At 65.8% G+C, this 113531-nt stretch carries 106 protein-coding genes, 10 pseudogenes and 1 riboswitch (1 of these 117 only partly in view); of the genes and pseudogenes, 61 read left to right on the forward strand and 55 right to left on the reverse strand.

Annotated features, from left to right (window positions below):
• The 10 genes and pseudogenes from RHA1_RS34215 to RHA1_RS34270 form a co-directional block, all read left to right on the forward strand.
• On the forward strand, positions 1-134 hold the end of the coding sequence (locus RHA1_RS34215; RefSeq protein WP_237726987.1) for an Ig-like domain-containing protein. Its footprint begins 229 nt before the window's first position; the window shows 134 of its 363 coding nt (coding positions 230-363); the start codon falls outside the window, past its left edge; the stop codon is at positions 132-134.
• 682 nt (positions 135-816) lie between these two features.
• On the forward strand, positions 817-1467 hold the full coding sequence (locus RHA1_RS34225; RefSeq protein WP_037195660.1) for a TetR/AcrR family transcriptional regulator: 651 nt from the start codon (positions 817-819) through the stop codon (positions 1465-1467).
• Between the two features lie 202 nt (positions 1468-1669).
• A complete protein-coding gene (hadA, locus tag RHA1_RS34230; protein WP_050787542.1) occupies positions 1670-2176 on the forward strand; it encodes a (3R)-hydroxyacyl-ACP dehydratase subunit HadA in 507 nt (168 codons plus the stop codon).
• Positions 2177-3293: 1117 nt separating this feature from the next.
• Complete coding sequence (locus tag RHA1_RS34245) at positions 3294-3722, forward strand: hypothetical protein (RefSeq protein WP_011598737.1); 429 nt, start codon at positions 3294-3296, stop codon at positions 3720-3722.
• Positions 3723-3944: 222 nt separating this feature from the next.
• Positions 3945-4223, forward strand: coding sequence for an FAS1-like dehydratase domain-containing protein (locus RHA1_RS52210; RefSeq protein WP_011598738.1), 279 nt, complete (start codon positions 3945-3947; stop codon positions 4221-4223).
• The gene (locus RHA1_RS52975) at positions 4193-4375 is read left to right on the forward strand and encodes a hypothetical protein (RefSeq protein WP_272942768.1); all 183 of its coding nucleotides are present in this window, start codon (positions 4193-4195) and stop codon (positions 4373-4375) included. The genes RHA1_RS52210 and RHA1_RS52975 overlap by 31 nt, the downstream gene beginning before the upstream one ends.
• Positions 4376-4454: 79 nt before the next feature.
• Positions 4455-4922 carry a DUF4190 domain-containing protein gene (locus RHA1_RS34255; RefSeq protein WP_011598739.1) on the forward strand — a complete coding sequence of 156 codons (468 nt, stop codon included), beginning with the start codon at positions 4455-4457 and terminating at the stop codon, positions 4920-4922.
• Between the two features lie 552 nt (positions 4923-5474).
• Positions 5475-5774, forward strand: a complete 300-nt coding sequence (locus RHA1_RS34260; protein ID WP_011598741.1) for a hypothetical protein — start codon at positions 5475-5477, stop codon at positions 5772-5774.
• A 701-nt stretch (positions 5775-6475) separates the two neighbouring features.
• The gene (locus RHA1_RS34265; RefSeq protein WP_011598743.1) at positions 6476-6766 is read left to right on the forward strand and encodes a hypothetical protein; all 291 of its coding nucleotides are present in this window, start codon (positions 6476-6478) and stop codon (positions 6764-6766) included.
• Positions 6767-6805: 39 nt separating this feature from the next.
• A pseudogene (locus RHA1_RS34270) lies at positions 6806-7444 on the forward strand (TetR/AcrR family transcriptional regulator).
• 172 nt (positions 7445-7616) lie between these two features.
• Here RHA1_RS34270 and RHA1_RS50730 read toward each other — a convergent pair.
• On the reverse strand, positions 7617-7754 hold the full coding sequence (locus tag RHA1_RS50730) for a hypothetical protein (protein ID WP_157180055.1): 138 nt from the start codon (positions 7752-7754) through the stop codon (positions 7617-7619).
• A gap of 32 nt (positions 7755-7786) precedes the next feature.
• The gene (locus RHA1_RS34275; RefSeq protein WP_011598746.1) at positions 7787-8266 is read right to left on the reverse strand and encodes an SRPBCC family protein; all 480 of its coding nucleotides are present in this window, start codon (positions 8264-8266) and stop codon (positions 7787-7789) included.
• A 254-nt stretch (positions 8267-8520) separates the two neighbouring features.
• On the opposite strand from RHA1_RS34275, the gene RHA1_RS50735 reads away from it, so the two are divergent.
• Positions 8521-8679: a hypothetical protein gene (locus RHA1_RS50735; protein WP_157180056.1), complete on the forward strand. Its 159-nt coding sequence runs from the start codon at positions 8521-8523 to the stop codon at positions 8677-8679.
• Positions 8680-8690: 11 nt separating this feature from the next.
• On the opposite strand, the pseudogene RHA1_RS52215 reads toward RHA1_RS50735, so the two are convergent.
• Positions 8691-9082 (reverse strand): annotated as a pseudogene (locus tag RHA1_RS52215) (hypothetical protein).
• 484 nt (positions 9083-9566) lie between these two features.
• Between RHA1_RS52215 and RHA1_RS49635 the strand changes: the two are divergent.
• Both RHA1_RS49635 and RHA1_RS34290 read left to right on the forward strand, forming a co-directional pair.
• The gene (locus RHA1_RS49635) at positions 9567-9965 is read left to right on the forward strand and encodes a hypothetical protein (protein WP_148228426.1); all 399 of its coding nucleotides are present in this window, start codon (positions 9567-9569) and stop codon (positions 9963-9965) included.
• A gap of 436 nt (positions 9966-10401) precedes the next feature.
• Positions 10402-10615, forward strand: a riboswitch (cyclic di-AMP (ydaO/yuaA leader).
• Positions 10616-10623: 8 nt separating this feature from the next.
• A complete protein-coding gene (locus tag RHA1_RS34290; RefSeq protein WP_011598749.1) occupies positions 10624-11205 on the forward strand; it encodes a transglycosylase family protein in 582 nt (193 codons plus the stop codon).
• 112 nt (positions 11206-11317) lie between these two features.
• Here RHA1_RS34290 and RHA1_RS34295 read toward each other — a convergent pair.
• From RHA1_RS34295 to RHA1_RS34345, 12 genes and pseudogenes are all read right to left on the reverse strand, one after another.
• A pseudogene (locus RHA1_RS34295) lies at positions 11318-12399 on the reverse strand (IS630 family transposase).
• Positions 12400-12793: 394 nt separating this feature from the next.
• Positions 12794-13885, reverse strand: coding sequence for a lipase family protein (locus RHA1_RS34300; protein WP_148228427.1), 1092 nt, complete (start codon positions 13883-13885; stop codon positions 12794-12796).
• A 219-nt stretch (positions 13886-14104) separates the two neighbouring features.
• Positions 14105-15001 (reverse strand): CpsD/CapB family tyrosine-protein kinase, encoded by an 897-nt coding sequence (locus RHA1_RS34305; protein ID WP_011598754.1) that lies wholly within the window; start codon positions 14999-15001, stop codon positions 14105-14107.
• A 329-nt stretch (positions 15002-15330) separates the two neighbouring features.
• Positions 15331-15639 carry a hypothetical protein gene (locus RHA1_RS34310; RefSeq protein WP_011598755.1) on the reverse strand — a complete coding sequence of 103 codons (309 nt, stop codon included), beginning with the start codon at positions 15637-15639 and terminating at the stop codon, positions 15331-15333.
• 1020 nt (positions 15640-16659) lie between these two features.
• Entirely contained in the window at positions 16660-18081 is a 1422-nt protein-coding gene (locus RHA1_RS34315) for an Hsp70 family protein (protein ID WP_011598757.1), read from the reverse strand.
• A 14-nt stretch (positions 18082-18095) separates the two neighbouring features.
• Complete coding sequence (locus RHA1_RS34320) at positions 18096-19439, reverse strand: TIGR03118 family protein (protein ID WP_011598758.1); 1344 nt, start codon at positions 19437-19439, stop codon at positions 18096-18098.
• A 124-nt stretch (positions 19440-19563) separates the two neighbouring features.
• The gene (locus tag RHA1_RS52220; RefSeq protein ID WP_237723785.1) at positions 19564-20019 is read right to left on the reverse strand and encodes a hypothetical protein; all 456 of its coding nucleotides are present in this window, start codon (positions 20017-20019) and stop codon (positions 19564-19566) included.
• Between the two features lie 145 nt (positions 20020-20164).
• On the reverse strand, positions 20165-20440 hold the full coding sequence (locus tag RHA1_RS52225) for a hypothetical protein (RefSeq protein WP_237723788.1): 276 nt from the start codon (positions 20438-20440) through the stop codon (positions 20165-20167).
• 560 nt (positions 20441-21000) lie between these two features.
• Positions 21001-22041 (reverse strand): ABC transporter ATP-binding protein, encoded by a 1041-nt coding sequence (locus RHA1_RS34330; protein WP_011598761.1) that lies wholly within the window; start codon positions 22039-22041, stop codon positions 21001-21003.
• Positions 22038-23552 (reverse strand): ABC transporter permease, encoded by a 1515-nt coding sequence (locus RHA1_RS34335; RefSeq protein ID WP_237726988.1) that lies wholly within the window; start codon positions 23550-23552, stop codon positions 22038-22040. Before RHA1_RS34335 ends, RHA1_RS34330 begins: the two co-directional genes overlap by 4 nt.
• Positions 23553-23623: 71 nt before the next feature.
• Positions 23624-24664, reverse strand: a complete 1041-nt coding sequence (locus RHA1_RS34340) for an iron ABC transporter substrate-binding protein (RefSeq protein ID WP_011598763.1) — start codon at positions 24662-24664, stop codon at positions 23624-23626.
• 267 nt (positions 24665-24931) lie between these two features.
• Complete coding sequence (locus RHA1_RS34345; protein WP_011598764.1) at positions 24932-27553, reverse strand: AMP-binding protein; 2622 nt, start codon at positions 27551-27553, stop codon at positions 24932-24934.
• A 401-nt stretch (positions 27554-27954) separates the two neighbouring features.
• Here RHA1_RS34345 and RHA1_RS34350 point away from each other — a divergent pair, with 401 nt between their 5' ends.
• Positions 27955-28611, forward strand: a complete 657-nt coding sequence (locus RHA1_RS34350; protein WP_011598765.1) for a vitamin K epoxide reductase family protein — start codon at positions 27955-27957, stop codon at positions 28609-28611.
• A 27-nt stretch (positions 28612-28638) separates the two neighbouring features.
• Here RHA1_RS34350 and RHA1_RS44770 read toward each other — a convergent pair.
• From RHA1_RS44770 to RHA1_RS52230, 3 genes and pseudogenes are all read right to left on the reverse strand, one after another.
• Positions 28639-29864, reverse strand: a pseudogene (locus RHA1_RS44770) (L,D-transpeptidase).
• 170 nt (positions 29865-30034) lie between these two features.
• Positions 30035-30877 carry a class I SAM-dependent methyltransferase gene (locus RHA1_RS34365; protein ID WP_011598768.1) on the reverse strand — a complete coding sequence of 281 codons (843 nt, stop codon included), beginning with the start codon at positions 30875-30877 and terminating at the stop codon, positions 30035-30037.
• A gap of 217 nt (positions 30878-31094) precedes the next feature.
• Positions 31095-31214 (reverse strand): annotated as a pseudogene (locus tag RHA1_RS52230) (DinB family protein); the annotation flags it as partial.
• A gap of 462 nt (positions 31215-31676) precedes the next feature.
• Here RHA1_RS52230 and RHA1_RS34370 point away from each other — a divergent pair.
• The 3 genes from RHA1_RS34370 (at position 31677) to RHA1_RS34380 (ending at position 34524) form a co-directional block, all read left to right on the forward strand.
• Positions 31677-32603, forward strand: coding sequence for an ATP-binding cassette domain-containing protein (locus RHA1_RS34370; protein WP_011596360.1), 927 nt, complete (start codon positions 31677-31679; stop codon positions 32601-32603).
• Positions 32600-33406, forward strand: a complete 807-nt coding sequence (locus RHA1_RS34375; RefSeq protein WP_011598770.1) for an ABC transporter permease — start codon at positions 32600-32602, stop codon at positions 33404-33406. The genes RHA1_RS34370 and RHA1_RS34375 overlap by 4 nt, the downstream gene beginning before the upstream one ends.
• 488 nt (positions 33407-33894) lie before the next feature.
• Entirely contained in the window at positions 33895-34524 is a 630-nt protein-coding gene (locus RHA1_RS34380; protein ID WP_011598772.1) for a sigma-70 family RNA polymerase sigma factor, read from the forward strand.
• A gap of 114 nt (positions 34525-34638) precedes the next feature.
• On the opposite strand, the gene RHA1_RS52235 is transcribed toward RHA1_RS34380, so the two are convergent.
• Both RHA1_RS52235 and RHA1_RS53300 read right to left on the reverse strand, forming a co-directional pair.
• A complete protein-coding gene (locus tag RHA1_RS52235; RefSeq protein WP_237726989.1) occupies positions 34639-34818 on the reverse strand; it encodes a hypothetical protein in 180 nt (59 codons plus the stop codon).
• A gap of 451 nt (positions 34819-35269) precedes the next feature.
• Positions 35270-35496, reverse strand: a pseudogene (locus tag RHA1_RS53300) (ANTAR domain-containing protein); the annotation flags it as partial.
• A 676-nt stretch (positions 35497-36172) separates the two neighbouring features.
• Here RHA1_RS53300 and RHA1_RS52240 point away from each other — a divergent pair.
• Positions 36173-36301: pseudogene (locus tag RHA1_RS52240) on the forward strand (Lsr2 family DNA-binding protein); the annotation flags it as partial.
• A 26-nt stretch (positions 36302-36327) separates the two neighbouring features.
• Here RHA1_RS52240 and RHA1_RS52245 read toward each other — a convergent pair.
• Entirely contained in the window at positions 36328-36591 is a 264-nt protein-coding gene (locus RHA1_RS52245; protein WP_029537680.1) for a hypothetical protein, read from the reverse strand.
• Here RHA1_RS52245 and RHA1_RS53700 point away from each other — a divergent pair.
• Positions 36560-36634: pseudogene (locus tag RHA1_RS53700) on the forward strand (Lsr2 family DNA-binding protein); the annotation flags it as partial. The gene RHA1_RS52245 and the pseudogene RHA1_RS53700 sit on opposite strands and share 32 nt — an antisense overlap.
• Before the next feature lie 47 nt (positions 36635-36681).
• On the opposite strand, the gene RHA1_RS52250 reads toward RHA1_RS53700, so the two are convergent.
• Together RHA1_RS52250 and RHA1_RS52255 are read right to left on the reverse strand one after the other, a co-directional pair.
• The gene (locus tag RHA1_RS52250; RefSeq protein WP_037195674.1) at positions 36682-36969 is read right to left on the reverse strand and encodes a hypothetical protein; all 288 of its coding nucleotides are present in this window, start codon (positions 36967-36969) and stop codon (positions 36682-36684) included.
• A gap of 105 nt (positions 36970-37074) precedes the next feature.
• Positions 37075-37293 (reverse strand): hypothetical protein, encoded by a 219-nt coding sequence (locus RHA1_RS52255; protein ID WP_423816285.1) that lies wholly within the window; start codon positions 37291-37293, stop codon positions 37075-37077.
• Between RHA1_RS52255 and RHA1_RS52260 the strand changes: the two are divergent.
• Both RHA1_RS52260 and RHA1_RS34400 read left to right on the forward strand, forming a co-directional pair.
• A pseudogene (locus RHA1_RS52260) lies at positions 37235-37633 on the forward strand (Lsr2 family DNA-binding protein); the annotation flags it as partial. The gene RHA1_RS52255 and the pseudogene RHA1_RS52260 sit on opposite strands and share 59 nt — an antisense overlap.
• A 413-nt stretch (positions 37634-38046) precedes the next feature.
• Positions 38047-38394 carry a PDDEXK family nuclease gene (locus tag RHA1_RS34400; protein WP_016880252.1) on the forward strand — a complete coding sequence of 116 codons (348 nt, stop codon included), beginning with the start codon at positions 38047-38049 and terminating at the stop codon, positions 38392-38394.
• A 288-nt stretch (positions 38395-38682) separates the two neighbouring features.
• Here RHA1_RS34400 and RHA1_RS34405 read toward each other — a convergent pair whose 3' ends face one another.
• From RHA1_RS34405 to RHA1_RS34410, 3 genes are all read right to left on the reverse strand, one after another.
• Positions 38683-38973: a DUF4193 domain-containing protein gene (locus RHA1_RS34405; RefSeq protein ID WP_011598777.1), complete on the reverse strand. Its 291-nt coding sequence runs from the start codon at positions 38971-38973 to the stop codon at positions 38683-38685.
• Positions 38974-38986: 13 nt separating this feature from the next.
• The gene (locus RHA1_RS46665) at positions 38987-39316 is read right to left on the reverse strand and encodes a WhiB family transcriptional regulator (RefSeq protein WP_193384943.1); all 330 of its coding nucleotides are present in this window, start codon (positions 39314-39316) and stop codon (positions 38987-38989) included.
• A 97-nt stretch (positions 39317-39413) separates the two neighbouring features.
• Positions 39414-40163: an IclR family transcriptional regulator gene (locus tag RHA1_RS34410; protein ID WP_011598778.1), complete on the reverse strand. Its 750-nt coding sequence runs from the start codon at positions 40161-40163 to the stop codon at positions 39414-39416.
• A 260-nt stretch (positions 40164-40423) separates the two neighbouring features.
• On the opposite strand from RHA1_RS34410, the gene RHA1_RS34415 reads away from it, so the two are divergent.
• From RHA1_RS34415 to RHA1_RS52270, 10 genes are all read left to right on the forward strand, one after another.
• Entirely contained in the window at positions 40424-41458 is a 1035-nt protein-coding gene (locus RHA1_RS34415) for an NrtA/SsuA/CpmA family ABC transporter substrate-binding protein (RefSeq protein WP_011598779.1), read from the forward strand.
• Complete coding sequence (locus tag RHA1_RS34420) at positions 41455-42315, forward strand: ABC transporter permease (protein WP_011598780.1); 861 nt, start codon at positions 41455-41457, stop codon at positions 42313-42315. The genes RHA1_RS34415 and RHA1_RS34420 overlap by 4 nt, the downstream gene beginning before the upstream one ends.
• The gene (locus RHA1_RS34425) at positions 42312-43118 is read left to right on the forward strand and encodes an ABC transporter ATP-binding protein (RefSeq protein WP_011598781.1); all 807 of its coding nucleotides are present in this window, start codon (positions 42312-42314) and stop codon (positions 43116-43118) included. The genes RHA1_RS34420 and RHA1_RS34425 overlap by 4 nt, the downstream gene beginning before the upstream one ends.
• Entirely contained in the window at positions 43115-44158 is a 1044-nt protein-coding gene (locus RHA1_RS34430; RefSeq protein ID WP_011598782.1) for an ABC transporter substrate-binding protein, read from the forward strand. The genes RHA1_RS34425 and RHA1_RS34430 overlap by 4 nt, the downstream gene beginning before the upstream one ends.
• Positions 44155-45258: an LLM class flavin-dependent oxidoreductase gene (locus tag RHA1_RS34435; protein WP_011598783.1), complete on the forward strand. Its 1104-nt coding sequence runs from the start codon at positions 44155-44157 to the stop codon at positions 45256-45258. The genes RHA1_RS34430 and RHA1_RS34435 overlap by 4 nt, the downstream gene beginning before the upstream one ends.
• Positions 45258-46412: an LLM class flavin-dependent oxidoreductase gene (locus RHA1_RS34440; RefSeq protein ID WP_011598784.1), complete on the forward strand. Its 1155-nt coding sequence runs from the start codon at positions 45258-45260 to the stop codon at positions 46410-46412. Before RHA1_RS34435 ends, RHA1_RS34440 begins: the two co-directional genes overlap by 1 nt.
• Complete coding sequence (locus RHA1_RS34445; protein ID WP_011598785.1) at positions 46409-47116, forward strand: class II aldolase/adducin family protein; 708 nt, start codon at positions 46409-46411, stop codon at positions 47114-47116. The genes RHA1_RS34440 and RHA1_RS34445 overlap by 4 nt, the downstream gene beginning before the upstream one ends.
• A 52-nt stretch (positions 47117-47168) precedes the next feature.
• The gene (locus tag RHA1_RS34450) at positions 47169-48110 is read left to right on the forward strand and encodes an ABC transporter substrate-binding protein (RefSeq protein WP_011598786.1); all 942 of its coding nucleotides are present in this window, start codon (positions 47169-47171) and stop codon (positions 48108-48110) included.
• 529 nt (positions 48111-48639) lie between these two features.
• On the forward strand, positions 48640-49518 hold the full coding sequence (locus RHA1_RS52265; protein WP_237723792.1) for a CHASE3 domain-containing protein: 879 nt from the start codon (positions 48640-48642) through the stop codon (positions 49516-49518).
• Complete coding sequence (locus tag RHA1_RS52270; protein ID WP_237726990.1) at positions 49515-50120, forward strand: sensor histidine kinase; 606 nt, start codon at positions 49515-49517, stop codon at positions 50118-50120. Before RHA1_RS52265 ends, RHA1_RS52270 begins: the two co-directional genes overlap by 4 nt.
• Positions 50121-51063: 943 nt before the next feature.
• On the opposite strand, the gene RHA1_RS34470 is transcribed toward RHA1_RS52270, so the two are convergent.
• The gene (locus tag RHA1_RS34470) at positions 51064-51270 is read right to left on the reverse strand and encodes a zinc-ribbon domain-containing protein (RefSeq protein WP_016880256.1); all 207 of its coding nucleotides are present in this window, start codon (positions 51268-51270) and stop codon (positions 51064-51066) included.
• Positions 51271-51651: 381 nt separating this feature from the next.
• Between RHA1_RS34470 and RHA1_RS34475 the strand changes: the two genes are divergently transcribed.
• Positions 51652-52077 carry a hypothetical protein gene (locus RHA1_RS34475; protein WP_011598791.1) on the forward strand — a complete coding sequence of 142 codons (426 nt, stop codon included), beginning with the start codon at positions 51652-51654 and terminating at the stop codon, positions 52075-52077.
• Between the two features lie 753 nt (positions 52078-52830).
• The gene (locus RHA1_RS34480; RefSeq protein ID WP_016880257.1) at positions 52831-53943 is read left to right on the forward strand and encodes an Lsr2 family DNA-binding protein; all 1113 of its coding nucleotides are present in this window, start codon (positions 52831-52833) and stop codon (positions 53941-53943) included.
• 740 nt (positions 53944-54683) lie between these two features.
• On the opposite strand, the gene RHA1_RS50740 is transcribed toward RHA1_RS34480, so the two are convergent.
• From RHA1_RS50740 to RHA1_RS34515, 10 genes and pseudogenes are all read right to left on the reverse strand, one after another.
• Positions 54684-54854, reverse strand: coding sequence for a hypothetical protein (locus RHA1_RS50740; RefSeq protein WP_167540964.1), 171 nt, complete (start codon positions 54852-54854; stop codon positions 54684-54686).
• A gap of 80 nt (positions 54855-54934) precedes the next feature.
• Entirely contained in the window at positions 54935-55564 is a 630-nt protein-coding gene (locus RHA1_RS34485) for an antibiotic biosynthesis monooxygenase (protein WP_009480283.1), read from the reverse strand.
• 136 nt (positions 55565-55700) lie between these two features.
• Positions 55701-56150 carry a WS/DGAT domain-containing protein gene (locus RHA1_RS52275; RefSeq protein WP_029537690.1) on the reverse strand — a complete coding sequence of 150 codons (450 nt, stop codon included), beginning with the start codon at positions 56148-56150 and terminating at the stop codon, positions 55701-55703.
• Complete coding sequence (locus RHA1_RS52280; RefSeq protein WP_272942770.1) at positions 56096-56569, reverse strand: wax ester/triacylglycerol synthase domain-containing protein; 474 nt, start codon at positions 56567-56569, stop codon at positions 56096-56098. The genes RHA1_RS52275 and RHA1_RS52280 overlap by 55 nt, the downstream gene beginning before the upstream one ends.
• A 104-nt stretch (positions 56570-56673) precedes the next feature.
• Positions 56674-56820, reverse strand: a pseudogene (locus RHA1_RS52980) (wax ester/triacylglycerol synthase domain-containing protein); the annotation flags it as partial.
• A gap of 155 nt (positions 56821-56975) precedes the next feature.
• Entirely contained in the window at positions 56976-57284 is a 309-nt protein-coding gene (locus RHA1_RS34495) for a hypothetical protein (protein ID WP_011598794.1), read from the reverse strand.
• Between the two features lie 493 nt (positions 57285-57777).
• Positions 57778-58830, reverse strand: coding sequence for an acyl-CoA dehydrogenase family protein (locus tag RHA1_RS34500; RefSeq protein ID WP_011598795.1), 1053 nt, complete (start codon positions 58828-58830; stop codon positions 57778-57780).
• Between the two features lie 8 nt (positions 58831-58838).
• Positions 58839-60077: an acyl-CoA dehydrogenase family protein gene (locus tag RHA1_RS34505; protein WP_011598796.1), complete on the reverse strand. Its 1239-nt coding sequence runs from the start codon at positions 60075-60077 to the stop codon at positions 58839-58841.
• Positions 60074-60838, reverse strand: a complete 765-nt coding sequence (locus RHA1_RS34510; RefSeq protein WP_011598797.1) for an enoyl-CoA hydratase-related protein — start codon at positions 60836-60838, stop codon at positions 60074-60076. The genes RHA1_RS34505 and RHA1_RS34510 overlap by 4 nt, the downstream gene beginning before the upstream one ends.
• Before the next feature lie 7 nt (positions 60839-60845).
• Entirely contained in the window at positions 60846-62444 is a 1599-nt protein-coding gene (locus RHA1_RS34515) for an AMP-binding protein (protein ID WP_081437504.1), read from the reverse strand.
• Positions 62445-62664: 220 nt separating this feature from the next.
• Between RHA1_RS34515 and RHA1_RS34520 the strand changes: the two genes are divergently transcribed.
• Both RHA1_RS34520 and RHA1_RS34525 read left to right on the forward strand, forming a co-directional pair.
• Positions 62665-63456, forward strand: coding sequence for a FadR/GntR family transcriptional regulator (locus RHA1_RS34520; RefSeq protein ID WP_009480292.1), 792 nt, complete (start codon positions 62665-62667; stop codon positions 63454-63456).
• Between the two features lie 139 nt (positions 63457-63595).
• The gene (locus tag RHA1_RS34525) at positions 63596-64948 is read left to right on the forward strand and encodes an MFS transporter (protein WP_011598799.1); all 1353 of its coding nucleotides are present in this window, start codon (positions 63596-63598) and stop codon (positions 64946-64948) included.
• A gap of 372 nt (positions 64949-65320) precedes the next feature.
• Here RHA1_RS34525 and RHA1_RS34530 read toward each other — a convergent pair whose 3' ends face one another.
• The 3 genes from RHA1_RS34530 to RHA1_RS34540 are packed head-to-tail and all read right to left on the reverse strand — an operon-like array spanning position 65321 to position 68306.
• Positions 65321-66097, reverse strand: a complete 777-nt coding sequence (locus RHA1_RS34530) for an enoyl-CoA hydratase (protein ID WP_009480294.1) — start codon at positions 66095-66097, stop codon at positions 65321-65323.
• A complete protein-coding gene (locus tag RHA1_RS34535; RefSeq protein ID WP_011598800.1) occupies positions 66094-67161 on the reverse strand; it encodes an enoyl-CoA hydratase/isomerase family protein in 1068 nt (355 codons plus the stop codon). The genes RHA1_RS34530 and RHA1_RS34535 overlap by 4 nt, the downstream gene beginning before the upstream one ends.
• Positions 67161-68306, reverse strand: a complete 1146-nt coding sequence (locus tag RHA1_RS34540) for an isobutyryl-CoA dehydrogenase (protein ID WP_011598801.1) — start codon at positions 68304-68306, stop codon at positions 67161-67163. The genes RHA1_RS34535 and RHA1_RS34540 overlap by 1 nt, the downstream gene beginning before the upstream one ends.
• Positions 68307-68511: 205 nt before the next feature.
• Here RHA1_RS34540 and RHA1_RS34545 point away from each other — a divergent pair, with 205 nt between their 5' ends.
• Together RHA1_RS34545 and RHA1_RS34550 are read left to right on the forward strand one after the other, a co-directional pair.
• Positions 68512-69030 carry a MarR family winged helix-turn-helix transcriptional regulator gene (locus RHA1_RS34545; RefSeq protein ID WP_009480342.1) on the forward strand — a complete coding sequence of 173 codons (519 nt, stop codon included), beginning with the start codon at positions 68512-68514 and terminating at the stop codon, positions 69028-69030.
• Positions 69027-69938, forward strand: coding sequence for a LysR family transcriptional regulator (locus RHA1_RS34550; protein WP_009480343.1), 912 nt, complete (start codon positions 69027-69029; stop codon positions 69936-69938). Before RHA1_RS34545 ends, RHA1_RS34550 begins: the two co-directional genes overlap by 4 nt.
• Before the next feature lie 85 nt (positions 69939-70023).
• Here the strand turns inward: RHA1_RS34550 and RHA1_RS34555 are convergent, their stop codons facing one another.
• The 4 genes from RHA1_RS34555 to mmsB form a co-directional block, all read right to left on the reverse strand.
• Complete coding sequence (locus RHA1_RS34555) at positions 70024-71238, reverse strand: CaiB/BaiF CoA transferase family protein (RefSeq protein ID WP_011598802.1); 1215 nt, start codon at positions 71236-71238, stop codon at positions 70024-70026.
• Positions 71239-71252: 14 nt separating this feature from the next.
• Positions 71253-72755: an aldehyde dehydrogenase family protein gene (locus tag RHA1_RS34560; RefSeq protein ID WP_011598803.1), complete on the reverse strand. Its 1503-nt coding sequence runs from the start codon at positions 72753-72755 to the stop codon at positions 71253-71255.
• A gap of 53 nt (positions 72756-72808) precedes the next feature.
• On the reverse strand, positions 72809-73378 hold the full coding sequence (locus RHA1_RS34565) for an adenylate kinase (RefSeq protein WP_009480346.1): 570 nt from the start codon (positions 73376-73378) through the stop codon (positions 72809-72811).
• A 71-nt stretch (positions 73379-73449) separates the two neighbouring features.
• The gene (gene mmsB / locus RHA1_RS34570; protein ID WP_337464390.1) at positions 73450-74496 is read right to left on the reverse strand and encodes a 3-hydroxyisobutyrate dehydrogenase; all 1047 of its coding nucleotides are present in this window, start codon (positions 74494-74496) and stop codon (positions 73450-73452) included.
• Between the two features lie 735 nt (positions 74497-75231).
• On the opposite strand from mmsB, the gene RHA1_RS34575 reads away from it, so the two are divergent.
• A complete protein-coding gene (locus tag RHA1_RS34575) occupies positions 75232-76476 on the forward strand; it encodes an IS256 family transposase (RefSeq protein ID WP_011598806.1) in 1245 nt (414 codons plus the stop codon).
• Between the two features lie 247 nt (positions 76477-76723).
• On the opposite strand, the gene RHA1_RS34580 is transcribed toward RHA1_RS34575, so the two are convergent.
• Positions 76724-77896 (reverse strand): epoxide hydrolase family protein, encoded by a 1173-nt coding sequence (locus tag RHA1_RS34580; protein ID WP_011598807.1) that lies wholly within the window; start codon positions 77894-77896, stop codon positions 76724-76726.
• A gap of 103 nt (positions 77897-77999) precedes the next feature.
• Here RHA1_RS34580 and RHA1_RS34585 point away from each other — a divergent pair, with 103 nt between their 5' ends.
• On the forward strand, positions 78000-78575 hold the full coding sequence (locus RHA1_RS34585) for a CGNR zinc finger domain-containing protein (protein WP_011598808.1): 576 nt from the start codon (positions 78000-78002) through the stop codon (positions 78573-78575).
• 577 nt (positions 78576-79152) lie between these two features.
• On the forward strand, positions 79153-80382 hold the full coding sequence (locus RHA1_RS34590; protein WP_041812245.1) for an MFS transporter: 1230 nt from the start codon (positions 79153-79155) through the stop codon (positions 80380-80382).
• Here RHA1_RS34590 and RHA1_RS44795 read toward each other — a convergent pair.
• Together RHA1_RS44795 and RHA1_RS34600 are read right to left on the reverse strand one after the other, a co-directional pair.
• Complete coding sequence (locus RHA1_RS44795; RefSeq protein WP_009480352.1) at positions 80365-80874, reverse strand: helix-turn-helix transcriptional regulator; 510 nt, start codon at positions 80872-80874, stop codon at positions 80365-80367. The two genes, RHA1_RS34590 and RHA1_RS44795, sit on opposite strands and share 18 nt — an antisense overlap.
• An 822-nt stretch (positions 80875-81696) precedes the next feature.
• Positions 81697-82590: a dihydrodipicolinate synthase family protein gene (locus tag RHA1_RS34600; RefSeq protein WP_011598812.1), complete on the reverse strand. Its 894-nt coding sequence runs from the start codon at positions 82588-82590 to the stop codon at positions 81697-81699.
• Positions 82591-82880: 290 nt separating this feature from the next.
• On the opposite strand from RHA1_RS34600, the gene RHA1_RS34605 reads away from it, so the two are divergent.
• Both RHA1_RS34605 and RHA1_RS52285 read left to right on the forward strand, forming a co-directional pair.
• Positions 82881-84374, forward strand: coding sequence for an MDR family MFS transporter (locus RHA1_RS34605; protein ID WP_011598813.1), 1494 nt, complete (start codon positions 82881-82883; stop codon positions 84372-84374).
• Positions 84375-85354: 980 nt separating this feature from the next.
• On the forward strand, positions 85355-85930 hold the full coding sequence (locus RHA1_RS52285) for a GNAT family N-acetyltransferase (protein WP_011598815.1): 576 nt from the start codon (positions 85355-85357) through the stop codon (positions 85928-85930).
• 86 nt (positions 85931-86016) lie between these two features.
• Here RHA1_RS52285 and RHA1_RS34615 read toward each other — a convergent pair whose 3' ends face one another.
• From RHA1_RS34615 to RHA1_RS34625, 3 genes are all read right to left on the reverse strand, one after another.
• Entirely contained in the window at positions 86017-87420 is a 1404-nt protein-coding gene (locus RHA1_RS34615; RefSeq protein ID WP_011598816.1) for a 4Fe-4S binding protein, read from the reverse strand.
• Between the two features lie 16 nt (positions 87421-87436).
• The gene (locus tag RHA1_RS34620) at positions 87437-88324 is read right to left on the reverse strand and encodes an AurF N-oxygenase family protein (protein ID WP_011598817.1); all 888 of its coding nucleotides are present in this window, start codon (positions 88322-88324) and stop codon (positions 87437-87439) included.
• A 1118-nt stretch (positions 88325-89442) separates the two neighbouring features.
• Positions 89443-90081 carry a TetR/AcrR family transcriptional regulator gene (locus RHA1_RS34625; RefSeq protein ID WP_011598820.1) on the reverse strand — a complete coding sequence of 213 codons (639 nt, stop codon included), beginning with the start codon at positions 90079-90081 and terminating at the stop codon, positions 89443-89445.
• Between the two features lie 239 nt (positions 90082-90320).
• Between RHA1_RS34625 and RHA1_RS34630 the strand changes: the two genes are divergently transcribed.
• The 6 genes from RHA1_RS34630 to RHA1_RS53715 all read left to right on the forward strand — a co-directional run bounded on the left by RHA1_RS34630 (position 90321) and on the right by RHA1_RS53715 (position 94868).
• Complete coding sequence (locus RHA1_RS34630) at positions 90321-90920, forward strand: hemerythrin domain-containing protein (RefSeq protein WP_041812529.1); 600 nt, start codon at positions 90321-90323, stop codon at positions 90918-90920.
• 811 nt (positions 90921-91731) lie between these two features.
• Positions 91732-91803: a hypothetical protein gene (locus RHA1_RS53710; protein WP_378589100.1), complete on the forward strand. Its 72-nt coding sequence runs from the start codon at positions 91732-91734 to the stop codon at positions 91801-91803.
• Positions 91804-92141: 338 nt separating this feature from the next.
• Complete coding sequence (locus RHA1_RS34635; RefSeq protein ID WP_011598824.1) at positions 92142-92471, forward strand: VOC family protein; 330 nt, start codon at positions 92142-92144, stop codon at positions 92469-92471.
• A gap of 112 nt (positions 92472-92583) precedes the next feature.
• A complete protein-coding gene (locus RHA1_RS34640) occupies positions 92584-92763 on the forward strand; it encodes a hypothetical protein (RefSeq protein WP_011598825.1) in 180 nt (59 codons plus the stop codon).
• 372 nt (positions 92764-93135) lie between these two features.
• Entirely contained in the window at positions 93136-94506 is a 1371-nt protein-coding gene (locus tag RHA1_RS34645) for an MFS transporter (protein ID WP_011598826.1), read from the forward strand.
• Between the two features lie 236 nt (positions 94507-94742).
• Positions 94743-94868 (forward strand): dioxygenase, encoded by a 126-nt coding sequence (locus tag RHA1_RS53715; RefSeq protein WP_009480373.1) that lies wholly within the window; start codon positions 94743-94745, stop codon positions 94866-94868.
• 227 nt (positions 94869-95095) lie between these two features.
• On the opposite strand, the gene RHA1_RS46695 is transcribed toward RHA1_RS53715, so the two are convergent.
• From RHA1_RS46695 to RHA1_RS34665, 3 genes are all read right to left on the reverse strand, one after another.
• Positions 95096-95857, reverse strand: coding sequence for an alpha/beta hydrolase (locus tag RHA1_RS46695; RefSeq protein WP_237726991.1), 762 nt, complete (start codon positions 95855-95857; stop codon positions 95096-95098).
• Positions 95858-96213: 356 nt separating this feature from the next.
• A complete protein-coding gene (locus RHA1_RS34660; RefSeq protein ID WP_011598828.1) occupies positions 96214-97437 on the reverse strand; it encodes an NAD(P)/FAD-dependent oxidoreductase in 1224 nt (407 codons plus the stop codon).
• Positions 97438-97517: 80 nt separating this feature from the next.
• Entirely contained in the window at positions 97518-97778 is a 261-nt protein-coding gene (locus RHA1_RS34665; RefSeq protein ID WP_011598829.1) for an acyl-CoA-binding protein, read from the reverse strand.
• Positions 97779-98023: 245 nt separating this feature from the next.
• On the opposite strand from RHA1_RS34665, the gene RHA1_RS34670 reads away from it, so the two are divergent.
• Entirely contained in the window at positions 98024-99346 is a 1323-nt protein-coding gene (locus RHA1_RS34670) for a class I SAM-dependent methyltransferase (protein WP_011598830.1), read from the forward strand.
• Between the two features lie 94 nt (positions 99347-99440).
• Complete coding sequence (locus RHA1_RS34675) at positions 99441-100358, forward strand: alpha/beta hydrolase (protein ID WP_011598831.1); 918 nt, start codon at positions 99441-99443, stop codon at positions 100356-100358.
• Between the two features lie 2 nt (positions 100359-100360).
• On the opposite strand, the gene RHA1_RS34680 is transcribed toward RHA1_RS34675, so the two are convergent.
• The gene (locus RHA1_RS34680) at positions 100361-100885 is read right to left on the reverse strand and encodes an SRPBCC family protein (protein ID WP_011598832.1); all 525 of its coding nucleotides are present in this window, start codon (positions 100883-100885) and stop codon (positions 100361-100363) included.
• 97 nt (positions 100886-100982) lie between these two features.
• Entirely contained in the window at positions 100983-102035 is a 1053-nt protein-coding gene (locus tag RHA1_RS34685; RefSeq protein WP_011598833.1) for a GlxA family transcriptional regulator, read from the reverse strand.
• 58 nt (positions 102036-102093) lie between these two features.
• On the opposite strand from RHA1_RS34685, the gene RHA1_RS34690 reads away from it, so the two are divergent.
• From RHA1_RS34690 to RHA1_RS34745, 11 genes are all read left to right on the forward strand, one after another.
• On the forward strand, positions 102094-102732 hold the full coding sequence (locus RHA1_RS34690) for an HD domain-containing protein (RefSeq protein WP_011598834.1): 639 nt from the start codon (positions 102094-102096) through the stop codon (positions 102730-102732).
• Positions 102733-102789: 57 nt separating this feature from the next.
• On the forward strand, positions 102790-103227 hold the full coding sequence (locus RHA1_RS34695; RefSeq protein WP_011598835.1) for a carboxymuconolactone decarboxylase family protein: 438 nt from the start codon (positions 102790-102792) through the stop codon (positions 103225-103227).
• Positions 103228-103772: 545 nt separating this feature from the next.
• Positions 103773-105317: a flavin-containing monooxygenase gene (locus RHA1_RS34705; RefSeq protein ID WP_011598837.1), complete on the forward strand. Its 1545-nt coding sequence runs from the start codon at positions 103773-103775 to the stop codon at positions 105315-105317.
• Positions 105314-106246 (forward strand): metal-dependent hydrolase, encoded by a 933-nt coding sequence (locus RHA1_RS34710; protein WP_011598838.1) that lies wholly within the window; start codon positions 105314-105316, stop codon positions 106244-106246. Before RHA1_RS34705 ends, RHA1_RS34710 begins: the two co-directional genes overlap by 4 nt.
• Positions 106243-107346, forward strand: a complete 1104-nt coding sequence (locus tag RHA1_RS34715) for a PDR/VanB family oxidoreductase (RefSeq protein WP_009480387.1) — start codon at positions 106243-106245, stop codon at positions 107344-107346. The genes RHA1_RS34710 and RHA1_RS34715 overlap by 4 nt, the downstream gene beginning before the upstream one ends.
• Positions 107343-107855, forward strand: coding sequence for an SRPBCC family protein (locus RHA1_RS34720; RefSeq protein WP_009480388.1), 513 nt, complete (start codon positions 107343-107345; stop codon positions 107853-107855). The genes RHA1_RS34715 and RHA1_RS34720 overlap by 4 nt, the downstream gene beginning before the upstream one ends.
• Positions 107856-108029: 174 nt before the next feature.
• Positions 108030-108305: an aldehyde dehydrogenase family protein gene (locus tag RHA1_RS52290; RefSeq protein ID WP_016880306.1), complete on the forward strand. Its 276-nt coding sequence runs from the start codon at positions 108030-108032 to the stop codon at positions 108303-108305.
• A 106-nt stretch (positions 108306-108411) separates the two neighbouring features.
• Positions 108412-109383 (forward strand): SDR family oxidoreductase, encoded by a 972-nt coding sequence (locus RHA1_RS34730; protein ID WP_011598840.1) that lies wholly within the window; start codon positions 108412-108414, stop codon positions 109381-109383.
• A complete protein-coding gene (fadD11, locus tag RHA1_RS34735) occupies positions 109380-111221 on the forward strand; it encodes a fatty acid--CoA ligase FadD11 (RefSeq protein WP_011598841.1) in 1842 nt (613 codons plus the stop codon). The genes RHA1_RS34730 and fadD11 overlap by 4 nt, the downstream gene beginning before the upstream one ends.
• A gap of 50 nt (positions 111222-111271) precedes the next feature.
• A complete protein-coding gene (locus tag RHA1_RS34740) occupies positions 111272-112441 on the forward strand; it encodes an acyl-CoA dehydrogenase family protein (protein ID WP_011598842.1) in 1170 nt (389 codons plus the stop codon).
• Positions 112442-112767: 326 nt separating this feature from the next.
• The gene (locus tag RHA1_RS34745; RefSeq protein WP_041812249.1) at positions 112768-113397 is read left to right on the forward strand and encodes an aminoglycoside phosphotransferase family protein; all 630 of its coding nucleotides are present in this window, start codon (positions 112768-112770) and stop codon (positions 113395-113397) included.
• Positions 113398-113531 lie beyond the last annotated feature (134 nt).

The raw sequence follows: 113531 nt of genomic DNA on the forward strand, positions 1-113531 counted from the left end.
CGCATGTGGTGGTGGCAACTTTTAGCGGAGCAAGGGTTGGTGCGGACGATTTCAGAGCCTCCACGTCCGGAGCGCTGACCGTCACCGTCGCGACGGGACTGAATCTGGGCTCGATTTGCCTTCCCATCGGATGAATCCGGGGTCGTCTGGGTCACCGCAGGTCAGTGGTGGTACGGCGAGGTAGGCGTGGCCTCGGAAACGCTGGACGCTTCCTGGCCAGAGGTGGGGGCGTCTCGCCCTTTTTGCTGAGAGGTCGGAAACCCGCTCTGCCATTGACGAGGGAGTATTGGGCAGTGGCAACCCGATCGGTGTCGCGGAGGGGTTCTCCTTCCCCGATTCCCGAACCGGGGACCCCAATTTCGGAACCGCGAGATCGTGCCTGCGCAATCGCCGTCGCCGAGACCGCTCGCGTTCTCGGCGTCGCACTGCAGATCGAGGTCTCCCGGGGGCGGATCGAAACTGCCAGCCCGGTGTGCGCAGGAAGACCCCAAACCGCGTCGGGTGCGTGACCCGATGCCGTCGCGATTTCGATCACGTCCCTTCACATTGCTCGCATAGTCAACGGTGACGGGAAACCGGGACGCCAGCCGATCCACCAGGCTGTGCCCCTGGTACGAGCTATGTGCGCGGTGTCTGTGCGGCGGCCCGCATCCTTCGCCCTCACCACGATCGACGGGTCCGCGGCCCGTGCCCGTGTCTCGGCAGTGTGGGGTGCGGTCGCTCAGGAAGTCGATCTCGGCGAGCCGCAGCGCGACACCGGGGACGCACGATGCTCAGTTCGTCTCCTCGTAGGGCGCGAGCGCATACGATCCGTGGATGCCGAGGCTTCCCGCTGATGTGCGCCGTGGACAGCTCATCGACGCGGCGCGGGAGATCACCGCGCAACACGGTGTCGCCGCACTGACCATCCGCGGGGTGGCCGAAGCGGCCGGGGTCTCGCTCGGGGTGGTGCACTACCACTTCGAGGACAAGGAAGAGTTGCTCACCGAGATGGGGCAGAGTCTGATCCTCGAGGTCAGTGAGGCGATGCGGATGGCGTTCAGCCAACTCGTCGGACCCCTGAAAAAGCGCGGTGTCCCGGGACTGCGGGAACTCCTGTGCGCCGGAATCCGCGGCCTGTGGCCGATCATCGAGGCCACCCCCGATCAACAGTTGCTGACCTACGAGATCACCGCGCAGGCCCTGCGGCAACGCGGCGCCGGCAACGACTCGGCGGGGTTGGTCGCGGCCCGCCAGTACCGCACCATGGACACCGAGGCGGTCGCGTTCCTGAATCTGTGTGCACACCGGGCCGGTGTCACCTGGGGCACCCCGGTCGATCAGGTGGCGCGTTTCGCGCTGGCGGTGCTCGACGGGGCGGTGCTGCGCTGGCTCGTCGACCGGGACAGCGACGCCGCCCGCACCGCATTCGACGACCTGGTCCAGATCATCGCCGCGAAGGCACTCGAAGGGGAGGGCTCATGGTAGCCCCGAGCCGGGGGACGCGCCGAAGTCCCTGTTACGGCGACCGGGTGGGGGGTTGCGGGCGGAGTCCCCTCTCGGCGACACGCCCAGGTTGTATTGCGCGACGCAACACGAGGCAGAACTTTTCGGTGTCGCTGCGGAAGTCCGGGGAGCGCGACCCGAGGTGCGAGAGACCGTGACGGGGGGAACCGAGGTCGCGGCGGTGATGGCGGGGCTGATCGGCCGCCATCACCGGGTCACCGGCTACGAGGCCGGGCGGGAGAAGATCCGCGAATATGCCCGGGCCGTGCAGGATTCGCATCCCGCCCACTTCCGCGAAGACGCCGCCCACGAGTTGGGATACGACGGGCTGATCGCACCGGTCACGTTCGTGAGCATCCTCGGATCGCTTGCGATCGAGGAGCTGTTCGTGCGGGTGCTGGTCGGCTACGACCTGCGCCAGATGGTGCACACCGATCAGCAGCTGGTTCTGCATCGGCCGGTGCGGGTCGGGGACCGGCTGGACTGCGATATCTGTCTGGAGTCGTTCCGGCAGATGGGCGGCACCGATATCATTGCGACCAAAAACCTGATCACCGGCCAGCATCAGGATCCGGTGGCCACCACCCGCACCACACTCATCGCCCGCACCGGCGGGGTGGCCGATCCGGAACTGGCCCGGGCGGTGGCCGCGGTGATGATGCACAAGGCACCCGCACCCCCGGCGCAGTAGTGGCCACAGGAGCCGCTCACCTGCCGGGGGAGGCCACCAACCTGGTTCGGTGTCCGTCCCGCCGGTCACCCGGCGATGAAACGGCCGTGACCGGATTTCTCGCCCGCGACAGGGTCACTAGTCGGTGGCTCTGGTGTGCTGTTGGTGTCGCGCGCGGAAGAGAGCGCGGTGCCGCTCCAGGGCGGCAGCGTCCGTGTCGCGGAGGCTTCGCCGTTGCCGGCGGGCGAGGCAGTATCGCACGGCGGCACTGCGCTGCCGCAACAGTGTGCATGGGATGGCGCGGAATCGTCGTCGAACAGAACCGCGGCGGCGTTGTCGCACTCGATCAGCACCCAGTTCTACGCCAGCCGGGCCGGTGCCCTGTTGTCGAAAAGCACCGGCATCACGGTGTCGTCGAACAGGTCGAAGGGGATACGCGCGAGTCGACACTGGAGGCGACCGAGTGCTTGTGTCGCGGTGACGACTCCGATGACATGCGATGGTAAGCGGCGATTCGTGCGCACGGTGTCAATAAGTGTGCCTCACAACCGAACCGGGGCCGGTGTGAGCGGCTTTGCCGACATGCCCCCGAGAATCGGCACCCGAGCAGGGGGATGGTGGGTTGTCCAGTCCTCCGGCCGCGACAACCTGTTATCGGGGACAGCACGGGAAATCGGCACCCCACACCACCGAGAACAAAAACTGGTCGGGGCAGCGCGTCCGGGTTGGACCACGCGTGATCTGGGCATGCCTCGGTAGAGGCATCGAGCACCAAGAAAATAGCGCGATGCCTGCCCGAGCCAATTGCGACGACCGAGGACACGGAGGCAGCGATAAACAGAGACCACTGACCGGTGACGGACCCGAGGACGACCCGCGCCGGGTCGCCCCCGCCGTCGATGGCAGTCCCGTCGCTGTCGAGGAACGGGTGGTGACCGTCGATCGGATCGAGCAGAAAGTGGACAAGATGCGCGACAAACTCCCGACCACGCGGAGGTCCCGCAGCACTGACACCCAGACACGACTGGTGTTGCACCCCATTCCGTGCTGCCGCTAGCCGAATGATAGTGCACGGCCGACCAACTGCGGTGCAGATGAAAAGCCGGCACCCAGTGGGAAACGCGAAGGAGACACCCGAATGAACCACCGACTCCGCGCCGCCCGCGCGGCCGCGATCCTCGCGGTGGGAATCAGCGCCTCGGCCACGGCCGTCGCCGTACCGGCGGCGGCCGCCGTCACCGACACCCCCGGCGTCCCGCCGGCCCTGATGGATCAGTGCGGCACCGGGCCACTGGTCACCGAACCCAGCCGCATGATCTTGACCTGCGGGGACGCCAACAATCGGCTCACGGACATGTCCTGGGGACTCTGGAGCGCCGATCACGCCATCGGGATCGGTACCGAACACATCAACATGTGCGAACCGGACTGCGCCCGAGGAACGTTCAGATCGATTCCGGCGCTGGTCTACCTCGACCAACCGCGCCCGCTACCCAACGGGCAAGGTACCCGCTTCTCGCATGCCACCGTCGTGACGACCGATGGTGTTAATTCTTACCTACCCTGACAAGGCCGTCGGGTGTCCCATTCCGTCGGGTGTCCCATTCTTAATACTGTGGCGTTGTTGTGTTTCGCACCGCAACACTATTTCCAGACCTGGTCGGTACCCCCCACGGACCCGAAATCCAATCCCCTGCCGGGGTCGCGATCGGTCGTCCCGTGACGCATACGCCGGTAGAGTGCACCCGATTCCGTTGAACCCGATCTGCCCGGTCGTGTCTTCCCTCCTGTGGGTCCGTATCTCGTTGGCAGGGAAAAGGTCCGCGAGTTCGCGCAGTCGGTGTCCACGACCAATGCCATCCACATCGATGTCGATGCCGCCCGCGCCGCCGGCCACCCGGACGTGGTCGCCCCGCCGACGTTCGTCGCGGTGGTGGTCGAACCCGCGGTCGGCCAGCTGCTTGGCAGCCTGGACACCGGGCTGGATCCGGCCCGGTGGTCCACGGGTCGCAGAGCGCGCGGTATCACCGGCACATCGTGGCCGGCGTCGAGCTCACCACCGGCCTGACTGTCACCGCGGTCACCGAGCGTGGCACGCACGCGATCGTCACCACCTCTAGCGACATCCACGACAGTGAGGGGCGCCCGGTCGGAGTCCCGTACTGCCCTGTTCGGCGGTCTCGAGGGCCGCGTGTCCGCGGTGTGCGGGTTCGAACATGAGCGAGCTGGGCATGCCTTGTGGTGGCACATCGTAAGGAATGACCCGCCGGAGGTTGCGGCGAATGACGTGGAGGTAGTGATGAGTGGACCATTGACCAGCCCGGGACGCGGGGACGATCCGCGGCGGGTCGAGCCCGGGGTCGACGACCGCCGTGTCGTGGACGGCCGACCGGTTGGGGTCGAGGAGCGGGTGGTGACCAAGCCCGCGCGCACCAGCGCGGCCGCGGCGTTCGCACTGGCCGTCGGGACTGCCGCGTTCGTGTGTGTGCTGATCGTGATCCTGTCCCCGGTCGGGTTGGTGCTGGGCATCATCGGGTTGATCCTCGGAGTGATCGGTCTGCGGGCGGCCCGCCGGGTGGGGATCACTGGGAAGGGTGTGGCGATCGCTGGTCTGGTACTGAGCGGGTTGGCGATCGTCGTCTCGATTGCGTTTGCCGCCGGCGTGGTCACGGTCCTGAACAACGATTCGGCGGTGGAGCGGATCGAGCAGGAAGTGGACAAGATGCGCGACCAGCTCCCCACGAGTGTCGAGGTCCCGCAACCCTGACACCCCGCACGGATGCCGTTCACCCGACCCGTGGCGTACGGTCCCCGGGGGTGGGGGTTCGGTCATGGGCATGTTTCGGGGCCCCGGTGATCATCCGAGGCCCCGAAACTCTTGGTGTTCTACGTTGTGGTCAGCCGACGCCCAGATCGATCCCGAGCGCGACGCTCAGGAATTTGAGGAATGCGTCGAAAGCCAAACTGAAGTCGATTCCTGCAGAACCCATCGCGGGTCACCTTTCCGTTGAAAGTGGTCGTTTCCCTTTTCGTCCCCCGCCTATTGGGTCTATCGGTGCGGGTACTGCCGAATGTTTCACCTTTTGGGCAATTTCTCGAAAGTTTATTTTGAACAGTCGACCAAAATGCTTTATTTGAACACTCGACCAATTCGCCTGGACCTCCGAACGAGCAGCGATGGGGTAATTTCGGTTTGAGTAGGTGCATTTCGGGGAAATGCGCAGACACCTGTAGAGCGCGTTGTACCGCCGCCCGCGAAGACCATCGCCGGGGCGATCACGGCCGACGCCACGCCGCACGCACTGCCATCTTCCTCGTCATGACTTACTCACCTCATTCAACAATCCCCGACTGCGGACCACGAGCAACGCTCACGAGGCAACCCACCGCGAAAGCGGTGCCGGCGCTGACGACCGGTGCCAAGGGGGAGGTTACGGTCACCGTCCCGCCGGGGGAGAGTTGGACCTGTTTCGGATTCGACTCGGCCTTCACTATCAAGACCGGTGCCTTCCCCGCCGGGATCGGAAAGCTCAGTGGGTTCGCCAATGGCAATGCCACCGTCTTCTGCTTCGGCGGTACGGCGCCGTTCTTCTTCACCGGATCGGTGCCCGTGGCCTGACCAGAACCCCACTCATTGGGGCGAGTGCCCGTGTTGTGCACCCGGCCAAAAGGTGAGAGAAGGGTGGGCGCCGAGGTCGAGGACCAGGCGGGACGCGGCGCAGATCATCGGGTCGCCGCCGACCGTGGTCGGCGAGCGCGTAGGACAGTTTGATGAGCGCTTCGAGTGCGCTCGCCTGTCGTGCCGCGCGATCGGTACAGCCGTGGTCGGGCGAGGTCGCGGTTGGATCGGAAATGGAAGTAGAAGCCGCCCTTGGTGGCGTGCGGAACTCCGGTGATGTCGTGCAGCGCGGCATGGGTATACCCGTGCCGATTGAACTGGTCCGCCGCCCGCGCCAAGAGGGTGGTGCGGCGGGGCCCGTCGTTGCACCTCTCTTTCGCCTATTTTCCTCTGCACGTCGCCGGGGAATTCGCAGGGAAAACACCGGCGCAGCGCCTTGAAATATTTCACGACGCGACACCGGTTGTCATCCACGGCAGCGCCGCGGATATCACCCCGGCAATATCTCCGGCATTGCTGCGTCTGCCGGAGAATCGCGCCGCGTACACCTTCAATTGGACAGGTGGTCAAAAGAGAATTGGACGACTGCTCAAAATAACAAAAATGCCGATCGCGCAACACAGTCAGCCCTACCGGCGATACACGACGCGGAGGCAGAACCGCCGGGTTTGCCGCGAGAGAAGGAAGTTCGAGTTGCCGATATGTCTGTGTTCTGGATGGTCGAGGTCCTGATGGTGACGTTGGCCGTGATTGGTGTGTCGTTGGCCGCGGCGGTGACCGCCGATGCGGTATCGCGGCGCCCCCGCGATACCGTGCGCGAACCGGATCGCGCCGAGGTGGCGGGGGACTCCTCGGCGTCGCCGGTGCTCACCGCCCGCGCGGTGCGCCGGGACCGGGACTGGCACCGGGTTGCGAACCGGGCGTGGACGGTCTGCATCGCCGCCTCCGTGATCGCGGTTACGGCGGTCGGGCTGTTGATCATCGTGGGATAAAGCCCGCGGCCCCGGCCGCGGGGCACTTACGCTCGATCGATGGCGACGAAGTTGCCCGCCGATCAGCGCCGCGCCCAACTTCTGGAGGCAGCGTTGACGATTGCGGCCGAGCAGGGGTGTCGACGCCCTGACCCTGCGCCCCCTCGCCGCAACCGCCGGGGTGTCCCCGGGAATCGTGCACTATCACTTCCACGACAAGGACACCCTCCTCACCCAACTCGGTGAGACCCAGATTCTGCAGGTCAACGAGGGGATGCGGCTGGCATTGGGGAAGTACACCGAACCCGGCGGGCTGACCGGAATCCCGGGTCTCGAGGATCTGCTGCGCGCCGGGATCCGCGGTCTGTGGCCGATCATCCAGGCCACCCCCGACGGCCAGCTGCTGACCTACGAGCTGACCGCCCACGCGCTGCGCCGGCGTAGCGTCGGAAACGTGGCGACCGGGGCGATCGCGCAGCGGCAGTACCGCACCATGGACGCCGAAACGGTAGCGTTCCTCACCCTGTGTGCGAGACCCGGGCCGACGTCACCTGGATCACCCCGGTCGAGCAGGTCGCCCGGCTCGCGCTCACCTGCATGAACGGGGTGGTGCTGCGGTGGCTGATCGACCGGGACAGCGACGCCGCCCTGATCGCCCTCGACGACCTGGTACAGATCCTCACCAGCAAAGCCCGCTGACGGTCGCGGGTTCCTGTCCCTGCGATCGACGCCGGAGTGCCACAGCGCAGCAGGTTGGCGGGAAAAGCCAGGGGTGAGGATGCTCTCGCGCCGGGGCCGCGCGGCCCGAAGAGAGGTGGGTTCGATTGTTCGTCCTCGGTCCACGCGCGGTGACGGCCCTCGGCCGATGGGGTCAGCGGTCGAGGGTCTCGCCGCCTGCGGACAGCCGTCGAGCCGCGGGCAGCGTTCGGGTGGGGTACCCCGAACCGGACGCAGTATGCGCGTCCAGCGGATGGTCGTTTCCCACCACCACATCTTCGCGGCACGGCATCCACCGATAATCCTGGACGGCGGTGCGCGCGGTCAGGACTGGTCGGGAAGTGTGTCGTCGGGGCGGTCGACGTTCCCGCGCCAGGCGCCGGTTTCGGTGCCGCGCGCTTCGATGAACTCCTTGAACTTCGCCATGTCGGACTTCACCCGGTGGGTCAGGACACCAAGCTTGTCGGCGACGCTCTCCACCATTCCGTCCGGATCGATATCCATCTGCGCGGTGACCCGGGTGTGGGTGTCGTCGAGCCGGTGAAAGGTGACCACCCCGGCGTGGTCGGGGCCGACGTCGGACCTCCACGCCACCCGCTCGTCGGGGTGCTGCTCGGTGATCGTGGCGTTGAATTCCCTTCTCTGCCCGGCAATGTCCAACACCCAATGGGTGGTGGTGGAATCGATCTGCCGAACCTCCGTCACCCCCTCCATGAACTGAGGAAACGACTCGAAGTGGGTCCATTGGTCATACGCCACGCGGATCGGGACAGCGACGTCGACTGCTTCGGTGATTGTGCTCATGACTCGACGCTTACCCGCCCATCACCTCTCACACGCAGGGGCCCGCATCCAACAGTGGTCCGCGCAGAGGTCGAGGGCATGCCCACACGAGGTGGCAAGGTTGCTCGTTGTCGTCCCCGATCGGCTTCGGTCTTCACGTACTGACGTTGTTGCTGCCATGCCTTGGAGCTCACGCAGCGCACCAAGAAGGGTCAGCGATGGACCGGGGCACTTGGGGTGGGCATCGGCCGTTGACCTGGGCGTATCGTGAACTGATGAAGATGAAATCCTATCAGCGCACGGTTGCCGACTGGCTCGCCGAGCGGGACGAGCTGGTGGTGGAAATCCTCGAACTCGAGGGCCGGTTGGAAAGAGCCACACGTCGCCTCGAGGAGGTATCCGCCGAGATCGCCTGGCCGGGTGGAGCCCGATGAGCGCAACTCGTTCATAGCGGCGCGTTCGGGAACTTGCGTTCGCGCTGCCGGTGTTGGAAGCGCTCCCGCTGTTCGTCGAGGAGCAGGACCCCTCGGCGTTGGGTCCGGTGAGAGTCCCGGCGATCACGGTCCGGACGAGCAGGGCGTGCCGATCCAGGTCGTCGGCTCGCCGGGCCGCCTCCTCGTCGTCGAGTAGCCGTGCCGCCAGCCGGTCGCAGTCGATGAGGAGTTGCTCGTACGCCAGACGTGTCGAGGCCTGCTCGTCGAGCCGGGACAGCACGACCCATTCCGCCCACTGCAACGGTATGCGGGCCAGATGGTAGTTGAACCGCAGAAGGGCTAGCGCCGGGCCGCGCAAGGTTGTCACGATCGGCGACGCTAGCTGGTGTAGATGAACAATCATGGCCGCACGCGCGGCCTGTCCGGGCGCTGTCCGCGCTCGTGCACGGTGTGGAGTGCGCGGAGCGCGGCTGGTGCGGGGTCGACTCTGATCAACATAAGTGGGGTCCTCTCACGCCCCGCGTACCCACCGTTCGAGGTCTCAGACAGCGATCGGACCCATCGGGTGTCGTGTGCGCACGGTGCCGTGATCGAAGTACCGGCGGGCGGTACGTTCGGCGATGCGCTATCTGCTCCGCTACGGCAGCGACTCGGTCGGTGGGCAGGTCCTCGAGGCGCTTCGCGCGGACGGTCAGATCTATCCGTGCCAGTTCCTCGCCGAGGGTGGGACGGAAGTCGTGCTCGCCCGGCGGTGGTCGCGGCATCGGTGCTCCTGGTCGGAGCGGCGGTGTGTTCCGTGTCGGTGCCTCAAACAGATTTTCTTGCAGCGGATTCGGCGCCACTGCGTAGACTATGACTACGGGTGACGCGCCGCTATTCTGATCCGGTTGCCTGCGGGGTCGGTGATCGTCGCTGTCCCGTCGATGATCGTTTCCCGGGATGATGTCGCGGTGTTCGAGGTCGGCGGGGACACCGTCCATGCCGTCTACCTCGAACGCCACTATGGAGCTGCCGGCGCCGTACGGGTCCAGTGCCAGTTGCAGGGCCGACTTACCGGTGAGCTGCCATTCGGCGAGATCGGGCAGGTGACGGTCGGCAGGTCGGCCGAAAAACGTCGTGTACCAGGCAACGGCGGCCTCAACATCGACGACGGAGACTACTGCGTTTACGCGGCCGGGCTTCATGGACGGTCATCCTCCCCAGCGGGCCCGGAATGCATCGATTCGCCCCTCGACTCCGGTCAGCGCCTCGAGGGGGCGACCGAGTCACCGGCACCGGACGAGTAACAGGCCCACGCGACATCGTCCGCCCGACCTCGGGGAGAAGGCCGAGGCGCACCCTTCTGGTGTCGAGGTCGGTAACCATCGAGGCAAGGGCCTCGTCGCGACACAGCGCTCCGGCCAGCGACTCCCACTCGCAGCCGCGAATCTCGAGATGATCCCCTCTCGCTCATGCGCCCGGGCGAGGACATCGACGACGCACCGGTGATGTGAGCTCCGTCACATCACGGTCCGATAACGGAAGGGAAACGGCTCGGCGACGGGGACGTCTTGTCGCCCCGAGCTGGGAAGAGTCCCTGCGCGCCCAATGAGGCCCCGCAACAGGCGAAGACACTCCGCGTTATCAAATGGTGACACTGCGGCCTCGGCCCGTTACCGTCGTCACCGGCCGAGGAAACATCGGCCACATCCGGCCCGCCGCGCCAAACCTCGTCCCGCGGGTACCGGAGTCCCGACGAAGCATTCCAGGGACGAGGACGGGGGACCCAAAGTCCTCCAGGGAACGCAAGTTCTCAGACGGACACCGGCCCGAATGTGCTTCGCACACTCGGATCTTGGGGTGAAGCCAGACCCTCTCCAGCCAGGAGAGGCGAGGCCGGGCGACCTCTCAGCCCGAACCCGACAGCTGACCTCGCAGGCGCGTGTGGAGAGGATCTCGACCACTATGAGCGGACGCCATCGCAAGCCCACCAACACCGGCCGCACCGTCGCCAAGGTCGCCGTCACCGGCGCCATCATGGGCGTCGCCGGAGCAGCCTTCTCGGGCACCGCGAACGCGGCACCCGACTCCGACTGGGACCGCCTCGCGCAGTGCGAGTCCGGCGGAAACTGGGGAATCAACACCGGAAACGGCTTCCAGGGCGGACTCCAGTTCTCCCCGAGCACCTGGAACGCACACGGTGGAACCCAGTACGCGGCCACCGCCAACCAGGCCTCGCGTGAAGAGCAGATCGTCGTCGCCGAGAAGGTCCTCGACTCCCAGGGCTGGGGCGCATGGCCGTCCTGCTCCTCGAGCCTCGGCCTGAGCAGCGCACCCACCCAGCGCACCGCCCCCGCAACCGTGCCCGAGGCCCCCGCGGCGCCGGCACTCCCCGACCTCACGGGCGGCGTCCCCAGCACCAACGGCACCTCGCAGTACGCCGGTGTCGTCGACAACGCGATCGAGGCCGTCAAGGCTCAGGGCATCGCGATCGATCCCCAGATCCTGCAGCTCATCGACGCGAACAAGGGACTGCTCCCGCAGTAATCCCCCGCGATTCACAGAAGAGGGGCCCTGCACCGATCCGGTGCAGGGCCCCTCTTCTGTCGCCTGGTCGTGAGGGTCAGGTTTTCGGTGGATCTAGTGGTGTGTCTCTGATTTAGCTGATCTTTTCCAGTGCGACGCGGCCGCGCGCAACCTTGGCGAGGATGGATTCGGCGGTCGCGGTCCATTCGTACGGTCGGGGGCTTTCATTGTGGGCATCGAGGTATTCCTCAATGGAGGCGATGAGGTGCGGTACGGAGTGAAAGACCCCGCGCCGCAGAGCTTTATCAGTCAGCTCTCGGAACCAACGTTCGACGAGATTAAGCCACGAGGAGGAGGTGGGAGTGAAGTGCAGGTGGAACCGTGGATGCTTATCGAGCCAAGCCCGGACCTTCTCGTGCTTGTGGGTGGCGTAGTTGTCCAGGATCAGATGGATCTCCAAGTCCTTGGGCACCTCGCGGTCGATGGTGCGCAGAAATCTCAAGAACTCCTGGTGACGGTGGCGCGGCAGGCACTGGCCGATCACCTTGCCGGTAAGGACGTCGAGCGCGGCAAACAAGGTGGTGGTGCCGTGACGCTTGTAGTCGTGGGTCATCGTCTCGCCGCGCCCTTGATCATCGGGAGCGAGGCCTGGGTCCGGTCGAGGGCTTGCACCGACGACTTCTCGTCCGCGCACAACACGATCGCCCGCTCGGGCGGGTTCAGATACAGACCGACGACGTCGACGAGCTTGTCCTCGAATCGCGGATCATTCGACAGTTTGAACGTCTCGACCCTGTGCGGCTTGAGTCCGCGAGCAGACCACACGCGCTGGACGGTGTCCTTGGAGACCCCGACATACTCTGCCATCGTCCGGCAACTCCAATGAGTCTCGCCTTTCGGGCGGTAGTTCTGCGTCAGGTCCACGATCTCCTCGATCTTCTCCTGCGGGATCGAGGGCTTGCGACCACGACCCTTGCGCACCTCACCCAACCGCGCCATGCCGTCCTCGGCGAACCGCACCCGCCAGTTCGCCACCGATCCCGGCGATACCGACAACGCCTGCGCGATAGCAGTGTTAGCCATGCCCTCGGCCGCCATCAACAACGCCTTGGCCCGCACCACCTCCCGATGTGCACCCGACTGCGACCGCGCCAACGACTCGAGTACAACGCGCTGCCCATCGGAAATCTCCAAAGCTGGTACCGGGTTCCTCATGTACGGATTCTATCGAATCGATCAAGAATTATTTGCGAGACACACCACTAGCTCTGGCGCATCGGTTTAGTTCTTACTCGGGGTGATTCGGCCTTCGAACGTGATTGCAAACGCATTGAGAGCCGGCTTCCACCTCGCCACCCGTCATGCTCTTCCCTTGCCCTCGACCAAGTCGACACGCCTGGTGTGATGGTGGATGTCGCCGATCCCTGTTCCCAGGACGGCGCCGCGGACGCCGACAGCTCGGACACCGGCGGCCGGCATTGGCGGCACCCGTTCGGGCACCACACTGATTCCTCCGGTCACCGCCTGGCTCACTGACCGACACGAAAAGGACGGGCGGATCCGGCTCGACCGCTCGGTGGACCGCACATGTCGAGAAATTCTCCCCGGCTCACGGCTGTTCACAGGAGTTCGGCGCCGGCTGTCCGGCGAACTGTGCCTCGATCCAGGGAATGGCGGGGCCCATATCTATTTCGCCGTGCCCCTTGGCAGGATCGAAGATCACAGCGACGGTGTCACCGCGGTCGCATGCTCCGGCGATCGCGCGGGCGGTCCATTCTGGCCGCATGAAGGAATCCGTGCCACCGTAGCCGATCAGCAATGGTGCCGTCGCAACGCTTTTCGGCAATGACATCGCCTCCAGGAGGTCGCGTAACCGTCCGAGTGCTTCGGGTGTGGCGGGTCTGAGGTCGTCGGCGGTGACGGTGCCTGCGATCTGGGCTCGTGTCTCGGCGGTGGGGCCGGAGCAGGACAGCTGAACATCCCAGTTCTGAGCCACCACACCGCGGCGATATTCGTCGAGGTCGAGACCGGGGTGTGATTTCTCGAGCGTGGCGAGCACCCATTGCAGGACCAACACCTGATCGTTGGTCAGGGTGCCGGTGGCCGCGGCGTCGGCCAGTGCGCGCAGGTTCGCCAGGGGCGACATCGCGACGGTCCCCACCAGGTTCAATCCCCGCCCGTACTCGCGGGCAAGTTCGTTTGCGGCCCAGGAGGCCTGGCCGCCCTGGGAGTACCCGAACCCCAACCACCGATCGGATGTGTCGGGAATCATCTGCCGGGCGGCACGAACGGCGTCGATGACGTTGTAGCCCGCGGTGGTTGGGTCGAGATATGGGTGGTAGCCAGGTGCGCCCAATCCCTGGTAGTCGGGAACGGCGACGACGTAACCTCGGCGGAGAAACTCCCCGACCAGCAAGGACGACCCCAGCAGTTGGCTGTCCTTCGAGGGGGCGCATTCCTGCTGGATCCCGGTGGTGCCGTGCGCCAATGCGATCACCGGCCATCCGCCGTCCGGCGCGTGTCCTTGGGGAGCGAACACCGATCCCGTGACCTCGGTAATGGACCCGTCGACGCCGCTCGTCGAGAGGTAGGTTACCCGCGCGGTCAGTGCCGCCAGTTTGGCGATTCGCCGGTCGATGGTGGGCATCTCGACCGCGCGGAGCACCGCCCCCGGTCCGGTGGCGTCCGACGGGATCGGCACGGTGGTTTCCGAGGTGCGACCGGCGTCGTCGGAGTGTCCGGACCCGACTCCGCACCCAGCTATGACCACCGCAGCGGCGACCGCGGCCGCGATTGTGAGGATGCGGGGGCCCGGCGGCTGCTGTGCCTTGTCACCGTTGCGCTCCTCGAGGTGTGACCTCGGCGACCATCATTGGTGTGACCGTCGACGGTGGTGCGCCGGAGGGACCGGGTGGGTGGGTTAGGCGCGGCCGGCATGACGGCTCCGGTGTGTGCGCACCGTCAGGACGCTGCCCAGCAGCCGTGCGGTTATCCCGCGGACGGCAACGGCGGCGTCGACATGGTCTCGATGACCACGCCGACTGCGACCGACCAGCAGCACCCCGTCGCTCAGTGCGGCGAAGCGCAGCGCGGCGCTTCCCCGGAGTACCGGCGGGGTGTCGATGACGATGTAGTCGTGGGCGTCGCGGAGTTGGGTCACGACATCGTCGAGGCCGTCGGACGCCGATAGTGTGCGCAGTTCTGGCGCTGCCGGATCGGTGACGAGTACCTCGACTCCGAGTACCCATATCTGCAGGGAGCTCCAGAGCGTCTCCGGGTCACGGAGCACTGTGGTCAGGTCCGGGGTGGGCGCGAGGCGGAGTTTCGCCGCCAGCGCTGGGGCCTGGAAGTCACCGTCGACGAGCACGACCGTGTGCTCACCCTCGGACAGCGCCAACGCCAGGTTGGCCGCCACTGTGGTCCGTCCATCCTGCGGATCGGCGCTGACGACGGCTACCACCTTCGTCCCGGTTTCGCGGACCTGCACGCACAGCTCGCGGTAGTCCTCGGCCAGCGTCTGGGAGTTGACCGCGATGGTCGACGCCGGCACGGTGCTCATCACTCGGGTGCCCGACGCGATCGCCAGCGTGCGGGGATCTCTGATCCGCCGGTCGAGGACCCCGTACCCCACCGCTACGAGCAGCCCAAGGACCAGTCCGGCGGCCAGGCTCACGAGCACGCGGGCGATGGGCGTCGGTTGCGGTGTCGCTGGGAGGCGTGCGTAGTCGACGACCGTGGCGCCCGCGGAGGTGGTGAGGTAGGCGCCGAGGACGCTGATCAGGGCGACGACGAGGGTGAGAACTATGAGGATGGTCATCAATGAGGCCTCCGACGGTGGGGGATGAACGGGCGGCATCGTCGCGGGTGGGCTCGCAGGACGAATTCGAACGGGCGGTCGGAAAGCTGTCCGAGCGCTGGGAGAACCGGGTTCTCGGCCGCGAGGAGAACCGCCGACGCGCTCGCACCGCTGACCGACACCGGCACCGCCCGAGTGTGCCCGGTCATCGCCGGGAATGTCGGCCCCGACGTTGCTCGTCATCCCCGGCCCGGAACACCTCCGGCCTCCGGATGGGACATGCTCGAGGCGGTGACCGACGAGGTGGGCGACCGTCGGGAGGTCGCCCACCTGCGGGTCGAGTTCGGTGGTTAGTTCTGGAGGATCGTCACCGGCCCCTGGGGCGTGGTGCAGACGGTCGACGGGGTGCTCGTGTTGTCCACCTCGCTGGCGAGGACGTCCAGCGGGCCGACGGTGACACCGCAGACGTTGGCGGCGACTTGGGCCGCGACGCCGACGTTCACGTCCTTCGCGATGGTGATGTTGCCGACGTCCACGTTGACCAGTCCGTCCTGCACGGTGGTCGGGGCGGCGGTGGCCGGGGCGGCGCCGGCGACGAGCAGCGATCCCCCGAAGAACAGTCCTGCTGCGGCGGTCTTCGCCATGGTCATGGTCTTCATCGTTCAACTCCTTGATTTCGGTCGGGTCAAAACCTTCGTGATTGGATGCACAAAACCTTTGCGAGTTGACATATAAAACCTAAAGGCAATTTCGTGGGACTGTCAAATTCTGGTCTCGACCTGGGCCGGAATCGAACCTGTACCAGCGGCCTATTGTGCCCACCGGGATCGCGAATTACCGGCGCCGCGCAGTGCGCGGTCTCGATGTGTGTCCCCTTCTTGGTTTCACATGACCGGTTCATCGATGGCCGGCGCGCGCTCGTTACAACCTCGGACGTCGCGGGCCCGCATATTCGGGGACTATCGCGCCCTCGTGGGAATGGTGCTCGATCTCGGGGATGCAAATCGATTGAAATTGGTTTGAGCAGGCAGAGGCGTCGGTGCCCTCGGTCGACGGCGCTCATCGCCGGCCATTGCGTGATTTGTCTACCTGCGGTTTCAGCGCGATCCGGTGGGCGCGGTCCACGCCTGCTCGGTTGGCGGCGAGTGTGGCTCGGCATATATGGCCGAGGGTTATTGCCTGAGTCCTCAACATTATTTCCAATGCGGGAGCGAAGGGAAATTTCCGGCCCCGGGCATTCGAGTTGAACATGCTGCCAAAATTTTGCGAATTCCCTCGTTCGACCCGATTCTGCAACACCATGGCCGAGTAAAGGTAAGTTTTATTATGTAAGGAAACGGAAGTGGGACAGAAGCTTTTCCGTACGGGCCGCGGCACGCCGTCGACATAACGTCGATTATCGACACTTCGGAAAGGCCCGGGCGCCGGCGATCGGGATTGAGCCAAACTCCGCGAGCGCCCACCGCCAGGCGGCAGTCTCGTCGTCGCCGTGGTCGGCGGCCGCCGCAGCGGCTTCCAGTAGCGGGTGATCGTCGATCTGCGCCTGCGCCGTGGCGAGCGGCAGCAGGGGTCTGATGGCCAGCGGGCGGCGGGGCTGACGAACAGGGCCCGCAAGTTCGATGCCTTGGGCGAGTGCTGCTGGGTCCTGCCCTTCCGTTTGGAACGAGACCTGGGCGAGGTCAGGGGTGGGTGTGAACCTGTGCGTCCGGGTCCGGCGGCGTCGATGGTTCTGTCGGTGCTGGTGGTGTTTCGGTCTCGTTGGGCGGGGTGGTCGGCGGTGGTTCGGTGGTCGGTGGTTCGGTGGGCGGTGTCGATTCGTCGGGGTCCGTCGTCGGTGCCGGTGCCGGTGTCGGTTCGGGTTCGGACGCAGGGATCGGGGAGGGGGACATCGGCTTCCGTGTCGAGGGTTCGATGGTGGTGTCGAGGTCGGCGGGGAAGTCGATGACTGGGTGGGCCGATGTGGTCTGGGTGGGTGGGATGGGCGGGGCGGTGATTGCCACCATGCGGGTAATCGGCGCAACCGGATTTGGTTGGAGGGCAACCGTCGCCGGTGCTGCGGGGACGGTTGCGGCGCTCGCCGAGGGAACGCGTGCCGGCGCAGCGTGTTCGACCAGCCGGAATCCGTGCTGGGACGGGGGTTGGCCTGCCGCTACGGTGTCGTCGGTGCGCGGGGTGGATCCGGCGTTCGTGGCGTACCAGGGCACCGTGAGTGCGGCCGCGGCGAGCACTATCGCCGCGGCGATATGCAGGTGACTGCCCCGGCGTTGTCGAACCGCGTGCCCCGGTGGGACGAGCGGGAGCCGTGAGGTGGCCGCGAGCAGTGCGGCGCCCCGGGCCGCAGCACTCCCCGGATGTGGCGCGCCGATCACCGGTGCGCCCAGGTGCTCGAGTTGCTCCCTCAGCCCGGGGGGCATCTCGGTACCGGTGAGCAGGACGAGGTCCAGATCGGAGGCGTGAAGACCCGCGGCGGCCAAGGCGCCGGCGACGAGTTCGAGCGTCGACGTCGATTCTTCGCGGGCCGGTTGGCCCCGGCGGCTATCGAATTTCGTCGAACGCAGCGGCCGCCCGATGATGGGATCGGGCCCGCTGTCCGTGCCGCCCGCCACGATCGTCAGATCCAGGCCGCCGTCATCGAGATTGCAGACGAGCGTGAATCCGTCGGCGTGGGACCCGTGTTCGGCTTCGAACCAGGCGAGCGCGGCGACGGGTTCGGGGACCAGCCCGACTCGGGCCAGTCCGGCCCGGTCGAGCGCGGCCCGCAGTTCGCGGACGCCGTGGGCGGAGTACACCGCCGGGTGGGCGAGCACGACGGGAGTGTCGTCCGCGGCATCGGTCTCGGCGATCAGACAGTGCGCCGCCGTGGCGACCAGATCCTGCCCGGTATAGCGGTATCCGTCGCCCGCGACGAGCACATCGCCGATACGGTGCGCGAACTCGGAGAGTACGGCGGTGTTGTCCGGTGGATCACCCAGGCGCACGGTCGAGTCCGGTCCGAATATCAGTGTTGCCCGGCGTGTGAGCGCCGACCCGGCATGCTCGTCGGCTGCGGCCGCGGCGACCGCGTGGACGGCCCCGATGCGAAGTCCGAGACCTCGTGTCATGGTGTCGCCCCTGGTCAGTTTGCGGCGCGGAGGCGGCCGAAGACGCCGTCCTTCTCGTCGGCGGGGCCAGCGGTGAAGTAGAGCGAGTTGCTGTCGCCGAGGCTTTCGCCGTTGCCGAACAGCAGTCCCCACAGCCCTTCCACGCCGAGAACCGCACCGGATTCGTCCCGCACGTAGTCGATGAATGCGCCGGTGGTGTCGTCGAACGCGGCGATGCGTCCGGCGCCGCCGAAGTTGCCGACCAGGATGCTGCCGCTGAGCGCGCCGAAGTCCGCGGGGGCGACGGCCACGCCCCACGGTGCGTTGAGGCGGCCTTCGTCGTCGAGCACCCGCACGAGGTTGCCGGCCGCATCGAACTCGGCGATCTTGCCGCGGTCCGGGCGGTCGCCGGCTGCGGCCTCTTGCTCGGCGTCCAGCGAGTCTTCTTCGCCCGCATCGAACTCGGTGCCATCGGCGGAGTCCTCCGCGGCCTTGGTGACGGCGTAGGTGACGAAGACGCGGTCGCCGGCGGTGACGAGGTTGAATGGTGCCGGATCACCCGGCCGTGCCTGTTTGCCCGACCCCGGGTTGGCGGGATCGATCGGGTCACCGGTCGCGAACGGGTTGACGAAACCCTGAGTCGGAACCAGTCGCCAGGACTTGTCGAACTGCCGGATCTGCGGGTTGGCCCCGAAGTCGGCCGCCCACAAGGTGTCGTCACGGCTCGGGGCGAGCGCGAGGCCGAAGAAACTCATCCCCGCCGGGCCGCCGTCGAACATTTGCAGCGCGGGGCCGTCGTGGCGGACGATCCGCCCGTCCACGCCCTGCTCGGTCCAGCCGGCGATGCGACCGGAGTCGGTGGCGAAAAGGAAACGGGAGGACCCGCTGAGCATCTCGGGGTGTCCGTCGACGTCGACGGGTTGTCCGGTGACGACGAAACTGTCGGAGGCCAGGGGTGCGGGGTTGAACGCCACGCCGGTGATCTTCCCGCCGCCGGCGTCGGTGGTGTCCGCGTCGGCGCCGGGGACGGTGACTTCGTGGAGACCGTCTTGGTGCAGTGGACGCAGCGCCGGGTCGGGGGAGGCGTTCACGTCGCCGACGAACTCGAATGAAGTCCCGCCGGCGCCGACCCAGAAGTGTCCGCCGTCGCCCTGGGGCCGGATTGCGACACCCCAGGCGTTCACCATCTCGGGGAACGTGGCGGGTGCGCCGTACGAGTCGTTGCTCGCAACAAGCGTCGTACTGGTGTAACGGTTGCCGGGCAGCGACCCGGTGTCGGTCGCCGGGGCGGCGGGGCTACATCCGGTGACGCCGAGCAGCAGTGCGGCGAGCGGCACCGCGCAGGCCGCGGCGATACCTCGTGGTGTGCGTCGTTGCATGACAGATCCTTTCGAGATGCCGGTGCCACACGCGATCGCGTCGTGACCGGAGAAGGGAGGAGAGGAGAAGGGAGGGGAGGGGAATCGAGAGGCGCAGAGATACCTTCGACGTCGTCGAGGAGTCTCAGTGTTCGGCGTTCCAGAAGCCGATCCACACCGCTATCCACCAGCAGATCTGGGAGATCGATGCGGTGGCCGCGCCCCAGATGGTCAGGGTGGGTGCGAGTGAACCGGTGGCGGCGCGGGCGATACGCTGGCTCAGGATCAGAGCCTGGAGTCCGTTGAGGGTCAGGATCACCACGCAGGCGAGTTTGATCCGGGTCAGGGTTGAGGCGAGATTCGGTTCGAGCAGGGCGCCGCTGGCGACCAGTCCGGCCAGGCCCAGCCAGATCGGCAGGTGCAGGCGGTGTGCTCCCGCGATTGCTTCGGCGAGTGTGGATCTACCGGACACCCACACCAGCACCAGATAGTCGGCGATCAGGACGCCCCCGAACCCGAGCACGAGGGACGCCAGATGCACGAACAGCGCCGCTCGATGCAGCACCGGGTCGACGGTGACGTGTGCCGAGATCCAGAGCACCGCGGTCACTGTCACCGATGCGAGGACGCCGGCAACTGTGATCGCCCACCACGAATCATGCAGGGCTAGTGGTCGATCCGGCTCGCTCGCAAGGATCCGACGGCGGCCCGGGTCGACAGTGCGCGGGGACGGGTGGCCACGGTCCTCACCCCAGATGATCGTGGCAGTCCGGGCCTGCCGCGTCGGAAGGGGGGTCACCGGTGACCGGAGGGTCGGTGCGGTGGGCGACGAGGCCCCGGGGTCGGTGGCCGGCGAGTCGGCGGGGGAGGGGGAAGTGTGCTGCATCGGTGAGTCCGGTCCTGGTGAAGAGTGCGCGAACGGAGATCCGCACCGATTCGGTGCGGTGGGTGGCGCGCGCTGCCCCGGACGCCGTGACCCTGTGGGGAGTGGTGTGCGGTGCTACCGCACGCCTACGGTCCACCACTCGAAGTGTGTGCTTCGCAGGCCTGTTGGGTCCGTCCTCGGCCGGTCAGTGATGTGGGTGTCGCGATTGGATACCGCCCAGGGGCGAACGTGCATGGTCACGACCACTCCTCCCGAACTGTCACAGCCCCTTCACAGGGTGTAGCTAAGGCTGCCCTTTCCTGCTTGGCGATCTAAGTAAAAATGTTTGGGCACCCGAAGTCAATTGATGTGACAGTGCACACACGTCGAGGTCCTATCTGCCCGGTTGCTTTCGGCTGTCCTTTCGGCCCGTGGCGACCTGCCGCGGGGAACAGATTCGGCTTCGAATCGACGGCGCAGAGGGATTCACGATGGCACCACCAGTGCCGCCAGGATCAGCCGGCCATTCGAGGGGTAGGTGTCAGCGATCATCACCAGCGCCCCGACGGCTTCGCCGTCTACACCGGAAACCTGTTCGCGCCCCACGAGTGCTGATCGAGAACACGACACTCTCGCGGCCGCTGCCGGACCTGAATGTTCGGCCCACGTCGCCTCCTCTAGTACCGCGGTCGACCGCCACCCGTGCGGGGCAAGCTTTCACAGGTCGTACGCCACGGCCTTCCCGAGAACGCGGATGCCGACACGGTCGCCGGGGGTCAGGGCGGTGGCGCCGAAGCGGCGCACGGTGACCCGTTCGGGAACCTCCCCGTCCCCGGTGTCGAGGCGGATACCGAGCAACATCTCCGACCCCAGATATTCGACGTCGACGACCGTCCCGGATACACCGGCACCATCCGTGGTCACCTCGATCTGCTCCGGCCGCAACATCACTCGGGCGTTCCCGTGGACGCCGTTCGATGCCACGGTCACGTCGCCGAGGGCGCAGCGGGCCCTGCTGCCCTCGACGCGCGCCGACAACACGACGGCGTCGCCGATGAATTCCGCAGTGGGGACGTCGACAGGGGTGGAATAGATTTCGCGCGGAGTGCCGATCTGGGCGAGCCGGCCCGCACTCATCACCGCAACCCGGTCGGCGAACGACAACGCCTCGGGCTGGTCGTGGGTGACGAGGATGGTGGTGATCGCGGCCTTCGCGAGGACGTCGGCGACGATCCTGCGGGTGTTCGCCCGCAGGCCGGCGTCCAGCGCGGAGAACGGCTCGTCGAGCAGCATGAGTTCGGGTTCCCGGGCCAGCGCCCGCGCAAGTGCCACCCGCTGCTGCTGCCCACCTGAGAGCTGGTCGGGTCGCCGCGCCGCGTACGACGGGTCGAGCGAGACCATCTCGAGTAGCTCGGCGATCCTCGCCGGGGTGCGGGCCCGGCGGGGGAGCCCGAACCCGACGTTGGCGCCGACCGTGGCGTGCGGGAACAGCGCACCGTCCTGGGCGACGTACCCTACCGACCGCCGGTGCGCGGGCGCCCATCCACTGCCCGCGACGACCCGGCCGGCCAGTGCGATGGTGCCGGCGTCCGGCTTCTCGAAACCCGCGACCAGGCGGAGCAGGGTGGTCTTGCCGCAGCCGGACGGTCCGACGATTGCCGTGGTCGATCCCGGCTCGACCGCGAACGCGACCCCGCGGAGGATCGTCGCCCCGCCGAACGACTTGTCGACGCCGTCCACTTCGAGTGCGTATGTCATAGTCCCGCTACCTTTTTCGACTGGGAGAAGAGCACGTACGTCATCGGCAGCGACAGCACGATCATGATCAGCGCGTACGGTGCGGCACCGGCGTAGTCGATCTCGCTGCTGCGCGACCAGAACTGCATGGACAGGGTGCGGGTACCGGTCGGTGCCAGCAGGAGTGTGGCGGTCAGTTCGTTCACGATCCCCAGGAACACCAACGCCCCGCCCGCCGCCGTCGCCGGGGCGGCCAGTGGCAGCGTCACCCGGAAGAAGGCCGACAGCGGCGAGACACCCAGCGACTGCGCCGCCTCCTCCAGCCCGACGGGCGCCTGCGCGAGCCCGGCCCGCAGATTGATCAGCGCGCGCGGCAGGAAGAGCAGCGCGTAGGCCGCGATCACGACGGTGACCGTCTGGTAGAGCGGATGCAGATAGCGGATGGAGACGGTGACCAACGCCAGCGCCACGACGATGCCGGGCAGCGAACTCGAGATGTATGTGCCGCCTTCGAGGACCCGGCTGAATCGTCCGCGATGGCGGATCGAGATCCAGGCGATCGGGAACGCGAGTATACATGTCACGACGGCACCGGCGATGCCGAATCCGAGAGTCTGGACCAGCGCGGAGGCAAGGGCGTCGAACTCCCAGACCGTGCTCCCGCCGATGACGAGCCAGCGCAGGACACTGACCACCGGGACACCGACGGATACCGCGATCAGCACCCCGAGAAACAGCAGCACGATCGGCGAATAACGCCAGCCGAGTTCGGCGGGGACGGCGCGGCGGGCGGCACCCGACCCGATCCGGGCGTACCGGGCGCTGCCGCGGACGACCGATTCGATCACCAGCAGGGTCAGGCACAGCAGCACCAGGACCCCGGCGAGCATGGTCGCCGCGGCTCCGTTGAAGGTGGACTGGTACTGCTCGAAGATCGCCGTCGTGAACGTGTCGAACCGGACGAACACGAAGGCCCCGTATTCGGCGAGAAGGTGCAGCGAAACCAACAGCGCCCCACCCGCGATGGCCAGGCGCAGCTGCGGCACCACGACGCGGAAGAACACCGCCCACGGGCCCACGCCGAGGGCCCGCGCCGATTCCTCGACGGCCGGGTCCAGCCGGCGCAGCGTCGCCGCCGCGGGTATGTAGACGAGCGGGAAATACGACAGGGTCGCGATGAGCACACCACCGTGCAGCCCGCCGAGCGAGGGAATCGCCGTCACCCACGAATAACTGTTCACGAACGCCGGCACGGCCAGGGGCGCCGCGAGAAGCACCGCCCACACCTTCGCCCCGAACACCCGGGTGCGCTCGACGAGCCAGGCGGCCGTGACACCGACGACGACGCAGATCGGCACCGTGACCACGACCAGCATCACGGTGTTGGTGAGCAATTCGCGGACCCGGGGCCGGAACAGCAGTGCCGACGCGGTGTCCCAGCCCGTGTCGACGCTCGCGGCGATCACGTACCCGAGCGGGATGAACGATGCGGCGACCACGATCACCGCGGCAACGGCCAAGGGCAGTGGCATGCCCGGCCGGGCGGTCGGGCGACGCGTCGTGTCCGCGTCCCCCGACCGCACGCGGCCGATCAGTGCGAGATTCAGAGCAAACCGGCTTCCGTCATCAGTTCGGTGACCTGCGGGCTGTTGAGCTTCGCGGGGTCGACCTGCGGGGCCTGGAGTTCGGCGAGGGGAACGAGCTTCGGGTTCGCCGGCACGCCACTGGCCACCGTGTATTCGAACGACGTCCCGGTCTGCAGGACCTCCTGCCCCTTCGGGCCGGTGACGAACTTCAGGAACTGCTGCGCCGCATCCTGGTTCGTGCTGGATTTCAGGACGCCGCCACCGGAGACGCTGACGAACGCACCGGGGTCCTCGTTCTTGAAGTAGTGCAGGGCGACGTTGTTGCTGTTCTCACCGGTCTTGGCCTGATCGCCGAACCAGTAGTAGTGGTAGATGACGCCGCCCGGGATCTCCCCGGCGTTGACAGCCTTCATCACCGTGCCGTTGCCCTTGTAGGTGCGGACGTTGTCCTTCATCCCGGCCAGCCACTGCCGGGTGGCGTCCTCACCCTTGAGCTCGAGCAGGGCGCTGACGATGGCCTGGAAGTCGGCCCCCGAGGGCGAGGCGGCCCAGCGGTCCTTCCATGCGGGGTCCTGCAGGTCGAGCAGCGACTTCGGCAGCTGGTCCTGGGGCAACGTGTCCTTGTTGTATGCGAAGACGGTGGAACGGGCCGCGATGCCGGTCCACTTGCCGCTCGACGGCCGGTACTGGCCCGGAACCTGGTCGAGGACATCCTGGTTCACGTCGGCGAACAGCCCGGCGTTCTCGACCAGCGTCATCGCGGGGGAGTTCTCGGTGAGGAACACATCGGCTGGCGACTGGTCCCCCTCGGCCACGAGTTGGTTGCCGAGCTCGGTGTCGCTGCCGTTGCGCAGTTCCACCTCGATGCCGGTCTCCGCGGTGAAGGCGTCGGCCCATTCCTGGGTGAGCGACTCGTGCTGGGCGTTGTAGACGGTGATCTGGTTGGCTCCGCCGGAGTCGGTGCCGCTGTCCGAACCGGAGTCCGAGCATCCCGACACCGTCATCACCGCGGCGGTGGCCAGTGCCAGCCCCGACATCAGTCCGATCCGCTTCCTCATCGTTCGTCCGTCCTCTTCCGCAGCGGGACCTGTCCCTGCTGTCTCCAGGAAAATGATGCTACTTGCAGGATTGGCAAACCTAACCATCCGGACTTTGGTGGACCGTGGTGACAGGTGGTGTGGGCGTGTCCGGGTCAGGAGGGTAGGGAAGATCGGAGGCGATCACCCACACCGGGACAGCCAATCAACGCCCGAAACCGATACCCGGACACCGTCGACGGTGCGCCGCGAGTATCACCCCACCCCGCGGTCCGGACCTGCCTGTGATCAACGCGACTGTCGGTTGGCAGTCACTCGGCCTGGTACCGCGACACGCGGGACCGAACCAAAGGGCGATACGGTCCGGATCCGATCAGTTTCCGAAGCCACGGCACCGGGCCGTCGACACAGGACGAGGACGAATGTCACCGCCTGCCAGTAGAGAATGCCGACCAAAATCGACAGAGCCAGCGCCAACCAGGGATGGTCGGCGCGCAGCGGCAGATACACCTGGAAGTGCGTGAGGTAGATGTACAGGGATGCGCTCGCCAACACCCCTGCGACACGGCTCAGCATGGTGGGGCAGGGGACAGATCTGAGCCACACCAGCAGGCAGAGCCCGCCGATGACGATGATTTCCCGCCGAGTCTCGCCGAAGAAGAACCCGGGAATGGTAGCCACGATCACCGAGGTGACGCAGAGGCGATGCCACACGGTCGTCGCCTTGGCGGCGGCCCAACCGAGGGCGAACAGCCAGAAGACCACCGACGCGGTCAGGATGCGATTGCGCCCGTCGTCGACGTCGACCAGTCCGTACCGGGTGAGCAGGCCGAGGGCCACGAACCCCATCGCGAACCAGAACGAGTGCCTGCGCTCGATGCGGTCGAGGAGCGGGATGTACAGCAGGGCGGCGACGACGAGCACGATGTACACGATCGCCTCGACGAACCAGTATCTCCACTCGACGGACCAGCCGTCCGGACCGAGAATTCCGTTGAGCAAGAACGCACTGGTGATGCGGTAGTCCCCGGTCACGGCGATGACCGACCCGATCCACACCATGCTGGGAACGGCGATCCGGGCGACGCTCCCTATTGTGTGGCGGACACGTTCGGTCCGTTCGGCCGTACCGAGGTGGAATCGGGCGAAGTTGTAGCCGGCGATCCCGAGGAGCACATGCGCTCCGCCGAGCACCGTGAACAGGTGAATGTGCGAGCCTGCAATCAGAACGATCGCGACCGCGCGGAGCAGGACATTGGTTTCGACTGTCCGCCACCGGCGGCGCAGCCGCGGAGCCGGCACGAAATCCCCGATGGGGGTCGTATGCCAGTTCTCGGGGAGGTAGCCGAGCGTCTTCTCGAGATGCAGGGACATCCGTACATAGGACAGGGAGTCTCCGCCCAGGCTCACGAACGAGCTGTCGTCGGTGACGTGTGGGCAGCGGAGGATGTCGGCATACAGCGCCCGTACGGCGTTGGTGTCGGGGCCTGTCCGCGATCTCTCGACACGCGGGGGCTCGTATCCGTGGGCCAACTCGGCCACGGCGCGGAGGTCGGGTTTGCCGGTGGAGGTCCGCGGAATCTCGTCGACGAGGCACACACGCACCGCCCCCAGCGGAAGACCGCAGGCCCGCGCGGTCGCGCGCCGGACCCCGTCCACGTCGCCGCCGTCCTGGATCGCCACGATCAACTCGTCCGCACCGCCCGCGCAGCACACCGTCAGCCCGTGCAGCGACAGTGCCGACTCGACTTGCTGTAGGTCGATCCGCAGTCCGAAAACCTTGACGAATCGGCTGCGGCGGCCGACCACCTCGTACCCGGCACTAGTCTGCCGGGCGAGGTCACCGGTCCGCAGTTCGCCGCCGAGGTCGTCACCGAGACGCAGGTCGTCGGGGGTGTGCGCGTAGCCGAGCATCACGTTCGGTCCCGCGTAGATCAGTTCACCGGTGCCGTCCGGGGCGTCGGAGACCGGTTCGAGCCGGAAGGATCCGCCGGGGATCGGCCGTCCGATCGTGTGCGGGTGGGTGGCGGCGAGTTGCGGTGGCAAGTACGCCATCCGGGCGGTCGCCTCCGTCTGCCCGTACATGACGAACAAATCCCAGCCCCGGCGTTGTCCCAGTTCCGCATAGGCTCGGACGCGGTCCGGTGCCAGCCGCCCGCCGGCCTGGGTGATGTACCGCAGGTCGGGCAGATTCATGTCGTCGAACCCGATCCGGTCGAGGAGATCGAAGGTATAGGGCACGCCCGCAAACGTGGTGCCGTGGTGGGTCCGGACGAGGTCCCAGAAGCCGGCGTCGGTGACCGAGAGATTCGTGAGGACCAAGGCGGCGCCGCGTGCGAGGTGGCTGTGGATGACCGACAACCCGTAGCAGTAGTGCATGGGCAGCGTCGTCACAGCGCGGTCGGTGTCGCGGATGTCGAGGTATTCCGCGATCGACTCGGTATTGGTCTGCACGTTGCGGTGCGAGAGACGGACGAGCTTCGGTGAACCCGTCGATCCGGAGGTGCTCAGCAGCAGTGCGAGGTCGGGGTGCAGCAGGTGCGCGGAGCCCTCACGCTGCTCCTCGACCCCCGTGTGCCCGTTGGCGCTGCGCACCACCACGTCGGGTCGATACGCGGCGATCAGGCCGTCGAGGCTGTCGGGATTGTCGCCCGGTGCCAGCAGCACCGGATGCCCGGCGAACAGGGCAGCCAGGTAGGTGACGATCAGATCGGCCTCGTTGGTGCCGCCGACCAGGACCAGACGCCGGGTCCCGCCGAGCTGTGAGGCCACCTGCTCGACACGATCCGCCAGGTCGCGGTAAGTGACCGAATCGGCCGATGTGATCAGTGCTGGGGCGTCACCGAATCCTCCCAACGCGCGCGCGAAGCGCACACCGGGGTGCTCTACGTGGAAGGACGAGCTAGACACCGACTGAGTCTATAAGGCATGCCGTACCTAACACGCCTGGTGGGGGCGCGCGAATCATCGCGGCGTGGTGGTGGTGCAGGCGTTGCTGCTGCTGTTCATCGCGGCCGCATCGGCTCCACCCTGGGCCGCTGTCCCGAGGGCCACACCGGCCGCCCCCGCGCCGGACTGATGGCCTCGATTCCGGCGGACCTAGCCGGAACCGTGGCCGCGACCCCGTGACCCCAGCCCTCCTGGTCCGTTTTGCTGAATGCTGCGGCTGGTCGCCCTCTGTGGTGCGCGCGCTACCCTCGACCGCGTCCGTGTCGCGCCACCCGACGGCGAGGCGGTCGGGGCCATGTGCCCCGATGTTCTTCGTCACCGGGGGAGCGGATCGAACCTCACCCGTTATCAGGATCTGACCGATGCTCTCGACGCCGCCGTCTTCCGTCCACCCTGCCGATCCGGCTGCACCGTTCGCCGGCGAGGCCGGCGACGCCGCACCGTTCGTCCGGTCGCTGCCGTGGTTGCTGCTGGTCGGTGGGCTCCTCGGTCTGGTGGCCGCGTTCGCGCTCACCGTCGAGAAGTTCGCGCTCGCCGCCGACGCCACCTACATCCCCTCGTGCAGCATCAACACGGTGGTGAACTGCGGCTCGGTGATGGGCACCGCGCAGGCGTCGGTGTTCGGATTCCCCAACTCATTGCTCGGCATCGCCGGGTTCGCCGTCGTCGCCGCGACCGGCGCCGGGCTTCTTGCCGGTGCCAGATTCGCCCGGTGGTTTTGGCTGGGCTTGCAGGTCGGGGTCACCGCCGCGGTGGCATTCGTGCACTGGCTGATCGTTCAGAGCCTCTACGAGATCGGGGCGCTGTGCCCGTACTGCATGGTGGTGTGGGCGGTGACGATCCCGATCTTCTGGTACGTCACCCTGCGTAACCTGCACCACGGCGTCTTCACCCGCCCGGTGGATGCGGCGGTGGTGACCGCGAGGGGCAACCACCTTCTGCCGATCACGGCGTGGGTGCTGGGGGTGGCCGGACTGGTCGCGTACCGATTCTCGTCGTCCTGGTCCACCCTGCTCTAACCACCTACGGCGTGTCCGGGAGGCGCATCATCCCAGGGCGCTGCCGGCCAGCCATTGCTCCCACGGCACGCTCCAGTCCCCGTTCTGCCACAGCTCGAGCGGTGCGCCGCCGGTACCCCGAACTTCGACGATGTCGCCGGGGACGGAGAAGTCGTAGAACCAGCGGGCGTTGTCGGGGCTGAGGTTCAGACAGCCGTGCGAGACGTTGGTGTTGCCCTGCGCCCAGATGGTGTCGGCGAGTTCGTGCAGGTAAATGCCGTCGTTGCTGATGCGGGTGGCGAAATTGATCGACTCCTTGTACCCGAGCCGAGAATTGACCGGCAACCCGTACGTGGAGGAATCCATGATGACCGGGTTGGCCTTGTCGATGACGGTGTAGATGCCCGGCTGGGTCCAGAACGAGAGGGTCTGACCACCCACGACTTCGGTGCCGCCCCGGCCCATCGACGTCGGCATCGTGCGGACGAGCTCCCCGTTGTCGAACACGGCTACTTCCTTGGTGTTGTCGTCGGCGACGGAGATGTGGGCGTCGCCGATGGTGAACGAGGCGCTCGCGTCCTCCTGGCCGAACAGGCCCTCGCCGAGGGAACCCCGTACACGTTCGCGTGGACAGTGACCCTCGTACCGGGGGCGTAGTAGTTCTGGGGACGCCAGTGCACGTTCTGATCGTCCGCCCAGTACCAGGACCCCGTGACCGGAGGGATGGTCTCGACGCTCAGCGCCCGTTCAGCGGCGGCCCGGTCGGTGATCGGCTCATCGAAGTGGGTGACGGCGACGATGCCGACCCCGAAGGTGCCGCCATCGGTGAGGAGGTTACCGCCGGAGGTGACGAAAGTGGCTTTCGTCTGGTTGCCGGGCCGCACGGTGGAGAACGTGCTGGTGCGTTCGCTGCGGGCGCCCTCGTCGCCCACCGCGGTGACCACGAGGGTGTAGGTCCTGTTGTAGCCGAGCGGCGCCCCGGGTTTCCAGGCGAGCCGGTCCGGGGTGACGATGCCGTCGATGACCTTGCCCTCGTCGTTGGTCATCGTCACCGATTCGAGCGTGCCGCCCTCGGTCCCGACCGACACCGGATCGAGAGGATTGACCGCAGTCGCACCGTCGGCGGGGACCACGGTGATCGGCGGTCCGGCCGAAGGCTGCTTGGTGGTCGATGTGGACGGTGTCGAGGCGGGTGCACACGCGGCCAGGACGGCGGTGCACAGCGCCAGGACGACCAGAAGCGTTGTCAGGCAGCGGGAGCGGGAGGCGCGCATGGATCCTCGATACCTGTTGATACGGCACGGCACTCGACGACCGGGGCGTCGAGTGCCGTGTAGTCGGATATGGCTCAACCTATCCCGCGGGCTGCCTTAGCTGGTGTGCAGAAAGAGCCGATCATCAGATGCCCGGATGTCCTCCCGCCGAAACCGCCGCAGCACTCGGGCTACCGCTTGCGTGCGGTGACGAGCAGGTACTCGGCCTCGTAGAGTGTCCGACCGGGCGCATCGGCCCGATTCCACGCGGTGAGGAACTGCAGGAAATCCCGCTCGAGGTTCGCGACCCGATCCGGGTCCGCGGCATTGTGACGGTACACGGCGATCGTCGGGCCATAGTTGCGTTTCCAGAACTCACGGAACTCGGTCGGGTCTGCAAAGCGGTCGATCACGAGTGACTGGCGGTGCGCGTCGAGCGCGGTCACCCGGTCGCCGAACAGGTCGCGGACGTGTTGCTCGTCGCCCCACAACGGCGGCGGGGTCGCACCGCGCGGCGGGGGCGGGGCGTAGGGGCCCATGGTCTTGAACAGGTTGCCGATCAGGCCCTGCGGTGTCCAGTTGATCATCGCGATGGTGCCGCCGGGCCGGCAGACTCGCAGCATCTCGTCGGCGGTCTGCCGATGGTGCGGCGCGAACATGGCCCCGACGACCGAGATGACGGCGTCGAAGCTGTCGTCGCCGAACGCCAACGCCTCCGCGTCGGCCTCGACCCAGTCCAGCTCGACGCCGCGCTGGGCGGCGATCGCCCGCCCGGCGACGAACAGTTCCGGCGTCAGGTCCGACGCGACGACGGTGGCGCCGCGCGCGGCAGCCGGGATCGCGGCGTTGCCGCTGCCGGCGGCCACGTCGAGCACCCGCTGGCCGGCGCGGATGTCGGCTGCCTCCACGAGCACCTCGCCGAGGGTCGGAATCAGCTCGGCGGCGACGGTCGGGTAGTCGCCGGAGGCCCACAACGCCCGGTGTTTGGCCTTGAGCGCGCGGTCGGTGTCTGTATCGGTGGGAATGGTGGTCATGTCGTGTCCTCGTCCTCGATGCCGGGTGCCGAAATGTTGGCACACCAATAGACGACGGCCGGTTCGGAAGGACGCACGCGAGGTGATCGGCATGGTCGCCTACGTGCGACTGCTGCCTCGACTAGTTGCCGCGAACCGGGGCACCACAAGCTCGCCCGAGTCGTCGGCGGAGGCCGCCTCAGGAAGCCAACTGCGCTGCGGCCCTCGGCTGAATGCCTCAGCCGAGGGTGAGCTGGGCGCGGTGGAAGTCGAAATGCTTGCCCGGGTACCGGTAGACCTGTTCGAGGGTCATGGTTTCGGTGAAGAACGGATCCCAGCGCACCGGGAACGCCATGCTGCAACCGGCCCCGCCACCGCAAGGGCCTGTCCACCACCCACGCGGGCTTGGCGTTCGCTGGCCTTCTTCGAGCTCATCACATAGATCCGGCTGGTCGCCTCCAGCCGGGCGACGTCAAAGAGGATCTTCGGTGCCAGCTTCTTCCCCACGCTGGTCATGTGGATGCGGGTGTGCCCGGGCGGGCGGAGCGCGTTCATCTGCTTACGCAGGGAGGTGAGGTCGCCGGCGGCGACACGCGGAGCAGTCTCTCACTCACCACCGCCACAATCGGCGCCGCAGACCCGCGTCCCGAGCGCTGCTGCATCCAACTCTCGGTTGCTTCGTCTGAGGAAGCGGACTCCCACCCACCAACGGATGGGAGCACACCTTCTTCGAGAGGAATCCTCCGATGACCACCCACCTGTTCTCTCCCACCGGAACCGGAACCGGCCACGCGGCCGGCGGCCACGGCGGGGGTGTGCGATGAACGCGCCGACCGTCGTGGTCGAGGATCTGCACGTCGCCTACAACAAGACGTGGGCTCTCGACGGTGTCGATCTGGAGGCTGCCGCCGGGACCACGCTCGGTGTGCTCGGCCACAACGGTGCCGGCAAGACCACCTTGATCCGCACCCTCACCACCTTGGTGCGGCCCACCATCGGCCGCGTGCAGATTGAGGGCCTCGACGTGGTCGTCCACGCCACCGAGGTGCGTCGCCGGATCGGTGTGACCGGCCAATACGCCGGTCTCGACGAATTCCTCACCGCCCGAGAGAATCTGGAGCTGATCGGCCGACTGACCGGGCTGCGCCGCACCGCCCGCGAACGGGCCGACGCGCTGATCGACCGGCTCGGGTTGCAGGAATACGCGTCCCGGCGGGTGGGGGAACTCTCCGGGGGCTCGCGCCGGCGGGTCGATCTGGCCGCCAGCCTCGTCGGCTCCCCGTCGGTACTGTTCCTCGACGAGCCGACCACCGGTCTCGATCCCCTCGCCCGCGCCGGATTGTGGGACGTCGTCGACGAGCTCACCGACGCGGGCACTACGGTCGTGCTCACCACCCAGTACCTCGAGGAGGCCGACCGGCTCGCCGACCACATCGTGGTCCTGCGCCGGGGCAGGGTCGCCGCCCGCGGCACCCCCGCCGAGCTCAAACGGATTGTCGGCGGCAAGGTCCTCAGCGCCACCATCCCCGCCGGTCAGCTCGCCGCGCTGCCCTTCGTCCCGGACACCGATCCGCGGGTCGACGGCGACCGCCTGCGGGTGTCGGTCACCGTCGGCGACGCCCCCGCCGCGACCGCCCTGGTCGCCGACCTGCACCGCGGCGGCATCGAGGTCACCGACCTGGACGTGACCTCACCGAGCCTCGACGACGTCTTCACCCACCTCGCCCACACAGGAGCCCACAAATGACCACCACCACTGCGATCGGGCGGCCCTCGGCCTTCGACCAGCTCGCCGCACTCACCGTCCGGAACCTGCGCACCAGTGCCCGCGTTCCGCAGCTGTTGATGTTCTCGCTGACCATGCCGATGGCGATGCTGGTGCTGTTCAGTCAGGTGTTCCGCAGCGTCGCCGCCGGACCGGGTTTCCCTGCCGGGGTCAGCTACATCGTCTTCCTCACCCCGGCGATGCTCGCCGTCTCCACGGTGATGGCCGGCACCAACGCCGGAGTGTCCGCCGCGATCGATCACACCAACGGCCTGCACGACCGCTTCGCTGCCCTGCCGATGCGGGCGGCGCTGCCGGGGGTGGCTCGCACCATCAACGAGGCCGTCTTCACCCTCGCCCGGGCTGCGTTGCTCGGGATCGCCGCCGTCGCTTTGGGTTTCGAGTTCCACGGCACCGCAGGGGATGCCGTCGCCGCGGTCCTGGTGCTGGTGGTGTTGGCCGGGGCGATGAGCGCCCTGTTCGGGCTGATCGGGGATCGGCTCCGCCGGCCGGACGTGGTCCAGTTCGCCGGGATGATGGTGATGATGCCGCTGATGTTCGTCTCGAGTGCGTTCGCGCCGATCGAGACCATGCCCGGCTGGATGCAGGCGATGGCGACGGTGAATCCGGTCGCGCACGCCACCGATGCCCTGCGCGGCCACGTGCTCGGCACCGCCACCGCCGGTGACACCGCCGCCGCCCTGGCCGCGGCGATCGGGTTGTGGGCGCTGGTGACCGCCGTTCCCATCCTGACCCGCCTCATTCGGTCGGCACGCGGCCGCTGAACGACGAACCGCCCTGCCCCATCTCACAAAGGAGAGGGGCGGGGCGGGGTTTTGCGTGTTCGATGTCCGTCCGGAGCCGGGCACTGTTCTGGCCCCTACCCGATGGAGGGGTAGAGGCTGTGTGAGCGCTGTGGTCAGCGGATGCGCCCGGTGCGGGCGTCGACGGCGCTCATGCGGCGGCGTCGAGCAGATGCAGTTCCTCCGCCACGATCAGGTCGACCTCTTCGCTGGTCAGGCCCGAAAACAAATGTGTGGTCAGCATTGCTCTCACCTCCTCACTGCGCTTCTACTGGTACGTCGAATCGGAGAACCCGTCATCGACATCGGCACCCATACAGACGAGGCAAACCGGATTCGGACGCAGACTGCGCCGGGAACGCGGGTGCATCCGATCGGGGTCACCGTCGTCGGTACCGGAGCGGACGTCCCCAGGGGTCGCCACTGCGCCGCCTGACGGGGATGCTGGAGACGGAAAGGAACCACGGATCATGAACGAGGACACGGCCACCACCGCGACGACACCCCAGCAGGCACCAGCTGATCCCGACCAGCTCTGGCGCCGCTTCTCGAGCGACCTGCGAGCGTTCATCGCCCGCCGGGTCTCGCGTCCCGAGGACGCCGACGACATTCTGTCGATCGTGTTCCTGCGGATGGCCAAGAGCCTCGACAACCTGCGGGAGCAGGACCGCCTCCTCGGGTGGATGTATGCCATCACCCGCAACGCGATCACCGACTACTACCGGTCCGCGCCCCACCGCCGCGAGCTGGCTGTCGACACCGTCCCCGACAACCCACCCGACGGCGAACCTGACGCCGACGAGACGGCGGAGAAGGAACTCGCCTCCTGCCTGGTGCCGATGCTCTCCGGGCTGCCCGCCGAGCAGGCCGCGGCGGTGAGGATGGTCGACCTCGACAACCGAACCAACGCCGCCGCCGCCAACGAGGCGGGAATCTCGGTGTCCGGGATGAAATCCCGGGTCCAGCGCGGCCGCGCCGCCCTCCAGGCTCAATTGCACACCTGCTGTCAGATCAGCCAGGACCGTAGCGGCCATGTCCACGACTACCAGCCCCGCAGCGGACCCTGCGCCTGCGGAGCCACGCCATCGGACGACGAGTAGACCGGCGAATCACCTCTGGTGACGGCGGCGGGGCGACCGGGCGAGGTCACGCTGACAAGACTGCGGTGCGGTGCGAGCCATCTTCGCTCGCACCGCACCCTTGTCACCTGAGGGCTACTGGCAGCCGCATCCCTCGCGGCCGGCCGTCGCCGCCGGACCGCAGCACGTCGACTTCTCGCTGAGGTCGCAGCAGCTGGCTTGTCGTTCGGTGCTGCAACACGTCGGCGCCGCAGTCCGTGGGTTTGCGTCCGTCCGATCCATCGTCGGGTTTTCGAACTTGTCGGCGTTGCTCATGGTGGCTCCTTGATCCGTGGGGATGGGTACCAGATCAGACGGAGGAGCACGAGAACGGACGCAGCCCCTCGAACGACGGCGCCAGAACAGCCGCAGGTGAGGTGGACATGCGCTTTCCGGGCAGGTCACGGGATTCGCGGTTGTGGCGACGCAACCGGCGGTGGGTGCCCGAGGCAGTAGCCGAGGGAAGTGGTTCGTGTAGGAGGTCTCCGGGGCGTAAGCACCCCTGTAGGCAGCCCCATCCAGCGGTTTCCAGCCTTGCGCGCCCAACCACACACCCCGAGCGGCCCTCGCTCTGGCGAGGGACTTCTGTGCTCGAGGCTGCGCGATCCCCGGAGTAATCACCTATGTCACGAATCGGAGCGTAAATCGTTCTACACCAATGGTTTACGCAATCGACCATGGCCTGGCCGCGTGGGCACAGCCCCGGCCGGCGCACATCGCTTGCGGTTCAGCCCTGTGCCCCGGGCCGGGGGACGGGGTGCTCGTGTGCGGTCAGGAGCAGGTGGTCGAACCGGGCGCGAGACGACGCGGGCAGGGCCACCTCGGCGGCAAGGGAGTTGACGAAGCGTTCGGCGAGGACGCGGAGTTTGGTGTGATCTGCTGCGAGCGCGAGGTGAGGATGCCGAAGGCTCGTTCGGAGGAGACGCCGTAGACGAGCATGAGCGCACCCTTGGCCAGCTGATCGGAGTGAGCCCCCGCGGTTTCTCGGTCGGCGCGCGCCCCACTGTTGTCGCGAGGGGTAGCCGTCCCGGTGCCTGTTGCTCATCGCGGTGTTGTGTCGAGTTGTCTCCACTCGTGTGCACGGTGCCGCAGTCGGTTTCGGGTGAACCGTGTGAGTGCGGTGCGGAGGAGAATGATACCGGCTGGGGGTGACCACACTCCGAATGCGGTGGCACGGCCACGACGGTGTTCTCCGGGCTGCCGGGGATGTGGCCGGCGCGCGGCCTTCGCGAGGGAAGGTTCGGCGCCGCTGTGACCCGAGTCCGGGAGGCGCTGCACCGCCGGAATTGCGGCACAGTCTTCGGTGAGAAGGTGGTGGGCCGTCAGGCGCACATCCTGCGGCACCGTGAACACCGAATTCGTCAATGCCGACCACTCCAATGCCGCAGCTGCCGAAGCAATTTCGGGATTTCGTTGGAGAATAGTCCCTGTCAGGGGTGAGTCGTGCTCGTCCTGGATGAAGCTCGGTGCGATGTGATTTTGAGCTCGAAGAGGATGGTGTGTGGTCTGCCCACATGGACAATGTCTTAAAGGCGTTGAATTGTTAGTTCGGTGAGCTTCCTCATTTCCGGGACGAGCCTGCCGTTACTGTGTGCGTTCGACGATTGCCCTGACGTAGAAGGAGAGCACGATGGCGGTATCACCGAGGATTTCCGAAGGTTCGGCGAAGGGGACGACTAAGGAGATTCGCGAGTGGGCGATCGGAGAGGGCCGCGAAGTGTCTCCCCGCGGCCGGATTTCGGCCGAGATCGTGCAAGCTTTCCATGACGCTCAGGTGACGAAGGTTCAGGCAAAAGCGGCTCCGGCGAAGAAGGCGGCCGCGAAGAAGGCGGCCGCGAAGAAGGCGGCCGCGAAGAAGGCGGCCGCGAAGAAGACGGCCGCGGAGAAGTCGCCGGCGAAGACGACCGGGCCGAAGAAGACGGCTGCGAAGAAGGCGTCTGCGAGGAAGTCGCCGGCGAAGACGGCAGGGGCGAAGTCGACGGCCGCGGAGAAGATTGTCGCCACGAAGGTACCGGCGGTGAGCACGGCTCCGGCGAAGACGACGACCAAGGATATTCGAGAGTGGGCGATCGGGGAGGGTCGCGAAGTGTCTCCCCGCGGTCGGATTTCGGCCGAGATCGTGCAAGCTTTTCATGACGCTCAGGCGACGAAGGTTGAGGCAAAAGCGGTGCCGGCGAAGAAGGCGGCCGCGAAGAAGGTAGTCGCGGGGAAGGCTCCCGCGAAGAAAACGGCCGCGAGGAAGTCTCCGGCGAAGACGACAGAGCCGACGAAGACGGCTGCGAAGAAGACAGCCGCGAAGAAGGTCGTCGAGAAGGAGGCTCCGGTGGAGGGAGCGGCGGCGGGTACGGCTCCGACGAAGACGGCCGCGAAGAAGATTGTCGCCACGAAGGTACCGGCGGTGAGCAAGGCTCCGGCGACGACGACCAAGGATATTCGAGAGTGGGCGATCGAGGAGGGTCGCGAAGTGTCTCCCCGCGGCCGGATTTCGGCCGAGATCGAGCAAGCTTTCCATGACGCTCAGGCGACGAAGGCTCAGGCAAAAGCGGCGCCGGCGAAGAAGGCGGCCGCGAAGAAGATAGTCGCGGGGAAGGCTCCCGCGAAGAAGACAGCCGCGAAGAAGGTCGTCGAGAAGGAGGCTCCGGTGGAGGGAGCGGCGGCGGGTACGGCTCCGACGAAGACGGCCGCGAAGAAGATTGTCGCCACGAAGGTACCGGCGGTGAGCAAGTCTCCGGCGACGACGACCAAGGATATTCGAGAGTGGGCGATCGGAGAGGGTCGCGAAGTGTCTCCCCGCGGCCGGATTTCGGCCGAGATCGAGCAAGCTTTCCATGACGCTCAGGCGACGAAGGCTCAGGCAAAAGCGGCGCCGGTGAAGAAGACGGCCATGAAGAAGGCTCCGGCGAAGAAGACACCCGTCGAGAAGGTTGTCGAGAAGGAGGCTCCGGTGGAGGGAGCGGCGGCGGGCACGGCTCCGGCGAAGAAGACGGCCAAGGAGATTCGAGAGTGGGCGATCGGGGAGGGCCGTGAAGTGTCCTTGCGCGGTCGGATTTCGGCCGCAATCGTGCGATTCTTCCATGACGCTGCGGCAAAGTTGCCGGCTGTGGGCGGCTGAACTGAGTGGTGTCCGCTCTTGAGCGTGACCCCCTTGCCTGTCTCTTCGAAGCCAGACTCACCGGAGATGAGCGCGCCTGTGTCACAGCCATAAAGGCGGGCGGACGGTCGGTGCGACTGGCACGGGAGTTCGCATTCACGAGCGCTGGTCGACAGTGTGCACCGAGGGGCCGATGGGAGTTCCGCTGGCACCTGCTGGGTGAGTGTCGGTGCCAAGAACTGTCGCCCCGTACCAAATGAGGTCCTGAGGGTTACGTCGATCTCACCGCACGATCTGCCGGGGTATTCCTGGGTCGTCGCATGCCGCACCGGACGTGTTTTGTGCTGTGGTGTTGTTCGGAACTGACGGTTTTCTGGCTTACCGTGTCCGGTATGGCAGGTGATGAGGCTCGCGTGGTCCGGGACTTCGCGGAATGGTTGTCATCTCAGGGCTGGGTAGTCCGGACCGATGAGGATGTCGTCGACATCGTCGCCGAGAAGGACGGCCACCTGCTCTACGTCGAGGTCAAGGCTGCGACCGTCGCGCCGGATTTGGATGTCGATACCGCCATCGGTCAGCTGGTGCGGCGGATGCCGAGCGAGGCGGATCAGTCGGTGTCGTTTGCGCTGGTCGTGAGGGACGAGCCGCGATCGGTGGACGCCGCGGTGCGGGCACCGCAGCGGATTCTGGATCTGTTGGGGATGGCGTTGTACGCGGTCGACGAGGACGGTGGGGTGCGGCAGCTCTTCGGGCGCGCGTGAAGACCGTCCCCCGGGCATAGCGGGACGGTCAGTGATCTGGAGATACCATCGCCAGGTCCCGCGAGAGCGGGGTAATGCGGTGATGGGCGGTAGCTCAGTCGGTGAGAGCCGTGGACTCATAATCGGATGGTCGCGGATACGAGCCCCGCCCGCCCCACCCGCGTGCTGCCTCGGGCCCGCAGGGAGGCCCCCTTTTGAAGGGCGAACCAGATCGTGGCGTCGGTATCCAGGGTGTGCGATGGCCGACCAATCCGAGGGCGGCCGCGCTTCTCGGAGGGTCCGAGGTGTTCAGGTGCAGTCGCGGCAGAGTTGTTGCGTAGTGTCGGCGAGGCGGCTGCGGTGGTGGACCAGGAAGCAACTGGTGCAGGTGAATTCGTCCGACTGCTTGGGGATGACGCGGACGGTGAGTTCTTCACCGGACAGGTCCGCGCCGGGCAGTTCGAAGGATTCGGCGGTGTCGGTGTCTTCGACGTCGACGGCGGGGGACTGGGTGTCTTTGCGGCTGGCGGTCAGCTGTTCGAGGGAGGTGTCCGGCTCGTCGGATTCGGTGACTCGTGGTGCGTCGTAGTCGGTGGCCATGGCTGTTCTACCTTCACGCTCTGGGTGTTCGGATCCGCCAGGTTAGAGGGTCCGTCGACACGACATGCTCGCGGGGTCGGGCCGGGAGGTGGGTGCGCCGGGCGCGTTCGGTTTCGGACATGCCACCCCAGATGCCATAAGACTCGGTGGCGGTGAGCCGTAGGCGCCGGCAGGCGGTGGGCACGGGACAGTTTCGGCAGATCTGTTTTGCGGCGCGCTCACGCCGGGCGCGGACGTTGCCGCGTTCACCATCGGGGGAGAGGAGACGACGCCACCGCAGACGCGGTCCGACCGCAGGGGTCGGGATGCAGGGTGCACCGTGTTGGGAGGAATTCGGGTACATCCGAGGGGCTGTCGGCGTGCCTCGCTGCATTCTCGGCAGCCCTCCGTGGGCGCCGGGGGGATGACTTGGTGTGCGACCACCTCTGAGCGAGGTCGCTTCAGAGCAGGACTGCGGCGATCTCGTCGGCGGTGACGCGGGCGAGGTCGACGAAGAATGGAATGCGCGCGTCGATCATGAGTTCGGTGGGCCCGCGCAGGCCGAGCGCGAAACGCACGATTCCGTCGGAGTCGCGGATCGGCAGTCCGATCGTGCGGAAGTCGGGGGTCAATTCCTCGTCGTTGAACCCGTATCCGCGTTCGCGGGTGCGGACGAGTTCTTCCCGGATGCCGGCCACGTCGGTGATGGCGCGTGGGGTGGTCGCCGTTCTGGGTAGTGATGCGATGTCTTCGTCGTCGGTGTCGGACCACGCGAGGAAGACCTTGCCGAGTGCGCTGGCGTGGAGCGGTAGCCGCACTCCTTGCAGTACGTGTCCGTCTGTCTCTCTCCAGCGGCTGAATCCGAGCAGGACGACGTCGTGGCCGTGTCGCATGGCGAGTGAGGCGGACGCACCTGTCGTCGCGGCCAGTTGCTCGAGGTAGGGCTCGGAGAGGTAGATGCGGTGCTGGCGGTAGGAGATCTGACCGTAGGCGGCCAGCGCGCTGCCGAGCCGGTAGCGGTTGGACGTCTTGTCCTTGTCGAGGAAGCCGGCATCGACCAACGATTGGAGTAGGCGGTGGGTTGTGCTCACGGCCAGGTCCTGACGCTTGGCGATTTCCGATACGCCCAGCTCCTCACCTCCGCCGAAGCAGGTGAGCATCGTCAGTGCACGTGTCACCGTCTGCACTCCCGTGGCACGTGAGTCGGTCACGAGCAATCCTTCCTGTGGGGGCCGATCGGCCGGATGTGGGGATGTTCTCACGCCTGGATGCTTGAGACCTTACTTTCCATCTACTGGAAACTGAAGGTCCGGTCCGACAGGGATTGTCGGGAAAAGTGCGATGTAGTGTCTTTCTGGGCGTTGTCAAGGTTTCCGATCTGTAGAAAACAAACCGGAGGAATTCGGACGCGGAGAACATAGCGTCAACGGTCGTCACACCTGACGATTCATCCGTTGAAGGAGCTACCCACATGTCCCGCATTCGCCGACTGCCACGAGCCGCCGCAGCGCTCGCCCTGATCCCGCTCGCCGGGTTGGCGGTGGCGTGTGGATCCTCCGATTCCTCGGCAGGTGCCAGTTCCGGCGCCGAATTCACGCTGAAGGTCTTCGATCCGGGCAACTCCGGTGCGATCGCCGTCGGAAAGCGTGACGGAACCTACGACGAGGCGTTGGCTCCTCTGGGAGCGAAGATCGAATGGGTCAAGACCACACCGGGTTTCAGCTCCAACCTGAAACTCTTCAACACCGGTGAACTCGACATCCAGACCGGCGCCTACAGTCCCGTGGTCGGAGCCCTCTCCAAGGATGTCGGTGTCCGCATCTTCGCCACGTCCGACCCCTACAACAAGGATCAGGCGGGCATCATCGCCAGGCCCGAGTCCGGGATCACGTCGGTGGCGGATCTGCCCGGCAAGCGGATCGCGGTCAACCCGGCCGGCAAGGGGGAGTACATCACCCTGAAGGCCTTGACCCAGGCCGGAATTCCGGTGGACTCCGTCGAGCGTGTGCCGCTGCAGCAGGCGGATGCTGCCTCGGCGTTCTCCACCGGCCAGGTCGACGCCTGGGCGTCATTTCTGATCCCGTACCAGGAGGCGAAGGCGAAGGGCGCGGTCGAGATCGCCACCGAAGCGAGCATCGGTTCGGTGGACAGCACCATCATCGCCGGCCGGACGAAGGTCCTCGAGGAGCATCCCGACGTGGTCGAGAAGTTCCTCGAAGTGACGCAGCAGCTGACGGAAAAGCAGCAGCAGGATCCGGCCGCATTCGAGAACGTCTTCGACAAGACCGGCCCCAGAGCCCTGTCGGGTCAGCGACTTGACGACGCGATTGCGCTCGGTGGCCAGATCACGAACTTCCGGTACCCGACCGCAGCCGATGCCCTCGACCTGGAATCCATCTCGGCGCTGTTCGCCGAGAACGGTGTGATTCAACAGCCGCTGAAGGGCAGTGACGTGATCTTCGATCTCCCGGCGGCGCTCGAGTCCGCCTCGGCGGAGGGCAAGTGACTTCGGTGGTGACCCTGTCGAGTTCGGTGCGCGGCGACGCGCCTGCGGCTCCGAAGCTGGAGACGCCCCGTTATCGCCGAACCCGTGAGCGGCCGCGGTGGATCTCGATCCCCCTGCGCTTCCTCGTACCCGCCCTGCTCGTCGGCGCCTGGTCGATCGGGTCGTCGTCGGGGCTGTTGAGCCCGGAGATCCTCGCCGGGCCGCCTGCGGTGTGGCAGGCGTTCGTGGAGCTGTATCAGTCGGGTCAGTTGCTCGACTTCGGCGTCGCTTCGCTGCAGCGGGCCGCACTGGGTGTGGGGTGCGGTGTCCTGATCGGGCTCGTCCTCGGCGTGTTGTCCGGCCTCTCCGCACTCGGGGAGGAGTTGATCGACTCGACGATGCAGATCAACCGCGCCGTACCCTTCCTGGCGCTCGTTCCGCTGTTCATCGCCTGGTTCGGTATCGACGAAACGTTCAAGGTTGTCCTCATCTCCGTTGCCACCCTCGCCCCGATGTACGCGTACACCTACCTCGGAGTGCGGGGAGTCGACCGCAAGATGGTCGAGGCCGCCCGCGGGTTCGGGCTCACCGGCTGGCGACTGGTCTTCGGCGCAATCCTGCCGACCGCACTACCGGGGGTGTTGATGGGTCTGCGTATCTGCCTGTCGCTGAGCATCACCGGCCTGATCGCGGCAGAGCAGGTGGGTACCCGGGAAGGGATCGGCTACCTCGTGACGCTCGCGCAGGAGTACAACCGCACCGACTACATGGTCCTGTGCATCGTCATGTACGCGATCCTCGGCCTGGTCTTCGACGCGGTGGTGCGCGTGATCGAGAAATTCGCGATGCCGTGGCGGCAGCTGTCGGTGACCCGATGACCGCCGCAGAAGCACCGTTGCCACCGTTGGCGCCGCGCGAACGCACCGCGACGACCGCGGCGGAACGACGAACCGGGTCACCCCTGGCGGTGTCGCTGTCGGGAGTGCGGAAGTCGTTCGGCGACAAGACCGTACTGTCCGGGATCGACCTCGAGATCACTCGCGGCGAGTTCGTCGTCCTGCTCGGCCCGAGCGGCACCGGAAAGACGACCCTGCTGCGACTGCTCTCGGGACTCGAACCGCCGGACGGCGGCGACGTCCTGGTCCCCAGGCAACGCACGGTCGTGTACCAGGAGCCGAGGCTGATCCCGTCCAAGCGGGTGCTGGCGAATGTGTCGGTGGGGCAGAAGCGTGCACAGCTCACCCGCGACAACGCGCGGCGCGCGCTGGCCGAGGTGAACCTCGCGGACAAGGAACGTGCGTGGCCCGCCACCCTCTCCGGTGGCGAAGCGCAGCGGGTCGCGCTCGCCCGCGCCCTCGTTCGCGAACCGGAACTGCTGCTGCTGGACGAGCCGTTCGCGGCGCTGGACGCCCTCACGCGGCTGCAGATGCAAGATCTCGTCGGCGACCTCGTCGCCCGGCACCGCCCCGCCGTTCTGCTCGTCACCCACGACGTGGACGAAGCCGTCCGGCTGGCCGACCGCGTCCTGATCCTCGACAACGGCGGCTTCGCGGTGGATGTCGACATCGACCTCCCGCGCCCGCGGGACCGCAACGACCCCGAGGCGCTGCGCTACCGAGCGACCTTCCTCGCCCAGCTGGGCGTAGGTCGCCCATCCTCTACCAGACAGGACATTTCATGACGGTGACAACCGGCAGTGCCATCGACACGCTCTGGTACACCCGCTGCCCGGTGCCCACCGCGAGCGGCCTCGCGAACAACCTCGGGTGGCTGGGGCGCACCGCGGGCACGGCCGGGGTCGAATTCGGTGTGCTGCAGGACGCGGGCCCCGAACTGGCAGTAAAGCATTTCGATCACCAGCTGCCGGGCCTGATCCGTGAAGGCGGCAACGTCCCCGCCATGGCCGCGCGGGCGGAAGGATCCCCGACCCGGCTGATCGGTCTCACCTGGATCGACGAGGCCCAGGCCATCCTGGTGCGCGGCGAATCGGACGTCCGCGACGCCACCGGACTGCGAGGACTCCGCATCGGGATCCCCGCCTGGGCCGCCGATCGTGCACGCAGCTTCCCGCGCGCCATGGCGCTGCACGGCCTCACCTCCGCTCTGCGACTCGGCGGTCTCACCTTCGCCGACGTGCACCTCGTCGAGGTCCCGACGACACCGGCCCCGCAGGTACGCACCGCCAACCCCGATCGCAACACCACCTGGGGCGTCGAGCCGTTGCTGGCCGGTGACATCGACGCGATCTACGTCAAAGGCGCCCGGGCGCAGGAGGTGGCACGAGAGCACGGACTGGCGGTGGCCGTGGACCTCGATTCCACCGACGCCCTTCGCGACCGGGTCAACAACGGAACCCCGCGACCGGTCACCGTGCACGAAGACCTCCTCGAACAGCGGCCGGACATCGTGATCGGGTTTCTCGCCGAGAGTCTGCGCGCCGCCGACTGGGCGGCCGCGAACGTCGAACAGGTCCGTGCGGTGTTCCAGACCGAAACCCAGTCCGGACCCGAAGGCGTCGTCGCCGCATACGGCGAGAACTTTCACACCGGCCTTCACCTGAGCCTGTCCGATGAGCGGGTGGATCTGCTGGGTGTGCAGAAGCAGTTCCTCTACGCCCACGGCTTCCTCGCCCACGATTTCGACCTCGCCTCGTGGGTCGCGCATGAACCGCTCCGGCAGGCGCGCGCCCAGCTCGACGCCGAGACGGCGGCAGCGCAGTGACCGACTTCTACTGGGAACTACCGACTCGCGGTGACGGACGCAGGGTCGCCACCGAACTCGGCACCCGCGGTGGTTTCGGGGTGCGGACCCCGCACAGCGTCGCCACCGATCTGCGTCCCGGCAGATTCGGCCCCTTCGACGAACTCGCCCAAGTGATCCACGCCGCGGAACTGTCGGGCGTCGACGGTGTGGTCGCGGGATACGACCCGTCGGGCGAGGAATCCTGGATCGTGGCCGCGGCCGCACTCCGGCAGACACGTCACGCACGGGTCGCCGTGGAATTCCACCCCGCCTTCGGAACCCCGGTCTACGCGTCGAAGATGTCGGCCACTTTGCAACGGCTCTCGGGTGGACGACTGGAGTGGCGCCTCGCGGTGGAGACCGATCCCGCAGACGCACGCTCGCGCGGCGATCGGGTCACCGGCCGCGACCGCTACGCCCGCGCCGCCGAATTCCTCACCGTCGCCCGCGGGGTGTGGAACGACGAGGAGATCCTTCCTGGTGGGTTCGGAGGCACCGGGTACGAGTTCGCAGGCGACTACTACGACGTGATCGACGGCGGCTTCCGCGGGATCCTGTCCGGACTGCCGTTCCCCGTCGTTCATCTCACCGGGGACTGTGAGGACGCCCTCGCGTTGTCGGCCCGCCACGCTGACGTGCATCAGTTCGCGCTGACCGAATCCGGCTTCGAGGGTCCCGCGAAGGCCCTGGCAGCCCTGGCACGTGAGCACGGGCGATCGGTGCGGACGCTGCTGCGGGTACCGGTCATCGCGCGGGAAACAACCGACGAGGCGTGGGCACGCGTCGAGCGCCTGTGGCGGGAAGTCCACCCCGGCCCAGACATCGACGATCCCCGCGCCCTCGACCGGGGCGAGTCCCGGTGGGCGGGCTTCGACCGCCTCGGCCACCCGCACAGCACCGGACTCGTCGGCAGCTACGAGGACGTCGCACGGCAACTGTCGTCGCTGCGCGAGCGCGGCGCCGACGGCTTCGTCCTGGTCGGACGCCCGCACATCGAGGAACTCCACCGCACGGGTGAGCACCTTCTGCATCTGGTCGATCCCACCGGACGCACCCTCGCCACCCAGGAGGCGCACTGATGAGCATCGACTTCTACTGGCGCATCGGGATGGAAGGTGATCACGCGTCGTTGCGCACGCCGCGGCGCTACAACCGCGGCGACGCCGGGGGGCACCGACCCGGCAACATCGCTCCGGCGATCCGGGGCGGGGAACTCGACGGCTACGGATACATCGACCACATGGCCGCGGTGGCGAAGGCGTCCGAGTCGGCCGGGTTCCTGGGCGGTCTGCTGCCGTCCTTCCCGATGACGGAAGACCCCTGGGCCACCGCGGCCGCGCTGGCCGCCGAGACCACCACGTACCGTTTCATGGTCGCCTTCCAGCCCGGGTTCCTGCACCCGGTACAGGCGGCCAGGATGTCCGCGAGCCTGCAACGCGCCACCGGAGGCCGGCTGGTCTACAACATCATCAGCGGCGGCGGCGGTGCCCCTCAACTGTGGTGGGGAGATAAAGTCGATCACGACGACCGCTACGCCCGCACGTCCGAGTTCCTCGACGTCCTCCGCGGGGTCTGGGACGGAGAGCCATTCGACTTCGACGGCCGGTTCTTCCGCACCGACGGGGCCGCCCTGGCTCCCGGTCTGGCCGGACAACCGTTCCCCGAGGTGTACTTCTCCGGCTCGTCCGCGGCAGCCGTCGCCGCCGCGGGCACCCACTCGGACTACTACCTGTCCTGGCTCGAGCCGTACGCAGACCTGCGGAAAAAATTCGACGGCGTACGAGAGCAGTCCGCGAAACTCGGGCGCACCCCCAAGTTCGCGGTGCGGATCGACATCGTCGCCCGCCACACCGAAGACGCGGCCTGGGCGGAGATCGAGAAGGGCTGGGCCTTCGTCGACAAGGATGCCGCAAACCGGGCGGCGCAGGGCGATTCCGTCGGGGCGGCCCGCATCAAGGGCTGGGTACCCGAACACATCACCGGCTACCGGGACCTCGAAGTCCAGCCCAACGTCTGGTGCGGCTTCAGCCTGATCCGAGGTGGCCCCGCATTCGGCCTGGTCGGCAGTTACGAGCAGGTCGCCGAACGTCTCGACGAACTACGCGCACTCGGCGTCGACGCCTTCATCCTCGCCGGAAATCCCCACCTCGAGGAGGCGTACCGCGTCGGCGAAGAAGTACTTCCCCTGCTGCAACGCACATCACCCATCACTTCCGGACAGGACCTGCTGTGACTACCACCGAGAACCGACTGGACCCGCAGATCGCCACCTTCGTCGACGCCGCGCGCCGCGACGCCGACAAGGCGTTCGCCGTCTTCCGGAGCACCGGGACCGTGTCGGCCAACGGCACGGTCAACTTCGTCGAACGCGTCCCCGGCACCGAGATCGCGGTCGCGCTCAACGACCCCGGCCCGTGGGCAGACGATCCGACTGTGTCACCAGTGGTCGCGACGTTCGACGGGGAGGTGCTCTCGGGCAACGGCTCCGCCGGATTCGTCACCGGTTACGCCGCCGTCTTCCGGCAGCACCCCGAGATCACCAGCGTCGTACACATTCACACCCCGTGGCTGGGCGGGTGGGCGCAGACCCACCGCACTCTGCCGATCCGGTACGCGGCCTCGCAGCGCCTGACGCTCTCCCGCGAGATTCCGCCCCACATCGACCGGTCCCGATCGGCGGGCGAATTCATTCTCGAACGCCTGCAACACGACCCGGACCTGGTGGCCATCTTCGAAGCGAACGGCGGGGTCAACGTGATCGGCCGGAGCGGACTGCTCGACCTCGCGAAGTTCGTCGTACTACTCGAGGAAGGCGCCCAGTTCCAGGCGATCGCGGAGTCGCTCGGCGGGTCCGTCGAATTCGATCCGTCGAATCTCGCGGTGCAGTGGGGGCGCTCGGGTCTCGCCGACGAGGCACGCCGCCGCGGCCTCATCTAACACCATCGTCCCCACACTCTCACAGGCAACCAAAACAGAACAGGTAGAGATCATGACAGTGCGCGTCGGATACTTCCCGCACAATAATTCGCTTTTCGTGCTCCGGCACACCGGAATACTCGAACGCCGGCTCCCGGACATCGAATGGGTCGACCTTCGTGAACTCCCGTCGAAGCCGTCCGTCGATCCCGTCAATGCCCTTCCGACCCTGCATTCGGACTGGCTGTTCGACGACGGCGGCTACGACGTCATCGGCACCGGCTTCACCCCGCCGATCACCGGCCTGGCCCACGGCCGTGACCTCGTCTACATCGGCATCTCCGGTCCCCGCGTGGAGAACGGTCGACTCGTCGTGAAGGCGGAGTCGGGCATCGAGTCCGTCGCGGATCTGCGGGGGAAACGGGTCGGTATCGCCCATGGGTCCTGGCAGACCACGCTGCTGCTGTTCGCGCTCGACCGGGTGGGACTGACATGGTCGGACATCGTGCCCGTCGACACGGATGTGCGCGGCGGCGGAGCCGACCTCGTCAGCGGTGCCATCGATGCGTGGGTCGGCGCCTACCCCGGACTGACGGACATCGAAGCGGATACCGAGTTGCGCACTCTCGTCGAGACCGAGGGGCTCTTCAGTCATCCGTCGCTGTGGTTCACCCGCCGAGATTTCGCGGAGAACAACCCGGAGCAACTGCGCGCGATCATCGAGGCGCTGCAGGAATCGGACGACTGGATCGAGCGGAATCCCCGCGCGGCCGCGCAGTACTTCGTCGACGACGTGGAGCGGCGAGGTGGCACAGCAAGTCTCGACGCGTGGGAGGCGGCGCTGCGCGGACGGCCGTTCGGCATCAACCCGGTCACCGACGAATTCCTGGACGAACAGCAACGCGCCGCCGACCTGCTGCTGTCGAACGGATTGCTCGCGCGACGGATTCAGGTGCGTGACGCCGTGGTTCCGTGGATCGGCGAGTTCGTCGGCACCGCACGCTCCACCGTCTAGGAATCTGGCGACGCGAGAGGCCGGGCGACGACCTCGCCCGGCACCTCCCGTGGCGCGACACCAACCCCGCATCCGGGCACGGATCGACCAGACCTACACGATCGTGTCGATCCAATCCCCATGAAGAGCACTGCACGCAGAGCACGCGGCGGCGACCCTGGGGAAGCTGATCACCGAGCCGCCGGCCGGTGAACACTATTCGTGCCCTCCGGAGTGAGCATCGACTTCTAGGACTATCGTGCCCCGGCTAGTCGGTGAGGTCGCCCATAGCGCTGACGGGGTGTCGTGCCGCGAGCACTGATCCTTTAGGTGTTGTTGATCGGGAGTATCTGGCCGGTTCCCAGAAATCGATGCCGGGATTGCGGTGACCGGGTGCGGATCGACTCGAGGGAGCGCTGCTGGACCCGGGTGCCGGTTCCCGCCCTGCCGACGGGCTGTGTGCCTAGGGTGAGCTCGGGGGTGGAAACGATGAGCGCCGGCGGATACCGGCGCCGCGCTCGGCTGATTCTGCGAGTGCGAGAGGCACGCGATGACGGATTCGAGCGCGAATACCACGCGGGTGGCGTTGCGGACGCTGCTGTGGCTGGCGATCGGCATCCTGGTGGCACTGTTCGCGGTGTCCACGGCCTTCTCCGTATACGGGAGGTTGGCGGTCCGGGCAGCCATCGACGACCTGTCCGAGCAGCTGCTGCCCGCGCAGCGGGCGGTGGCCGAGCTGACCACGGAGTATCTGAACCAGGAAACCGGCCAACGCGGCTACGCCCTGACCGGTGATCCGCAATTCCTCGAACCCTACGACGCGGGCCGGCGTGACGCGGCCACACTGCACACTCGCCTGGACACGCTGCTCGCCGAGGATACGGCCGCCCAGGCAGCGTTGCAGAGTACCGTCGAGGCGGCCGAGATGTGGCGGATACGGGCGGCGGAGCCGGAGATCTCCGCGCGCCGCGACAACGCGAGCGAACCGGATCGGATCCAGTCGACGACCGCGACGGGCAAGGAGTTGTTCGACGACCTGCGCGCACGGCTCGCGGCATTGAGTGCCCGCACCGACATCCTGGTCACCGAGCAGGTCGAACGAGTCCACTCGGCGCAGGCGCTGGCGAACATCGCAACCGTTCTCGCGTGCGTTCTCGCCGTGGTCATGGTCGTGATCGCGGTGTATCTGACGCGGCGGCTGCTGACACAGCCCATCGATCATCTTCTTGCCGACATCGGCGCGTGGCCGGCGGCGACTACGGGCGCGAGATCGACACCGACGGGCCCCGGGAGGTTGCGATCATCGCCGGCGCGGTCGACACGATGCGGACCAGCCTGTTGGCCAAGAATGAACAACTCATGGCGGCGGAGCGGGCCAGCGCACGTGATGACGAACAGAGCCGGATGGCGGCCGATCTCCACGATGTGACCCTCCAACGTGTGTTCGGTCTGGGCCTCGCGCTGACCTCCCTGGGTTTCCGGCAACCACGTTTGTCGGCCGAACTCGACCCGCTGATCGACGAGACGGACAGCATCGTGCGTGGATTACGTGCCGTCATATTCGATCTCACCCAGTCCACCGCGACCGCGGGGTCCGGGGACGCGGGCAGCCTGAGTGCCGCGGTGAGCGAGATCGTCGAAAACAGCGCCGCAGCGCTCGGTTTCACCCCTGATGTCTGTGTGGAAGGACCGGTCGACCGATATTCCGGCGGCGAGGCCGGACCGGAACTGCAGGCGGCCCTGCGAGAGGCCCTGAGCAACGTGGCCCGCCACGCACAGGCGAGCGTATGCAGTGTCCGGGTCACCGCCGACGACGACGGCCTCGTCATGACCGTGAGCGACAACGGCACCGGAATCGCGGCGGGAGCTGCGCAAGGACACGGACTGACGAACATTCGGAGTCGCGCCGAGCGGCTCGGCGGTCACGCGGCCATTCGCGACCTGGGGCCGGGGACTGAGGTCGAGTGGGAGATACCGGCAGCGGATGCGTCTCCACACGTGATTATCGATCGCAGGCCCGGCGACCTGTGACTCCGCTGCCGCATCTGCTGCAGCAGCGTACCGTGCGCGAATGGTGTTCGTGCATGTCGGGTCGCGTGCGGGCAGGGTGGTGAATATGCTCAATCCCAGTTCACTGATCTCGATCGACCGGGACCGGTTGTTGTAGTCGACGGGCCTCACGCCTTTGGGGCGCGGAGGCAATGGTGGCGTCGTCGGTCGGTTCGCCGGTGCACCGACTCCGTCTCGGGCAAAATGGCGGTCGTACCGCACCGACACACTGGGGAGGGAACGATGTGGGAGTTGCCAATTGAGGGTGGCATACCGTGGCTGGTCTGGCTGCTGGACCTGGTGATCAACGGCTCCTGACACCGCTACAGGCCGACAACACGGTCTGTTGAGGTCGCTGGGGAGCCTCGTCGAGTACCTCCGTCGCGGGCGGACGTGCAACCGGTTTCTGCTCGTCACCAAGAATGCAACGCCGCACTTGCGGATACTGGGGCACAACTGGTCGGAGGACCGGCGCGCCCGTCGTGTGCGCCGGCCACGGATCCTGCGGGCGGTCGAACGGATGCTCCCGCTGGCTCATAGGTCGATGACACAGACCGATCTGGCGGCCGCCTCGAAGGAGATAACATGGCGGTTTCCCGAGAGGGTCTGAAGGTTCGGCGAGGAAGGCGTCCAATGAGATTCGTGAGCGGGCGATGGGGGAGGGTCGCGTAGTGTCCTCCCCGTGGCCGGATCTCGGGGTAGAAGTCGGAGTTGCCGACGGAGTGCTTGTACTGTGTCCGACAAAGGAAAAGCGAGCGCCGAGCTCGTTGTGGAAGTGCGTGAGCTGACCGATGAGGGCATCGTCGAGGTGGACGAGGGTATATTCCCACGCAATTGCACAGCAGGGCTGCACAATGGAAAATTTTGGCCGGGCAACGACACTAACGCACGCTCCCTCAGCGGCCGCGTCGCCGGAATGAAGGTGTCAGACTTCGACGGCGGTGCCGCAGATGCCACATTCCTCCAACTGCCGGCGCTTCCAGCGTGCGACCGGAACGAAGAACAATGCGAACTGCTTGAATTCCCGCATCCGTGCCCACTGTGTGGTGTTGTGGCAGTGCGGGCACGTTCGGGTCTGCCCCGGGCCAAGGTGTTGCCGCTTGGTGCCGTAACCGAATAGAAAGAACACCATGCCAGCATAGAGCGATCCTCAGCAGACGGTCATCGGTTGGCAATGCCCGATCCCGTTCGTGCGGCACGGCCAACGCGCCAGGAATACGCAGTCAAAGAATGTGCAGGGGGTCCCCACAGGAGGTAGACCGATGCAACGCCGTACCTCGACCGCCCGACCCGGACGCCGAACGTTGATCACGACGACCCGGGCGATCGTCGCCTTACCGCGCTGGTAGCGCTCTCGATAGGGTGGCAGGGGGGTCGAGGAGCGGCGAGAGACGTTGCGGTGTAGATATTTGAGCCTCGGCACGGGGGAGGTGGCCGCTGCGGCGGTCTTCGCCGCCGTTTCCGTCAGCCTCGTGATATCCCGAGTGGAGATCAGGCAGGATTCCGTGGCCCTGTGTCCGCGCTGTTCCCACTGCTCGTGATCGTCGTGCAGGCGGGCAGCTATTGGCTGTCCGCACGTAGTTGGGTTGAGCGAGCATCTATGCCGGTCGCCCTCGCCGCCGCCTATCGTGTATTCCTGCTCGTCGATTCCGGCCTGCTTGTGGTCGGGCTCCTCGGAGTGCTCGTGTGGTGGCCCGATCACCTCGGCGTGGCGATAGCCGCGCTGGCGGTATGGGTCTTCGGCGTCGTGGAGTACGTCAAATTACTTCGTCGTCTGCCTGACTTATCCCGTGGGCAGGTGGTTGACCATGCTGGGGCAGTGGCGCACGCCCCGGCTCGTGCCGGACTCGAAACTCGACGACGCGGTGATCCCGTCAGCGAGATGCCCTCGTGGTGTGCAGCCGGTCAGGAAACGGGCGCAAGGAGCTTGACGAGCTGAGTCCGGGCGTGGTGGGTCCGTGTCTTCACCGTGGGGCCGACCCGAGCAGTCAATAGGTCAGACTCCAGGCAGTAAGGAGGGCGGTAGTCGCGATGGCCGGCCCTATCGCGATCGTTCCCGCCCGTTCACGGTTGTCGGCACTTCCTTTCCCAGTCATGGATGTCCTTCCGTCCGTACTCCTCGATGCTGGGTCGGTGGGAGCGGCGCGGTGTCCCGCGTGATGTCACGAGAACGGAGTTTTCTGTATACCTTTGGATGCGAATCGGTGTCCGGACGTTACGTGTCGGGTTGATGTCGATAGAGGGATGCCGGCGTGTTTCGTCGGAGTACGCCGCATCTCCATCGTTCAGTTGCGGGGACACGAGCACTCAACCAGGCCCGGTAACCTCCCTGACAAATACGGCTCGACATTGCTGACCCGGATCAGAGCGACTCGGTCCAATGGGCAACCGCCGGCCATAAAGCCTCATTCGAGATCGTCTCGGTCCAAGGCCGCGCTGCGCAATCCCAACCTTACCTATCATCGCTGCGGCTCACCAAGGTTACTGACTGCCAAGGTGAGTCGCGCTCGTTCTGCCTGAATCTCGGTGCGGCGTGAGTTGGGAACTTCAGGAGGATCGCGTCGGCCTGCCCAGATCAGAGATGGGCTGAAGACGGTGAAATGTCAGTTCGGATGAACTTCCTGATTACCGTGAGAAGCCGCCTGCCGTTACTGTGTGCGTTCGACGGTTGCCCGGGCGAAGAAGGAGACACATGGCGGTATCACCGAGGGGTTCTGAAGGTTCGGCGAAAAAGACAAGCAAGGAGATTCGTGAGTGGGCGATCGGGGAGGGCCGCGAGGTCTCCCTGCGCGGCCGGATCTCGGCCGAGGTGGAGCGAGCCTTCCATGACGCTCAGGCGAAGAAGGTTCAGGCAAAGAAGGCTAAGGCAAAAACGGCGCCGGTCAAGAGGACGGCCGTGAGTAAGGCTCCGGCGAAGAAGTCGTCCAGGGAGATTCGTGAGTGGGCGATCGGGGAGGGTCGCGAAGTGTCCTCGCGCGGCCGGATTCCGGCTGAGCTCGAGCAAGCCTTCCATGACGCTCAGGCGAAGAAGGCTCAGACAACAGCGGCGCCCATAAAGAAGACGGCCGCGACGAAGACGGCCGGGAAGAAGACAGCCGCGAAGAAAACGGCTGCGAAGAAGACAGTCGCGAAGAAAACGGCTGCGAAGAAGACAGTCGCGACGAAGGCGACTGCGGAGAAAAAGGTCGTGAAGAAGGTGGTCGCGGCGAAGGTGCCGGTGACGAGGGCAGTGGTGAGTAGGGCTCCGGCGAAGAAGTCGTCCAGGGAGATTCGTGAGTGGGCGATCGGGGAGGGCCGCGAAGTGTCGTCGCGCGGCCGGATTCCGGCTGAGCTCGAGCAAGCCTTCCATGACGCTCAGGCGAAGAAGGTTCAAGCAAGAACGGCGCCGGTGAAGAAGACGGCCACGAAGAAGACAGCCGTGAAAAACACGGCCGCGGCGACGGCTCCGGTGAAGCGGCCGGCGGCGAGCACGGCTCCGGTGACGAAGACGGCCGCGACGAAGACAGCCGGGAGGAAGACGGCCGGGAAGAAGACAGCCGTGCCGACGCCAGTCGCGGCGAAGACAGTGGTGAAGAAGCCAGTCGCGACAAAGGCGGCTGCGGAGAAAAAGGTCGTGAAGAAGGTGGTCGCGGCGAAGGTGCCGGTCAAGAGGACGGCCGTGAGTAAGGCTCCGGCGAAGAAGTCGTCCAGGGAGATTCGTGAGTGGGCGATCGGGGCGGGTCACGAGGTGTCCTCGCGCGGCCGGATCTCGGCTGAGCTCGAGCGAGCCTTCCATGTTGCTCAAGCGGCGATGTCGGTGGCGTGAGTTGCAACATTGCCCTGATGGATTCCGGGGTCATCCTGCGGTGAAGATTATGGCCCGTGGGAATCATGGCCTTCGGGGCCGTGCGGTGGTCGGTTGTCCGGCGCCAGCGGTGCCGGCAAGGGGTCCGAGGTATCCCGGCGGCACCTGACTTGACGACTCCCGCGCGGGAGTGGTTGGAGTTCCGGCCCAGGGCAAGCCCGAGCGTGGTGTGCGTGGCACTTCGGGTGCGGCGGGAGACTTTGATGTCGCGGTGGATGCCGGCAGACCGGGGGTCTTCGCGCACGATGACGGACGCCGGGTTTTCGCCGGCACCCACGAGGTGCCCGTCGATCCCCGCCCCGGTCCGCCGGGGCGGGGATCGACGGCGAGAACTCTGACGGGGATTCGACGGCTCGTCCACAAGCCTCCGTGGCGGAGCTCCGTGGGGCGAGCCGGGCGGCAGGTGCGATGAAGTCTCTGCCGGTCAGCATCGACTGCGAGGTCGCTGCACTGACCCGACAGACGACGTCGGATATTCTCACGCGGTGAAGTCGGCACCCTCAGGGTTGCGTTCGTCATGGGGGTTGTTGATGGTGCTGGCTGTGGTGCTGGGTGCCACAGGCTGTGTGGATGTGGCGCCGGTCGAGACGTTGGATGTGACGGTTCGGAACCCGGCCAAGCCCGATCAGTTCGGTCACTACACGTTTGACGGCGACTGGCTGAGCGACCCGAGACCGGTGATGGTCCCTGCGTTGGACGAGCTAGATGCGCAGGCATTCGCGATCAGCGACGTTCGCGCCCTGAGTCGGGTCGAGCGCCGGGATGACGCGAATGTGGGTCACCGCGACGAAGGTGCCGACGGGGTGGGGGACGTGCTGAGTGGCCGTGATCCCGTCAGCTTCACCCGCTGCTCGGCAGCGGTCCGTCGGCATCAGTTCGGTTGTCGCACTGACGAGCTTCGGGTGAGAGCTCCTGGTTGCAGTGTGGGATTCCTTCTGGACAGTTCGACAGTTCACGCCATCTCGGGGACGTGCAGGTGCGCGATGGCGAGCTCGAACTCGCAAGTATCGAGTACCTCGGCGTTCGCCTCGCGAACTCCTTCGTCCCGGATGCGGTCGATGCGTTCTCTGTTGCGTTCCATTGCCTCGGAGCTGTCGAATGTCAGCGACGACACCCCGCGACCCGCGGCGTGGTCGAGCATCAGACTGGCGCTGCAGAAGCCGTCGAGTTCCTCCATCTTGGGCAGTGCGGCCATCTTCCACACGTCGACGGCGCGGTCCATGTGGGCAGGCTCGGTCTTGACCCACGTGACGCGGCAACAGGCCCCGCGATCCGAATGATGGTCACGATGCATGACAGCGATATCCCACCGCGACACCTCGGTGGTGCCGTGGAAGACCTCGGCTGCGACGTCACGCAGCTTCAGTACCGGCCCCTCGCTGGCGCGTAGCGATTCCTCGTCCCGCCACGAACTGGTCGCGATGCACCGGCCCGAGCTGCGATCGATGAGCAAGGACATTCCCAGGCAGCCCTCGACGTCCGCCAGCGCGGGCATCACGGTGTCGCGTACGTGCTTGATCCCGGCGTCGATGTACGACGGATGCGCTTGAATTGTGGTTGAGCGTGCGAACACGATCGGCACCCTTCTCCTCAGGGCGGCGCCGACCCGGCGTCGCCGGTCATTTCTCTGTGTTTCACACTGCTCTCCCTATCCGCCGGAGGCAATGGGCGGTGGCCGGATGCTCAAACGAATGCGTGTCGGCGCGCCGTCACCAGTGTCACCGAGGGGTTGCGCGGGCCGCGGTGTCGAGGTCGGTCAGGGTGGTATCGAGGTGGCCGATGATCCGATGCAGATGAGGGACCGCGGTCCGGTCACCGACGACCGCGACGTGCAGCTGTCCGGATCGGCTGGTGAGGGTGATGCTCGAGGCCTGGCCGCGCGCAAGGGTCGGTATGGGGTAGACAGCGTCGAGATGGGCGCCGTTCCAGTACCGCGGGCGGGTCGGCCCCGGGGTGTAGGAGATCATCACGTTGAACGGTGGCGGGATGTCGTCGAGGACCTGGCGGACCGGGTCGAGCATGATCGGACTCAACGTCAGGGCACTGACCAGTTGAAATTGGGTACGGCTCAGCGCGGCGACAATTCCGCTGGTATGGGCTACGGAGTCGGCGATCAGCGCCAGGCGGGCGAGGGGGTCGTCCTCGTCGGTGGCCAGGGATACCACCATTGCCCCGATCCCTCGGTTGCCGCCCGGCCTGATGGTGGGGCCCTCGCCGAGGAGCGGGACGGGAGCATCGCGGTCAACGGCACCTCGGGGAGGGCGTACTGCTCGAGCAGATATGCGCGGAGCGCGCCCGCGCACAGGGTCAACACCACCACATCCAACGGGGCACCGGTACAGGCGGAGAGCCGGCGCAGTTGTTTCAGGGGCCAGGATCGGGCGGCGACCTTGCGGGCCCGGCCGGTCGGGGCGTTGAAGATCGTCGGCGGGGACTGCAACGGCAATGTCAGTCGCTCCTCGGTCAGGCCGTGGTAGCCGGCACGGACCAGGGTGGGGACGGCTGCCAGCATCTCCCTCGTGATGCCCAGGCCAGACCGCAGCACCCCGCGTGGGTCGAGGGAGGAATGCCGAGTGGGGGCCGCCACCGACGGGCTCCACGGCGCGGGGGAGTCCCGGAGGTCCGGGTCTCCGACATCGGGTGCTGCGGATCGAGCGGCATCGAGTGCATCTGCGAGACCAGGGACAGCAGTTCGGTCATGGTGCCGTCGCCGGGAACGGCGGTGTGCCGCACGTGATATCCGAGATCGACGTGCTTCTCGAGCCGCCACCACGGATACCCGTGCAGCCGGTGAACAGGGCGTTTGCGGAACAATTCCGCTGCCTCGGTTGGGCTCATCGGCGCCAGTCCACCGACCCCAGCTCGGACACCGCACCTCCCCGGCTTCTGTGTGGCTCAGCAGAACACACCGCACCCGCGATGACTGTACTTTCCGCCGACACGACGACGTTGGACCGCACGACTTCCACACATGCGAGCAGGTCCGTGGGTCCTCAGGTGGTCGAGGGCCGGCCGAGTACTCGGTCCCACCAGTCGGCGAGCGGACTGGGGTCGGTCCAGATGATCGGATCGTCGGGTAGGGGCGAGGACGTGCTCGGGTCCTCACCATCGGATTCTCGATCCGGATCGGCGTCGGCCAAGGATCGCCGCACACCACCCCCGCACCGACCAGTGGCCACGGTCGGTGACCGGTCCGGACGCGTCGCTTGTCGGAGCGGCTGCGGATCGGCGGGCGGGGACGGGATGCGGAGGGGGTGGACTTCGCTCTCGAGCACGAACGTTTGCTCCTTCGCTGCATGCATCGGTCACCGGTCGTGTGGTGTCGGCGGGTCTGCGTCGCGGGGTGGGCCACCCACGTCACTGTCGATGCCCTCTCAGCTGTATCCGACCCGCCCCGCCCTGTCAGCCAAACGTCATACACTGGGCGCTGATCTCAGTTGTGCCGATCGAGTGCGTCGCTTGGCCGGGAGTACCGCCGGGGCGGACTGCGCCCGCCGGGGCAGGTACCGGGCGCGGTATCTGACCAGTGACGTGAACCGCACGGTAGAGGTCTACGCATCGGGGAGGGGGCCGCGCAATGCTGTGGCCCCGATCCACTTGCGACTTCTCGTCGACGGTCGGTCTTGCGGCCCCGTGCTCGCACCCGGGTTTCGGCCGTGGAGTCGGTTCACGGTCAATCCGAACTCGAGGTTGCAATGCAGGCAAGGGTGCAGACGACGTTCTCGCCTGCCTGTAAGTCGGCTGCAATCATTCCGGCCGACGATTGCGGTGGCACGCAACCAACTCCCCGAACACCTATATCACCGAAGCTGCTATGACTTCGTGGTGCGTCTCTGCGCTGCCGAATAACAGTGCGTCGCTCTTAGCCCGCCGAAAGTACCTGTGTAGAGGGTGTTCCCAGGTGAATCCGATGCCGCCGTGGATTTGGATGGATTCTTCGGCGGCGTAGGTGAAGGCCTCGGACGCCAGCACGTGCGCAATGCTCGCTGCAGTGGCTAGTTCGTCTGTTGGCCTTTCGTCGGCGTTGGCCGCGTCCAGTACTGCGGCGTGCGCCAGTTCGAGTGCCACCAGCATGTCGGTGAGTCGGTGCTTGATCGATTGGAACGAGCCTATCGGTCGGCCGAACTGTTCCCGGGTCTTGGCGTACTCGACCGACATTTCCAGGCACGCCTCGGCGGCGCCCACCTGTTCGGAGGCCAGCGCCACGAGGGCTGACGCCTGCGCGCGGGGCAGTGTCGCCCCCAGGTTCGCGTCGCCGACCCCCTGCGCATGGGCTTCGGCAAACTCGATCCGGGTCAGTGGGCGGGTGGTGTCCAGGGACTCGAGCGGGGTACGCACGACGCCGGGTGCGGCGCCGTCGATGACGGCTAGCTCGAGGCCCTTCTCTCCGCGTGCGACAACGACGAGGAGATGTGCGCTGTCGCCATTGACCACGAATTCTTGTGTGCCCCGAAGAATCAGCCGGCTGTCACCGGACGGGGTGGCGGTAATCGGGGTGTCCGAGTACGGGTATCCGGCGACCAGGGTAGCGGTGCATTTGCCTGTTGCGATGGCGGGTAGATGTGTGGCGCGGCCCGCGTCCGAGGCGCATTCCGAGAGGGTGAGTCCGGCGAGGCACACGGACGAGAAGTAGGCGGCGTTGGAGATGGTGCGGCCGAGTTCGTGCATCACGACGGAGGTGTCCGTGAGGGTGTAACCGGCTCCGCCGAAGCGTTCGGGGAAGGGGATCTCCGTCAGGCCCAGGCCGGTGAGGCCTTCCCACAGCCCGTGTTTCGCATCGGTCTTCGTGAGGAGGGCGCGGACGCTGTCCCGAAGTTGTTCTTGTTCGTGGGTCAATTCGAGGGCCATGTCTGCTCCTAGCGCGGTTCTCTGGGCAGCCCGAGGCCGCGTTCGCCGATGATGTTTCGCTGGATCTCGTCGGAGCCGCCGGCGATGCGGTAGCCCGGGGCGCCCAGGAGATGCTCGGTCCAGGCGTAGGTGTTCGGAGTGCCGGTGTCGGCGAGGATGCGGGGTCCGAGGAATCGGGCCGCGGCATCCCCGATGCGCTTGAGATTTTGCGTCCACACGAGCTTGGCGATCGAGCCCTCGACTCCGGGAACATGTCCGGCGAGTTCACGTTCGGCATAGCGGGCGTTGAACATAGCGGTGGCGCGTTCGTAGACGACGACTTTGGCGAGTGTCTGACGCACCTGCGGGTCGTCGGTGATGCCGAGTTGCTTGGCAAGCTGGATCAGGTCGGCTGCGCTGCCGCCGGCGGAGACGATTCCGCCGCTGGAGCTGCGTTCGAAACCGAGGGTGGTCAATGCGACATTCCACCCGTCGCCGACCTCGCCGAGACGCAGCGAGTCAGACAATTCGACGTCGGTGAGGAACACCTCGTTGAACGTGGAACCGCCGGACATCTGGCGGATGGGCCGGGTTTCGACGCCTGGGGCGTCCATCGGCACGAGGAACGCCGTCATTCCGTGGTGCTTGGGTGCGGCAGGGTCGGTGCGCGCGATGAGTAGTCCCCACTCGGAGAACTGTGCGCCCGAACTCCACACCTTCTGACCGGTGATCTTCCAGCCGGTGTCGGTGCGAACTGCGCGGGTCGCGAGCGCGGCCAGGTCGGAGCCGGCACCGGGTTCGGAGAACAGCTGGCAGCACAGTTCGTCGGCACGCAGGAACGGTTGCACGAACCGTTGTTTGTGTTCCTCGGTGCCGAGCAGGTGGATGGTCGGTGCGATCAGCTCCACGGTCACCAGGATGGTTTCGTGCCGCTCCGGGGTGCGGAACTGACGTTCGAGCTCGACGTAGATCCGTTCGTGGGACGCGGTCAGGCCCGGTCCGCCCCATTCGGGGCCCCAGGTGATGGCGCCGAACCCGGCGTCGACGCGTGCGGATTGCCAGGCCTTGCCTCGGACGAGCAGTTCGCGCTCTTCGGCCTCTGTGCGGTTGTGGAAGATAGCGTAGGACGGCTCCGCATCGCCTCCGGACAGGTCGGTTCCGGAGGCCGGCAGATGCCGGTCCAGCCGCTGGGACAGCCACGCGGTGGCCCGCTCGCCGAACGCGTCGAGGTCCTCCGGTGTTGCCAGTTCACTCGTTGCCGTACTCATGGGTTCTTGCCGTTCGTCAGTGCGGCCATGTGTGCCTCGACCGCAGTCTTGGAGTCCGGATGCTCGGACAACCGGACGGTGAAGGTCTGTTCGAGCTCGTAGCCGCGCTTGAGATCCATACCCTCGCAGCCGTTCAACGATTGCTTCGCCAGGGTCAGTGCGTAGCGGCTCTTCGAGGCAATGGACCGTGCGCGGGTGAATGCGGTGTTCATGAGTGCGTCGTGGGGTACTACCTCGATCGGCGCGCCCCACCGCTCGAGGGTGTGTGCGTCGACGGCTTCTGCGGTGAAAAACAGCCGGCGCATTGCCTGCTGCGGCAGCATGCGGGCGGTGAAACGGCCGCCGCCGAGGACCCCGACGTTCATTTCCGGCAACCCGAACGTCGCCTTCTCCGAGGCCACCACCAGGTCGCACGATGCGGTCAGGCCGAATCCGCTGCCGAGTGCCGGCCCGTTGACAGCGGCAATGACGGGGATCGAGCAGTCGATGAGGTTGAACATCGCGCGGCGGACATTGCGCATCTGCAGTTCACCGCTCGTCGTGTCCATGGTGCGGAAGTCGTTGAGGTCGTTGCCCGCGCAGAACACGTGACCGCGTCCTGTGAGCACGGCGACGTTGACTGTCGGATCGTCCGACAGCCGGTCGAAGGCCTCGGCGAGTTCGCCGTACATTCGGTGGTCGAGTGCATTGACCTTGCCGCGGGCAAGTTCGACCAGGGCGATCCCTGGTTCGGGTTGGGAGATGCGAATGTGCTCGGTCATGTCGTCCTCACTTCTCATGCGCCGCATGAAGGCTGACGCCGACCATCTGCGGCGGGACGTGGGTGCGGTTACGGGTCCAGTCGCGGAGCGCGAACTTCTGGATCTTGCCGCTCGCGGTCTTGGGTAGTACGTCCACCACGAAGATGCTCTCGGGGATCTTCTGTTTGGCGACCTCGCGTCCGGTCAGGAACTCGTGGACGTCTTCGAGGGTGAGGTCCTGCGCGTCGTGGGTGACGATGAAGGCGCAGCCCCGTTCACCGGTCGTCGCATCTGGCCCTGCGACTACGGCGACCTCGCTGACAGCGGGGTGCTCACTGAGCAGGTTTTCCACCTCGTGAGTGCTGATCTTCTCGCCGGACCGGTTGATGATGTCCTTGATTCGGCCCTCGATGTGGATTGCGCCGGTGTCGTCGAACCGCGCGAGGTCACCGGACCGGAAGAAGCCGTCGTCGGTGAACGCCGCGGCGTTGAGCGACGAGTCGAGGTATCCGAGGAAGGTGTCGGGGCCCCGCCACAGTACTTCGCCGACCCCGCCGGGCGCGACAGGGCGATCGGCGGGGTCGACGATGGTCACCTCCGTGGGCGCCAGGACTCGCCCGTCGGTTCGGGTGCGTAATTGCGGTGTGTCCCAGCGATTGCCTGCTGTGACGGACGGCCCTTCGGTGGCGCCGTACATACGGACGACGGTGCCGAGCCGATCGGTGGCCCGGCGGGTCAGTTCGTCCGGCATGTCAGCGCCGCCGCACACGATGTACCGGATCGACGGAGTGGGGCGACCCGCCGCGACGGCGGCGTCGAGCAATCCTTGCAGGAACGGTGTGGAGAAGATCATGAAGCTGGCTTCGTGGCAGGATATCTTGTCGAGCGCGGCGGCTGGATCCCACTGATCGTGCAGCACGACGGGCGCCCCGAGCAGGAACGGCAGTGTCAAGGCGCAGTTCACCCCGGTCACGTGCGTGACCGGCGACGGGTTGAAGATGACGTCGTTCTCGTTGAGGCCGAACAACTCGATCATCGAGAGGTTCTCGAATACGAGCGTGTTGTGGCTGTGCAGTGCGCCCTTCGGATCCGCGGTCGTCCCGGAGGTGTACAACAGCAGGCAGACCTGATCTGGATCCGGCTGGGGCAGTGCGGCAACCACCTTCGCGGCCTCTGCCGGGGCGCTGCCGAGCAGCTCCGTCCAGGTGGTCATCCGCTCGTCGGTGCCGCGCTCGCCACGGTCGCCGAGGATGACGACCTTCTTCAGGTGCGGCAAGTCGTCGAGCAGCTTGTCATACATCGCGGCGTAATCGAATCCTCGGTAGGTCGCGGGAATGAAGACGGCCGACGCCCGCGCCTGCCCGAGGATGAACCGCAGCTCGCGCCCTCGGTAGATCGGGACTATGGGGTTGGCGACGGCGCCTAGCTTCATGATCGCTTGGTAGACGATGACCGCTTCGGCCCGATTGGCGAGCTGGAACGAGACCACGTCGTCGGCGCCGATTCCGGCCGAATGCAGCGCAGCAGCGAGCGTGGTGGCGTTGCGGTCGACGTCGGCGAAGGTCAACCGTGTGTCGCCGTCGATCACGGCCACTGCATCGGGGAACTGCGAGGCGGCGCGCGTCAAGTAGTGCCCGATCGGTTGATCACGCCAGTGCCCTGACTCGCGGTAGGAATGGCCAAGGTCTGGCGTCGGTGGGCGCGTCGGCCACATCTTTACCTCCGGGAGAGCATCACGTTCGGATGTTGACTGGTGCCACGTGTTGACGGGTGTCACGCTAGCCACTTTCCCTAAATATGTACAGAGTTTGTCGATTCTCTCTCGGAGCTGGGTAGGGTTTGTACGCATGGCGGCTACACATCGAACTGTCGACGAGCGCACCGGGAACGCACTGACGCCGGACGACGCCCATCGCGCACCGGGCAGAGCCCCGAAAATGTCCGAACGCATCGCGAACCAGATAGCGGACGAGATCCTCGGGGGCGGCATCGTGGCCGGTGACCGGCTGCCGACCGAGAAGGAGATGGTCGCCGAGTACGGCGTGGCGCGCACGACTGTGCGCGAAGCCCTCCGGCTGCTCGAGAGCCGAGGCCTGGTCACCATTCGGGCCGGTGTCGGCGGCGGCCCCGTCGCGTGTCGGCCTCAATTCGAATCACTGGGCAACACCATGAAACTGTTCCTGCAGCTCGAGGGTGCAAATCTCAGCGACGTCATCGACACCCGGCTGACCCTGGAACCGGTGGTCGCGCAACAGGCCACGCCTCGAATTACGGACGGCCAGCTGGACGAATTGCAGGCAGCGCTCGACAGCATGCGGACGCGGCCCGACGACTACGCCAACTTCATCGAGAAGAACGCGCTGTTCCACACCACCATCTACACCGCATCCGGAAACCCGGTGCTGCGCATCCTCATGGAAACGCTGCTGCTCCTGGTGCGGGACGCGGAACCCTCGCGGCACCCTGAGATCACCCGCACCGCCGCCGTCGAAGCGCAGCAACTGGTGCTCAATGCCATGCGCTCCCGAAATGCGTCCGCCGCAGGGGAGGCGATGGAGGCCTTCGTCCACGACACCGCGAAGTACTACCGTAAGCGCCTTGCGCACATCATCTCCGAGCCCGTGCACTGGCAGCTCTAGCGGACTGCTTCCATTAATATTCGGAAACATGTACAGATTTAGCGGATGCGCGGTTATGGTGTGGAAGCGCTCGCACGAGGTGACCCACTCCCACCTGCGGTAGGCGCACCTTCGGTCCACGCTTTCGCACAGAAATGAGATGTTCGTGGCGACCCACACGAATTCCACATCGCGCACCCTCGAGCAAACCAGACGCCGCGGCGTTCTCGCCGCGGCTGTCGGCACCATCGTCGAGTACTACGACCTCACCGTCTACGCATACCTGGCCGTGGTCGTCAGCCCACTGTTCTTCCCCGGCAACGACCCCACCGCCGCACTGCTCGCCAGTCTCGCCGTCTTCGCGTCGGCCTACCTCATGCGCCCCATCGGCGGCATCTTCTTCGGCCGCCTCGGGGACCGGCACGGACGCAAGCGCGCTCTGCTGGTGTCCGTGCTGCTGATGGGGGTCGGCAGCCTCCTCATGGCATGCCTGCCGAAGTACGCGTCAGCGGGCATCGTCGCGCCGATCCTGCTCGTCCTCGCACGACTGGTGCAGGGTTTCTCCGCCGGCGGAGAACTCGGCGGAGCATTGACCTACGTCTACGAGACCGTCGGGGAAAAACGCAAGGGTCTGGGCGCCTCGTTCGTCGCACTCGGCAGCAACGGTGGTTTCGCGCTCGCCGCAATTGCGGTCGGGACCGTCTCAGCGCTCACCACCGAACCACAGATGACCAGCTGGGGCTGGCGAATCCCGTTCCTGCTCGGCGTCCCGCTGCTGCTGTTCTGCCTGTGGACCCGGACCCGCATCGAGGACACCGCCCAGTTCGAGAACGCCGCGGCAAAGGACGACCTGGCGAAGTCACCGTTCACCGAACTCATCCGCACACACCCCAAGCAGGTTCTGCAGGTATTCGGGCTCGGCGTGGCACAGAATGCCACGGGCTACATGGTGCTCACCTACATCGGCATCCACCTGGTCCGCCAGGGCGGCTTCGATCGGACCGCGGTCACCTGGACGACCGCGCTCATCATCGTCCTCATCGCGCTGCTGATGCCGATCGCCGGTCTACTCGTCGACAGATTCGGCAGCGTCCCGGTCGCGGCAGCCGGACTGATCGGATCCGGCATCCTTGCTTACCCGGCCATGTCGCTGATGGGCGGCCACGGGCTCGTCGTCGCGGGCGTGGCATTCTTCCTCTTCGCGCTCGGCACCCCGCTCATCCAGGTCGCCACCGCACCACTGTTCCCATCGCTGTTCAACTCTCGCGTCAGGCTCACCGGCGTCGCCCTGGGCTTCAACCTGGCGACGATCGCGACCGGCGGAACGGCCGCATATATCGCCACCTGGCTGATCGACCGGACCGGCAGCGCCTTGTCGCCGGCATACTTTCTCGCCGGATCGTGCCTCATCGGGTTGCTGACCCTGTTCAGCATCCGAACCGCAACCTACGGCGGCGTCCGCCGCGAGTCCGCCTCCCACACGGAAACCGCTGCGCCGCAGAACGTCCGATAGTGATGGCCGGAGCCTGGGATATGCGCCGTTTCACGGCTACCGGTATCACCTTGGTTGGCGAACCAGTCTGTCGTCACTCAGGTGCATCTGCTGAAGCTGTGGATTTGTCCGTCGGGAGTCACGGTAGCTGTCGGCAGTTGCGTGGTCACCACGCGTCGTCCCGTTCGTCCGGATCCGCCTCCAGCTCAGCGCCAACCGAAACCGGCGCAGGGGCAAGCGGACCCCCTCGCAACTGTGCAGAGATCGCGAGCACGAGGTCTGTCGGCAGGGGCGGCACGAGGCGGGGCAATTGTGGTCCTCCGACTCGGAGCTCGTGACGAATGGGTCGCCCCGCACCGGAGTCCGGTGCGGGGCGATTATCCACTGTGGCGCCTAGCGGTGTGTGAACGCAGGCGTGCGCTTCTCCACGAACGCGGCCATGCCTTCCTTCTGGTCCTCGGTGGCGAAGGTGGAGTGGAAGACCCGCCGTTCGAAGCGGATCCCTTCGGTGAGGGTGGTCTCGAATGCCCGGTTGACTGCTTCCTTCGCCATCATCGCGACGGGCAGTGACATCTCGGCGACAGTGGTGGCGGTCTGCAGTGCTTCGTCGAACAGGTCGGCGGCGGGGACGATCCGGGACACGAGTCCGGCGCGTTCGGCCTCCTCGGCGTCCATGGTGCGGCCGGTCAGGCACAGCTCCATCGCCTTCGCCTTACCGACGGCGCGGGTGAGGCGTTGTGAGCCGCCGATGCCGGGGATGACGCCGAGCTTGATCTCGGGCTGACCGAACTTGGCGGTGTCCGCGGCGAGAAGGATGTCGCACATCATTGCCAGCTCGCAGCCGCCGCCGAGGGCGTATCCCGCGACTGCGGCGATGATGGGTTTGCGTGCGGCGGCGATGCGGTCGCCGATGGAGAAGAAGTCGTCCAGGTAGACGTCCATGTACGACTTGGTTTGCATTTCTTTGATGTCGGCGCCGGCGGCGAAGGCGCGGTCGGAGCCGGTGACGAGGATGGCCCCGATGTCGCTGTCGGTGTCGAGTTCTTCGACGGCGGTGACGAGTTCGCGTAGAAGCTGGGTGTTCAACGCGTTGAGCGCTTTCGGGCGGTTGAGGGTGATGATTCCGACCCGACCTTTGCGGTCGAGGAGGATGGTGTCGTAGTCGGTCACTGGTCTTCTCCGGTTGTGGTGGGTGGGGTGAGCCCGAGTTCGAGGTCGCCGAGTGGGGCGAAGAACGCGTCGACCTGCGCTTCGTCGACCTCCTCGATGGTGGCGGGCGACCATTGCGGGTTGCGGTCCTTGTCCACGACCTGCGCGCGGATGCCCTCGACGAGGTCGGGTGAGCTCAGGCAGGCGACGGACACCCGGAATTCGTCGTTGAGGACTTCCTCGAGGCTGCCGGCCCGCCGGGCGCGGCGCAGCGATGTCAGGGTGACCGCGCACGCGGTCGGCGACTTCGCGCGCACCTGCTCGGCCGCCTTCCGAGCCTCGGGCACCCCACTGGCCTGCAGCCGGGCGACGATGTCGGCGACACTGTTCGCCGAGTACGCGGCGTCGATCCAACCCCGCTGCGCCAGCAGTTCCGAGGCGGGAGCCGGTTCGGTGAACCGTGCCAGGGCATCCTCCACGGACGTGGTCGCCAGCACGTCGAGGAACCGCTCGATCTTCTCCGACGGGATGAAATGGTCGGCGAACCCGCACGCGATCGCATCCCCGGCACTGAGCCGCGCCGTCGTCAACGCGATATGCGTGCCCAACTCCCCCGGGGTCCGGGCCAGCAGATACGTGCCCCCGACATCGGGAACGAAACCGATCCCGGTCTCGGGCATGCCGATCATCGACCGCTCGGTGACGATCCGCACGCTGCCGTGCGCCGACACCCCGACGCCGCCGCCCATCACGATGCCGTCCATGATCGCCACATACGGCTTGCCGTAGTTCGCGATGGCCGCGTTGAGGAGGTACTCCTCGCGCCAGAACTCCCGCGAACCGGTGCCCCCGTCCTTCGCGTCGTGGTAGATCGAGACGATGTCGCCGCCGGCGCACAGGCCACGCTCACCGGCACCGGTGATCACCACCGCCCGCACCGCGTCGTCGCCGGACCACTCGGCCAACGCCGCCGCGATCTGCCGCACCATCGCATGATTGAGGGCGTTGATCGCCCGGGGCCGATTGAGCACGATCCGGCCCAACCCGTCCCGCTTCTCGACAATTACCTCGGATTCAGCAATCATCATGCTCCTCTGTTTCCGATGACGCTGCGGGCGATGACCACCCGCATGATCTCGTTGCTGCCCTCGAGGATCTGGTGGACCCGCAGGTCGCGGACGATCTTCTCGATTCCGTACTCCGCAAGATAGCCGTACCCCCCGTGCAGCTGCAGCGCCCGGTTGGCCACCTCGAAACCGGTGTCGGTGGCGAAGCGCTTCGCCATCGCACACAGTTCGACGACGTCGGGAGCGCCGTCCTCGAGCGCGGCCGCCGCCCGCCACAGCAGGGTGCGGGCCGCCTCCAGTTCGGTGCGCATGTCGGCGAGCTGGAACTGCAGGGCCTGCGAGTCGAGCAACGGCGCACCGAACGCCTTCCGGTCCGTCAGGTAGGCGACGGCCCGCTCCAGCGCGGTCTGCGCGCCGCCCACCGAACACGCCGCGATGTTGAGCCGGCCCCCGTTCAGGCCCGCCATCGCGATCCGGAACCCGCCGCCCTCGGAACCGAGCAGGTTGCCCGCCGGCACCCGCACGTCCTCGAAGATCACCTGACGGGTGGGCTGGGCGTTCCAGCCCATCTTCACCTCGTTCGGCCCGAACGACAGACCCGGCGAACCCTTCGGGACGATGAACGCCGAAATCCCGCGGGGCCCGCCCTCCCCGGTGCGGGCCATCACCACATACACCTCCGAGGTGCCGGCACCGGAGATGAACTGCTTGACCCCGTTGAGGACGTAGTCGTCGCCGTCGCGGACCGCCCGGGTGCTCAGCGCCGCCGCATCCGAACCGGCACCCGGCTCGGTCAGGCAGTAACTGCCGAGCTGATCCATCGAACACAGCCCCGGCACCCACGCGCGGCGCTGCTCGTCGGTGCCGAACCGGTCGATCATCCACGTCACCATGTTGTGGATCGAGATGTAGGCGGCGATCGACGGGCACCCCTTCGCGAGCTGCTCGAAGATCCGGGCCGCGTCGACACGAGTGAGCTCGGATCCCCCCACATCCTCGCGGATGTAGATCCCACCCATCCCCAACGACGCCGCCTTACGCAGGACATCCACGGGGAAATGCTTGGCCTGATCCCATTCCACGGCGTGAGGCGCGAGATGCTCGGCCGCGAAGTCGCGGGCAGTGTCGCTGATCGCCCGCTCGTCATCGGTCAAGGTGAACATATGAATCGACCCTTTCAGATCGGGGAAGTTGGAAGTACTATAGTTGGACATCCAGGTAAATTGCCAGTGGGTGTGACCCACTCCGAAATCAGAAACCCTTCGACAGGGGAAGTGCCGTCACGGTCCCGTGTCGAATACGGGTTTCGCGAAATACCCACTCGGGGCGTTCATTCGATGCCCATTCCGGACAACTAGGAGGCTTCAGGTGGCCACTGCGCAACCACCCCACTCGGCGCCGGCTGCCGACTCCGTGGCGCCGTATGCATCGCTGATCGCCGCCGTACTGCAAACCCAGAAGCTGATCGGCCATCAACTCAACTCCACGTTGCGTCCACTCGGGCTGTCCTTCGCCCGGTACGAGGTCTTGGCCATGATGGTCGCCGCGAACGCCCCGCTGCCCATGGTGCGGATCGTCCGCGCCCTGGACAGGCATCCCACCACCATCGGAACGCTGATCGAAGGACTCGAAGGTTCCGGGTTGGCCGTACGGACGATCAATCGTGCCGATCGCCGCTCGACCCTCGTCACGATCACCGACAAGGGTCGCGAGGTGGCTATCTCGGCGACCCGGGCCCTCGACGCCCTCGCCCTCGTGGACCCGCAGGTAATGCGCCGTCTCCACGACGATCTGCACCAGCTCCTCTCCGCGACCCGACGTGCATCGACCGCCGCACCGGGCGGAGACCACCCCGCGGTGGCCGACCTGCCGGGAGGCACACCGTGATCGACGTCCGCAACATCCGCTCGGATGACCTTCGGTACTTGCTCGCCGTGGCGCGAACCGGTCGCCGCCGATCCGCGGCGCTGGACCTGGGCGTCGACCACACCACTGTCTCGCGGCGTGTGCGTGCGCTCGAGAAGGCCCTGGGTGTCCGTCTGCTGCAGCGTAGTGCCGACGGATGGGAGCTGACCGATGTCGGCCGATCGATCGCGGAGAAGGCGCGACAGATCGAGGAAGCCGTTCAGGAAGCCGCTGACGTGGTCCTCGGTATCAGTGAGAATCCACTCCGGGGGACCATCCGGATCACCGCTCCGGACGGATTCGGATCGTTGTTCGTCGCTCCCGCACTGGCCAAGCTGCGAATGAGTCACCCGCACCTTGTCGTCGAGTTGATCACCGATACAAGGCAATTGAATCTCTACCAATCAGGGTTCGACCTCGCGGTCGCGGTGGGCACACCGATCACCAGTCGGCTGGTCTCCGAACGTGTTTGCCAGTACTCGCTCGGGTTGTACGGCAGCGAGGAGTACTTTCGCGCGCACGGCGAACCCGGCAGTCTGGACGAGCTGACAGCGCACCCGCTGGTCTTCTTCGTCGACTCCTTGCTGCAGGTCGGGGATCTCGACTTGAACCGGCACCTGCCCGGTGTCGCGGCAAAGTTCATGTCCACCAACATCTTCGCTCATGTCGCAGCCACGCGATCCGGCGGCGGCATCGGACTGCTGCCGGCGTTCATGGCGGACCAGCACGCCGACCTGCGCAGGATCTTGCCCGATGCCGTCGACGTCCGGCTCGCCTTCTCCCTGGCCGCGCGCCGCGAAAGCCTCACCAATCCGGCGGTCCAGGCAGTCCGGCAGGCGATTCAGGAAGAGGCACGCAGTCGGCGAGACGAACTGGTCCCCACCGTGTAGTTGCCGGGCGCACCCGGGGCGGCGCCGCAGGACGCAGACTCCTGCAACGCCGCTGACCGGTGCGCCAGTCGGACTCGCACCGACTTCATGCCTGCGCGGGCACCATCGCATCGAGCGGATCGGCGGCGTCGACCGAGTCGAGCCAGTCGAGAATCTGTTCGGTGTGCTGTCCGAGCACCGGCGGTGCAGCATGCGCGGACCGCACCAGCGACGCACCGTCGGCCGTTTCCATCCGCAAGGACGGACCCGGCAACTGCACCGGCCCCACCACTGGGTGCTCGACCTGCACCAGCAGCCCCTGGCTGCGGGTCTGCTCCCACTCGTAGACCTCGTCGATGGTGCGGATCGACCCCGCCGGAACACCCGCGGCCTCGAGCGCGGCGAGGACATCGACCCGCGTGCGGTCGGCGAAATCGGCCTCGATCGCGGCGATCAACGCCTCCCGCGCCGCGACCCGGTCCCGGTTGACCGCGAACCGCGGATCCTGAGCCGACAGACCGGCCACCGGGGCGAACTTTTCCCAGATCGCCTCGCTGCCGACCGCGATCTGAACGTATCCGTCGGCGCAGCGGAAGCTTCCGTACGGTGCGATTTGCGGGTGGTGATTGCCGGACCGCTGCGCGACCTGTCCACCGACCGTCCACTTGGTGCCCTGGAAGGTGTGGGCGCTGATCGCCGCGGCCAACAGGGACGTCCGCACCACCATGCCCTTGCCCGTCTTCTCCCTCGACGCCAGTGCGGCCGACACCCCGGCGGTTCCGTGGACGCCGGCGAGGACGTCGGCGATCGGGATCCCGATCCGCGTCGGCTCCCCGTCGGGGTCTCCGGTCACCGACATCAGCCCGGCCTCACCCTGGGCGATCTGGTCGTAGCCGGCGCGGGATCCCTCCGGCCCGTCATGCCCGAAGCCGGTGATCGACAACGTGATCAGCCGCGGGTTGAGCTCCTCGAGCACGTCGGCGGGAAAGCCCAGCCGATCGAATGCGCCAGGCCGCAGGTTCTCGATGAGCACGTCCGCCCGCCGGATCAGCCGACGCAGCGCATCCTTGCCGTGCTCGGATTTGAGGTCGAGGACGATCGATTCCTTGTTCCGGTTCGCCGACATGAAGTACGACGACTGCGGGTCGTCGGCCGGCCCGACGAACGGCGGCCCCCAGGTGCGGGAGTCGTCGCCGGTGCCCGGGGCTTCGACCTTGATCACGCGGGCACCGAGGTCACCGAGCATCATCGCGGCGATGGGCCCCGCCAGCGCCCGCGAGAGGTCGAGCACGAGGATGTCGCCCAAGGGTCCGACAGTCATGGTGTGCTCCCTTCTCAGAGTGTGCGCAGGCGCACGTTGACCTGCTTGGTCTGGGTGAAACCGGCGATCATGCCCTCGAGCGACACTTCGCGGCCGAGGCCACTCTGCTTGTATCCGCCGTAGGACTGGCCGACCATCTGGCCTCCGCCCTGGTTGACCTGCACCCACCCGGTTTCGAGGGCGTGGGCGGTGGACAGTGCCAGATCGAGGTTACGTGTCCACACGTAGGCGGCCAGGCCGTAGTGCGAGTCGTTGGCCATCGCGATGACGTCGGAGTGGTCGTTCCACGGGATCGCGACGAGCGCGGGTCCGAAGATTTCCTCCCGGGACAGGCGCCAGGAGTTGTCGGCACCGGAGAATACAGTCGGTCCCATGTAGTAGCCGTCGGAGTTCGGAACCTTGGCGGGGGAGCCGTCGAGGACGGTGGCAACCTGGGTCGAACTCAGACCGTCGTCGAGGAATCCGCAGACGGAGGCGAACTGCGTCTCGTTGATGATGGCGCCCATGTCCGTGGACTCATCCAGCGGGTTCCCGACCTTCAGGTCGGCCAACGTGTTCACCAGCCGGTCGAGGACCTCGTCGTAGATGTCCTGGTGCAGGAACAACCGGGAACCGGCCGTGCAGCTCTGTCCCTGCCGGTGTACCCGGGTCGACAGCAGCAGTTGATTGATGAAGTCTTCGTCGATGTCCACGTCGGGGAAAACGATCGAGGGATTCTTGCCGCCGAGTTCGAGGGAGACATGTGCGAGACGGCCACCGGCCTCGCGGGCAACATGACGCCCCACCTCGGTCGAGCCGGTGAAGGAGATCTTGTCGACGTCGGGGTGCTGGACCAGCGCTTCGCCGGCGACCCTGCCGGATCCGGTGATGACGTTGAGGACACCGGCGGGCAGGAACTCGGCGCAGATCTCGGCAAGCAGCAACACGCTCAGCGGGGCCGCCTCGGCAGCCTTGACCACGACGGTGTTTCCCGCGACGAGGGCGGCAGGGATCTTGAATCCGGCGATCATCAGCGGGGAGTTCCAAGGCAGGATGCATCCGATGACGCCGAGCGGCTCCTGCCGTGAGTACTGGAGCTGATCGTCACCGGCGGGCAGAACCGTGCCCTTGATCTCGCCGGCGACACCGGCGAAGTACCGGAACAGGTTCGCCAGGGTGGCGACCTCGGGACGCGCCTGGGTGCGCAGCGCGTTGCCGGTATCGAGGGCGGTGAGACGGGCGAGTTCCTCGGCCCGCACGTCGATGGCATCGGCGATCTGGCTCAGGATCCGGCCTCGCGCCGTGAAGTGCTGAGACCGCCACCGAGGGAAGGCCTTCTGCGCCGCTCGCACCGCGCGATCGACGTCCTCGGTGCTCGAGGAAGGGACACGGCCGATCACGTGCTCACGCAGAATCGGGGTGGTCACCTCACTCCACTGACCGGAACTGGCGTCCACCCAGGCCCCGTCGACGAACATGGGGTAGTCGCGGGCCTCGGGAATGTGGAGCTCAGCGAGTGAGGTTTGTGTGGAGGTCATGTCGGAATCTCCTTGATATACGGATGGCTCTGCTGGGGTGCAGGGAACAGCGTTCAGGTGGACGGAGCGACGCTTCCGCGCTCGGACAGCGCGCCGTTCGCGTGGGCGTAGACCTCGTCGACCTCACCTTCCGCATCGACGGACAGAAGAAACGGCGAGTAGTAGTCGAGCAGCGGTCGGGTCTCGTCGTGATAGACCCGCAGACGTCGACGAATGACGTCCTCGGTGTCGTCGGCGCGGCCACGGGCCAGCATCCGTTCGACGACTGCATCGTCCGCTATCGAGAAATCCAGGACGGCATCGATCTGGCTCAGTTGCCGGCCGAGGAGCTCATCGAGCGCGGTCGCCTGAGCCACGGTGCGGGGGAAGCCGTCCAGAATGAATCCCGTGGCCGTGTCGGCGCCGGCGAGGCGCTCCGCCACCATCCCGATGGTGACCTCGTCCGGGACCAGTTCGCCGGCGTCGAGGAACGATTTCGCCGTCTGCCCGAGTTCCGTGCCCTGCGCGATATGGGAGCGGAACAGGTCACCAGTCGAGATGTGGGGGAGCTGCAGCGCCGACGAAAGCAACTGCGCCTGAGTGCCTTTACCGGCTCCCGGCGGCCCTGTCAGGATGATGCGCATAACGAATTCCTTTCACATCGAGCAGCCTCACACCCGGTGCCGCGGCACGGGGCGAGGTCTACGTGGGAGGGCTACGACTGATGTGCCTGTGCGTCGTATGCACCGGCGCGGATCGCCGTCACGATCGCCGAGAAATCACGACCCGGGCCGTCATGAGCGACGAACTGTTCGTAGAGTTCGGTGGCGCGCCGTCCGAGCGCCGTCTCGACACCGTTGTCCGCCGCGGCGGCCTGCGCGAGTCGAAGGTCCTTGAGCATCAACGCGCTCGCGAATCCGCCGGCGTAGTCGCGGTTGGCCGGGCTGGTGGGAACCGGTCCGGGAACCGGGCAGTTCGTGGTCAACGCCCAGCACTGACCGGACGCGGTCGACGAGACGTCGAACAGTGCCTGGTCGGTCAGGCCCAGCTTCGCACCCAGCGCGAAAGCCTCGCTGACTGCGATCATGGAGATTCCCAGGATCATGTTGTTGCAGATTTTCGCAGCCTGACCTGCTCCGGAGTCGCCGCATCGGACGATTCGGGCTCCCATGGCGTCCAGGAGCGAGCTCGCCTGGTCCACCGCGTCGGCCGGGCCACCGACCATGAACGTGAGGGTCCCGCCGTCGGCGGCCACGGTTCCCCCGGACACCGGGGCGTCCACCGCCCGATGCCCGGCGCCGACGGCCAGTTCAGCGGCTGCCCGCGCGTCGGCGACATCGATCGTCGAGCAGTCGAGAAAGAGGGTTCCCTGCGCTGCGGCCGGGACCAGGTCGGCATAGACGTCGAGTACGTGCTTACCGCTGGGCAGCATGGTGATGATCACGTCGGCACTCTCTGCTGCATCCACAAGAGATGCAGCAGAGCCTATTCCGCGTGATTCCGCCTTCTCCACCGCCGCCGGGGAGGGGTCGAATCCGACGACCGTGTGGCCGTTGCGCACCAGATTCGTGGCCATACCCAAGCCCATGTTTCCGAGGCCGAGGAAAGCGATCTTGCTCATCTGTACTCCTAGCGGGTGTGGTAACCGACGTTCCGCGCGCGGTCCGAGCCGTTGCCGGCAGGTGGCGTCGACTCGGACGAGCCCATGGGATAGACCCCGGGAATCTCTTCGCTTCGCGCAGAAGCTTCTGGCGGGGACGATCTCGAGTGTGCCCGGGTAGGGGAGGCCGGGGAATCACCTAACCTGCAATGGGGATGTGCAATATTGCATCACCGCGTGCTGACAGCAGACCTGTACCTCGATATCGAAGTGACGGGCGGAGCGCTGGGGAGGCGTCGTAGACGCGCAGTGACCGAGCCGCGTGGTGATCAGTCCGCACAGCTGTGGGCTGGTCCGAATTATCGATTGCCATCCGGACCAGCTCCACGCCTGACTCGGGGCGCACCCCGTGCAGGAACGCGTGCCGCACGTGGCCTGGACCGAGGGGATGTCGAGCAGAACCATGTCCGCGTCTCGGAGATCCGCGAGCCAGACCGTCTCCGACGCCGCCAGGCGGCCTTTTGCCGCCCTCGATCGACTCGCACTCTATCGATCTCGCGGCCACCACTCTCGGACGGCTGCGTCGGAAGCCCCTGATCCGCCAGATCGAGACACGCGGGTTCGTGGAGCGGAGCTCGCCGTCGAGTTCACAGACCCACGCGTGGTTGGGGCAGTGCTCCACCCTCTTGTTGGTGCACGAGTCCACTGTCAACAGCTCGTGCCCCCGGTGTCGGCACGCGTTTGTAGAAGGCGTGGAGCGTGCCGGCACCGGGTTGCGTCCATGAAGATGGTGTATGAAGCGGTTCCGCATCTGACCGGCGTGTCGTAGCCAACGAAGGTGGCCATCGCGTGACTCTTCGAGAGACCTACCAAAGTCACTCGATGAAGGACCACGCGATGACCAGTGCCCACGATATCGACCTGCAGCAGATCCTGACCGACCGACTCACCGGGGCAAGCCCCGACCTGCTGCGCGAGCTGCTGACGATGTTCATTCACACCCTGATGGGCGCCGAGGCCGACGCACTGTGCGGCGCCGGCTACGGACAACGCTCCGAGGAGCGCACCAACTCGCGTAACGGATACCGGCACCGCGACTTCGACACCCGCGTCGGCACCCTCGACGTGGCGATCCCGAAGCTGCGGTCCGGTTCGTACTTCCCCGATTGGTTGCTCGAGCGTCGCAAACGCGCCGAAAAGGCCCTGACTACCGTGGTTGCCACCTGCTACCTGCTCGGGGTCTCCACCCGGCGGATGGACCGGCTCGTCGACACGTTGGGCATCACCGGCCTGTCCAAGTCGCAGGTGTCCGTGATGGCCAAGGACCTCGACACCCAGGTCGAGGCGTTCCGCAGCCGCCCGCTCGATACCGGGCCGTACACCTTCGTCGCCGCCGACGCCCTGGTGCTCAAGGTGCGGGAAAACGGTCGGGTGGTGAATGTACACACCCTGGTCGCGGTCGGCGTCAACGCCGAGGGCTACCGCGAGATCCTGGGCGTGGATGTGACCTCGTCCGAGGACGGTGCCGGCTGGCTGGCGTTCTTCCGATCGCTCGTCGCCCGCGGTTTGGGCGGGGTGCGGTTGGTGACCTCCGATGCGCACGCCGGGCTGGTGGCGGCGATCGGTGGGACCCTGCCGGGCGCCTCGTGGCAGAGGTGCCGAACCCATTACTCGACAAACCTGATGGCGGTGACCCCGAAGGCATCGTGGCCTTGGGTGAAGACGTTGCTGCACTCGGTCTACGACCAACCCGACGCGGATTCTGTTCATGCCCAATATGATCGAATCATCGGCGCACTGTCGGAGAAGTTGCCGAGGGTCGCTGACCACCTCGACGCAGCACGACCGGACCTGTTGGCGTTCACCGCATTTCCCAAGCAGATTTGGAAACAGATCTGGAGCAACAATCCGCAGGAGCGCCTCAATAAGGAAATCCGCAGGAGAACCGATGTGGTCGGAATCTTCCCGGATCGTACCGCCCTGATCCGGCTCGTCGGTGCGGTCTTGGCCGAACAACACGACGAGTGGATCGAAGGGCGCCGCTATCTCGGCCTGGACGTTCTGGCCCGTTCCCGCAACGACAAGCCCACCGACAGCAGCACCGAGTCCACCGAGGAGGTGACACCGGCCTTGACTGCCTGACTCACCAACGAGGAGTCACGCGATGACCCTCGTACACCACCCCCATGGACTTGACCCGGCACCGTCGCGGGTCAGCAGGATGCCTTGGGTCCCGACCCGGACGTCGCGCTGGTCACGCAGACCCAAGCTGACTCCACTAGCCGCTTACGCGGTTCTTCGCAGTTAAGGGTGTTGGCGGGAGGCGTCGAGGTCGGGCAACGCCTCGAGCCGGATCAGGCGGTCATCGAATGCCCGCACCCAGCCGCGTTCACCGATTAGCGGCCAGCACCGCCGCGAGGCCCTCTTGTAGATCCTTGACGAAATACTCGGGAACCTCCAGCGACGGGAAATGTCCCCCGGTTTCGGGTGACCTCCATCGGACGATCTGTCGGTACCGCTCCTGTGCCCAGGGGCGCGGACACTTCTCGATGTCGCGGGGATACATAGTGATTGCCGACGGGACGTCGACCCGAAGTTCGGGGTCCAGCGAGTTGTGGCTTTCGTAGTAAATGCGGGCCGATGATGCGCCGGTCCGCGTCAGCCAGTACATGGTGACGTCGTCAAGAACGCGGTCTCTGGACAGCGTCGCGAACGGGCTGTCTTCGGTATCTGTCCACTCGGCGAACTTGTCAAGAATCCAGGCAAGAAGCCCGACCGGTGAGTCGACGAGCGAGTAGCCGATGGTCTGCGGTCGGGTCGCCTGCTGCTTCGCGTACGCCGCGCGGTGGCGCCAGAAATCGTGGGTTTCCTCGGTCCACTTGCGCTCGACCGCCGTCAGCCCGTCCGTTGTCAACCCGGGCGGTCCCTCCGCGAATGTTGTGTGGATGCCGAGAACGTGCGCCGGGAACCTGCCGCCGAGAACCGTGGTGATATTCCCTCCCCAGTCGCCGCCGTGGGCTGCGAACTTGCTGTAGCCGAGCCTTCCCATCAGTTCCACCCATGCGGCCGCGATCTTTTCGGTTCCCCACCCGGTGGTGGCCGGCTTGTCGCTGTATCCAAAGCCTGGTAGGGATGGAACCACGACGTGGAACGCCGGCGCGTCTGCATTTTTCGGATCTGCCAGCTCGTCTACCACATCGATGAACTCAGCAATGCTGCCCGGCCACCCGTGCGTCACGATCAGAGGAGTGGCATCTGCGCGCGCGGATCGGTGGTGCAGGAAGTGGATTCCCAGATCATCAATTGTCGTGCGGAACTGGCCGATACGGTTGAGGCGCTCTTCGAACGACCGCCAGTCGTACCCGGTGCGCCAGTAGTTCACGACATCGACGAGGTCGGCGAGAGGAACGCCCTGATCCCATCGGCACGGGTCGGGCGCGGCGCGATAGACCGTCTCGGCCTCCGGTAGCCGCGCCGCGGCTAATCGCGCGCGAAGATCGTCGAGGTCAGCGTCAGGTGCGTGGGCTTCAAATGCTTGCACGTCGCTGGTTGGACGGGGCATGAGACCTCCTGGCCATCGCGGAACCGGCTACAACCTATCGAGAACCGTCTAAGACGGTTCTAACATGTCTTCATGTCTGTGCGCAACCTGCTAAGGTGGTTCCATGCGTGCCGAGTTCCCTGACTTTCGCCTCGGTAACGTGCTAGCGACCAGCTTCACGGCGACTCTGACGGAGCGTCGTGGCGACGCTGTGGAGCGCATTCCCACGCCGCACCGACTCGTCGACTGGCTGGCAGTGAACGGCCTCGCCGTGGACTCCTGCACCACCGCTCAGCTCGAACTCGCTCGGGAACTGAGGGAGTCGATTCACGCCGCCGCGACAGCGGCCGCGATCCAGGACGCTCTCCCCGGATCTGCTGTCCAAGTCATCAATGACTGCAGCGTTCAGGGTCGGGCCGCGGCAATCCTGACGCCCGAGGGCAATCGTCAATGGCGGCTCAGCTCGGCGTCCTGCGTGGAAGACGCCCTCAGTGTGATCGCCGCTGACGCGATCAGCATCATCGCAGGCGAACGAGACGGGAAATTGGCCTTGTGCGCATCGCCAACCTGCCAAGCCGCCTTCTTCGACACCAGCCAAAGTCGCTCCCGCAAATGGTGTGACATGAACACGTGCGGGAATCGTCAGAAGAAGGCGCGCTTCAATGCCAACCGGCGCAAAAACGTCGGATCAACGAAGTGATCGTTACCTCGGCACATCCAAGTGGGCCCCACGCCTGCGACACATCTGTCGCGGTGGGTGCACCCCAACGGCACCACTGAGAGCCGTCCGTCGCCTTCGATCAACGTCCTCAATCAGTACGTCTAGGTTACTGATCGGCGACGTTCATCGGCTCGTCGCAGTCGGGGGTGTCGGCGAGTAGGTATGGAGGTCTTCCAGGATGGAAGTTATCCCTGCACTGCACATCTGACAGACCTCGGCCGAAGCGATCAACGGGCGCCTCGAGCACCTCCGTCCTGGGCTTCCGCAACCTCACCAACTACATCGCCCGGAGCTTGCTGGAAACCGGTGGATTCAGACCCCCTCACATTCGATGAGCCGCATACGCTCCCAATCGAGGACCTCGGGGGACAGGTAGGCGTCCGCTGGAAGCGTGCATGCATCTGAGAGTCGTTCCTGGAGCCCGGAGTCCAGCGCAACGGCGGCGAGGGGTGCGGGCGCGAGGGCGGCGGTGGTCGCGAAAATTGTGTGGACGTTTGGCTTTGTTGTGTGGACGATTGGTCCCGTTTTTCTAACGCATTCTCGGAACGATCAAAGGATGACAACAAACATCGCGCCTGAAATCCTCTCCCCGCGCCGCTCCGAGCGCGCTGGGTGGGCGGGGGTGCTTATCCTCATGGCCACCAGTTTTACGCTGGTGCTCGCTGAATTTCTTCCGCCCAGTCTGCTGACCCAGATGGCAGCCTCACTTGACATCACTGAGGGTCAGGCGGGACAGACGGTTACCGCGACGGCGTTCATGGGGTTTTTGGTGGCCCCCGTTGTTGGCATGATGTTTCCCCGGCTGGACCGGCGAACGCTTCTGACTGGGGTTGCTCTGACCGCTGCGGTGTCCAATATTCTGGTCGCCATCTCACCCAATCTCGTGCTGTTGCTCGTCGCCCGGTTGATCCTTGGGGCCGCGATCAGCGGATTCTGGGCAATGTCGCTGGCGATCGTCTCCCAGCTGGTGGCACCGGAACGCCTGGGCCGTGGCCTCATGCTCGTGAACGGTGGCACCACCGTGGCCACGGTCGGCGGAGTGCCGCTGGGTGTCTACCTTGGCTCCGTGTTTGATTGGCGCGCGGTATTTGTCGGTGTAGCCGTAGTGTCGGTGCTGGTCGCTATCTTGCTGCGCACCGTGTTGCCGGCAATCGCCCCTGCCACCACCATGCGATTCCGTGAGTTGGCAGACACCCTCAAGGTGCCCGGCCTGTCGCTGGGTCTGACAGGGCATGTGCTCACCGTCCTTGGCCACTTCGCCGCGTTCACCTATATTCGGTTGGCATTCGAGCAGGTGCCCGGCATCGGCGCGGGCGGAATCGCGGGGTTGTTGGCGGCGTTCGGTATTGGAGGCCTTGCCGGAAACGTCGTCGTCGGGCTGCTCGTGGACAAGCACCTGAACCTGATGCGTCTGGTGGTGCCTGCACTCATCGGCTTCGGCATCGCTACAGTGGCGTTCTTCCCTGGACAGTTCTGGGCCGTGGGGGTAGGCGCGACAGCATGGGGTGTTGGATTTGGGGCATGGTTGCTGGTGGTCAGCACCTGGATCGGGCGGCTCGCTCAGGATCGGATGGAATCCGTAGGCGGGCTGATCGTAACCGGATTCCAGATTGCGATCACTCTGGGAGCGGGACTCGGTGGCGTGGTTGCCGATAACGCCGGAGTCCAGATGACATTGATTGCCGCCGCACTTGCTTCTCTCGTTGGTGGAACCCTATTCCGAATGGCCAGGACGACAACAGCAGGAAGCTCGAACGCATCGACGGACCTAGACGGCAGGAAGTAGGAGGGACCGCTGTTGTCCGCGCCAGGCAGCGGGCGCGGACCCGGTGTGCCGTCGAAACGCGCGCCGGAAACCGGCCTCAGATTCGTACCCGAGGCGGTGGGCGGTTTCTGCGATGCTCAGCCCGTCACGGATCAAAAGCGTTTTACTGGTCTCCATCCGAACGTCGGTCAAATATGATGCCGGGGTTTGACCTACCAGAGTGGTGAAGCGCACCGCGAAGGCTGATCGAGACATGGTTGCCACCTGCGCCAGGTTCTGCACGGTCCACGGATCCCCGGGACTCTCGTGGATCGCATCGAGCGCGCGAGCAATGAACGGGTCCGACACCTGGTGCAGCCACCGCTCGGGAGCGCAGCCGAGCTCCGCCCAAAGCCGGATTGCGGACGAGACGATGGTGGTGGAAATGAGGCTGCACACCACCGCATCACCTGCACGATTGAAATCGGAAGCGTTGGCTTGTCCGCTGAGCATCCCCTCGATGAGCATCGCCATATTTGGTTCACGTACAGAGAACTCCCTCACCAACAGAGTGTTGGGGAAAGTGCCGAGAGTCTGAGCTGAGCCACCCGACGGCAGAAACCATGCGTTGATAACGTTGCACTCGCGCCTGGCGCGGATCTCAGCTCGGTGCGCCCGGGGGTAAATGACTAGGTCACCGGCGGAAAGTTCGCTTCGTTCTTGGCCTACTCGGAGTGCTGCAGTTCCTGCAGAAATGTAGGAGAACCCGGCAGAGTCATGCACCCGCGCGACTCGTTCACCCGGCGCAAGCAACTCACGCTGTGCAGCCTGAACGGGCCAGTCCAGCGAGGCCAACGCACGATCCAAGGCCCCCATCTGCCGGGGCTCGTTCTCTAATACTTTGAACACCGCAGTGCAACTCCGTAACCGCTCGAGAATATTGCTCGACCGCCCTCGAGCGCCAAATCTCGTCGTAGAAGGTGCTGTTGGACTGCCCCATTCACCATGTCCTCACTTGTGAGTAGGTGTCTTGTCCGGTCTGTGCACGCTTGACTTGTTTCGATGACCGGCAGTAGCGGCAGGGCTGTAGGTACTCGCATATAAGTAGTGCACGAATAGATAGCGTACGCTACATGTTGGGATGGACTTGACCGAGGGGGCATGACGGGTCGCCGATGCCCCCGGCTTCGTCGCCAACCGTCTGCAGTTCGCGCTCTACAAGGAGGCATTGGCGATCGTCGAGGGATGGAACTGCGACACCGGAACAGGTCGACGCTGTCGTCAGCAACACTTTCGGCAGGTGCCCGCGTTGTCGGATCCGAGGTTCGGTTGCGACGATGTATGCCTCGCCGGGGGTCACAGGAGATCGTCGACCTGCTCGAGCGCGGTGGCGACCCTTGAACGTGCGGCCTCGGCGAGACCGCATACCGGCTGGGGGAGATTGGGTGATTCGACGAGGCCGAGGTGTTCGGCGATGGCGGATACCACGCGGAGGCTTCCATGGGCGCGGAACAATTCCCAGATGGGTTCGAGTCGATTCGACAGCGCGGTGGCAGTATTCCGGTCGTCGTTCTGAGATGCGCGGGTAAGTGCCAGGCACGGCTTGGGCAGCACCCCGGCAAGCACGCTGTACCAAACGTCGCAGCCGGCGTTGAGGCCGGTCGCGGCGAAGGCGTCTCCGCTGACACCGATCGTGACCGTCGACGGGATCTGAGATCGGAGGGATTTCACTCGACCGGCTGCCTCGGCGGGGTCGACGGGGACACCGGGAATCTTGATCGATCCGATCTTCGGAAGTTCGGCGATGCGGCCGTGCAGTTCATCGGTGAACGTGAAGTGGGTGGTACCGGGATTGTCGTAGATGCACAGCGGCACGGACAGTTCACGCGTCACCGCTTCGTAGAGGCCGAACACTTCCTCTGCGGTCAGTTGTTGGTAGGACACCGGTGCCAGCAGCACCGCGTCGGCGCCGGCATCTTGTGCGTCTTCGGCGAGGGCGCGGACGTGTGCGGTGCGCAGCGAGCCGATACCGATCATGACTGGTGTGGTGCCCGCTGCGGCCACGGCGAGCTGTGCGACTCGCTTGCGCTCTTCTCTGGTCAGGTAGGCGTAACTGCCGGTGGACCCGAGGGCGCTGATGGAATCGACCCCCGCGTCAGCCAGGCGCGAGACAATTCCGGAGAACGCGGACTCGTCGATTTCCGTCTCGCTCATGGGCGTAAGGGGGAAGGCGGACAGTCCGGTGAACATCGGTCGAACCTCGATTCGCTCTGGCGTGCAATGCGACCACTATCGTCCACATATAGGGCGGTCGGGCACTCAGGTAGTCGCAGAGCTTCCATTCTTCACCCATACGGTTCTCACTTGACCCGCGGCGATGTCTGTTTTGTCCGTTACTTGCGCGGGTCTCGACGGTGGTTGGGGGAGCCCGGAAAAACAATTGGCGGCAGAACCGGCGGTCGGTAGATTCAGTGGCTGCCCAGCTTCTGTTCCGTCGTTCGCCGGGACGTCCCCAGCTCCCACCATCCGAAAGGTCCACCGTGACCGAACCCACTGGCCTCGTGAACGACGAGGCGAGAGCCGACGACCGAATCGAACGCCGACACCTCCAGGTGATCGGTGTCCTGTTGGTGGCCAGCTTCGTGGTGATCCTCAACGAGACGGTGATGAGCATCGCCATCCCGGTCCTCCAGGTCGAATTGGGCGTACATCCCAGCGTGGGGCAGTGGCTGACGACCGCATTCATGCTCACGATGGCGGTGATCATCCCGCTCACCGGCTATCTCATCCAACGCATCCCCACGCGCACCCTGTTCGTGCTCGCCATGTCGCTGTTCACGGCGGGAACGCTGATCGCGTTCGCCGCACCAGGCTTCGGTGTGCTGCTGTTCGCCCGCATCGTGCAGGCCTCCGGGACAGCCCTGATGCTGCCGCTGCTGATGACGACGATCATGACGCTGGTGCCGCCCGCCCGTCGCGGTGCGATGATGGGCAACATCTCCATTGTCATCGCGGTTGCGCCTGCTCTCGGCCCCACCCTGTCCGGTTTCATTCTCGACCACTTCGGGTGGCGTTGGATCTTCGGATTCGTTGCCCCCATCGCGTTGGCCACATTGGTCCTCGGCGCACGATTCGTTGTTTCGGTATCCGAGACGACGAAGGCCGGCATCGACATTCTGTCGATCCCCCTGGCGGTACTCGGATTCGGTGGCCTGGTGTACGGCCTGGTGAGCATCGGCGAATCGGCACAGAAATCCCCGACGATCCCCGTGTGGGTGCCGTTCCTCATCGGTGCGGCCGCGATGTCCGGGTTCCTCGCCCGACAGTTCCGGCTGCAACGCGAGGACCGCGCCCTGCTGGACCTGCGCGTGTTCGGATACCGCCAGTTCAGCATCTCGGTCGTGGCGATGCTGGTCGGCATGGCAACGATGATGGGCACCTTCATCATCGTTCCCTACTTCGCGCAGTCGGTGATTCACCTCGATCCGTTCGAAACCGGTCTCATCACACTGCCCGGCGGCCTTCTGATGGGTCTGGCGGGTCCGATCGTGGGCCGCGTCTACGACCGGCGCGGTCCTCTCGTGCTGGTCATCCCCGGCTCGATCCTCGTCAGCATCGGAGTGTGGATGTTGACGACGTTGAACACGTCCACCTCATTGTGGTGGTTGCTGTTGTCGAACATGGCGCTGTGCCTCGGCCTGGCGGCGACCTTCACACCGCTGATGACGTCGGGATTGGGATCGGTGGCCGCTCACCTGTATGCGCACGGCTCCGCAGTGGTGGGCACGTTCCAGCAGGTGGCCGGCGCCGCCGGTACGGCACTGTTCGTCACTGTAATGACGGTCATAGCCTCACGATCCGGTCACCCCCACGACTCACCGGACGCCATCGCCGAGGGGGTGCGAATGGTCTTCGTTGTCGCCGGGATCCTCTCATTCGTGCTGATCGCCGCATGCGCCTTCGTGCGCAAACCGGCGGATCCGGTAGAGCACGCACACCCTGCATCGGTGGATGCGCCCGCGCTGGGGACCTGAACGGTGGCGCGTGCTGAAGGTTGGCGCCCGAGCCAGAGTTCGAGCCGCCTGGATCGGGTGTGCTTGCCGGAGGACTGCGAACGTCGGGAAGATCTTCGGTTGATGCGTATACGAATTCTCCGCAGTTGTCGTGGTCGACGCGGATCAGTGACCCGGCGATCGCGGCCTGCTCGGCTTCGGCCGGCATATAGCGCTGGGCCTGCAGACAGTTCTTTGGCAGCTTCTCCTCGGACTGGCTGTTCTGATCTGTTCTGATCTGTGTGGGCGGGGCATTGGCCTTTCGGACACAGTGCGCGCCTCGTCGATCGAATGCCCAATTCGCGAACGAAGTCCATCCGCGCAGTTGGTGCAGACGTGAAGTACCCGGCCCAACGCGGCGATCAGTTCGGGGACAGTGGGCGCAGGAGTCGAGCGTTGAGGTCGACTTGATCGTGTGTCGGCCGGGCCGCCCATGACTGTGCGTGGGCATCTACTGGCGACACGAGGGCGGGCGCGTCACTGATCATCGATCACTGTCAGTGGTTTCGCCGCCAGCGGTGCGCGGAGCATTTCAGTGGCCAGTTCCCTCGGTGGATGTGTTGTGGATGTCGCCGATGACGGATTCGTTCTCGCGGTGCCGCGGTCACCTTGGCGTGACAAGCCGGCCGTTGTCGTCGCCATGAGTGACGGCCGCCGGATTCCGTGCGCCCATACCAGCCTCGTTTGAACGATCTCTCACCGATCCGTAACCGGCGAGGGTTCCGCGATCGGCGAGCGCGGACACTGTGTGATGACGACTGGTCTTGCGGTCAATCTCCTGGACACGTTCCCTGGCCGCAAGTTGATCGTTGCGACGGTCTGCGAGTGGTCTCACATGAACTGGAAAGTGCGGGCGCTTAGCCTTTCGGTCCTCGACGTGCATTCGGTGCCGGTTCGGAACAACGTGGTGGTGGAATGGGGTGTGAGCCGTCTTCGGTTCGGTGACGGGAAAGGTGACCGCGATGACAGGTGCATCGCCGGACGAGCGTCCCTCCTGCGCTGCGGGTTCCGAGGGACCGGAGCAGTGGCGGCTCGAGTACGTAACGGATCTCGGCGCCGCCGTTGATGTCGAGTCGTTGGTTCAGGAGTACTGGGGTTGGGCCGGTGAGCGATTGGCCGGGATGCTCGGTCGCCCTGTGCGGGCGGATTCCGCAGATCGGATGCACCGTGCGTTCATGGCGGAGCTACCGACGATCATCGCGCCCCGGGGCCGATTGTTGGTGGTTCGAAGCCAAGATGCGATCGTTGGAATCGCCATGCTCAAGCCGGTCGATGATGTCACCGCCGAGCTCAAACGGGTCTATGTTCGTCCCGTTGTTCGAAGCGGCGGTGTGGCGCGGGCGCTGGTGGGGCGGCTGCTCGATGATGCACGCAAGGAGGGGTTTGTCACGGTTCGTCTCGAGTCGCTTCGTTTCATGACGGCGGCGCATGCGTTGTATCGGTCCGAGGGATTTGTGGAGACGCCGCCGTTCGCCGGGTCGGAAGCGGGGAGCGCCGGGCTCGAGTCAGCGGCGGTGTTCATGGAGTTGGTCCTGTAGGTCGGCCGGCGGCTAACCACGGGGTGCGATCTACCGCGTCCGAAAGGTGACGCGGTCGCACACTGACTGGAGTGGTGGCGCGGGCGTCACACCCGCGCGTGCAGGTCTGCGGCGAGTTGTGTCACGGTTCCCGTGGCGCAGCTGCGGTTATCGCCGACGCCGCCGGAGGCGCCTCGTTTCGCCCAGCCGACGACATACAGTCCGTCGAGCGGTTCGCCTGTCTCGATGGAGATCACTCGTCCTCGGCGGTTGGGCACGACCCCCCGCTCGTCCACGGGGATGCCGTCGATCTGCTTGGTCGTGAATCCGGTGGCGCGTATCGCGGAGTCCGCGAGGAACGTCCGACCGGTCGTCGTGGTGACCGCGACGCCGCCGGCCACTGTCTTCCCGAGATCGGTCACCTCTTGTCCGAAAGACAACACCACGCGTAGCCTGCCCGCTTCGGTGGCGGTCGGTCCGTCTGCCGCGCAGATATCGGCCGTGGGCAGGGCGGAAATGGCACGTTGCAGCGGGGCGTCTGCACCGGCGCCCGGCGGGCGGCCGGAGCGGTCGATCAGCACCTCGGCGTTCTCGAGGTCCAGAAGCTCGTATAACGCCGACGGCGTGAAGGACGCGCGTTCGGGGGCCGATCGCGACAACACGACCACCTCCGTCACCGGTTGGGCCGCGGCACCTCGGTCGCGTGTCTTGGCCATCCATCGGATGACATCGAAGGCGACGTTCCCCGCCCCGATCATGAGGGATCGCGGTCCCAACGGCCCGCGGGGTCGAAAGCCGGATACTCCACAGTTCTCGGCCACCAGAATGTCGATGGCCTCATAGACACCGTCGCCGGGATCCGCAGTCGTGGGTCCGAGTCTGCGCGGTTGTGAGGCGCCACACGCTAGCACGATGGCGTCGAATCTGGCCCGGAGGTCGTCGACCGAGACATCCACACCGACTTCTGTGTTGTGGATGATCGTGACGCGATCGTCGTTGAAGGGCACGTCGAAGAGCCGGATCATGTCACGAACGCCGACGTGGTCCCGGGAGACGCCTCGGCGCAGCAGGCCCCCGATTTCGCCGTGCTGCTCGATGACGGTGATGCGTACCGAGGTCGATCGCCGAAGGAGTTCGCGAACGGTGTACATCGCCGCCGGCCCGGATCCGACGACGGCGATCTTCAGCCTGTCGCTGGGCCTGCCCAGTGGTTGCTCGAAGCGGATCCGCCGCGCACGGGGTCGGGACTTGGCGGGAGTCTGCTCGAAGTATTCTGCGTTGCGGGCCGCGTAGGGCCGTTCGGTGATGGTCAACGTCCACTCGGGTTTGATGGCAGACGCGGGGCAGGCCTCGACGCATGCGGTGCAATCGATGCACGAGCGCGGGTCGATGAACAACGTTTCGGCCGACTCGAAACCCGCTTCGCCGGGGGCGGGATGAATGCAGTTCTGCGGGCACACTCGCACGCACGAGGCATCCTTACAGCAATGCCCCAGGACAACGTGGGTCACAACGACTCCTGCTTGTTCAGAGAAGATTCGATTTTCGGTAGATCCATCGCGCGCCGAAATTCAGCAGCCCTTCTTTACTCAGGAATTCGATAAACGGTTCTGCGGCCCTGCGGAACATTATCCGATGGTGTTCGTTTGCGGCGATTTCCGGTCCCACAATCTTCCAATCCATGCCGAGGTCCTCGTACATTCGACGATTGATCAGGCTCTTCGCGATGAGATGTGTTCCCATCGCGATGATCAGGGTGCTGATAAACCGTCGGACGCGCGAAATCTTGGTCAACCGAGTGCGGATTTGTTGACGCGCGTACGCCATGTGCCGGGCTTCCTCGACAACGTGGATATAGCAGGCCCTGCGGATGGGCGCGGCGACGTCTTCGCTCGCCATCCAGTCGCGTTGCATGACGTCGAAGATCTCTTCTCCCGCCAGTACGATTCCGTACGTCACCTCCTCCCACGCGATGGTCCTGAAAAGCCATCCGAAGAAGTCCAGTGAGCGGTCGCGTCTATAGAAGTGCGATCCGATGCTGTCGATGACGTTGACGAACATCAACGAATGCAGGTTCTCGTCGGCGCATTCGTTGAACAGGAACTTGACGTCCGGGCGGGCGGGGTCAGCACTGTGGCAGGCCCGCAGCAATGCCACCTGCAATCCCACCTCCAGCCAGATTCCGACGCCCAGGAACTGTGCGACCTCGCTTCTGGTGAGGCGGACGCGATCGGGCTCTGTCATGGAGTCCCATGTAGCGGTGCCGAAGAGAGGCGACCATTCGGGTGTCATCCCGTGCAGTTCGGCGCCGTCTGAATCGGGTTGGCAAACCAGCGGGTCCCGCGAATCGAATGAGAGGCGCTTGGCCGATTCCAAGAGTGTCTCGAATATCGCGTCGCTTCCGGAAGTCGTCATCCTTCCTTTACTCCTATGTCCTATTCCATCGAATCTCGAATCGATTAGTTGGCTATTGTGATTTTCTCGAGCTCAAGAAAGTCACCCTCGTACTTTGTCTCAACTGTGTTGCGCCCGGCATTCGCGCCGGTTACGGCAGCAATCGCAGAACTTGCAGCAGCGTACCTCGCCACCGACCCGGCGATCAGGTTGCGGCATCCATTGGATTGATCGTGAATGTCTTGGAGTTCTTCATGAGAATTCAAGTTACATGCAGTTGTTCGGGAAAGCCGTGGCCGATAACGCCACGGATCGACATGCGCTGCCGCTCTCGAAACGTGTCGATGCTGCTGGCGGCCACACCGTCGGCGGCGTTCCCCGAACCGGACCCGTTCCACCACCTCGGCGTCGGTTCGGGTGTGGCGGCGAGAGTCGGCGATCGTGTCCTGGGCCGCCGGGCTGCGGTAGTCGATGACGCCCGCGTGGTCGCGGCCCGGTCAAGAGCGCCTGGTATCCGCGGCGCACTGGAGCCGCGCTGTGGTCCCTGTCCTGCCATCGGACCGTCGCTTCTGTAGGTAGAGCTCCGGCTGTGGTCCTCGGGTCGACCGCAGCCGCCTCGCCGGACCCGCCTGCTGGTCGCGGGTGCCGAGTTCACCGTTAGCCGTTAGCCGTTAGCCGTCCGCTGTCGACTGGGACGGGGACGGCGGGAGTGGGCGCAGTCACCGTAGATCGGCTCCCATCGGGCTTCGGCGCCAGCGCGGCGAAGCAGATCGGTCAGGACCGCGGGTTGATCGTCCAGCGCCGCCGCCAACACGGCGAATCCCCCAGACCGAACGTCGAGAAACCACCCCCGAGCTGGCTATTGAGGTCAGTCTGGGCGTGGTTTAACGTGGATGGTGCGAGCCGTATCCCGTCGGGTCGAGACTTGACATTCCGGGATACGACTCGCCTTGGGAGCAGACCAGCTCTCGAGGCTGAGGTCTGATGAGTGGCCCAAGCTCGTTTCGTTCGTCCGGTCGTTGCAGTCACAACGACCACGCACTGCCGTCGTGAGAAGCGCGAATCAGCAGTGACACGTGAGGGGAGTGACGAGAGATCGTCACGCACCGCTCTATGGACGCCCGTGGGGTGCGCCCGACCTACGGGCAGAGGGCGGCGATGACGGTTCGTGTCAGCCAGCTCGCGTACCTGTCGGGCGTCCATTCCCGCTCGAGTACGAGTCGTTCGTAGGTATCGATCGCGAGGTAGTTCCACAGCACGTCGCGCACCTCGTCGAGTTCGACGCCCGGCCGAAGTTGGCCGGTGTCCAGGAAGTGACGCCCGACGATCGTCATCCCGGTCAGTCCTTCGTCGCTCAGTTGTCGCCAGACCGGGACGAGCGAGTCGTCCACGTGTCGGCCGTCGCGGATGAGAATCTGCACCTTCGCCGAGCGCTCCTGTCGCTGCGCCAGTCCGTGAATGAACATCTCGATCTTGCGGCGCACGTCCGGCTCGGTGAACATCGCCTGCTGCTCTGGACGGTCGACGACCCGCTCCGGTTCGTCGTCACCCGCGATCACGAGATCGAACACCGCCTTCGCGAGCGCTGCCTTGCTGCCGAAGCTCTTGTAGAGACCTTTCACCGAGACATCTGCCCGCTCGGCGACGGCCGCGAGGGTGGTGGCCCGGAAGCCGTCTCGCTCGAACAATTCCTTTGCGGCCAGTACCACGGCTCGCCGGCGTGTGCGGGCCTGCTGTCGTCGGCCGGAGGCGTCGTAGTGCCTCTTGATTTCGACCATGACCGCTCCCATACTTTTGAGTGCAACCTGATTGAACCTAATTTAGCGCGATCAGGAAAGCACCTTCTCCTCACCCCGAAGAAACCACGGAAGGAGAGGGCCATGGGGACCAACCTGCATGAGCCCGCCGACACCCGAAGCATGGGGATCGTTCACAGCGATCCCGCATCGCCCTCGAGGCACCGCCCTATCCGGACCGGAAACGTCGCCGACAGCTCGCCGCGCACGTGCTCTGGCTGATGCATGTGCTGCATCTGCATCACATTGCCGAGGACACCGGACTGTGGCCGTTCATCCGCGCACGAAACCCGTCCGCGAGCACGCTGCTCGACCAGATGGATGCTGACCACAAACGCATCGCTCCCGCGATCAGCGCCCTCGAGGATGCCGCCCGGGCGTACCGCGCGAACGAAACGTCACGGACACAGCTGCTCGACGCGCTGGCCGCGCTCGAGGCGGTTCTGCTCCCTCACCTGCGGCGCGAGGAACTCGACATGATGCCGGTCGTCGCCGCCACGATGACCACCGCCGAGTACCTCACCATCGAACAGGAGTTCTTCGTCAAACCGAAGGGCTTCCGGGAACTCGGTGCCGAAGGGCCTTGGATCATCGACGGTCTCGACCCGGAGGGGCGCGAGGTGATCCTGCACGTGATCCCGGCCGTTCCACGTTTCGTACTTCTCCACACCTTCGGCTGGGGCTACCGCCGCAAGGCCACCCGGCTGTGGGGCCACGGGCCCGCGACCGCCGTGCCGTCGCTGAGCCTGGCAACGATGGAGCGCAATTGCCGGGACGTCGCCACCGTCGAGCGCAACCAGCGAGATCGCCGACCATACTGAGGTCGTAGATTCTTCCCCAACGTAATCAACCGGTCTCTGCTGTCCACGCATCTACAGTAGTCTTCTTGCCAGACAGGGCATCTCATCACGATGCTGCGGAAGAGCTCGAGGGCTGCGCGGACGCACGGTGCCGCTTCCCGTACCCGGGACCGTGCGCTGGACGACGGCGCCGCGGGCAAGGCGTTCATCGGCCCGTGAACGCGCCACCATGGTCGGTGTTGGCCAAACATGGCCGCGCGAGAAGGCTCGTCGGAGAGATCACGATAGCGATAGCTGAACTGCGAGAATGGATCGTGGGTCGGGCCCGCACCACCAGTGGATCCATGTCTCGGATTCTGCGCCTCGCCTTCGTCGGGAGGAAGGGGATGCGTGACGGTAGTCGCTGATCAAGTAGCCGACGACCATACCGAGCATCGCGGTCTGCAATGCCGGGATGCCCCCTGCTAGCCGTGCTCGTCCTCGGCTCGCTGTGCGCTATTGCATTGAATGACCGCGCTCGACTTCCATACCTGCAAGTGCGTCCCACTGCCGAACCATCCTCTCTAGCAAGGAGTTGCACGACGGACCACATGAAGCACCAGCTCCACGCGGTCGAGGTTTCCAAGCACGCGGTGATCGACGGCAACCATCCGTTCGGGTCCATCCTGGTGGACGACAAGGGCAGTGTCCTGCCAGGAACTCCCTGTCGTACTGCTGGGAGGACCTGCGCATCAAGACCGTTTCCGCGTGGCCGGTGCAGTCACTCGTGGTGACCTCGATGTTCCCCTGCTCCAGCACCTGCACGCTTTACACAACAGCCGAGCCCTGCTCGATGTGTGCAGGTGCCATCGACTGGGGCAATGTTTTGCGCCTGGTGTACGGCATCACCAGAAGATCGAGATGATCGGCCCAATCCCGGAAGTGGCAGACGCAGTCCTGGAGCCGCACCGGACATACTGGACGCAGAAGAGCTGACTCTGACACGCCGGCACTTACGGTGCCCGCCCGGCAATGGTGTACCCATCCTCTGTTTCGGTCGCGATAACGAGGGGGTCCGCGTAGCCGCTGCCGGAAACCCCGGCCGTGACGGCGCCACACTTCGAATGTGGCCGAGATGGCGTCCCTCGAGGGTGTCGTTCTTCGTCAGGATTCGAGAAGCGGCATCACCGATTCGCGCATAGCGTGGTGGGCATTGCCGAAGAAGCGGTCGCCGACGACCGCCGTATCCCGAAGGAGACGAACATGAGCCCCACAATCCGCAGCCTGGTGATCCCGGTATCCGACCTGGACGCCGCCAAGGCGGTCTACACCGCGCTGCTCGGCGCACCGCACACCGACGAGTCCTACTACGTCGGGTACAACGTGGACGGCTTCGAAGTGGCCTTGAATCCGGGGGAGGAGACCGCCGGACCGGTTGCCTTCGCCGACGTCGAGGATCTCGACGCGACCCGCGAAACTCTGCTTGCCGCTGGCGCGACCGAGCGCAGCGCCCCGCGTCAGGTCGCACCCGAAACGCGGATTTGCGTGCTCGCCGACGCCGACGGCAACCCGATCGGACTGCGCGGCCGGTAGCCATGGCGTGGCCGGGCTCGGCCTCGTGAGTCGCCCGCGTCAACCGCACTATCGACCTCGAACCGACTCGTGCGGCATGAGCGCTCGTTGATTCACCCGCAAACCGGGCGACGTGGTCACGATCCGGAGCAAGCACCTCGGCGCACTGGTCAACGAGGTCGACGCAATCGAGACCCTCCCCGCCTGGTCCTTCGGCATCCGGCAGCTGTTCGAATACCTCCACACTCACACGGTGCCCCCGCTGCCGGTCACCACTGGTGTCGGGGGTGGGCTACTGGAGAGCCGAGTTTGAACAGGACCGATCCACCTTCCCACAGCGGTGGTCCCGGGGACCGCGATCCGGTGGCGACGTCAAGGGCGGATCTTGCCGCCGACGGGCCACCGAAGTACCAGTGCGCCGGCCCCGGTTCGATCGTCGATGCGGTCGAACCCGCAGCTGGGAGCTGTTGAATGTGTTCCCGACGATGCCGGCGACCGTGATCGCCGCCTGCCAGGGTGGGCACCGGGTGTTGTTCGCGACCGCCCCCCAATGGGTCGCCCGGCGATGGTCACCTCGCTGATCCTTCCGGTGCCCTGTTTGTGCGGTGGCGAACCGGGGACCGAACTGACGCCGCCCCTGGGCGACTCGCCCAGGGGCGGGAGGTCGATCCGCTATCGTCTACGGATGAGCGATGACGCGACTCCGTCCGGTCCGACCCGCGCTCCGACGAGCACCCGGCGGGCGGTGCTCAACACGATGAAGGGCTCGGCAGGAAACCTCGTCGAGTGGTACGACGTGTATATCTACACGGTCTTCGCCACGTACTTCGAGGCGCAGTTCTTCGACGAGAACGACGCCAACTCCACGCTCTACATCTACGCGATCTTCGCGGTCACCTTCGTCATGCGACCGGTGGGGTCCTGGTTCTTCGGCCGGTTCGCCGACCGTCGTGGCCGCAAGGCCGCCCTGATGCTCAGCATCACCATCATGTCATCGTGCTCCTTCGTGGTCGCGGTCATGCCGACGCGCGAAATCATCGGGTATTGGGCGGCGGTGGTTTTGGTCCTCGCTCGGCTTGTTCAGGGATTCGCCACGGGTGGGGAGTACGGCACCTCGGCGACGTACATGTCCGAAGCGGCGACCGCGAATCGGCGCGGCTTCTTGTCGTCTTTCCAGTACGTGACCCTCGTGGGCGGCCACGTGCTCGCGCAGTTCACGCTCCTGATCGCGCTCAGCGTTCTCGATGTCGAAGCGTTGAAGGATTGGGGATGGCGGATCGGCTTCTTCATCGGCGGCATAGCCGCGCTGGTCGTGTTGTGGATTCGGCGTTCGATGGACGAGTCGCTCAGCGAGTCGCATCTGAAGGCCATCCGTGCGGGTGAGGACCGGACGGCGGGTTCCTTGACGGCGTTGTTCACCAAACACTGGCGTCCGCTGCTGCTGGTGTTCCTCATTACCGCGGGTGGCACGGTCGCGTTCTACACCTACAGTGTCAATGCGCCGGCGATTGTGAAATCCACCTTCGGGGCCGACAATGCGCTGACGGCAACGTGGATCAACCTACTGGGGCTGATCTTTCTGTTGCTGCTGCAGCCGATCGGCGGCCTCGTCAGCGACCGCGTCGGGCGCAAGCCGCTTCTGATCTTCTTCGGTGTCGGTGGTGTGCTCTACACCTATGTGCTGCTCACCTTCCTTCCGCAGACCACCTCGCCGCTACTGGCGTTCGCGCTGGTCGCCGTCGGCTACGTCATCCTCACCGGGTACACCTCGATCAACGCGATCGTGAAGGCGGAGCTGTTCCCCGCCGACATCCGTGCCTTGGGTGTGGGACTGGGATATGCGCTCGCGAACTCTATCTTCGGCGGTACGGCGCCAGTGCTTTTCCAGGCGTCAAAGTCGGCCGGTCACGTCGGTTGGTTCATCTTCTATGTGACGGTAGTGATCGGGGTCAGCTTGCTGGTCTACATCTTCGGACTGAAGAACAAGGCGGTCACCGTGCTCGATCGCGAGCAGGGGAGCGCCTGGGGAGTGCCCGTGTCTTCGGGTCCCCGCTGAGCTGATTCCCGCGGTCCGGGTTCCGGGGGATCGGTGCCGGCAGTGCTGGCCCGTGGTGGACGGATAACTGCCCGGACGGACCACCCGGAAAAGCGGACCTACCGCAATCGGTGCGGGTCGTGCGGATGCCGACCTCGACTCGACTCTTGGGATTCTCGGCGACCACTTCGTGGTCAGCGACGGGCGACTCCTCGAAGCGTTCATCCGTTCCTTCGGAGACCGGCCTGAAGCAGATCATGCGGGCGGCGGTTGGGCACCTGCACGCCTTTCTCGGCGAGGTCCGGCTCACCGAGGGCGAGTGGAAGGTGGGAATCCACTTCCTCTCCAGTGACAGCGTCTTCGGGTCAATGACTCATTCGTGAAGGAATCTGTCGCGCAACCAGCCGGCACATCCACCCCGGACGGTCGCGACGGGAGCACCCGGACCTGGTCACGCGTTCGCTTCGACATCGTGCTCGCAACCGCGACACGTGGACCGCGACGAACGGCATTCGAACCGTGATATCGCCGAATCATGAAGGCGGGTAAAGGTATACGACACGCAGCGTGCTGTCTTTGCGAAACTCCTCTTATCGTTGTGACGGAGAATTCAGGGTGCAGTAGGCGTGAATCCTGCCGACATCGAGTTTGCGTGGTCTGCAATTATCTGCGCAATATCGACGGGACGGGAAAGGAAGGCCGAGTGGCTGGAGGCGACGCGTATGGTCTGTCCTGCCCGTGCGGACATGGCTTCCTGCGCCGGAACCGGAATCGCATTGTCGTTCTCGCAAATGATGTAAGTGCTTGGGGTCGATATCCACGCTGCGGCAGTTTGTGATTCTTCGAAAGAAGAGAGGCTCTGTGGCGAAAGTCGGGCTGCCGCGGCATCTGCGGCGGCTTCATCGATATCAGCAAAGAATATGTCTCGCGTATCTGTCGGCATCGTGACACCGTCGCCTATTTGCAACCATGATGTTGGTTGTCCCCCAATGGCACTCAACAGAGACTCGCCGATATCGAGCTGAAATGCCGTCAGATAGATGAGGTGCGCAACATTGGGGGCGCCCGCTGCCCCCTCGCTCAGTGGGAGGCCGCCGTAGGAATGTGCTACCGCGATGACGTTCCCCTCTATCGAATCGAGAGCAGTCCGCACAACTCGCGCGTCATCATAGAGTCCTCCTCGTTGTCCTCCTTGCGGATTGGCGCTGGGGAGGTCGACAGTCTCGACCTCCAATCCGTTTCTGATCAATTCTTCCTTGACGTTCTGCCAGCACCATGCGCCGTGCCATGCGCCGTGCACGAGTAGGACCGTGAGGCGCTCCTGGGAATCCGATGACATGGAACCTCCGTTGTTCGCGATGTGAACATTCATGCAGTATGTGAACATGCAGAAGATAGCAAGAAGGGTGACTCCTGTCACCATTGAATGTCGGTGACCGCCGGCAGGCAGCGCCTGATCACGGTTCGTGTATCCAGATCAGCGCAAATGCCGATGCCGTTCGTGTTGAACAGATTCGGGAAGGCTGATCCGCGGAGGGGTCGACACCGCAGGTCGCCTTTCGTGGCATCTATGCACTCGCTGCGACGTGGGCGATGGCCGGTCTCGGTCTAGCGGGCGAACGGCGCGGCGTCGGTGTCGTCGTGATCGACAAGGACGTCGTGGTCGACGACCTCGACCGCCGATCTGCATGTCGCCTGGGGCGGTGAGTCGTCACTTTCCTGCAAGAATCATTGCCCGGGATCGGGTCGTGCCTGCAGCACCGGTGCGGCGGCGGCGAGCAGGGCGTCGCGGTCTCGGTTCAACGGGGGATAGATGCGTTGGGTGTTGATGGTGACCTTGGTGGCCTTGGCCCGAGCGCCGCGCGACACTACCTGGCGATCCCACCCCTCGGTGTATACCGCGCCCGCCGGTCCCAGGTCGAGAATCGTGGCATACCAGGGGATCCGGAGCGGAAGCATCGGCTCTCCGAGTAGATCGCTGACGACGTTGTAGCCCGCGTAGCGGCCCATCGGGCGCCCGTGCTGGCACGACATCACCGACACGTGGTCGTCGTCCACCTGTGCCGCGGCGACGTCGCCGGCCGCGAATACTCCGGGCGAGCCGATCACTCGCAGATAGTCGTCGACCGGCAGGCGCCCGAGCCGGTCGCGCTCGCCGAGTTGTGCGGTCAGCGGATTGGCCCGCATGCCCGCGCACCAGACGACGGTGCCCGCGGCCAGCACCTCTCCGGAGGAAAGCGTCACGCCGTGCTCGTCGACAGCGGCGACACCGACACCGGTCATCGTCTCGACGCCGTTGTCGGACAGGGCCGCTTCGATCACCGGTCGCGCCGATGCCCCCATGTCGGAACCGACGTAGGGGTTGTGATCGATCAGCACTACCCGCGGTTCGACGCTGCGTCCAGCGCATACCTTCGCCAGCATTCCGGGCAACTCGGACGCCGTTTCGATGCCCGTAAGGCCTGCGCCGACCACCACCGCGGTCGCCGCGCCCCCGTCCGCTCGGCCGTCGGACAGCGTGGCCAGGTGGCGCTGGAGCTTGATTGCACCGTCGTAGGTGTCCACGTCGAAGCCGAATGCCCGCAAACCCGGGATATCGGGCTTCACCACCCGACTGCCCAGCGCCATGACCAAGCGGTCGTACCTCTGCGTGGGTTGAACTCCATTACCCGAGACGGTGACGCTGTGCGCCGCGGTGTCGATCGCCCTCACCTCGGCGGCGATGTGCCCGACGTCGACCGGGTCGAGCACATCGCTCAGCGGAATGCGGCAAGCGCTCAGGTCTGCCTCGTAGTTGCGGACCCGGATGTCGTGGAACGGCTGCGCACTGATCACCGTGACATCGACGGTGTCCGCGGCGTCGAGTTCGTCGCGCCGCCGCGCCGCCCCCAGCGCGGCCCACAAGCCGGCGAATCCCGAGCCGAGGACGAGGACGCGCTTGGAATCAGACACACCGCCATCGTGCCAGGTCTATGCCGGGACGACCGCTGGATCACGCGCGATCGGGCACCACCGGACCGAAACGCCCGAACTCAGCCCTGCGTGAGCCGGGCCACCAGGTCGATGTAGCCCTGCTTGGCATCGGCGCTGCTCGTACCCGCTACCTTGGCCCAGGCGTCGTATTTGGCGCGGTTGACCATGTCGAACCGACCGGGCCGCTTGCCTTCGACATCGCCCTTCGACCCCTGCTTGAACAGCGCGTACAGCCGCAGCAGCTCATCGTTGGCCGGCCGTGAGGTGAGCTTCTTGACGTTCTCCTGCGCATCGGCGAACGCCTGATCCAGATCCGACATGGGCACCCCTGGCTCTCGGACGAACTCTTCGACGCAATCGTAACGCCCGGAGCCGATGGCGTCTGATCCGTTCGGGCCGCCTATTCGATGAGGGCGAGGCGGGTTTCGAGAGACAGGTTGTCCCGAGCGGGAGTTGGTGTGAAGGTGTGCGGCGACGGGGGTTCCATCGATATGGTCGACGGGCGAGTGAGGTGAATTGAGCAGGCGCAGTGGTGGTGGGACCCCAAACTTCGACGGAGGTGTGTATGACGGTCGCTGACACGGTGGCGCCGCTGGTTCGCGCGGTGGTGGGGGCACAGGTCCCGGTAGGGATCCGGTGTTGGGACGGTAGTCGCAGTGGTCCTTCGGACGCGCCGTGGCAGGTGCACATCGTCAATCGGCGTGGTCTGCGGCGGTTGCTGTGGGCGCCCAACGACCTCGGTTTCGCGCGGGCCTACGTGTCCGGCGACATCGACATCGAGGGAGACCTGCTCGCCGGGCTGGACGTGTTGGAGCAGGTGTCGGACCCGAGCAGGGGCCCCGGTGTACGGATAGACCGGCAGACGAAGAAGGCGCTGGCGGCAGCGGCGCTGCGTCTGGGGATCATCGGCCTGCCGCCGAAACCGCCGGTCGAGGAGATGAAACCGGCGCGCGGGCACCGGCACGACAAGGAGCGTGACGCCGCCGCGATCAGCCACCACTACGACGTCGGCAACGACTTCTATCGACTCGTGCTCGGTGAGTCGATGACCTACTCGTGCGCGTACTGGGCGCAGCCGAGCGAGGATCTGGACGCAGCCCAATATGCCAAATGCGATCTGGTGGCCCGCAAGCTCGGTCTGACCGCGGGGATGCGGGTCCTCGACGTCGGCTGCGGGTGGGGGACGTTCGCGCTGCACGCGGCACGTCACTACGGAGTGCACGTCGTCGGTGTCACCCTGTCCCAGGAGCAGGCGGACTACGCCGGCAAACGGATGGTCGACGCGGGCGTGGGGGAGTTGGTGCAGATCCGAGTCCAGGACTACCGCGACGTCACAGACGGCCCCTACGACGCGATCTCGAGCATCGGCATGGCCGAGCACGTCGGCGCCGCGATGCTGGCGACCTACGCCGCGGACCTGTTCGCGTTGCTACGCCCGCAGGGGCGGTTGCTCAACCACGCGATCTCGCGGCGGCCACGCAAACCCGCCGCCACGTTCTCCAAGACGTCCTTCATCGATCGCTATGTGTTCCCCGACGGAGAAATCGAACCACTCGCGACGATGATCGAGGCGCTCGAAGGGGCCGGTTTCGAGGTGCGCGACGTCGAGTCGCTGCGCGAGCACTACGCGCTGACCCTGCGGGCCTGGGTGGGGAACCTGGAGGCGAACTGGGACGAGGCGGTGGCCTACAGCAGCGCCGGGCGGGCCCGGGTGTGGCGGATGTACATGGCCGGCGCGGCGTTGGCTTTTGCGGCGAATCGGCTCGGGATCAACCAGGTTCTGGCAGTCAAATCCTCCGAACGGGGTAGCAGCGGCATGCCCGGCACCCGTGCCGAACTCTTGCAACAATCTGTACCGATACAATCTCCGTCGGCTCGCGAACACTGAAAACCGTTCAGAAGCACTGAATTCGCGTTCGGTGCGTGCCGGCGCAGCGCGGTAAACAGTGTCGTGATGAGACCCCCGACGGTGAGGAGGGCGCGTGCGGTTCGCGCTGGACGATTTGTTGGTCGACGTGCCGGCGGAGCAGGTCGAGGAAGCTCGCGGCTTCTACACCTCGAGGGCAGTCGGCCGCGGCCCCCGCACTCCCGAGGAGCTGAGGGAAGTACGGGCGAAGCGGTCCGCTCCTTCACCCGCCGATCCGCCGGCGGTCGAAGAAAGGGTCGAAGCCGCGGGAGCGCGTGTCCCGGTGCGGATCTTCACCCCCGCCGGCGGGCGAGCGCGGGGCGTCCACCTCGATATCCACGGTGGCGGCTTCTTCATGGACTCCGCGGCGCGCGACGACGTGCGTAACCGTGAGCTCGCTGACGCTCTCCGCATCGCCGTCGTCAGCGTCGACTACCGGCTGGCACCCGAGCACCCGTGGCCGGCCGCACCCGGTGACTGCGAAGCGGCGGCGCTCTGGCTCGTCGAACACGCCGATGCCCGCTTCGGATCATCTCGACTGGCGATCGGCGGGCGATCGGCGGGAGCGACACTCGCGCTGGCAACTCTGCTCCGGCTGCGGGACAGGGGAGCCGTCGACGGGTTCACCTGCGCCGCACTCCAATTCGGCACCTTCGACTCGAGCGCGCAGACTCCGGCCGGACGCCGGATCGCTGACGAATACTTCATCCAGGCCTACGTCGGCCACGTGGAAGATCGCACTGCTCCAGACATCTCTCCTCTGTACGGCGACCTCCACGGCCTTCCCCCGGCGCTGCTGGTCGTCGGAAGCAAAGACGTGTTGCTGGAAGACAACCTCGCGATGGCAGGCCGGCTCTCCGCCGCCGGCAATGACGTCGAGCTCCGGATCTATCCCGACGCGCCCCACGGGTTCACGGGCCACCCCACGGCAATGGCCAGGACTGCGCTGAGCGGCGTCGAATCATGGCTCCTCGAGCGGCTCGACCAACCGTAGGACTACTCGGGTGTCGAAGCCTGGGAGGTCGATGCGGCAAGCTCGGCCAAGTGGTGCAGCGAGTTGGTGAGATGCTCAGGACCGAACGGCGGGAACTGGATGTACTCGCGGATGAACTGCGGCACCGCAGACCAGTCGTAGGTGAGCGTGACCTCGGTTTCAGTCGGGCCGCGCGGCACCAGGTCGTAACGCCAGATCCAGCCGCCGAACTCCAGGCGACCGTCGTCCTTCTCCTGCCCCGTCATCCAGCCGATGGCGCGCGGCGGGTCGATGACCTGGACCTCGTTGGCCACCTGATACTCACCGTTCGGATGGTTGGGGTGATACATGTCCATCCGGAAGATCTGCCCCACCTCGGTCAGCGGCGCCGGGTCGGTAGCTTCCTGAACCCAGCCGGTGCCGTCGATCGCAGAATGGGCCTTCGGGTCGGCCAGCACCGCGAACACCCTGGTGGCGGGCACGGTGACAGTCAGAGTGGCGCTCACGTTGTCTTGATGCACGGTATGCACGCTCCTTGTTTGCCTCATCTCCGACCCCCCGCGGGTGCGGAAGCGGACACTCATCGATACAGACTGCGGGGCGAGGCGGAATTCATCGGTCGCCGACGCCACACGGTGGCCACGGTTATCCTGCGTCGGCGCGGTGCGCGGTGCCGAAGCGGTGTCGGTAGGCGGTCGGTGACATCGACAGCTCTCGTGCGAAGACTCTTCGTAGGCTCTCGTAGCTGGGGAATCCGGCGAGTGATGCTGCTTGTGTGGCGTTGCGTCCTTGATCGAGGAGGGCCTTTGCCAGGTCGAATCGGATCAGTTCGACGTATCGGGCTGGTGTGGTGGACAGTTCGGTGCGGAATAGCCGGGTGAGGTGTCGGGGGCTCATGTTGAGGTGTGTGGCGAGCTCGGGGAGCGAGTGGTTTCCGGCGGGTTCTGCGGTCACCAGGTCCACGATTCGGCGGAGGGCCGGTGTGCGCGGCGGTGGGCCTTGGAGTGGGGCGGAGAATTGCGATTGTCCGCCCGCGCGCTGCAGGTAGACCACGAGGCGTCGGGCGACGTCGCGTGTCAGATCGGGGCCGTGGTCGTCTTCGACGAGGGCTAGCGCGAGGTCGATGCCGGCGCTGACGCCTGCGGAGGTGTAGGTGGTGCCGTCGCGAACATAGATCGAGTCGGGTTCGACGTGGGTCGTCGGGTGTCGGGTGGCGAGTTCGTGTGCGACTTTCCAGTGCGTGGTCGCGCGTTTGCCGTCCAGGAGGCCGGTCGCTGCGAGGATGAATGCCCCGGTGCAGATGGAGCCGACTCGGGTAGCTCGCGTGGCGAGGGTGTTCGTGGCGTCGACGAGGTCGCGGGCGATGGCGGTTCGGGGATAGATGTCGCCGCCGGCCACGAGGAAGGTGTCGGGGGCCGGTTCCGATCCTGCGTTGCCGTCCACGGAGATCGTGATGCCGACGGACGATGCCACATTGGCCCCGGTCGGTGACAGCAGCACGATCTGGTAGTCGGCGCCGCATCGATTCGCCTCGGCGAACACTTCGGCGGGGCCGGCGACGTCCAGCAGCTTCACCCCGTCGTAGACGAGGATCGCGATCCGGTGGGGGTGGGGGCTGGTGTGCATGCTCACCGCCTGTCCGGATTCGAGTGGTTCATGGCCGGACCGAGGCGGCGCCGGAGGCCGGATGTGCGGCACCGTTGGGGGACGGACACATCGTCTGTTCTACAACATCGAAACCTGAAAGTGCAGGCTCATGACCGAGATCATCGCAGGAGTGGAGATTCCCGAGACGCAGGCGGCGGCTGAGGCCACGGTTCTGATCAGGGAGACGACGAACCCGCTGATTTTCCATCACTCGCGGCGCGTGTTCCTCTTCAGCACGCTGCGGGCTCGCGAGCTCGACCTGCGGCCGGACCCTGAGCTGCTGTATCTGTCGGCGCTGTTCCATGACACGGGTCTGCTCAGGCCGTTCTCGGGCGTGGAGCAGCGGTTCGAGCTCGATGGAGCCGATCACGCTCGCACGTTCCTGCTCGATCGCGGTTTCTCCGATGCCGCCGCTGAGGTGGTCTGGACGGCGATCGCGTTGCACACCACGCCGGGGATTCCCGGCCGGATGGGGGACGAGGTCGCTGCCACGAACTTCGGTGTTCTCACCGATGTGGTCGGGTTGGGTTTGGAAGGTCTGGACCCGGATCAGGTGGAGGAGATCACTGCTGTCCATCCGCGGGGTGATTTCAAGAACGAGTTTCTGCAGGCCTTCGTCGACGGGCTCAGCTACCGGCCGGACACTACCTACGGCACCGTCAATGCCGACGTACTCGAGCACTTCGTGCCCGGCTTCCGCAGCACGAGCATGGTCGATCGGATCATGGGGTCGGCGTGGTCGTCGTGACCGGGACGGGATCGCAGGACCATTCGTCAATTCGGCACACTATTCGAAGGGAACATGATGACCAGCGTGAATCTCGGTGAGCAGCACCCGTCCGTTTACCAGAACCTGATGATGCTGGACGCGGGCGTGAAGGCGGCTCTGGAAACCGCGGGAGTGGACCCGCTGCTGGTGGAGTTGGTGAAGATTCGCGTCTCCCAGCTGAACGGCTGCGCGTTCTGTCTTCGCTTGCACACCCGTGCGGCCCTGGCCAAGGGGGAGAGCGCGGATCGGCTTGCGGTCGTGGCGGCGTGGTGGGAGTCGCAGTACTTCAGCGACAAGGAGCGGGCGGCGCTCGCTCTCGCCGAACAGGTCACCGCGCTCGCTGTCCCGGACCGGCGAGCCTGGGACGACGGCTCACTCACCGACGTGCAGGTGTCCGCGATCGGCTGGCTGGCGACCGTGATGAACGCCTGGAACCGGGTCGCGATCACCAGCCACTACCCGGTTGCGCCGTAGAGTTCTCGGCCCTCGCGGCACGAGGCAGGCGGTGACGGCGAATTGGGCCGGCGCGAGCGCGGGAATCGCGGTGGTTGGCCATGTCGAGTGTCATCTGGCTCGATCCGGCGGGCTGTTGACGTTGGCCTGGGCTTCGATGACCAGCGAAACATGGTCTATGACCCGGCTTGTGGAAATTTTCGAGTTGCCGGTGAGCCAATGCTGGTACAGGAACGCGAGAGCGCCGAAGTTCGCTGTCGAGTCGAGGAGTGATCAACGTATCGCGTGCGGCGAGAACGACACGATCCAGGACGGCAACGGGGAGTGCATCCGTGCCGGCGAAGCTCTCGTAGACGTACCGCTCGGGGGCCTGCTCGGCGGCAGGTCCCCCGCATCGTCGCGCGGCCGGTCCCGGTCCCGGTCGTGTTCTCATCCTCGCACTGCGACGTGCAGGTCGGACGCCGGTGCGATCCTCCTTCAAATGTTGACATCGACCGCTGTTGACAGCGCATGATGTCAGTTCTAGTGTTGCCGGCATGCGCGGCATCAACGAGGAGGGCGCCCGAATGGTCAGGTCTGCAATACCGGTGGAACTTCCGGTCGACAGCGTCGATCACCCACCCGAAGTGGTCGACGTACTCGTGGTCGGCGCGGGATTCGGTGGGCTGGGAACTGCGATCAGACTGAAACAAGCCGGCATCGACGACTTCGTCGTGCTCGACCGCGCGGAGGACATCGGCGGGACGTGGCGGGTCAACACCTACCCGGGAGCGCAGTGCGACATCCCCTCGATCCTCTATTCATTCTCTTTTGCACCCAACCCGAACTGGACCAGGCTTTACCCGCTGCAGCAGGAGATCCACGACTATCTCCGTTCCTGCGCTGAGAACTTCGGCATCGTCCCGCATCTGCGGATGGGTCATGACGTGCAGGACGCGGCCTGGGACGACGACTCGCAGGTGTGGCACGTGACCACCAGTCGTGGAACTTGGGAGGCGCGGATCCTGGTCGGGGCGATGGGCCCGTTCAGCGAACCGGCGGTACCGAACCTCCCGGCACTGGAGAGCTTCCGGGGCGCTGTCTTTCACTCGGCGGCCTGGGACCACGAGCACGATCTCGCGGGGGAAAGGGTCGCAGTGATCGGAACCGGGGCCTCTGCGGTCCAGATCATCCCCCGAATCCAGCCGATCGTCGGTTCGATGACAGTGTTCCAGCGGACCCCGACGTGGATACTTCCGCACCCCGACCAGCCGATGACCGGATGGCCCCGGAAACTGTTCGCGCGGGTACCTGTTGCCCAGAGGCTGGCACGGTCCGGTCTCGATCTGGTCCAAGAGGCGATGGTTCCCGGGTTCGTGTACAAGCCGGCGCTATTGAAAGGGCTGGCGGCACTCGGGCGCGCCCACCTGCGCCGCCAGGTCCACGACCCCGAACTGCGGACAAAACTTACGCCCACCTATGCGTTCGGTTGCAAACGACCGACGTTTTCCAACTCTTTCTATCCGGCGCTCGCGCAACCGAACGTGGACGTGATCACCGACGGAATCCGGGAAGTGCGATCGAATGGGATCGTCACCGAAGACGGCGTTCTGCACGAGGTCGACACGATCGTGATGGGAACGGGATTCCGGCTGACCGACAATCCCGCGTTCGACGTGGTGCGAGGTCGAGACGGTCGTACCCTGGCCGAGGCGTGGAACGGCAATGCCCGCGCCTATCTCGGCACCACCATCAGTGGTTTCCCCAACTTCTTCATGTTGCTCGGCCCAAATTCGGTCGTCTACACCTCGCAGGTGGTGACCATCGAAGCGCAGATTGCGTACATCCTCAGTTGCCTGCAGGAAATGAACGCGCAGGGGGCGGCCAGTATCGACGTCCGCCCCGAGATTCAGCAGGCGTTCGTCGACGAGGTCGACGAAAGGCTGCAGACCTCGGTGTGGAACACCGGCGGGTGCAACAGCTACTACCTCAGCGGCGAGGGCCGCAACTTCACCTTCTACCCGGGGTTCAACCGCCGCTTCCGCGCGCGGACCCGGCGGGTGGACCTCCACCACTACATCATCAGCGGGGCCGGAGCCTCGGCAAAGTCGATAGTGAGGACAGCAGGATGATGTCGTTTCCCCGAATCGGCCGAAACCCTGTGGTCGATCCCGTCGGTGCGCGGCGGTACACGGACGAAGCTCACGCGATCGCCGCCCGTGACGTCGAGTTCTCCTGGGATGGAGTGCCGTTGCACTATGTTCCCGGCGAGCCGATGGCCACGCATGTCATCAACTTCATGCATCTGGTTCTTCCCGAAGGTGAGCGTGCGATGTCCGCGACGTTGGCGGAGGCACTGCCATTGATCGAGGACGAGCGGCTCCACGAGGAAGTGGTCGGGTTCGTCGGCCAGGAGGCAACTCATGCCGCTTCGCACAAGGGTGCCCGTGAGCACCTCGCGGAACTGGGCATGGACATCGAACCGATGGCGGAGAAGATGGACTGGCTCGTTGACCGGATTCTGGGAGACCGAGGGCTGTCCGGCCGCGCGAAACAGGCGTGGCTGTGCGAACGGCTGGGCTTGTTCGCCGCCATGGAGCACTACACCGCCGTGGTGGGGGAGTGGCTGCTGACGGACCCCGCGCTGGAGAAGGCGGGCATGCATCCGGTGATGCTCGACATGGTTCGGTGGCACGGCGCCGAGGAGGTCGAGCACCGCAACGTCGCCTTCGACGCCTACATGTACGTCGACGGCAGCTATGCCCGGCGCGTACGAACGGCGCTGATCGCCAGCCTCACGCTCAGCCTGCTGTTCCTGACATCGATGAACTACCTCTTCCGCACCGACCCGTCGACGGACAAGGGTCGCTTCTGGCCCCTGCAGCTGATCCGGGCAACCAGGCGGGGGCTCGTGCCGAACATCAAATTCCTGATCACGGAGATCCCGCCGTACCTCCGTCCCGGCTTCCATCCCTCGCAGATCGGTGACATGGATGTGGCGATGCGCTACCTCGCACAATCGCCTGCTGCCAACCGTTCCCACCGAGGAAGCCACTTATGACGATGACGAGGTCGGACCGGTCCGCAGGTTCGGACTCCGATACACCCGATTTCGAACCCTCCAGGGTTCTCCGGCTGGCCGCGCGGGCGACGGTCGCGTATCGGCACGTGTTCGCCGCCAGTCGTGCTGCTCCGTGGCTGTCGAGGCCGAAGCCTGTGCGCAACTGGGGGTTCGATAGGGAACTGATCGTTGCGGAGGTGCGAACCGAGGCTGCTGATGTGGTCAGCCTGAAAGTGGTGTCGCCGGACGGACGCGATCTTCCGTCCTGGATCCCGGGCGCTCACCTCGACCTGATCCTCCCGTCCGGAAAGCAACGGCAGTACTCTCTGTGCGGCGACCCCGACGACCTGTCGTCCTACCGCATCGCGGTCCGCCGGATCGACACGGGTCTGGGTGGCTCGATCGAGGTACACGACTCCCTGCGGGCCGGGACCCCGATCACCGTGCGGGGGCCGCGCAACGCGTTCCCACTGGTGGCCGCGGACTCGTATCTGTTCGTCGCGGGCGGAATCGGAATCACCCCGATCCTGCCGATGCTGAAGAGATGCCACGACCGTGAACTGCCTTGGCGGCTGGTGTATCTCGGACGCTCCCGAGCGACCATGCCGTTCCTCGACGAACTCGCCCGGTACTCCCGTGGCCAGGTCGAGATCCGGCCGGACGACGAACTCGGCGCTCCCGACGTCGCCGGAGTCGTCGCCACGGCTTCACCGGGTGCCGCCGTCTACATGTGCGGTCCGACACCGTTGATGACGACCGCACGTCGGGTGATGCGCGAGATCGACCCGACCGGATCGCTTCACACCGAGCGCTTCTCACCACTTCCGGTGGTCGATGGCCGCGAGTTCGAGATACACCTTGCCCGCCGAGGGACGACTGTGTCCGTCGGGCCGGACGAGACCGCGCTGGCCGCGATCCGCCGGGAGGTCCCCGGCGTGGCCTACTCATGTCAGCAGGGCTTTTGCGGCACCTGTCGCGTGCGTGTCCTGGCCGGTGAGGTCGATCACCGCGACAGGATCCTGACGCACGACGAGAAGGAGGATTCGATGCTGATCTGCCTGTCCCGCTCGGCCGGTGGGTCGCTGGTGGTCGACCTGTGACGCGCTGGTACCCACTCGCCGCGACCGACGACGACTTCCTGCAGACCGCCCGATTCCGGATTGTGCACGTCGTGAACGTCTCGACGGACACCGGCCACGTGTGGAGTGTGTTGACCGCGCACGACGCACTGGTGTCGTGGGCGCGGCTGATCACGGCCAGCGAGTGGACATCGTCGCGGCCCTTCGGCGTCGGTACCACCAGGACCGTGACGCTCGGGCACGGGGCCGCGGCGCTCAGGGAACGCTTCTACCGCTGGGACGAGGGCAGACGGATGACTTTCACCGCCGAGTCCGCAAGCAGACCGGGATTCCGCCGGTTCGCCGAGGACATCTCCCTGGAGCCGACGCCGGACGGAACCCGCCTCACCTGGACCTTTGCGGTGGACTCCGCGCCCGGGTTCGCCCCCATCCTCGCGCTGTCCCTTCCACTCCTTCGTCGGGTGACACGGGGATGGGCGAACGCGCTCGCCGCCACGGCGCTCGACGAACCGAAGGGCACCGCCCGATGATCAGCACCTCGGCTGCGGCAGACACGTTCGATGTGATCAGTCCGGCGACCGGACGGGTGGTCGGCACCCACCCGCGCGGGTCGGCCGACGACGTCGAGGACGCGATACGCCGCGCGAGGTCGGCGGATGTTGGGCGGCACTGGGATTCGAGGCACGGGCCCGGCGACTCGACGCGTGGCGGGCATCATCGCCCGCCGGGCACCGGAACTCGCGGAACTCACCCACATCGAGATGGGCAAGCCGCAAGCGGACGCGATGCTCGAAATTGCGATGGCCTTGGAACACCTCGCGTGGGCGGCGAAGAACGCCGCCCGGGTTCTGGGTCGGCGCACGGTCCGCCCCAGCCTCCTCACCGTCAACCAGGCGGCCGGCGTCGAGTATCTCCCCCTCGGAGTGGCCGGGTCCACGGCGCTGACGGGTTGCGGGAATTCACCTTCCCTCGTGCGATGACGAGGCAGCGATTCCCGTCGATTCTTCCGCTCACCACGTTTCGGCGCACACCACGCATCGACGCTCTGGTCCGCGTTCTCGTCCGACTGCTCCACGGAAGGCATTGATGATGGCCACGTTCAGAACCCGGTCGACCATTGCGCGCACCCTGAGAGACCTGGGCCTCCCACTGCCCGGTCGAGGCGCCGAGTACAACGTTGCCGGCAAGGTGGTCCTGATTACCGGCGGAGGTGACGGTATCGGACTGGCATCGGCGCGTGCCCTGCACGCCCGCGGCGCAACGGTCGCACTGCTCGATGTCAATCAATCGTCCCTGACGGCAGCTGAATTCGCGCTCGGCCGACGGCGGGTCCTCACCCTGGTCGCCGATGTCCGCGACCGTCCCGGCATGGATTCAGCCGTGCACGCGGTGATCGAGCGGTACGGGCGGATCGATGTGGTGATCGCGAACGCCGGAGTGACCCCGCCCCCGTCCACCCTCCGCCAGATCGATCCGGCGGGCTTCGACCGCGTGATCGACATCAACCTCACGGGTGTCTTCAACACCGTCCATCCTGCGATCGACGAAGTGATTGCGCGACGCGGCCACATCGTGGTGGTGTCGTCTGCGGCGGCCTTCGCGCCCGGTCTCGGTGGCGCGTCCTACATGATCAGCAAGGCCGCCGTCGAACAACTCGGCCGGGCACTCCGTCTCGAACTCGCCGGCTACGGCGCCTCCGCGGGTGTGGCGTACTTCGGGATGGTCGACACCCAACTGGCTCGGGCAACCCTCGACGACGACGAGATCGGCAGAAGGCTCGATGCGCGTCTTCCTCGTCCGCTGCGCCGCCGCATCAGCCCAGAGGATGCCGCGACGGTGATCGCAGATGCTATCGCCCGCCGCGCCGGACGCACCCTCGCTCCGGCGGCATGGCACCCGTGGGCCCTGGGACGAGGACTGGTGAACGTGCTCGCCGACGGCTACCTCGCCGCCGACGCCGAATGTCACCAACTGATCCGCGAGCTCGAAGAACGTCCCGTCACCACACACCCGAGTGGCTCCACAACAGCCGGTCCCGAACCGAGGAGAACGCCATGACCATCGAGGAAGCGCCCCACACCCTGTGCGCAGCATTTCAACGCACCGCCGCCATCGACCCGGACGCCATCGCACTGCGAACCGTCGGCGATGCACAGACGTTGACCTGGCGGCAGTACTCGAGCCAGGTCCGCGACGTGGCAGCCGGATTCGCCGCACTCGGAGTCCGCCGCGGCGACACCGTCGCCTTGATGATGGCCAATCGTGTGGAGTTCTACCCCATCGATGTCGGAGCTCAACATGTCGGGGCGACGTCGTTCTCGATCTACAACACGCTTCCCGCATCTGCTATCGCTTACGTTCTCGGGAACGCCGAAGCCAAGGTCGTGGTGTGCGAGGCCCAATACGTGGAACGAATCAGGGAATCCGGCGCACAGGTGGAGCAGATCGTCGTCATCGACGCCGAGGGAGGAATTGCCCCGGCCGGGACACTCACCTTGAACCAGATGAAGGCACTCGGCTCACCGGACTTCGACTTCGACGCCGCGTGGCAATCGGTGCGGCCCGACGATGTTGCAACCCTGATCTACACCTCGGGCACCACCGGCAACCCGAAAGGGGTGGAGTCGACTCATGCCGCATTGCTGTTCGAGGCCGGCGCGGTGTGCTGGATCCTCCCGATCGAGTTCGGAGACCGCATCACCTCCTTCATGCCGTCGGCACACATCGCCGATCGGATGACGGCGCTGTACTTCCAGATGGTGTTCGGAACGCAAGTCACCGTCGTCGCGGACGTACAGCGGATTGCTGCCGCACTTCCCGACTGCCGGCCGACCATCTGGGGCGCGGTGCCGCGTGTCTGGGAGAAGCTGAAAATCGCGGTCGAACGGGCGGTGGCGAACGAACCGGACGACGCACGACGGCACGCGCTGCAGTGGGGCCTCGATGTCGGCGCACGCCGTATCGAGATGCTCCGGGCAGGGCTGCCGGTACCGGAAGAACTGGAACACGAGTTCGTCACGGCAGAATCAATGGTGCTGGCGCCGATGCGCGCCGAACTCGGATTCCACAAGCTCAGATGGGCCGTGTCGGGGGCGGCACCGATACCAGCCGACACGTTGGCGTTCTTCTCAGCGCTCGGGCTGCAGATCTCCGAGATCTGGGGGATGTCGGAACTGACCTGCATCGCCAGTGCGGCCCCGGCCGATCCCGCCAAACTGGGAACGGTCGGCAAGATCGTGCCCGGCATGGACATGCGAGTCGCGAACGACGGTGAGCTTTTCGTTCGTGGCCCCCTCGTCATGAAGGGCTACCGGGGGGAGCCTGCCAAAACTGCCGACGCCGTCGACGCCGACGGATGGCTGGCCACCGGTGACGTGGTGTCCATCGACGCGGACGGATACCTAACCGTCATCGATCGGAAGAAGGAACTGATCATCAACTCCTCGGGGAAGAATATGTCCCCCGCCACCATCGAAAACGCAATCAAGGCCACCTCCTCGTTCATCGGCGGCGTGGCCACCATCGGAGATGCGCGGCCGTACAACACGGCCTTGATCTCACTCGACCCCGAGGCCGCAGCCAATTTCGCTGCGACGAAGGACATCCGGGTCGACGCCGCTTCCCTGGCAGGAGACCGTGACATGATCGCGATGATCGCCGCCGCCGTCGCGCTGGCCAACACCGGCCTCTCTCGCGTGGAGCAGATCAAGCGCTTCCTGATCCTCCCCACCTTCTGGGAGCCGGGCGGTGACGAACTGACCGTGACGATGAAACTGCGCCGCAAACCGATCGCCGAGAAGTATGCATCCGAGATCGAGCTGCTCTACCTCGAACCACTCGCCCGAGGTGTGTATGAGCCCGCCGCCCGGACGTCGGAGGTCCCGGTGGGGAGCTGAGACAGCTGACCCCTCATGACTCGTTCGCAACAAATTCTGGAGACGAACCCGTGACTGCTCACCCTGCCATCACCGACATCACATCCTCATGGATGGACGACGAGCTCGGCGCAGTTGCCGAACTCGCCCGAAACTTCTTCGCCAAGGAGGTCACCCCCCACCAACGCCGGTTCGCTGCACAGGGCTTTCCGGACAAGGAGATCTACGGCACCCTGGGCAAGCTGGGCTTGTCGGGGATGTCGATTCCTACGGAGTTCGGCGGAGGGGGAGGAACTTTCGCCCACGATGCCGTGCTGTTTCACGAACAAGTGATGGCGGGTGACCACTCGTTACAACTCGGTGTGCACTCGGGAATCGTTCCGCACTACCTGAACGCGTACGGAAGCCTCGAGCAGAAATCGCGATGGCTTCCCAAGCTCACAAGCGGTGAATGGGTCGGTGCCATCGCCATGACCGAACCTAGCGCCGGCTCGGATCTGCAAAATATCACTACCCAGGCCGTGCGTGACGGCGGCGACTACGTCATCACCGGCGCCAAGACCTTCATTTCCAACGGTCGCAACTGCGACCTCGTGATCATCGCGGCCAAGACCGATGCCACGCTCGGGGCGAAGGGAGTGTCTCTCGTTGTCGCCGAGGTGAACGACGACACTCCCGGATTCTCGCGCGGACAGATCTTCGACAAGCTGGGCCAGAAGGGGCAGGACACCACCGAACTGTTCTTCGACGGACTTCGCGTCTCGGTGGACAACCTCCTCGGAGAACGTGAGGGTGCCGGATTCGTCCAGCTGATGCAGCAGCTACCACAGGAAAGGTTGATCTGCGGCGTCGCTGCCGTCGCCGCGATCGAACGCGCAGTAGCACTCACGATCGAGTACACCAAATCGCGGACAATGTTCGGAAAGACCCTGTTCGACCTCCAGAACACCCGCTTCGAACTTGCCGAATGCGCGGCACTCGCGAGGGTGTCGCGCACCTTCATCGACGACTGCATCGACAAGCACCTTCGCGGCGAACTCGATGTCACCACCGCCGCAATGGCGAAATACTGGTTGACCGACCAACAGTGCGCCGTGATCGACCGCTGTCTCCAACTGTTCGGAGGATACGGTTACATCCTCGAATACCCCATCGCCCAGATGTACGCCGACGCCCGCATCCAGCGCATCTACGCCGGATCCAACGAGGTCATGAAAGAACTGATCTCGAGAGCGCTATAACAAGCAGACAGCTCAGCATCGTCGCATGGTGGGTGATTCCGCAAGTGCCTACCACATGCACACGATCGGCTCGGCCTGTCTGGGGAAGTGCCGGGGCGGAATACAGATCTGACGGACGCGCAATCGGCTCTACTGGACCGTTGGTTCGGGCAGTGGCAGGTTCTCGCGGATCATTCGTGGCCATTGCAGGACACGACCGTACTGAGAGTGCGGAAAGCTGACAACGACTTCATCGTGAAGGCATCACGGTCGAGCCATCACATCGGCAGGGAGATCGCAGCCCACCAAGTATTCCTGAGAAACACGGGGTTGGGTTGCCGCGCTTGGTGTATGCCGACGTGGGCGAGAAGCTGCTGGTGACCGAGTACCTTCCCGGAGAACTGGTCGAGGGGTCGCCAGCGGACTGGGACCCGGCCACCTACCTGCAGGCGGGGCAGGCACTCGCTGGCCTGCTGTTGCCGGGCGACGTGTCTGCCGTGTACTACGCAAATCTGATCGAGCGCACGCATGGGTACATCGACCGGGCGGAGGATCTGGTGTCGGCTGACCAGCTGGAGGCATTGCGCGTGCGGTTGGCGGCTACCGCGGCAAGGCCGGTGCGGTTGTCGTTCACCCACGGCGACCACCACCCGCGGAACTGGTTGCTGCATGAGAGTGAGTTGAGGGTGATCGACTTCGGCCGCGCGGACTGGCGGCATTGGACGAGTGATCTGGTGAGGTTGCAGTCTCAGCAGTTCATGGGCCGGCCCGACTTGGAGGAGGCCTTCCTTGCCGGTCTCGGGCGTGATCTCACCGCCTCAGACGTCGAAACCTTGGACCTCGAGTGGATGCATCAGGCGATAGCGACTGTGGTGTGGGCTCACAACATGGGTGACGCAGAATTCGAGGAACACTGCCGCTGGATGCTCGACAAGAGCGTCGGCCCGGGTATCCCAGGTTCATCTTTGAAAACGTAGAAACGCGACGCATCTACCGATCGGCGGAATCCCGCAGATCAGGACCGAAGGCAGATCGCCGGTCGGGCAGTGAGTGGCGCTCAGGTGTGCCCGCACCGGGTGCGGACCCACCCACCTCGGATTCCGACCGGGCG

The sequence above is a fragment of the Rhodococcus jostii RHA1 genome (assembly GCF_000014565.1).
Classification (GTDB): Bacteria; Actinomycetota; Actinomycetes; order Mycobacteriales; family Mycobacteriaceae; genus Rhodococcus_F; species Rhodococcus_F jostii_A.

Excerpts from the sequence above, each read along its gene's own strand:
- RHA1_RS34225 (WP_037195660.1), top strand. The coding sequence starts at position 817 with ATGCCGAGGCTTCCCGCTGATGTGCGCCGTGGACAGCTCATCGACGCG.
- hadA (WP_050787542.1), top strand. The coding sequence starts at position 1,670 with ATGGCGGGGCTGATCGGCCGCCATCACCGGGTCACCGGCTACGAGGCC.
- RHA1_RS34245 (WP_011598737.1), top strand. The coding sequence starts at position 3,294 with ATGAACCACCGACTCCGCGCCGCCCGCGCGGCCGCGATCCTCGCGGTG.
- RHA1_RS34255 (WP_011598739.1), top strand. The coding sequence starts at position 4,455 with ATGAGTGGACCATTGACCAGCCCGGGACGCGGGGACGATCCGCGGCGG.
- RHA1_RS34260 (WP_011598741.1), top strand. The coding sequence starts at position 5,475 with ATGACTTACTCACCTCATTCAACAATCCCCGACTGCGGACCACGAGCA.
- RHA1_RS34265 (WP_011598743.1), top strand. The coding sequence starts at position 6,476 with ATGTCTGTGTTCTGGATGGTCGAGGTCCTGATGGTGACGTTGGCCGTG.
- RHA1_RS50730 (WP_157180055.1), bottom strand. The coding sequence starts at position 7,754 with ATGCCGTGCCGCGAAGATGTGGTGGTGGGAAACGACCATCCGCTGGAC.
- RHA1_RS34275 (WP_011598746.1), bottom strand. The coding sequence starts at position 8,266 with ATGAGCACAATCACCGAAGCAGTCGACGTCGCTGTCCCGATCCGCGTG.
- RHA1_RS50735 (WP_157180056.1), top strand. The coding sequence starts at position 8,521 with ATGAAGATGAAATCCTATCAGCGCACGGTTGCCGACTGGCTCGCCGAG.
- RHA1_RS34290 (WP_011598749.1), top strand. The coding sequence starts at position 10,624 with ATGAGCGGACGCCATCGCAAGCCCACCAACACCGGCCGCACCGTCGCC.
- RHA1_RS34305 (WP_011598754.1), bottom strand. The coding sequence starts at position 15,001 with ATGACCATCCTCATAGTTCTCACCCTCGTCGTCGCCCTGATCAGCGTC.
- RHA1_RS34310 (WP_011598755.1), bottom strand. The coding sequence starts at position 15,639 with ATGAAGACCATGACCATGGCGAAGACCGCCGCAGCAGGACTGTTCTTC.
- RHA1_RS34315 (WP_011598757.1), bottom strand. The coding sequence starts at position 18,081 with ATGACACGAGGTCTCGGACTTCGCATCGGGGCCGTCCACGCGGTCGCC.
- RHA1_RS34320 (WP_011598758.1), bottom strand. The coding sequence starts at position 19,439 with ATGCAACGACGCACACCACGAGGTATCGCCGCGGCCTGCGCGGTGCCG.
- RHA1_RS34330 (WP_011598761.1), bottom strand. The coding sequence starts at position 22,041 with ATGACATACGCACTCGAAGTGGACGGCGTCGACAAGTCGTTCGGCGGG.
- RHA1_RS34335 (WP_237726988.1), bottom strand. The coding sequence starts at position 23,552 with ATGCCACTGCCCTTGGCCGTTGCCGCGGTGATCGTGGTCGCCGCATCG.
- RHA1_RS34340 (WP_011598763.1), bottom strand. The coding sequence starts at position 24,664 with ATGAGGAAGCGGATCGGACTGATGTCGGGGCTGGCACTGGCCACCGCC.
- RHA1_RS34350 (WP_011598765.1), top strand. The coding sequence starts at position 27,955 with ATGCTCTCGACGCCGCCGTCTTCCGTCCACCCTGCCGATCCGGCTGCA.
- RHA1_RS34365 (WP_011598768.1), bottom strand. The coding sequence starts at position 30,877 with ATGACCACCATTCCCACCGATACAGACACCGACCGCGCGCTCAAGGCC.
- RHA1_RS34370 (WP_011596360.1), top strand. The coding sequence starts at position 31,677 with ATGAACGCGCCGACCGTCGTGGTCGAGGATCTGCACGTCGCCTACAAC.
- RHA1_RS34375 (WP_011598770.1), top strand. The coding sequence starts at position 32,600 with ATGACCACCACCACTGCGATCGGGCGGCCCTCGGCCTTCGACCAGCTC.
- RHA1_RS34380 (WP_011598772.1), top strand. The coding sequence starts at position 33,895 with ATGAACGAGGACACGGCCACCACCGCGACGACACCCCAGCAGGCACCA.
- RHA1_RS52235 (WP_237726989.1), bottom strand. The coding sequence starts at position 34,818 with ATGAGCAACGCCGACAAGTTCGAAAACCCGACGATGGATCGGACGGAC.
- RHA1_RS34405 (WP_011598777.1), bottom strand. The coding sequence starts at position 38,973 with ATGGCCACCGACTACGACGCACCACGAGTCACCGAATCCGACGAGCCG.
- RHA1_RS46665 (WP_193384943.1), bottom strand. The coding sequence starts at position 39,316 with ATGTACCCGAATTCCTCCCAACACGGTGCACCCTGCATCCCGACCCCT.
- RHA1_RS34415 (WP_011598779.1), top strand. The coding sequence starts at position 40,424 with ATGTCCCGCATTCGCCGACTGCCACGAGCCGCCGCAGCGCTCGCCCTG.
- RHA1_RS34425 (WP_011598781.1), top strand. The coding sequence starts at position 42,312 with ATGACCGCCGCAGAAGCACCGTTGCCACCGTTGGCGCCGCGCGAACGC.
- RHA1_RS34430 (WP_011598782.1), top strand. The coding sequence starts at position 43,115 with ATGACGGTGACAACCGGCAGTGCCATCGACACGCTCTGGTACACCCGC.
- RHA1_RS34440 (WP_011598784.1), top strand. The coding sequence starts at position 45,258 with ATGAGCATCGACTTCTACTGGCGCATCGGGATGGAAGGTGATCACGCG.
- RHA1_RS34450 (WP_011598786.1), top strand. The coding sequence starts at position 47,169 with ATGACAGTGCGCGTCGGATACTTCCCGCACAATAATTCGCTTTTCGTG.
- RHA1_RS52265 (WP_237723792.1), top strand. The coding sequence starts at position 48,640 with ATGACGGATTCGAGCGCGAATACCACGCGGGTGGCGTTGCGGACGCTG.
- RHA1_RS34470 (WP_016880256.1), bottom strand. The coding sequence starts at position 51,270 with ATGGTGTTCTTTCTATTCGGTTACGGCACCAAGCGGCAACACCTTGGC.
- RHA1_RS34480 (WP_016880257.1), top strand. The coding sequence starts at position 52,831 with ATGGCGGTATCACCGAGGGGTTCTGAAGGTTCGGCGAAAAAGACAAGC.
- RHA1_RS50740 (WP_167540964.1), bottom strand. The coding sequence starts at position 54,854 with ATGCCGACGGACCGCTGCCGAGCAGCGGGTGAAGCTGACGGGATCACG.
- RHA1_RS52275 (WP_029537690.1), bottom strand. The coding sequence starts at position 56,150 with ATGGTGGTATCCCTGGCCACCGACGAGGACGACCCCCTCGCCCGCCTG.
- RHA1_RS34495 (WP_011598794.1), bottom strand. The coding sequence starts at position 57,284 with ATGCATGCAGCGAAGGAGCAAACGTTCGTGCTCGAGAGCGAAGTCCAC.
- RHA1_RS34500 (WP_011598795.1), bottom strand. The coding sequence starts at position 58,830 with ATGGCCCTCGAATTGACCCACGAACAAGAACAACTTCGGGACAGCGTC.
- RHA1_RS34505 (WP_011598796.1), bottom strand. The coding sequence starts at position 60,077 with ATGAGTACGGCAACGAGTGAACTGGCAACACCGGAGGACCTCGACGCG.
- RHA1_RS34510 (WP_011598797.1), bottom strand. The coding sequence starts at position 60,838 with ATGACCGAGCACATTCGCATCTCCCAACCCGAACCAGGGATCGCCCTG.
- RHA1_RS34520 (WP_009480292.1), top strand. The coding sequence starts at position 62,665 with ATGGCGGCTACACATCGAACTGTCGACGAGCGCACCGGGAACGCACTG.
- RHA1_RS34525 (WP_011598799.1), top strand. The coding sequence starts at position 63,596 with ATGTTCGTGGCGACCCACACGAATTCCACATCGCGCACCCTCGAGCAA.
- RHA1_RS34535 (WP_011598800.1), bottom strand. The coding sequence starts at position 67,161 with ATGATTGCTGAATCCGAGGTAATTGTCGAGAAGCGGGACGGGTTGGGC.
- RHA1_RS34540 (WP_011598801.1), bottom strand. The coding sequence starts at position 68,306 with ATGTTCACCTTGACCGATGACGAGCGGGCGATCAGCGACACTGCCCGC.
- RHA1_RS34555 (WP_011598802.1), bottom strand. The coding sequence starts at position 71,238 with ATGACTGTCGGACCCTTGGGCGACATCCTCGTGCTCGACCTCTCGCGG.
- RHA1_RS34560 (WP_011598803.1), bottom strand. The coding sequence starts at position 72,755 with ATGACCTCCACACAAACCTCACTCGCTGAGCTCCACATTCCCGAGGCC.
- RHA1_RS34565 (WP_009480346.1), bottom strand. The coding sequence starts at position 73,378 with ATGCGCATCATCCTGACAGGGCCGCCGGGAGCCGGTAAAGGCACTCAG.
- RHA1_RS34575 (WP_011598806.1), top strand. The coding sequence starts at position 75,232 with ATGACCAGTGCCCACGATATCGACCTGCAGCAGATCCTGACCGACCGA.
- RHA1_RS34580 (WP_011598807.1), bottom strand. The coding sequence starts at position 77,896 with ATGCCCCGTCCAACCAGCGACGTGCAAGCATTTGAAGCCCACGCACCT.
- RHA1_RS34585 (WP_011598808.1), top strand. The coding sequence starts at position 78,000 with ATGCGTGCCGAGTTCCCTGACTTTCGCCTCGGTAACGTGCTAGCGACC.
- RHA1_RS34590 (WP_041812245.1), top strand. The coding sequence starts at position 79,153 with ATGACAACAAACATCGCGCCTGAAATCCTCTCCCCGCGCCGCTCCGAG.
- RHA1_RS44795 (WP_009480352.1), bottom strand. The coding sequence starts at position 80,874 with ATGGCGATGCTCATCGAGGGGATGCTCAGCGGACAAGCCAACGCTTCC.
- RHA1_RS34600 (WP_011598812.1), bottom strand. The coding sequence starts at position 82,590 with ATGTTCACCGGACTGTCCGCCTTCCCCCTTACGCCCATGAGCGAGACG.
- RHA1_RS52285 (WP_011598815.1), top strand. The coding sequence starts at position 85,355 with ATGACAGGTGCATCGCCGGACGAGCGTCCCTCCTGCGCTGCGGGTTCC.
- RHA1_RS34620 (WP_011598817.1), bottom strand. The coding sequence starts at position 88,324 with ATGACGACTTCCGGAAGCGACGCGATATTCGAGACACTCTTGGAATCG.
- RHA1_RS34625 (WP_011598820.1), bottom strand. The coding sequence starts at position 90,081 with ATGGTCGAAATCAAGAGGCACTACGACGCCTCCGGCCGACGACAGCAG.
- RHA1_RS34630 (WP_041812529.1), top strand. The coding sequence starts at position 90,321 with ATGCATGTGCTGCATCTGCATCACATTGCCGAGGACACCGGACTGTGG.
- RHA1_RS34635 (WP_011598824.1), top strand. The coding sequence starts at position 92,142 with ATGAGCCCCACAATCCGCAGCCTGGTGATCCCGGTATCCGACCTGGAC.
- RHA1_RS34645 (WP_011598826.1), top strand. The coding sequence starts at position 93,136 with ATGAGCGATGACGCGACTCCGTCCGGTCCGACCCGCGCTCCGACGAGC.
- RHA1_RS53715 (WP_009480373.1), top strand. The coding sequence starts at position 94,743 with ATGCGGGCGGCGGTTGGGCACCTGCACGCCTTTCTCGGCGAGGTCCGG.
- RHA1_RS46695 (WP_237726991.1), bottom strand. The coding sequence starts at position 95,857 with ATGAATGTTCACATCGCGAACAACGGAGGTTCCATGTCATCGGATTCC.
- RHA1_RS34665 (WP_011598829.1), bottom strand. The coding sequence starts at position 97,778 with ATGTCGGATCTGGATCAGGCGTTCGCCGATGCGCAGGAGAACGTCAAG.
- RHA1_RS34670 (WP_011598830.1), top strand. The coding sequence starts at position 98,024 with ATGACGGTCGCTGACACGGTGGCGCCGCTGGTTCGCGCGGTGGTGGGG.
- RHA1_RS34680 (WP_011598832.1), bottom strand. The coding sequence starts at position 100,885 with ATGAGGCAAACAAGGAGCGTGCATACCGTGCATCAAGACAACGTGAGC.
- RHA1_RS34690 (WP_011598834.1), top strand. The coding sequence starts at position 102,094 with ATGACCGAGATCATCGCAGGAGTGGAGATTCCCGAGACGCAGGCGGCG.
- RHA1_RS34695 (WP_011598835.1), top strand. The coding sequence starts at position 102,790 with ATGACCAGCGTGAATCTCGGTGAGCAGCACCCGTCCGTTTACCAGAAC.
- RHA1_RS34705 (WP_011598837.1), top strand. The coding sequence starts at position 103,773 with ATGGTCAGGTCTGCAATACCGGTGGAACTTCCGGTCGACAGCGTCGAT.
- RHA1_RS34710 (WP_011598838.1), top strand. The coding sequence starts at position 105,314 with ATGATGTCGTTTCCCCGAATCGGCCGAAACCCTGTGGTCGATCCCGTC.
- RHA1_RS34715 (WP_009480387.1), top strand. The coding sequence starts at position 106,243 with ATGACGATGACGAGGTCGGACCGGTCCGCAGGTTCGGACTCCGATACA.
- RHA1_RS34730 (WP_011598840.1), top strand. The coding sequence starts at position 108,412 with ATGATGGCCACGTTCAGAACCCGGTCGACCATTGCGCGCACCCTGAGA.
- fadD11 (WP_011598841.1), top strand. The coding sequence starts at position 109,380 with ATGACCATCGAGGAAGCGCCCCACACCCTGTGCGCAGCATTTCAACGC.